This is a genomic window from Mameliella sp. MMSF_3455 (assembly GCF_030733205.1).
GTDB lineage: Bacteria > Pseudomonadota > Alphaproteobacteria > Rhodobacterales > Rhodobacteraceae > Antarctobacter.
Map to the genome: position 1 here is coordinate 1 of NZ_JASHJL010000001.1, position 113,054 is coordinate 113,054.

The window sequence follows — 113,054 nt, forward strand, 5'->3', positions numbered from 1 at the left end:
ATGCAGGATACCCCCGCACCAGGTGCACCCAAACCGTCAGGAACCGTCAAGGAACCGTCAAGGAACCGTCAGTCGCGCGCGAAGGAAAAGAGGTCAGAAATCATTTCGATCCTGAGCGAGGTCTGCTCACCGATGGTTGCTGAGGAATTCGAGGCGCATCGGCGGGAGATCGGAAATGCGATGACGCCACGCGCCGCTCGAATGACAGTGAAATCGCTTATCGGCCACCATGACCCGGACGCGGTTCTGAATCTCTCTATTCAAAACGGCTGGCGAGGTGTTTTCCCGCACAAAGTCGGCCCCCGCCTCACCACAATCACCGGAGGACTGCGTGATGACAAATCTTCCCGCCGCTATGACGGCCACGATCCCCACGCCGACGCCACAGCACGCCGCATCGCTTTCGCCGCAGGAGCTGGCAGATCACCGTCAGAAGATTGCTTCTGAGGTCGAGGTGGTGCTGAGCGCCTATTTCCAGCCGAACGAGGGCGCAGATATCCGAGCCGCGCAACTGGCTTGGTGGTGCGACGAGCTGCAGGATTGGACGCGCGAGCAGGTCGTTTTCGCCCTGCGTCAGTGGAACCGGGCCAACCCCCGCCGCCGCCCTACGCCTGGGGATATTTCCGGGCTTCTCAAGGAAATCCGCGGGCGCAAGGAGGCAGAACGGATGCGAGCCACAGCGCCGCCACCGGAGCCTGAGAAAGAGCGCGTGTCGAAGGAGCAGGCTGAGGCGATCCTGAAGGATGCTGGTTTCAATGTGCGCCGGTTTCCGAAAGTAGGGGAGGGCGCGGAATGACCCGCTACTGGCTTCACCGTCAGATTGCCGAGAGAAAGGGCATCCTTCCCGCCACATTTTACAATCGCATTAGCCGTGGTTGGTCCCCGCTCCGTGCTGCGACAACACCACCCCGCCCGTACTTCTACGAATGGTATCCGTCATGACCGTTTCGGCGCTGAAACTCACGGATGCCAGCCGCCTGGGCGCAATGGCCCTCCTGTGGCTGGACGAGAACGCGGACGATGGCGGTGTGATCCAGGTCGGCCCCAAGCGCCTGTCCGAGGAAATGAACGTCGGCGTGACCTCTGCGAAAAAGACGCTGGGCGCGCTCATCGACCTCGGGGACATCGAGGTTGTCGAGAAGGGGGCAGGCCGGCGCCCGGCGACGTACAAGGTCATCAACCGGATTTCGCGCAAGATGCAGGAGCCGAAAGGCCCACCGCAGGCCGCGCCGGAAAAGATCGCATCGACCCCGCGCCCGGAAATGGGCGAAACCATCATCAAGGTCGCGTCCAGGGATTCCATCCGAGACACCATGCGGTCCGGCGTGGCAACGCTGGCGGAGTTCTGCGCCTGGGCACGGTCGGCTCCGGCAAAGTCGGTCTGCATCTACCATATCGGCCAGGTCAGCCTTGACCGCCTGTCCTCGCAGGAGCTCGACAGTATCGCGTCCGCCGTCGCAATCATGGCGCAAGGCGGGTTCATCTACCCGGCACAGCACCCGGTCAAGATCGCCTTCGGGGACAAGAATACCTACACCGCCATGCGCACCGGCGCCGGCCATGTCCCGCGCTCGATCCTGCACAACCGGATTGCTCCGCGCGACTGGCTGGCGCTCAAGGCCATTTCCGACCGGGCCGCCGCGCAGTCGGCCGCCCGCGCCCTGCGCGATGGTCTGGGCCTGTCCGAACAGGCCGCAACAGGACTCCTCACCGCCCTGAGCCGCCGCGGTCTCATCGAGCGCGGCCGCAACCTCGCATGGGTCATGAGCGAGCAAGGCCGGGAGCTGCTGCTATGATCGACGTGCCGACATTCGTTCCGCGCAAGTGCCAGGGCGCCTACATCCATTTCGCCCAGAGGGTCGAGCAGCGCCTTCCAGGCATCCCCGCCAAGTTGCTGTGGCTGAGTATCATCGCCGCCATCGAAAGCGAGCACGATGACGTGACATTCCTCGGGCGCACCTCGCGCGACGGGCGCAGGGCGTGGCTCTGCGATTTCAGGGAATGCCGGTTCATCACGATCTTCTGCCACACGGCATTCGTTCCGATCACCGTCATCACGGACCCGGCGTTCGTGCTGGCACGCGAAGGGAGACCTCCGCTCAACGTCAAGGATTACATCCATGCCTGACCGTGACGAAAAGGGGCGCTGGCTTGTCGGGCACGGGCAACCTGGGCCGGGCCGACGACCTGTCTACAACGAAGGCCTGAACAAGATCGCCTATCAGTTGGCGCTGGCAGGGAAGACGAACGAGGAAATCGCTGAGGTTTTCGGAGTGTCGGTCAAGGTGCTCTATGACTGGCAAGCGCAATACATCGCTTTTCGTGATGCATTGCACCGTGGTCGCACAATCGCTGATGGCGAGGCTGCGGAGTCTGCGCACATCGCGGTTTGCGGCGGCATCATTCGTGAGCAGCGGACATATAGGGATTCCGAAGGAAATATCCTGAAAACCGTCGAGGTGGTGAAGGAGGTTCCTCCTGACGCCAACGCGGCCCTGAAATGGCTTGAGCGCCGGCAGCGCGGCATGTGGTCCGGTGAGGATGGCCAGCCCGTGCGTGGTGAGCATGACGAGCCGGTCAACTTGGCAGACATGCCCGACGACGAATTGCGCGAACGCCTTGAAATGTACCGGCGCCGCCGGGAGAGCGAGAAGGGAGAGACTTCATGATGCGTGGTTTTCTCAGGGCGTTCTTTGGATTGTCGATGGGGGCGCAGAGCGAAGCGTCGAGCGGTGATAGTCGACCAGACACCGGAAACGCCGGTACAGATTCGGTCAAGAAAGCGGCAGACCTCCTGCTATGCCCGGTGATCTTCGCCAATGGCGAGGACGACGACTCTTACGGCTACGCGGCATGGGTTCGCCAGGATGGCCCGGTGATGTTTGATGACCGGGTGTTCCATCCAGGCGAGCAGATGGTGATCGAGGGCCGAAAGATGCTGTTCCAGCGCGGCGTCAGGATGGTCGACCGTGAGACTGGCGAGCTGATGACGCAGCTGGGAGGTGGCTTCGACGCCTTGACGGTGCCGGTCAAGACTGGGACGCCTGATAGCCAGGAGGATGTTTTCCTGATCGTCAGGCACTGCAATCTCGACATGGCCAATGGCATCGCCTGGACAAACCCGAAAATGATGTGACCCCGCATGATGCACACTCGGCTTGCCTCCGAGGAGGAAATGCTGGCAGACGAGGAGGACCGCCGGGCATCCCAGCGGTCCTTTCTTCGCTTCTACCAGCGCATGACCGGGTTCGAGCCGCCGGCGCACGTCCGCTTAGCCTGCAAGCTGGGACAGGCCCTCGAAGAGGACAAGGTAGACCGCGCGATGGTGTTCATGCCGCCGCGGCACGCCAAGACGACCCTGTTTAGCCACCTGTTGCCGTCCTGGATCATGGGGCGCCACCCGACCAGCGCAATCATGGGCGTGGCGCACACCGACCGCTACGGCAAGAAGATCGGCGGCCGTGTGCGTGGCTACATGCGCAAGCAGGAATGGCCCTGGCCAGAGGTCTATCTTTCTGACGACACCGCTGCGAAGGAAGCATTCGCGACCCCGCAGGGCGGCGAATACAACGCCTTCGGCATGTTCGGAGGCAACCAACACGGCAACCCTGCCGAATGGCTGTTCATGGACGACATCATCAAGGGCCGGAAGATCGCCCTGTCGCCTCACATGCGGGACGAAGCATGGGAGACGTACCGCACCGACCTCCTGTCCCGCCTGCAGGGACGCCGCAAGCAGCTGATGATCTTCACGCGCTGGCACATGGATGACCCGGCGGGCCGGATCCTGCCGGAAGGCTATGACGGGCGCAGCGGATGGGTCCGCGATCGAGAGACGGGCGAGGCCTGGTACGTCCTGTCGCTGGCCGCCGTGGCCGAGCATGAGAATGATCCCTTGGGGCGCGCGAAGGGGGATTGGCTGTGGCCGGATCAATTCGGGGAGGCCCAGCTTGGCGGCATGCGTGCCCGCGGAGGATGGGTCTGGTCCGCGCTCTACCAGCAGCGCCCGAGCCCCGAGGAAGGTCTCATGTTCTCGCCAGACCATATCCAGCGCTACAACCCGCGCAACCTCGACCCGCTGCGCCTGCAAATCTACATCAGCAGTGACTACGCGGTCACGAGCGAGGCCGGATCGCCGAACCCGGATTACACCGTCCACATGGTCTGGGGCGTGGATGAGGAATCCAACATCTACCTCCTCGACATGTGGCGGGGCCGTACGACGTCCGATGTCTGGGTGAGCGAGTGGATTCGCCTGGTCAAGAAATGGAAACCCCTGCGCGCGGTGGAAGAGGCAGGGCAGATCATGTCCGGCGTCGGACCGTTCCTCAAGATGATGATGCGCAAGGAGAGCGTCCACGTCTTTAGAACGCAGATGACCAGCAGCACCAGCAAGGAACAGCGCGCGCACGCTCTGTTGGGTATGGGGCAACTGGGCAAACTGTTCCTGCCTCAGCGGGACAAGGTGCGAAAATCCTTCCTGTCCGACCTCGACGCATTCGAGCAAGAGTTGATGCAGTTCCCGACTGCGCCGCACGACGACACGGTTGATGCCGCGACCTTGTTTGGCCGGTTCCTGGATAAGGTGCTGGAAGGCGAACCGCCGCCGCCGAAAGGTTCGCCGCACGGGGAGTCCCTGGATGATCTATTCTCACGTCACAACCGCTGACGACCAGGGGCGAGAGCATGGCCAATCTCTACATCACGGAATATGCACACTTCGGCGCGCTGCAAGCGAGGACAGGGCGCGGTGGTGGCGCCTTCGACGCTATCCCATTGGCGCGCGAGCCTGCCTCAGTGGAGCAGAAGGTTGCTTTCACGTCCGCCATCAGCGCCGCCGCCTTCGGATCGACCACAACGCTTGTGCGTCTCGTTGCGGACGCTGGTTGCCACATCAAGATCACGCCGGCGGCGACGGTCTTGAATGACGGTGCAACCGCCGCGACAGCCGCGCACCAGTATATCCCGTCCGGCGCCGTGGAATGGCGCGCGGTCTCGCCCGGCGACGTCTTGAGCGTCTACGACGGGACAACCTGATGGATGATCGCAGAGAGGTCGTCAGCGCTTTCGCTGCAACGGTGGATGGCAATGAGGCGGTTCCCTACGAACCCGCCACGGAAGACCTGCCCGACATTGATGACCCCGAGACGCCAGAGGACGCCGAGGCCAAGGGCGCCCATGAGGAATGGAAATTCTGGGACGGCCAGATCACGGCGGGCCTGACCTATGAGAACCGCTGGCGCATGGAGGCCGAGGAATGCGAAGCCTCCTATTTCGGCCCCGACAATGACCCGGGCCGGGGTGGTGACCGTGACTCCGGCAAGAGCGAAAACCAGATCACCGACAAGACGGCCCTGATCCACGCGAACATCGACGTGCTGGCGCCGCTGGTCTATTCCGAGACACCGCAGCCGGTGGTGCGCCGCCGGTTCTACGGCGATGGAAAGGTGGACGAGACCGGGCTGATGGCCGCCGAGGTCGGGCAGCGGTTCGCAAACTACCTTCTGGACACCACGGATTTCGACGTCCCGATGATGAACGCGCGCAACGACTGGCTGATTGCCGGCCGCGCCACGGCGCGCGTGCTCTATAAGGCCCGCTTCGAGACGGTTACCGAGGTCGTGCAGCGCCCGCATCCGCGGTTCCCCGGGGTCACCATCCCCGAGGAGGTGACCAGCGAAAAGAAGACCGGCGAGGAGGTTCTGCCGCGCGCGACCGAGTGGCGCCGGTTCCTCTGTGCTCCGGCGTCGAGCTGGGATGAAATGCCCTGGGTGGCCGTCGAGGTGCCCATGACGCGCACCAAGGTTTCCAAGCGGTTCGGTCAGGATGTCGCCGACCAGATGTCCTTTGACACGCCCGGCATGAAGGACAAGGCGCGCGGGATGCGCGACGACGAAGACGACGGGTTTTCGAGTGTCATGCCCATCAACGAGACCGGCGCCCGCGCCCGCAGCCCGTTCGACACGGCGATGGTCTGGGAAATCTGGTCAGCCGAGACGCAAGAGGTGATCTGGTGGTCGGCCAATTACAACAACGGCGTGCTCGACAAGCGCCCGGACATCCTGGGCCTTGAGCGGTTCTATCCGTTCCCGCGCCCGCTGACGGCGACGGTGAAGGGGCAGAGCCTGACCCCGCGCCCGGACATCAAGTATTACGAGCAGCGCGCCGACGAAATCGACCTGGCCACCAAGAAGATGAAGGTCATCCTCGACGCTCTGTCCGTCTCTGGCCTGTTCCCGGGCGACATGCAGCAGGAGGTGAAGAAACTCCTGAACGGCAAGAACGAAATGATCCCGGTGTCGGCTTGGCTGCAGTTCATCGAAAAAGGCGGATCGCTGAACCTCATCCAGTGGCTACCAATCGAGGCGATGATCAAAGCGGTGCAAGCGCTGTCCACCATGCGCCGCGAGGCGAAAGACGCCATGTTCGAGGCATCCGGCGTGTCCGACGTCATGCGCGCATCCACGGATCCCAGCGAGACTGCCACGGCCCAGAAGATCAAGGGTCGCTATGCTGGCTTGCGCCTGTCGGACAAGCAGCGCCGCATGGCCATTTTCGCGCTCGAAACCCTGCAGATCATGATGGAAATCGGGCTTGAGCACTTCGACACCCAGACCATCGCCGACATCACCGGGCTCGATCTGCCCATGACCCGGGCGGAACGCGAAGCCATCGCCATGCAGGCGCAGCTGGCCCAACAGCAGTTCCAGCAGGACATGCAGATGTACGACCAGCTGCAGCAACTTGCCGCCGCCGGCGTCCAGTTCGGCCAGATGCCACCCGCGCCCACGCCGCCGCCGGACATCGAGATTCCGAAGACCTCCTACGAAGAGGTGCATGACCGCCTGCGCAGCGACTTCGGTCGCAAGATAACGATCAACATCGAGACGCAATCGACCATCCTCGCCGACGAGCAAGCCGACAAGGAGGCGCGCATCGAGTTCCTTGGCGCATTCTCGCAGTTCGTCCAGCAGCTTGCGCCCATGATGCAGTCCGGCGTCTTCGACATGAAGACTGCCAAGGAGCTGTTGCTCTTCGGCGTGCGCGGGTTCCCGAAGTCCCGCACGCTGGAATCCATGATCGCCGCACTGCCGGATGAGCCACAAGGTCAAGAGCAGCAGGAAGATACACAGGTGACCGTCGCCAAGATCCGCGCCGAGGTGGATAAGGAAATCGAGGCGATGCAGCAGGCCAACAACGACAAGGAGCGTGCGCACGAGAAGGAAATCGAGCGCATGAAGATTGGTGGCGACTTGGTGAGCAAGGCGGCGGATGCCATGACCGACCAGGGCGAGCCGCCCGAGGCACCACAGGCACAGGGAGCGGAAGCATGAAGAACGTCGCAGGGCAGGGCGATGTGCCTATGAGGTCGCCAACCAGCGTGCAGGCCCCGCACCAGGTCAGCGATACCGCGCAAGGCATCCTCGACCGGTTCTTTGCCGGCGCCGGGGGGCAGACAGCACCGGTGGCGACGCCGGGCGCGCCTGCGCAGACCACAGAGCAGCCGACAGCCAATGTCAGCGATCCCGCAAGCCCATACGCAGCGCAGCCACAGCCAAGTGCGCAGGACATGTCTGGGTGGCGGGGTCTGATCGCGCAACTCCCACAAGCCCCTCACGGACTCGACAAGGAGGCCCGTGACCAATTCTATTCCGGCCAGGGCTTCATCGGGACTGTGGCACGGATCGACCAACTCATGCAGGCTATTGGCCGTGATTGGGAGCCGCCTGAGAAAATGATAGCGGCCATGCAGCGCGAAGCGGCGCAGAGAGGGTACACCACGCAGCCGGTCACTACAGGGCCCGCGCCGGTGGTCACCAACCTGAATTATGCCGCCCCGGGCCATTCTGCGCCGGAAGCCGTCCAGCCGCCCGTTTTCTCGATCCTAGACATGATTGGGGAGAGATAACCCATGCCGATTTTCCACAAGAAGCCCGTCGAGGTGTGACGTCGATGCGCTACGAAATGGACGCTGACCGGCACGCCGCCATTTTCGGCGCGCCTGACCCCATCGAGACCAGCGGGCCGGGCCGGTCCCGCAAATGCCGGTCCTGTGGTGGCTGGCACCGCCTCGACCAGCCTTGGCCGCACAACTGCCGCCGTCCCGCGCCGCCGCGCAACCCGGATCTGGCAACGCCGCGCGTGGCGCCGCCGTTCGAGCCGTTCAAGACCGGCGTGACTGAGACGGCAGAGGTGATTCAGTCACGGAACGACAAGCGCGAGTACATGCGGAAGCATGACCTGGTTGAATACGACGAGGGTGTGCGAAGCGAAACCGACCACTGGACCTATGAGCGCGAGCAGGAGCGCGAGGTCGCCCAGCTGATCGCTGATGTCTCGCAGACCGACACCGAGTACCTGTCCAACCGGGCCGGGTTCGACGTAACAAACCTAGAGCGCGTTGACGACCGGGGCTCCTTGGACGACGGAACAGACATCGAGGCATCCGACATCGAGGTAATCGAATGACCAGCTGGCCGCTGCCCGAGTTCGCCGGGGAATCCGACGAGGAGCGCCGCTTTCGCGAGGCCATCAACCGCAAGGCAGGTGAAATGCAGGGCGTTGTGGACGCGGCGATCGCATTGCGCACGGCGCCCGGTGAAGTGTCCCGCGCCCGGCACCGCGCCCGGGCTGACCTTGAGGACTTTGCGATCAAGGCGCAGCACGCTTTCCGGCTGTCCCTGGTGCAAAAGGTGGATTCGCCGCACAGCGCATAGACCGTACCGGATGATGCGAGCACCCAGAAACGGAGTGTTCAATGTCCGGCACCGACAAAGACGACGACCTGTTCGAAGACGAAACGTCCGCAATCATCGACAAGGCCCTGTCCGACCAGGGCTTCGATGACGATACGCCCGATGATGACGGCGGTCTCGATCAGCCCCCCGATGAGGCCACAGGCACCGACGACCATCGTGTGAGCGCCGAGGACGGCGCCGATCTGGTTTCCGATGCCCGGATCAAGGGGGAAGAGAAGCCGGATCCCAAGGATCCCGAGCAAGACAAGGGCGCGAAACCCGCCGAGGACAAGGCGGACGAAAAGCCCGAGGCAGACGCAGCCGCCCCCGAGGACGGCAAGAAGCCCGAAGATGAGGCCTCCGGCGACAAGGGCGACGGGGCGGGCGACAAGGATGCGGCCGCAGACCTTACATCCATGTCGCAGGACGACCTTCTTGCCGATCTGCCGGATGACCGCCGCGAGGAGGTAACGCGCCGCCTGAAAGCATCGACCGAGGCGATGGCCCCGTTCGAGTCGGCATTCGCGAAGGACGAAATGAAGCGCTGGGGCGCCAGCCCGTCCGACATGGCCAAGCGCCTGACCGGCATTGCCGAATATGCCAGCAGCGATCCGGCGGGATACCTGGCGTGGGCCGCCAAGGAAATGGCCGCATCGCCCGACAAGATCGTGGACGTGCTGAACGAGGCGGCTAAGAAACTGGGCTACCAGGTGTCCCCGGCGGATGAAGACCTGTTCGAGGACGACGAGGTGCTGGCTGCGCGGCGCGCGAAGCGCCTTGCCGAAGCGCAGGGCCCCGACAGCCCACAATTCCAGCAGACCCGGGACGCGGAGGCGCATTTCAACGCTTTCATCAACGAGGTGGACCAGTCGACCGGGCAACCCAAGCGCCCGCTCTTCGCCACCTTGCAGCCACAAATCACGGCAGCAGCCCGGGAACTGTCACAGCGCCGCGGCGGTCAGCCGGGCTCAATCACCTTCGAAGACCTCGACGCGATCTACAACGGCATCGTGAACGAGATCCGGGGGCAGGGCGGGGCGGTTCCCAATCCCGCCGCACAGCCCGCGCCACAACCGGCACAACCAGAACCGAAGAAAGCGGAAGCGCAGGCCGACAAGGCCAAGCGGGCCAGCATGAGTGTAGACGGTGGCGGCCAGGGCGCCCCTCGTCGCCCCGCGCAAGACACGGACGACCTCAACTCGCTGATTGGCGGGCTGGTCGACCAGCAGCTGACCGGCTGACGCGCGGGATCGCCACGAAGGAAAGAACATGGCGAATCCGAACTGGGGCGAAGTGATGACCGCGACCCTTGCGCACCGCCGCAAGAACATCGCTGATGCCGTCTCGAAGAACAACATCCTGTACTACGAGCTGCGCCGTCGCGGGCGCATCCGCACCATCGGCGGCGGTCGCACCATCACCACGCCGATCATGGTCGGTGAGGAGAACGAGAACTTCCAGTGGTATACGGGCCGAGAAGGCCTGAACATCGCTGGCCAGGAAGTCCTGACTTCGGCGGAATTCCCGTGGAAGCAGTACGCCTGCGGCGTCTCGATTTCCGGTCTGGAAATGCTGCAGAACGATGGTCGCGAGCAGATCATCGGCATGATGCGCGCCCGCACCATGCACGCGGAAAAGACCATCCAGAACCAGATGCACCTGGCGGCGCATGGTGACGGCACCACCTATTCCGGCAAGGAATACGGCGGTCTGTCGCTGCTCATTTCGAGCACCGCCGGCGCGACCGTGGGCGGGATCAACTCGTCCACCTATACCTGGTGGGACAACCAGCGTGCGGCCACCGGCGGCGCCACCACGGCGGCGATCTACGGCGACATGCTGGACCTCTGGCTGGAAACCTGCCGCGGCACGGACAAGCCGAACCTGATCGTCAGCGACAACAGCTACTACAGCGTCTACAACCAGTCGCTGCAGGCGCAGCAGCGGTTCATGGACAAGAAGTTGGCCGCAGGCGGATTCTCCAACATCATGTTTGAGACCTGCCCGGTTGTCGCTGATGGTGGCCAAGGCGGTTTCGCCCCGGCCGGCATGAAATTCCTGAACTTGGGTACGATCGAGCTGATCATGCACAAGAAGCGGAACAACGTGGTTCTGGCCGGCCCGCGGCGCCCGCTGACCGAGGACTCGGACACCGTGATCCTCGCCGGCATGGGCAATTTCGTGGACGACAACCGCAAACTCAGCGGCGTCCTGACCGACTGACGACACGAAGGGGCGGCCCCGGTCGCCCCTTTGCTTTCACACGGAGACCCAGACCATGATCGAATCCGGATTTGCGAAGAACCTCACAGGACAGAACCTTTCGTCCCACCTCGGGCCCGTCAGAGGGAAGGGCGACGTTCGCGTGGGCTTTTTCTGGACCAAGGTCCAGCTGCGAACCAAGAACCCGGCGATGAACGGCAAGATCGTCAACCGCCTGTGCATCGCCAAGCAGCCGATCGGGGACCGCTATACCGTCTCCCACGCCTATATCTCCCAGCAGGACGCTGCACGGCTCTACCCGCAGGAGTTCGGCATCTTCACGCAATACGAGACCGCGCCATCAAACGGGACGCCGCTCAGCGACATCCCCGGCGTGTCGCGTTCCGAAATTGGGCTGCTCGAACTTCACGCGATCACCTGCGTCGAAGACCTCCTGTCGCTGCATCCCGACCAGGTGTCGCAGATCGGCATGTCCGCAAGCCGCGTCTACAAGGTCGCGAAGGGATGGCAGGACAAGAAGGACGAGAACGAGGAAATCGTGACCGCCGCCGACGTCCAGGCCAAGGCCGAAGAGGCGATCAAGGCGATGGAAGATCGACTGGCGCGCCTCGAAGCGAACAACAACCGCCTGCAGGCCGAGAACGACGTCCTGCGCCACAGCGCATCCGGGCACCCGGCGCAGTCCGCCGCCGTGACCACCGCTGTTCAGGCCGCCGCCGCGACGGTGGACGACGCCCCCTATGAGTTCCCGGACGACGACGGATTCATGGCCGGAGGCGATGTCGTCACCGGCAATGATGACCTTTCCGACATGCCTGACCCGATGAAGGACTGAGACGATGAACAAAGACGAACAGGACATCGAGGCCGAAATCAAGGGCAAGGGCCTGACCGCAAAGCGCATCACGCCGGATGATCTGGACGCCGAAATCGTGGACGAGGACTTTCACGTTTTTCCGCGCACGCAGCTGACGATCTGCGCGCTGACTTTGAAGAACGGGTTCACGGTCACCGGTGAAAGCGCCTGCGCCTCGCCCGAGAATTTCAACGCTGAGCTCGGCCGCAAGATCGCCCACGCGAACGCCCGCGAAAAACTCTGGCCATTGCTGGGCTTCCGCCTGCGCGATCAACTGGCGGGCGGCTGAGGCCATGCCGCGCACGATCCTGACCATTGCGCAAGAGGCAGCGGAGCGGGACGCAACCGCCCCGGCGCCTTCTGCCCTGTTCGGGACCAATACCAGGGTGGCCAAGATCCTGCGCACGGCGGCGCATGACGTTCTGCGCGACTACCTCCGGCGCACGCGCTGGGTGGGCCTGTCCGAGTTCCACAGCACCTGGACCTTTGCGCTCAAGCCGTCGACCTATGCCTACCGCCTGCCGCCCGACTTCCTGCGCGTGATCCCGCAGACGGAACAGCGCAACGGCTGGCCTATGGGGCTGGTTGGCCCGGCTACCCCGCAGGCGTGGTCGTGGTGGCTCTACGGTGGCGTGGCACAGGTGTCCCCGCACGGCTGGCGCATCAAGAACAACGCGCTTTGGATCGACCCGACCCCGACCGCCGAGGAGTTGGTGACCATCGAGTACATCAGCCGGTATCCTGTCGTCTCCGGCATTCAGGACGGCGACCTCGATCTGACGTCGGAACCAATTCAGATCGTGGAGCCTGCGGTTTCCCGCGATGGCTGGCTGTACCTGACCAATGACGACCTTCTGGGCACGCCTGGCGATGGCGTGTTCCGGTACGGTACGGTTGGCGTGGGCTATGACGTCGGCCTATGGGGGGAGTCGGCGAGTGAATACCTCAAGCGGCTTGACCCGCAATCGCAGGTGCAGCCGGTCCCCCAGGTGCGCCGCGAGGCTTTCACCACAGACAACGATTACCCGGCTTTTGAGGACGATCACCTGCTTTCCTTGGGGATGACCTGGCACCTTCAACGGGCGCTTGGATTGCCCTATGCCGAACGCGCCGCGGAATATGAGGCAGAGCTCGAAGTGAAGATAGCAGAGGACGCGGGCGGCGCCCGTGGCTTCCGCCTTGGCAGTTCGGGCCAAGAGTGGGACTGTTACCCACTTGAGGATGGCGTCACGGGAAACGGGCGCATTTGGTCGGTGACCTGATGCCACAGGTCGACATCCCGGAGGTCGAATATTACCGACGGCGCACCCGCAACTACGACGTTCCTCCGAACAACATCTCTGATTTGATAGCCGCCGTGGTTAGCATCCAGACTCCGACTGGTGCGCTGATCCCGACCTTGGCGACAGCGGCGCCGAACGATGCTTGGGCGATCTGCGACGGCAGCGCCTTGCTGAAAGCCGACTACCCAGACCTCTATGCGGTCATCGGCGCGGCCTTTGGAGAGACCCCGACCACCTTCAACCTGCCGGATCTGCGCGGGCGTTCCGTCATGGGAGCAGGCGGGGGGCCGGCGCTGGCGCTTCTCGGGTACGGTGGCGCGGCGTCAATAAATCTGACCGTCGACCAGCTTCCGGCTCACACGCACACCATCACAGATCCCGGGCATGACCACACTTTCAGCGGCGGGGCGCACACTCACGGCGTCACCGACCCCGGGCACGGGCACTCCGTTACGGACCCGGGCCACAGCCATACGATCACGGATGCGGGTCACGACCATACGGACGAGACGAGTGGAAGCGAGGAGGTTGCGTCCGGGTCCGGGGCGACAGTAGCCGACTATGACGGAAGCGGGTCAACGACATCAGACGCCACGGGCGTAACGGTCGACAGCGCAACCACGGGCGCCACAGTCGACAGCGCAACCACAGGCGTCACGGTCGATTCAGCCTCCGTGTCTGGAACCATCGGATCGAACACGACAGGCGTTTCTGCAGACAGCACAGGATCAGGGGATCCGGTCGACATCATCCCGCCGGTCGTGGCGGTCAACTGGATGATCAGGACATGAGCGGAATACGGAGAAGAGCAGCAGCGCGCGCTCTGAGGGCGCAGGCAGCCGGAACGGGTACGGGGCGCGATGTGCCTTTGCCGCTTCCATTGCGCGGGCTCTTCTCAGAGGCGCGCAACGCGGAAATGAACATCGAATATGCAGGGGAGGTGACGAATTGGCGTTCGACTGGTGTCAGCCTGGAAACGAGGCCGGGCTACAAGTACCTCCAAGCCGAAACCTCCCCGATCGTATTGCAGAGGGTTCCTTTCGAATTTGGCGCAATCTCTGTCTACATCGAGCTATCCGCGACGACGGCCATGACGCCCAGCGTGTCGACGCTGCGCGTATGCAATGGCAACGCTTCTTTCAGCGCCCTCAGTGGGCAGGTGATCATCGCTGACGGGATCGGCGATCCTCTCGCCTTCAATGGCTCGACCTTTTCGACACCGGCGTTCACGACCAGCACCAGCGTCACGCAGAGCGACTTCGACGGGTTCCTTGCTCACCACGACCGGCCCTATTTCTGGGTGCGTGGCGGCACGCTTGAGTTCTACTATGGCGGTGTCGGAGCGGTGACCGGCGCACTCACGCAATTCCCGCTGGACCGGCTCGGGAACATCACCGGGTCCATCCTTGAAATGGCGTCGCTTACCGTCGACGCCGGGCATGGTATGAACGACGTTCTGGCGATCTTCACGAGTACCGGGCAGGTCGTGACCTATGAAGGCCTCGACCCGGGTGACCAAAACGATTGGCGCCAACTAAACAGGCTGCAGATCGCCCCGCCGCTCGGGCCCAAGGCCTTCCAGCAGATCGGATCAGACCTGTGGGTTCTGACGCCAAAGGGTGTGGTTTCGATCCAGCAGACGATCAGTCAAGGGCAAATGGCCCTGGTCAAGCAAGTGTCGCAACCTGTGGCCGATGACCTCGTTCAGGCTGCAGATGATGGCGGTGATTGGATCCTGCACGCCTCTGCGGATCAGCGGATGGTGATCATCAACAGGGTGTTCGCTGGCGTGTCCGAGCAATGGGTGTTCTACACCAAGTCTGGCACCTGGGAGAAATCCGACTACCCGGCGCTGGACTGGCACAACCTGGCCGGAAACACGGAGTTCACCGCATTGGATGGCCGTCCGGCAAGGCTGACCACATCAAAGACAGATGGCGATGAAATGACCGCTGTTCTGCGAACGGGCTGGTTCCGCAGCGGCTTCACATCCATCGAGTCGGTGACGCCTTCGATCCTTGCCAAAGGCCCTCTCAGCGTGCGCCTCGCCGTCCTGGTGGACCACGACGAGACCGCGGCTGACCTCGATGAGTCATGGCAGACCGTGACCATCGAGCCGGAGACGGCAGCCAGCGGCGGGGAGACCATCGCGCTCAACGAGTTGATTGGCAGTGATGCCGTGGGCGACGTGTTTCAAATCCGCATGGAGGTGACTGCGAAATGGGCGCAACTGGTCAACCTGACGCTGCGGGTCACCTGATCCGCGACCGCGCGCTGGTCTACGGCGCGGACGAGAAGATCGCCCAATGGGTCGGGAAGCGGATACCCACGTTCCAGGTCATGCCGGGTGCGCGGGCAATCGGCGTCATCAAGGGAAAGCGCCTTGTCGCCGGGGTGGTCTACGAGCGGTATAACGGAATCCACCTGGAAGCCTCGATCGCGGCAGTGCCGGGCAGCCGCTGGGCCGACCGACATACCTTGCGCGGGATATTCGCCTATCCGTTTATAGACCTGAATTGCCGTGCGATTTCAGTGGTGGTTGGGGCTACAAACTTGGAATCCCTTAATCTGGCCACCAAGCTTGGGTTCTGGCCCGAGGCCATCGTGAAGTTTGCCGCACCGGACGGGGCGGACCTCGTAGTCTTGAAGCTACTTCGTGAGCAATGCAGGTGGATTCAAGATGGGCAAGGGAGGCAGCGCACCCTCACCGCCCTCGCCGACGAAAACGGCGGCGGCTGAGTTTCGGTACAACAATTCGAACGTCTACACGCCGTCTGGCGCCGGCGTCGTCTATGGGCACACCGACCCGGACACTGGAGAGTTCGTGGCCGCGCCGCCGGGCAAAGGCCAGCAGAGCGCTGTCTACAATATCGAAAGCCCCACCCAGCAAGCCATCAGGGAACGGCTCGAACCTGCCGCTATCGACTTCACCGGGTCGTTCATCGACCAGAATATCGACAACTTGCCGGATGCCGCCCGGGTGCAGGATCGCAGCGACGTCGCCGAGGACATCTTTAAACGCAACTTCTCACTTATGGCCCCGGCTATCGAGAAGAGCCAGGACAAGCTGATCACAAACCTGCAGGCCCGTGGGATGCCTGTCGGCAGTTCGGCGTGGAATGACGCCTATGGGAACCAGCTGACCGAGACGCAGGCGACCATCGCCCGGCTGGCGCAGGATGCCAATATCGCGGCGGGGCAAGAGCAGACACGGCAGTTCGGACTCGACCAGGCGGAACGGCAGGGGGCAATGGCCGAAATCGCCGCGCTGATGGGCGGCAATTACCAGCCCCCCATCAACATGGCCGCGACCGGTGCCGCGAATATCGACTACAGTGGACTGGTCAACAATCAGTACAACCAGCAATTGCAGGCCTACAACCAGTCGCAACAGCAGAAGATGCAAACTGCGTCCGCGCTCGGCTCGCTTGGATCGGCGCTCATCAAGTCGTCGGCAGCGGTCAAGACCGTCAGCGACTCCGTTCCCGAGGATTGGGCGGAAGACATCGTTCGCGAATTGCCCGTCTACGCCTGGGCGTACCGGGATGGGCAGGACCGGGAGACGCACATTGGCCCGATGGCACAGGACTTCCAGCGCCTGACCGGCTTGGGAACCCCGGAGAATATCAGCGTCATCGATTACTTCGGCTTGCTGACCGCAGCGCTGCGCGATGCCTACCGGAAGATCGACAGCCTTTATGAAGACCTCTCCGAGCTGCAGGACGACGTGTTCAACATGCAGGAGGCGGCCACAGACCGGCAATTCCACGGGAGGACACTCCATTGAAGGGGATCATGGGGCATCAGGGCGCAACCATGCCGCCCAAGCCGGCGCCGCGCGAAGTTCTCGACAATGGTTCGGTGTTCGGTCGCGGTCTGTTTAGCCGTGGCGAAGGTGGCATTCTGCCTGCGCGCGGGTCGGACGAACAACTGGCACTGGTCAAGGCCGCGGTCCAGGCCGCTACTAAGGCCGCTGCAGGTTCAGGCTCACCGCTTCTGGCGTTCCTGTCTCCGATGCTGGGTGGTGCTGCGCTGACCCGGGCCGCAGGCCTGAACGGCATGGGCGGCGATGCTGCGCTTGGCGATTACCAGGCGGCGACCGGCGTCCCCGATGAGGCGATGGACCTGCTTCGCCTCTTGGAAAACCCGAACATGCCCGACGCCGCGAAGAAGGATCTTGCCAGGCGCTTCGGCCTCATCGTGGATCCGCCAAAGAGCGGTGGCCGCAGTGGTGGCAGTGCGCGACCCCAGAAGCCGGATGCCAAGCCGGAAACGCCGAAAGAGGCAGAGACGCGCCTGTTTGGGACGGACGGCAAAGGGCCCGACGTGACAACCAGCGTGATCGGGACGGAAAGGGCGCCAGCTTACGGTGGCGACCTCGATGTAAGGCTGCCGGTCTCGGATGACGACCTGCTCAAGATGTATTAACCGAACGGGGAAAGTATGGCGAACTTTCAGGAGGTCATGGATCAACTCCGCGCTGCTCACGACGCAGGCGACGTTGATCTTGCCAAGAGCCTTGCAGCCCAGGCGCGCGCTTTGCGCGGGACAAGAGAAAACCCGGAAGGCCAGCGCGCCCCGGACACCAGCGCTCGCCCCCAAGCGCGCCCGCCAGCCAGCGCGCCGCCGGCCATGCCTCTTGGCGGCGCCGGCGCGTCTCCCGTTCCGCCGTCGCACGACGATCTTCTTGGTCTGATCGGTGCGTCTGCCGATCCGAAACCGCCCAGCGCGCCCATCTTGCCGACCGTCATCGATCCGAAGGCGGCCCCGGCCATGCCGATGCCCGACGCACCCCCCAGCGTGGCGCCCGGTCAGCCACCGGCGAACGCTGGCCCCGCCCCCATGGTCCCGACCGACCTTGTTCGCCTTCTATCCGGCGAGGCCGCGGCAGGAGCGGCAATGGGGATGCCGGACTACGGGACACCCACGACATTCACTGCGCCGACCGACAGCGTGAAGAGGCGGCCAAGTCAGGAACCCTCGGCGCCCGCGGAGCCGCCCGAGCCGGTGCAGGATTTGGCGAAGCGCCGCGGGCAGGAGTTCGTCCAAGGGGCGTCTGGCATTCTGCAAAGCGTGGCCAGGGCCAGAGGCATCAAGGAAGATACTCTGGCGGCTGCGATCAAGCGGGATGCACCTGACCGCGTGAAGGAAGCGGCCCGGCGCATCCAGTCGCTTGAGGGAATACTGTCGCGCGGCATATCCGACTCCGGCGTCGGGCCGATGACAGACCAGGAGCGCGCCAAGTACCAGCGCGATCTGGCCGAGGCCGGCGAGGCTTTCAAGCAGTGGTCCGATGTGCAGGAGTTCGGCCCGGCCTTTGCCGGGAACCGAACCAAACAGGCAGAGAAGACAGCGAAGACAATCAAGGATTGGACCGACGAGAACTTTGGGGTTCCGCCAGAAGATGACAGTATCTGGTCCGACCTTGCATACGGCGGCGGCTCGATGGTGGGTTTCGTTACGCCTGCAGTTCTGGCCGGGCCATTGGGTCTTCCGGTCACGGCGCAGATGGGGTCCGACGTGGCCCGCGTCGAGGCATATGACCGGGCGATTGCGGCCGGGGCGAGCGATGAAGACGCGCAAGCTGCCGCGAACCTCGCTGGCCTCATGGGGACGATGGAGGCTGTCCCGATCGGGCATGCGCTTAATCGTCTTCCGAAGCCTGTTCGGGACGACGTTATCGGGCGCCTTGGCCGGTTCGCCCGCGAGTCGGTTCTTGATGGAACCGAAGAAGCGATGCAGGAAGCCTTCGCTGCCCTCAGCCAAAACCTGATTGCCAAGGGTATCTATGACCCAGAGCAAAAGGTGATCACGAGCGACATAACGGATCAGGCCCTAGTGGGCTTTATCCTTGGCGCTTTCCTTGGCGGCAGCGTGAATATCGCGCGCAGGGACCGAGAAGACGAGAAGCCGAAAGAGTCGGCGTCGCCAGACGTAACGCCTGACGGCCCCGATCAGCCCGGGGGCGCCACCGGGGGAGACATGGATTACCCGCGGCTTTCCCCGATGGCGCCGATGCCGGATACCCGCGTCAACGTGGATCAAGGCAGGCCTACCCGCCCCCCGGAACCTGCGACCGGCGCGCTGCCGAACCGCATCTTTTCTGACCCCGGAAAGATCAATAGCGGGCCAAAAAGTGACCGCTACGAGGTAATTCCTGAAATCTATGTCGACCCGGAGACCGGCGAGGAGAGCCTGACCGGTCGCAATGTTCGTGTCGACACGACCGGGCAGGAGCCGCCTGTCGTGGTCGATGGACCCGCCGCTGAACGGGACACAGCGGAGGGTAGCGGGCCGGGCGGTTCTGGGTCTTCCGCCCGGCCCGTGCCTGATGCCGACGCGCCTCCGGATGTTGCCCCGCGCCCCGTAGACCGCACGGACGAGCGCCGCGGGCCTGAACGCAGAGCCGAGTTCGATCCGATTGACCGGAATGCGCCGCGGCGCCCGCGCGAGGTGGCCGATGGAGGCGATCCGGACGCAGCGCCCGCGCCGGATCCGCAGCCAGATGCCTCACCGGCCCCGGGGCCGCAAAGGGTGTTCCTGTCGAATGACGAGACGCTGGCAATCGGGACCGATGCGGATGCGTTCCAATACAAGGGCGGCGGTGATGCCCAGGGCGTGACGGATCGCCTGCAGGGTGTCACCAGTTTTGACCCGGAGCGCGCAGGCCGGGCCATCGTCTACGAGAAGGCGGATGGAAGCCGCGTCATCGCCGATGGCCACCAGCGCCTCGGGCTTGCCAAGCGCGCCGCCGAAGCCGGTCAGTCCGACGTCGGGGGGATGGCCGCCACGGTCTACCGGGAGGCTGATGGATACAGCGCGGCCGACGTGCGGGTGATTGCCGCCCTCAAGAACATCGCGGAGGGGAGCGGAACAGCCCTCGACGCTGCGCGGATCCTGCGCGACAGCGGTCAGAGCCTCGACGGTCTGAACCTGCCGCCGAAATCCGCACTCGTGCGCGATGCCGAGGGCCTGCGCCGCCTCTCTGACGGGGCTTTCGGCATGGTGGCGAACGGGGTCGCGACAGAACAGCATGGCGCCATTGTCGGGCGCGAGGTGGCCGACCAAGACGCGCACGCGAGCATCCTCAAGCTTCTGGGGCGCCTGAACCCGCGCAACGCGGAACAGGCCGCCATCATCGCCCGCGACGCCGCAGCCGACACCGCGAAGAGCGAAACCGCTGACCTGTTCGGTAGCCAGAAGGACACGGACACCCTATATCTTGAGCGCGCCCGTGTTCTCGATTCCGCGGTGAAAGGCCTCAAGAAGGACAAGGCCACGTTCAGCCGCCTCGTCCAGGAGGGCGACAAGATCGAGGGCGCCGGCAATAAGCTGGATGCCGATGCGAACACCAGGCGCGTCGAAGATGACGCCAAGGTTCTGGAATACCTGCAGCGCCAGGCCAACACGAAAGGACCGATCAGCGATGCCCTCTCAAAAGCCGCCCGAGACCTCAAGGCAGGCCGAAGCCTCTCCCAGGTCGCAAAGCAGTTCGTCGGGGATGTCCAGGGAGCGCTTTCGGCAGATGGCCAACCTGGGGATACAGGAGGCCGAGGAAGCGAAGCTACTGGACCGCGCCCGGAAGCAGAGGGCGGAACGCCGGAAGGCGAAGTAACCCCGGCGCCAAAGCCTGACACCGACCTGTTTGGAGAAAAGCCTGTCACCGACAAGGAGCGGGCCGAGGCCCAAATGTCCAAGCCGAAGCGCGGCGGGGACGCGCCGCCTCCCGGTGGACGTGGTGATCTGTTCGGCGACCCTGCAGATCGCGCTGACCTCTTCGACCGGCCCGACAGCGCCCCGCGGAAGGATGGGAAGCGCCCGGGCGAATACGTCGACCGCTCCGGCAACAAGCATGATGATGCGGTCTTTGTCAGCCGTGTGGACGAACTTCCCGACAAGATTCCTCTCGACCAGTTGGCCAGCGAGGCGCGCCGCCTGACCCTGGAACCGGGGCGCCGGGAAGGCATCGAGTTCATGATGCTCATCGACCCGGACGGGCAGATCGTATCCTATGGGTCTGGTGAAAAGTCGGCAACCGGGGTTCCCGGGGCGATGAAAAATCTTGGGCTCGACCCTGACGCAGGCCTGATTGGGCACCACAACCACCCGTCATCAAACGCATTTTCTCCGGCTGATTACCATGTCGGGGCTCTTCCCGGGTTCCGGGGGGTCTATGCGCACCTGCACGATGGAACGGCGCTCTATTTTGAGGCCACAGAGCGCTTCAAGCGATTGATCGAAGCTAGGTCAAAGGCCGGTATTCAGGTGCAAAAAGACCTCAGCACCATCAGTCACGCATCTTTCAAGGCAAGTGCCAAGTACAAAGAGTGGTCAGGAGATTCTGCGCAGGTGAAGGCTAACGCTTGGGCCGATTACACCTATATGTTCATGAAGGCGATGGATGATGTCGGCCTGATCGTTACCGAGGTCATGGGGAACCCGGCGCGCGAGAATGGTGACGTCGACAACCAGTTCTTCACAGACCCCGATCTGCGCAAGACCTATACCAGCGTGAAAACAAAGCTGCGCAACCTGATCAAGCGCGGCGCCGTAGGAGATTACAATGATCGACCGACCGTCACCGTTCGCCACCCTGGAAGAATGGAAAAGATACCTGGAAACCGCGCGAAAGGGGGCCAGGTCAGTGGAACCGGGCGTGTTCCGGGAGATGTACGAGACGGAAGTCCTGGCCGCCCAGAAGCAGATCGCGGAGATGGAGGCGGACGCGAATCCGGAGACGATTTCGAAGCCGCGCTCGCAGCCCAGCTAGAGAAGCGGGGCAAGGGCCCGGCGGCCAAGAAGGATAGCGGGACTTCAAAACCCGCAACGCCGGATCAAAAGGCCATCAAAAAGGAAAGTAGCGAGAAGTCAAAGGCTTCCAAGCGGTCTGCCGCCGCGCGCACCAAGGACATCAAGAACATCCTCAAGGGCGGCGGGCTGGCCGACGACACTGGTCCTGATCCTGTCTACGAGCAGCTTTCGCCGATCTTCTCGGAATCCATCGAGACCGACCCCAAAGGCCGCCCGCGCGTCGAAGTCTTCGGGGAAATGATCGGCCCGATGCTGGACGAGGGGCTGACGGCGGACGAGGTGCGCGCGCTGCGCCCTTATTTCGAGCGCTTCCTTGATGAGGTCGACGCTGGTACAATCGCCTGGCAAGGAGACCAAGATGCAGCACCCGGCGGACGTGTGGCATCCCCGTCCATTCGTCCAGATCCAGACCTTGACCCAATCCCGGCGGACCAGATCAAACAGGGCCAGTCTGTCGAAGTCAGCATGTCAGGCGGACCGCTCGTAGCTGGGGAAATCGGCCGGATCACGGTCGAAGGCGTGGAGTTGGTCGAAGGGAACGGGGATAGAACCGTTCTTCCCATTGAAGACATCGAGGATGGCGAGACAAAGGTATTCCCGGCATCTATCGAAGCCGCTGATCCGTCGTCAGATGTTAGTTTTGAAGATCCCGCATACCACGGCAGCATCTTCGATTTCGATCGCTTCGATACAGGGCGTATTGGCACCGGAGAGGGCGCCCAGGCGTTCGGGTGGGGTCTTTACTTCACCCAGCGCCGAGAGATCGCTGAGCACTATCGAAATCAGGGCCTGCGCCAGCAATCAGACAGTCAACGGGGCGAAGGGCGGATCTACTCTGTCGAAGTTCCCGACGCTACGGACCTCATGGCGTGGGACGTGACGCTTGCCGAACAGCCCGAGAAGGTGCGCGAAGCCCTGTTGGGGAAAGGTGGCGTGGTCGAGTACTTGCGGGGCGATGAGGCGATCATGGATTACCTCGACCCCCATGTGAACGATGATTTCGAGGGATTGACGGGCCGCGAGTTCTACCAGGTTCTCAAGCGTCTCTCTGAAAACGACTATCTCGACACCAACGGCCCGGGCATGCGGGACGCCTACGAACGTGGCCGCGATGATGAGGTGGCTTCGTTGTTCCTTCGCAACGAGGGTATTCCTGGGCACCGCTTCCTTGATGCTGGATCCCGCGCCGGCGGCGAGGGCACCTACAACTACGTTATCTATGACGACTCCGAGGTGAGGATTACGCTCAAGGAGCAACGCCCCCCGATCCCCGGCGGCACGGCGATGGATTTCGACGCGGCGTCGGCCATGCTGCCGAAGTTGCGCGCCAAGCTGGACGCCATGAACCTCAAGCGGGTAACGCTGAACGTGGAGGTTGGCGCGACCGGGCGCCAGGGTATGACCTACGCGCGCGGCCCGGGCCAGATCGACATCCTGATTTCGCAGGCGCTGGACCCCGAGGCCACGCTCTACCACGAGTCCATCCATGCGATGGTGATGATGAACCTCTTCACGCCTCGCGAATGGACGGCGCTGAGTAGAGCCGCGACGGTCAAGGCCCCCGGTGGAGAGCAGAATTGGATCGAGAAGCACGACATCGAGGCGCGCTATCCCGATCTGACACGATCCGAACAGATCGAGGAGGCAATCGCGGAGGAGTTCGCAGAGCGGGCTACGTCACGCCGAGCGCCCAAAAGCTCCCTTCTGGCCACGGCCTTCAACAAGATCCATCGGGTGCTGCGTGCAATCCGAAGCGTCTTCACTGGGCAAAGCGCTGAAGACGTTTTCGGCAAAGTCCTGGCTGGTCAGATCGGAGCGAGGGACGCAGGCAATACCGGCATCGCGGCCTCGCTGAAGCGATCAGAGATGCGTCCCGATGAAGAGGTCAAGCACTGGCGTAAAGGTCTGGAAAGGATCCGTAGCGGCAAGGCGGCCAAGACAGATGTCGCGAGGCTCGGGGCGCCCGGCCCGGTGTTGGCGAATTTCCTTCCCCCGAGACAGCCGATTGTCATGAAGGCCGCACGGGTTCGCGCGGTGATCAAAGACCACCCAAACGTCACCTATGGCGTCCTTGCGCAGGTTGCAGAGGCAATCCGGCACCCGGAATTTATCCTTCAGTCAGCGACCAGGGCCGACAGTATCGTAAGCATTCCTGTATTCGTACCCGGCGGTCTTCCCCTCGTGGTTGCCATCAAGCGTGATGGGACAGACCAAAATGGCAAGTCTGCGAGCGAAATCACCAGTGTCTACGTCAAGGATGATCCAGAGTGGTTCAAGCGCGAGGTGAACGCCGGGCGCTTGGTCTATGATCGAGATGGGAAGTACGCGGGGGACAGTGCGAACCGTCCACGGTCTGATTCCGCTTCTGTCCAGCGCAAGGCTGATCTTGCCCCGCCGCGTAGGAGGAGGATACTAACTTCACGCGACGTTTTCAAGTCCGGCGCAGACTCGAAACCCAAGGAGATGCGGCTCCCAAAGTTCCTGCCGCCGGAGCCGAAGGCGCCAAAGACAGGGGCTGATGCGCCTGCGAAGGCAGGTGAGGGGTTCTCCAAGGATACCATCGCCAGACATGCTGCGCTTTCTGCGCAATACGGTCACCCCGGCGTCCCGACGCAGGAGGTGTTCAAACCATTGTTTGGAGCGCCGCAGAGGTCCAAGATGGATTGGTTTCAGGAGTTGATGCAGGATCGTTTCATCATGTTCCGCGCCGCAGAGACGGCAATCGAACGGGCTACGGGGCAGAAGATACCAGAGAACCAGTCCTTCTCGCTGAAGGAAACCCTGTTCAGCGGACGCTTGGCCGACCGTCTCGAACGCCTGATGCGCGATGAAATCGAGCCGATCCACGAAGCGATTTCCCGGTCCAAGGTGTCTCTTGATGATCTTGGTCTCTTCCTGATCGCCAGGCACGCACCAGAGCGCAACGCCCTTATGGCGAAGCGCGATCCGGATCATTTCGGCAAGGGCAACGGGTCTGGCATGACCGATGAGATGGCTGCTCAGTACCTTTCCGAGTTCGAAGACAAGGGGATGACGCCCACGCTCAAGAGGCTGGCCAAGCTGATCGAGAAGGTCCTCGAGCGCGACCTGAAGCTTCGGCGTGCCGCAGGGCTCATCACCGAGGAGGAGTACCTCTCGTACACCAGTATGTTCGAGCATTATGTCCCGCTGCGCGGGTTTGCGGAACGCGAAGAGGGTGGCCAAATGGGCACGGGCTCCGGCTTCGATATTCGCGGGAAGGAAGGGCAAAATGCGCTGGGTCGAAAGTCCCTGTCGGACAACCCGGTAGTTCAGGCGCTTGCCATGCGTCAGAACGGGATCGTCAGAGCTGAGAAGAACCGTGCCGGCCGGACGTTGATGCGCCTCGTCCAGAGGTTCCCCCATCCCGATCTTTGGGAAGTCATGCACAAGCTTCCCATGCGCCGCGTGCTGGACCCTCAAACCGGCATGGTAAAGGAGATCGTCGACTTCGGCGCGGCTCGCGAAGACAACGTCCTTGCGGTCAAGGTTGACGGCGAGACACGACACATTCTGATCCACGATCCGCTCATGGCGGCAGCGGTAAAGAACCTGGAAGACCGCAATGTCGGCATCTTGGCAAAGGTGCTCATGCAACTGAGGAGGCTCACGCGGGCCTTTTCCCGTCTCCAAACTGGTGCCAACCCTGATTTCGTTTTCCCGAACGCCATGTCCGACTACTTCGAGGGGCTTTGGACTGCGTTCAACGTGAAGGATGCGGACGCCAAGAAGATTTTCGCAGCCTACAAGAGCTACTATCCAGCTGCGTTGTGGCAGGGAATCCGGGAGGAGTTCGGTGATAGCGCTCTTGGCCGCCTGGCGACCAAAGAGAAAGGGGAGCGCCTAAGCCGTCTCAACGGCGATGCGGTGGACCCGGAAACCCTTTCGAAGATGCGGAAATACCGCGAGGAATGGAAACTCTCTGGCGGCAAGATCAACTTCATGGCGTTCCGCGACCTCGATGAGATCACACGCGACGTCAACCGTGCCATCGACAAGAGCCAGCGTCGGATGTGGCAAGTTCGCCCCTGGGAAGCGATCGAAAGCACGCTTCAAGTCATTGAGAAGGTCAACCAGCCTGTGGAGGCCGCCGGCCGACTAGCGATGTACGTCGCAGCGCGGGAAAATGGCCTGTCGCGCGAGCGGGCCGCTGCGCTGGCGCTCGATGCGTCCGGCAACTACTATCGAAAAGGCCGGGCAACCAATGGGCTAGCGGCCCTCTACGCATTCTTCAATCCGGCTGTCCAAGGTGTCGAAAAGTTCATCCGGTTCTCCAAGCGACCCAGAAACTGGGCTGTCATGGGCGGGTTGATGGCCTCCAACTACGCGCTCACGGCGTTCTTCATTCACGCCTTCGAAGACGAAGATGATCCCGAAAAGCGGTCGCTCTATCTGGATATTCCCGAGTTCGAGCGGGGGCGCTCGATTGTGATCCCGACAGGAATTGTCGAGGAGGACACCGGGATTATTGGTGACGACGGCGAACCGATAATGAGGAAGCGCCTGACGTACCTGAGCTTCCGCGTGCCGCACAACCTTCGCCCGATCCTGACGATGGGGGCCAAGCTGGCAGAGGTTCAGTCGGGTCAAACGGACCATCCGGACGCTGCGAACGAAATCTCAAAGTCCTGGATGATGAACAGCAACCCGCTTGGTGATACCAGCCCAGGCAACATGATCGCGCCTACTGTGCTAGATCCCTTTGTCGACCTGGCCTTGAACCGAAACTTCTTCGGCGGGCCGATCAGGCCGAGCGTCTACGCCCATGAGGAAGGTCTGCCGAAGGCGTCCCAATACTTCGAATCCTCGATCAATCCGGTCTACCCAAGCGTCTCACAGGTTTTGAACCACGCCACGGGAGGAACTTCCTACGAGCCCGGATTCGCTGACGTTTACCCTGACGACATTGAATACCTGGTCGACTACATCAGCGGTGGGCTCGGTCGGTTTGTATCCCGCGGGTATGAAGCCGCGCAGGATGTTGCGGCTGGTAACCCGCCTACACATGGCCGGATCCCGATTGTTCGTACCTTTAGCGGCAGAACGAACCACTATGCTGAGAATGACCGCTATTACTCCTACCGCGAGGCGATCAAGCACAATCAGAACCGCCTGCGGCAGGCGAAGAAAGACCTGGGCGCGAACCCGGACAACCTTGAGGCCAAGGAAGCCTTTGAACGGTATCTCCGCGAGCTGAACGCTTCGGTCTCTCCGAAGACCGGAGATTTCTCGTGGAAAGGATCGCTGCCCAAGGTCATTGAAAGGGCCGACGACGATCTGAAAGCCCTCCGTGGTGGCATCCTTACCATCGTGCGGGACGATACCCTGTCCAGTGCAGAGAAACGGAAGCTCATCCGGCCGATCCGTCTACAAATCGAGGACCGCCAGCGCCGGGCGCGTGCGGAAATCGAGGATCTGGTCACGAAAATCGGAACGCGGTCCGGCCTCGACTGACGCGCCGGACCTACGCCAGCGCCAGATAGCTCAGCGTGAACGAAAGTAGGGCAAGCACCACCATCAAGCTGCCAATGATCGCTGCTGAGCTGAGAAAGCTGAATGGCTTTCCCTCCCTGTCTTCGAGGACGATGTGAACGGCGAGAACTGAGAACAGAAACCCCGGTAGGAACCGAACCAGACGTGCTATATCCCCCAGTCTTTCCGACATGGTAAGACCCACCAAGAAGTCGTTGATCAAAATGCCGACATAGCCAAATATTGACCCGTAAAAGAAGGCCCAGAACCCCTGAGGAAAACTGACAGATCTACGTAGAGCGAATTTCGCAAACATCACGATCCAGAGCCCGCCAGGGAAACTCCATGCAAACATGATGGCAGTTTCGTAGAGAATGGTCTTGATCATCTTCAAATTCCAAGTGTGGGAACGAACGTTTTTTCCTGGTGCCTAGACCGCGATGTAGGCGATGATCGCAATTGTGAAAATTACGGTAAGGATAGACCATGAGACCCAAAAGCTTGTGTGCCGGTCGAGCAATTTGCGAACTCCAGAAATCATCGCAGCAGGGAGCATCGCAACAAAAGATGCGCCAGCGGACCGGAAAATGAGAGTGTATAAATCATCGCCGGAAGCTTCCCCAGGAAGCCAGCCATTCTGGTAGATATCTGCCAGAGCAAAGAGCGCGATAGATAGTATGGCAGCCAATATAGGCGGGAAAAACACTCTCAATTCACAATCCTCAAGTGGGTGTTTGACCAGTGATCGGTAAGCGCATGAAGCTAGGCTTCATTGATCTTTTGACGGATTTGGAGCTTCCAGTTGTTTTGGCTTGGAGGGAGCCTCAAGCTGACGATGTTCGACGACATTGCGCACTGTCTTGGTGCGCACCTTCTGCACCAGTGCCGCAAGTGGTTCGCCGTCTTTTCCAAGTTTCTTCGCCGCGTCGCCGATTTCCGAGACCGAGGCCAAGATCGTTGCGAACCTCCCTTTGGGCTTCAACACTTCACTCTCGGCTTTGGTAATCCAGTACAGGACTCGCCGTTTGTGATCGTCTTCAAAACTTGCTCCAAAGGAAACCATCTGGCGAGCCTCCTGGAGATTTCCGAGCACAGACCGGCGATCTTCTTCAACCCAGTCGACCCCGTTGAAACGCTCGTCGTCATCAGCGTCGATGAAGTGATCATTAAGGGAGTTCGCGAGGAATAGTTTCTCGACAATGCTCAGGAGGTTGACCAGAGAATTGTAGTTCGATCCGTTCAGGCACTGCAGTACGTTTTCAAGCGGTTCGGAATAATCCCCTGAATTCACCAATCTGCGGCTTGTGGTCTGCAGAATGCGAACATCCGCGATGCATGCAGTTTTCTGGATCGCGTTTATGGCGTTATTTTTTGGAGTTGCGCGAGCAACGCTCAGAAGGTTTTCAAGAACCTGCTGAAACGCGTCGTGTGGGTCCTTTGGAAGATCACGGATGTTTGTCATGTGGTTTTGGGGCCTTGGTATTTGTCAATCGTCGTCAGTGGGAAAGGGGGTGCCGTCATCAAACTCGATCTTTCCGCCTTGGCCAATCCTGGTGCCAGTGGGTATTGTTTTCTTCATTTCGATTGGCAGGTCGCCTTTCAAAATGACTTCCGACTTCATGTCATCGCCATCACCTGTCACCAAAATACCCAAGAGCAGGTGTTTCGTAGCTGGGTGCTTGGCGAGTTTTGCGTTGACCTGAGATAGTCTTTCATCAAGTTCGCTGGATGGACCGCCTGCACGGACGTACTCTATCCACGAGGCTAGAGTAGAAAGCTCCATGTCTTCCATTGGGGCAGGGTACTTTTCTTCAAGCGTTGCAACAATTTCCGCAGTCATGCTGCGGTGGTTGCCCCTCGCCGCAGCTTCGACGCGAGCCTTAAGGTCTTCAGGTATTCTGAGTCGGAAATGGAGGTCTTCTCGTGCCATGACGCACGAATGCCCCACAAGTAGCTTGACGGCAATGCCACACATATGACACACATCGACATGCCACACCAATGACACACCGGAAGGAAAGAGATGGCACGAGGAGATCCTGAAATGAGGATCCGCATTCCAGAAGACGTGAAGGCATGGGTCAAAAGCGAGGCGGCGCGAAACGTGCGCAGCCAAACCGCACAGATCGTTGTTGTTCTGAGGAATGCCATGCGGGAAGAAGAGGCAACCGCAGAAAAGTAAAGCCGCCGGGACGGCCATCCCGACGGCTTTGATGAAAACCCAACGCGTATGAAGGGAACTTCGAAAATGAAGATATCTGAACTGACAACCAAAATCCAGCCTAGCGATGGAAAATCGTTTTCTCGACGCGCCACATTGACCTGTTTGGCGGCTGCGGTGGTCTCTCCTGCCCTGGCATACCAGATGCCAATCACCGACCCCCCCGAGCCTGACCTGCCGGAATGGTGGAAAAAGTTGATCGTGGAGTTGCAGCAGCTTCGGGACGCATCGCCCGACCACCTCGGGACCGGCGGCAAATACATCGTCGTCCGCGCCCAACGGCTCGATGCGATCCTTGAGGAAGCGATGGGAGGGCTGGTTTGATGGAACGTCAGGACATAAACCCCGGCGCGGCGAGCGTCCCGTCAATCATCGGCGCCCCGGCGTTGACCATGAGCAGCCGTGAGATTGCGGAGCTGTGCGAGAAGCAGCACAAACACGTGCTGCGCGACATCGAGACCATGCTGGGGCAAATCACTGAGCCCAACTTTGGGCCGAGCAACTTCCTGTCAAGCTACACGGACAGTACGGGCCGCAGCCTCAAGGAGTACCGCCTCCCGAAAGACCTGACGGTCACGCTGATCACCGGCTATCGCGCCGATCTGCGCTACAAGGTGGTCAAAAGGCTCGAAGAGTTGGAAGGTCAGGCGCAGGCCGCGCCGCTGGCCGATCTGTCAGATCCAGCTGTCCTCGTTCCGTTGCTGACCACCTACGCACAGAGGACCCAGGTCGCGGAAGCCAAGGTGAACGAAATGTCACCCAAGGCGGAAGCATTCGACCGTCTCGACGTGGCGGAAGGCAACCTGACCGTCCGTCCTGCTTCCAAGGTCCTCAACTACCCAGAGCGCAAGTTGACACGATGGATGGAACTGAACCGCTGGGCCTTTCGGCAGAACGGAAAGGGGCCTCTGCAGGCATACGTCGAGAAGCGGAACGCTGGCTATCTGGATCACAGGCTGCGCCACTTCGATGATCCCAAGACTGGGGAGCCGAAAGTTGAAGTCACGCTGGTCATCACGCCGAAAGGACTGGCGAAATTGGCGAAAGTCCTTCCTAAGGATGGTGCAGCATGAGAGAAATCAAAGTCAATGAATTCGGGGTGTCCGAAGATGGCGACAAGTTCGATCTTGTCGCATCGCCTGATGCCGTAGACGCCGGATTGATGGTCAATGAGCCCGTGATTTTGATCTACCCGGATGGTCGGCGAGTGAAGACTACACAAGCCAAGATCACCAAGTTGGGCTTAGCTATAGCCGCAAGCCAAATGTCTGCGGGAAACCGGCACTGAATAAACCCCTACTAGGGCGCTGAGGTAGCATGGGCGGGCGACCGCCCTTGTTCGTGTCTGCAAAACACCGCTTGGATAAGTGGGGGGGGCCGTCGCCTGGGACTCAAAGGGGAAGACCCCTAAGCGCCAATGGGTCCAGTGGAGGGAACCGCGCCCACAGGGGAAACTGCTGTTCCCGGTCTTCGGCGTCAAGTTTCAGATCATCGCCGACGAGTTCGTTCCGCCGGACATGTAGGCGGGCCGTGTTCCTGCCAGGCGCGCACGGCGGCCTCGACCGGCCCCGGCACTTCTCGGGCCTGTGTCCATCGCCACACGGTCGACGGCGCGACACGCATCCGGGCGGACAGTTTGGCCTGCCATCCCTTGTCACCCCACCATAGGCGGGCCTGCACTCGCAGCTCCTGTCCGCTCATCGCTTTCATTCATTCATTCTGCAATATTGCAATTTGCAATGCAACTTCCCGCCGCACAGCCCGGGCCGGGCGGGACACCCTTTCCGCGTCTGAATTTTCACGCCAATCGAAAGGACACACCATGACACGATCGAAGTGGGACGAGGTGCAGGAAACTCTCACCTCCGGCAATTCCGGCGGCTCCTTTACCGTTTCCTATCCGACCGGCCGCGAGGCTGCAGACTACCAGGGTGGGACCGAGCATATCCTGTTGGGCCAGTCCTTCCGGCAGCTCAAGGCGGAATACAACGAGTTCTCGCTGACTTTCGGCGCCTCGAACATCACCGTCACCATGAACACCAACGTCACCGGCCCCGCCGGCGAGACGGTGACCCTGATGCTGGACCGGGCCGAGGCCGACGCCCGCGTGGTCGACGGCGGCACCGATCTTGCCAGCGCGACCAAGATGAACGCGATGGAGGTCGTGGAAATCGACTTGGGCGCGCCGATCACTGCCGATGTGGATGGTGTCTGCACGGTCGAACTGCTGGGCGCGGCGGGCGCGATCCCGATCGACGGCGCGCAGGCGGCGTCCGGCGTCGCAACGCTTGATGTCCCCCGCAACATCACCCTGACCACGGCGACCACTGACCATTCCGGGCTGACTATCACCGTGACCGGCACCGATGAGTACGGGGCAACCGTTGTCGAGGACATCACCGGCCCCAACAACAACACGGTCGGCGGCAAGAAGGCGTTCAAGACAGTCACCGCCGTGGAATCCGATGGGGCGATTGCCACCAACGGTATCTCGGTCGGTTTCGGCGACGTGCTGGGCTTGCCGGTGTTCATGGCCGAGGCTGGCGATGTCGTCTATGAGAAGGAAAATGGGGCGGCCGCAACGGCGGGAACCTTTGTTGCCGGCGTCCAGACCACGCCGTCCGCGACGACCGGGGACGTGCGCGGCACCTATGACCCGAACAGCGCGTGCGATGGTTCCAAGGTGTTCAAGGCCGGTATCGCCGTGCGCAACACCGCCTACAAGGGCGCGACCCAGTATTCCGGCTGACCTGGTTGATCCAGACTGAATGAGCGCGGGGGCTTCGGCTCCCGCGTTTCGCCGCACAGGCGGTTCCTATCCCCTCATGTTTGCTCGCAAGGCGGCGATGCCGCGAGAAAAATTGGGGTCAAATATGCCTTGGAATAGCTCCACCAAAACGGCATCCGCGCTTTTCACCTTCACGGACACCTACAGCGCCGCCGATCAGGCCAAGAGAGCGCATTTCGATGCCATGTGGTCTGACATCATCGATACGATTCAAAGTGTCGCTGACGATCTACTGGCCACGGCCAAAAAGACCTATGATTCAAAGGCGGCCATGATCGCCAGCGGGATCGGGTATGATGAAGCGTCGACAGGCGACATCATTCGCGCGGGATCTCTGCTCTTCAAGGTCATGGCAGAGGGCACCACGTCAGGCAGCTACGACGAAATCACGGTCGCAGGCGCGGAAGGCGCCGGCGGGCTCAAGATGGTTGAAGCCGGTACGGTGTTTTCGACGCGGGATAAGGCCGGCCGCGGTGATAGCTTAGGCGCGCCGGCGATCATCGTTGATGGCGTGGTCTATCAGTACGATGTCAGCGGCACAGACCTGACCACCGGAGACGCGAGGACTTGGACCTCTGCGCAGTTCGTCAGCTTTAAGACAGCGGCTCAAATGGTGGCATCGGCCCGCATCTGGGTTGGGGGGAACGCCTTCGTTGAAGAGACGGGACAGGCCTATGACATCGTGGCGGCGGCGACCTACACATCTGATGGCGATCTGGTTCGTGACCTGACAGGCATTTCAGGCCAAGCAGTTTCGAGGACCAAGGTTTTTGAATCTGTGTCGTCGCTTCAAAGCGACGTAAGAGGGTATTCCCACCTGACCGCCGGCGAGACACTTCAAACAAAAGGCCCAGTCTACACTTACGAGGTGGCGGATTCTGGCGCTTCGGATCACCACCTGACCACGGCGGGTGGCGTCAAACTCTACGTCCTTCCAAGCGCATCGGGGCGCTACAACGTCAAGGCGTTTGGCGCCAAGGGCGATGGCACCACGGACGACAGCGCGGCGATCCAGGCGGCGGTCGACCTGGGCAAGGCGACACCGGGCGTCACCATCTACTTTCCCAAGGGGGCCTTCCGCGTCGTGACGTCGATCGACTGCACCTATGCGGGATCGGCTGCGGGGATTGCCTCGGGCTACTACGGTTTCGTGATCGAGGGGTCCGACCAGATCAACTCGATCATCAAGTGCGAGACGGCGGGGGCGCCGACCTGGGACATGACCGGCAAGCCGCGCATGACCTTCCGCAACATCAGCTTCGCCAACTACTCGGACGGGGCGCACAACCCGTCCTGCATGTTGCTCCTGGCCCGGAACACGACCAACGGCTACGCGGGCGGGCATGTGTTCGAACGTATGACGTTTCGAGGTTATGCCGAAGAGACCGGCGTGCAATGCGCGTCGTCGGAGGTGAACAAGTGGATCAACGTCGATTTCGAGACCTACAAGACTGGCGCCTCGGGGCTTGAGCTGACCGAGCAGATCGAAACCACGGTCAACTCCGAATACATCGACCTTTCGTCGCACACTTTTGTTGGTGGCAACACGCGGCACATGTTCATCGGCTGCGCCTTCAACGGCTCGTCCGTGCCGAGCGGCACGCACTACGTCCGCTGCTCCGGCATCGACAACTCGCAGTTCATCGCACCCTACTTCAACTTTCAGAACGGCGAGGCCGCCGTGCATTTCTCGGATAACTGCTCGAACCTGACCATGAGCGATTTGCGCGTGGAAGGGTCCGGCGACTATTTCATCCGCGTGGGGGATGGCGCCTCGGTGGAGGCTCTGGTTCTGACGGGCCGTTCGTCAGCGCCGATCTATGGCGAGGACAACTCGACCATCACCAAGTCGCGGATCGACATGAATTTTCTGGCGACCGGCTCCGGTGTGCTGTCCAATAGCATCGACGCCTACAACCTGACGGACAGCGATATTCATTTCCTGCCCAACGGGGCGCAGGTGCGCAACAGCGCGCGCGGTTCGCGCTTCCATCACTACAACGGCGCGGGGGCGCTGTCGTTTCCCACCGGCGATACGACCTCCCCGGAGTTCTACGGCCTGTCGTACAGTGGCGGGGCGTCGGACTATCGTCGCCGGGTCCACAGCAAGAGCGCGCGGGACAGGGTTGAGCATGGCCGGGTCGAGATTGATACGCTGGTGACGCCTCTTGTGCTGACCGAGGGTGCCAGCGGGACGGTCACGCCGGATCTCGATGATGGGTGTTTCTTCCAATACTCGGTCGACGGCAACATCACCATCGAGCAGCCGAGCAACGCGAACCTTGGCGCCGACGATCCCAGCTATGGCCAGATGATCACCATTGCCGTCCTGATGGACGGGACGGGCGGCCATTCGGTGACGTTCAACAGTGCCTACGACCTACAGGGCAAGACCGTGGATACCACGGCCAACGCACAGACGATCCTGACGTTCATGCGCATCAAGTCGGGTGCCGGCTACGGTGCGACGAAGCCGTGGTGCGCGGTGCTGTGAGGGCAGAGGGATGAACAAGCCGATGATCGAAAACAGCGACCGGGGCATCACGCTCAACAAGTCCCTGGCATGGACCGTCCTTGTCGGGGTACTGAGCGGCGGTATCTGGGTCGGGATGCAGGTCACGTCAGCCAAGCAGGGCGTGCAGACACTGGCGGCGCGTCAGGATGAGGACCGGCTCGATATACGCAAGAACACTTCGGACATTACTGCCATCAGGTCGAACAATGCGCGGCTGGACCAGCGCTTGACGAATATCGAGCAATCCGCGCGCCGAACTGAGGAAACCGTGTCGGAGATCCTGCGCTATCTGAGGGATGGCCGGTGACGCGCCTCATTGTCCTGCATGTCCTCTGGCCGCTGTTCCGGCGGGGGCCCCTTGTGCCGGCGGCGCTGCAATTTCCCGAAAGGAAAAGACGATGAAGCTAGTCCCAGATTGGCAGTTTGTTCTGCGCCGTTCGCATTCGATGTGGGGCAGTTACCTGACACTTACGTTCCTGGCTCTGCCCGAAGCGATCTACGCGCTCGCTGGCATCGACACGTCACCGCGCATCTGGTGGCTGCTGGCGCTGGCGGCGGCGGGATATACCGTCGTGGGGCGCCTCATCGACCAGCAAGACGAGGACGGCACCGGGCCGCTGACGCCGCTGGGGGCAATCGCCCTTGCCGCTCTGGTCATGTTCCTGACGATGGGCATGGGCAAGATCCCCGAGGGCGAACCGGAGGGCATCGCTGTCACGGACGGGGCGCCGCCGAACGTCGAGGAATGGGCGGCTGTGGCCGTCCCCCTGGTCGCGAAATGGGAGGGCCTGCGGACACACGCCTATCTCGACACCATCGCAGAGCCGGACGTCTGGACGGTCTGCTACGGCGAGACGCGGAACGTCGGCCCGAACGACAGCTACACGCCCGAGCAATGCGCGGCCAGGCTGGAACGGCGGCTGCTGGAATACCGGGCGGGCTGGCACGACTACCTGACGCCGGTCACGCTGAACCATCGCCTGACGCCCGAGCGCGACGGGGCGTTCACGTCCTTTGCCTACAACGTCGGGATTGCCGGGGCCGGGCGCAGCACCGCCACGCGGCGGCTGAATGTGGGTGATGTGTCGGGCGCCTGCGAGGCAATGACTTGGTGGAATAAAGCGGGTCAGCGCGTGATCCGTGGGCTGGTCAACCGGCGAGCTGACGAGAAAGCGCTTTGCATGGTGGGGGTGCGGTAATGGACCAGTCCACAAACACGATCTGGGCGCAGGCGCTCGACTGGCTGGCGACGACAGAGGTCAGCCTGCTGGCGGTGCTGGCGTTGTTCGCTGCCTATGGCCTGCGCGAGGCTGTCGGGTTGTGGATGCGGAGGTCGCGCAAGTGACCCGCGTTGCCATCGCCCTCGCAATCGCCTTGTGCGCGGCCCTGTGGTTTCTCTGGGACGCATGGCAGGACAAGGACGCCGCAGAGGCCGAGGCCGCGCTGTATGCCCGCCAGATCGCCCAAGCGCGTGTTGCCGAGGGGGTGGCCCGCGTCCAGCTTGAACTTGAGCGGGACCGGTCCCGCCAGCTTGCCGATGCCATCGAGGAAATCAACGGAGGGCCTGATGCGCCGCTACCTGATCATATCCGCGCTGTTCTTGACGGCCTGCGGACAGACTGAGCTGGTCGTCGTGCAGCCGCACGTTCCCGGGTCGTTGCGCCAGCCCGTGCCGGTCCCGCAGCGCACGCCGGTCACGGTCAACGACCTGGCGACTGGGTACGTCGAGGCTAGGACTGCGCTGGGGACGGCCAATGGTCGGATTGCGGCCATCGACTGCATCCTGACGGCGGCTGAGCAGAGCCGTGAATGCCATAGGGCAGGAGATTGACATGACCACGGCAAAAAATGAGGGCAAGGTTCGGGAATACGCACAGCGGGTCGGATATGGCCTCGTCAGGTGCGGCAAGACCGGCAAGCCGAAAATCGACAACACGTCCGACCTACACCCGATGCACATGATGATGATGTCGGCACAGGAACGTGCCGACACAGGCCAGCACGCCGATTGCTGGGCGCGCGATGCTGACGGCTTCAAGCCGATCACAAAGACAGAGCCGGGGCAGTACCGCGCTGACGAGGCGTTGCGGGCTGTCTCCCAGGTGTTCGACGTTCACACGGGCAACGTGTGGCGGCTGGACAAGCGCGGCGACGTGGCGCGTGGAAACTCAATCGTCATCGAAAACGAGGTGATCAAATGACGACAACCCTAACGACTGCCGCGCGTAACGCGGCCTGCAATGCCATCGCGGATCTTGTGGACGCCGGTACGACCGATGCGAACGGTGACCTTGTGATCTACACATCCGGGGATTCCGAGGTGGCGACACTCGCCCTGACCAACCCGGCATTTGGAAACGCGGCCTCCGGTGTCTGCACTGCGGCTGCGATTTCGGATGACAGCAGCGCGACGGGCGGGACTGCCTCCTATTTCACGCTGCAAGACCGCGACAACACCGAAGTCATTCGCGGTGACTGCGGCACATCTGGTGCGGAACTTAACCTTTCGTCTCTCAGCATCGGCGCGACTGATACCGTCAGTGTATCGTCCCTGACGCTTACGGTCCCCGCCACGGATGCGTGATGCCGTGCACCTGCGCTGTCCTTCCTGCGGCCAGCCTTTCGAGGCTGACCGTGTGGCGGCGGCGCGGGACGTCCTGTCGCCAACACAGCGGCGCATCTTTGACGTGATCCGGGAAAACCCGGATTTTCAAATCGAGCAAATCGCGAACCGCGTATGGGAGGATGACCCCAACGGAGGCCCGCTGCACGCGCACGGGAATATATCCGCGCAAATTTGCTATGCGAACAAGCGACTTGAGCCGCTCGGGTTGCGCATCGCCGCATCTCATCGCGGGATCGGCGCGACCTACAGCATTCGGGTGACCTGATGGCAGCACCTACCTTTGAAGCCTCGTCAGAGGTCGAGTCCAACAGCAATACCGCCAGCCTGTCGCTATCGGTGCCGTCAGGTGCCACCAGCGGGGATCTGTTGCTGGTGCTTATCGCTCCGGGTACGACGACCGGCCAGCCTGTCACGGCGCCGTCCGTCGATTGGACGGAATACGACAGCGCGGCGAATGACTCGTCTCTGTGCTGGAACGCGTTCTGGTGCCCGTATGATGATGCCGGCGCGGGTCCCTACGTCTTTTCCTTCGACGCATCCTCGCGCGGCACGGCACAGTGTATCCTGATCCGGGGCGCGGACACGACAGACCCGATCGACGTTCAAAGCAAGATCAGCTTCGACGACCTGCGTGGGCCAGGAGACGGGCAGGCCACCACGTTCGAGGACACCGGCCTGACAACGACCGTTGACGACTGCCTTGTCGTCGGCGGTTGGGTGAGTTTCATCGGCCAGCGGTCGGTGACTGTCGGTTCGCCCATGACGCTGATCGACAACACGTTCAATCCAAACACGGCCACTTCACGCGCAGCACAGGCGACTGCCTACATGACGCAGGCCACAGCGGGCGCGACCGGCACATGGCTCTGGACGCTCGATGCAAACAGCACCTATGCGGATCTCTGCGCCGTCGCGATCAAGCCGGCGGCAGGCGGTGGCAATGATGGCGCGCTGACAACCGGCGGGATTGCGCTATCATCGACCGCCGAGCGGGAATTGACAGCCACGGGCGCGTTTGCCCTTGGCGGCGCGCAGTTGGATGGGGCAGGACATCGCACCATGACGGCCACGGGCGCCCTTGCGGCTGGCAGCGCGCAGCTTGACGGGTCGGGCGTCGTAAGCACATTGATTTCCGGGACTGGCGCGCTCTCCCCAGGTGCAGCACAGTTAGACGGATCTGGGGTTGTCAACTCAGGTATTTCCGGGACTGGTGCGCTCTCCCCCGGAGGGGGGCAGTTAGACGCCACGGGCGCACGCTCAATCAGCGGTTCCGGGGCCATGACGGTGGGAGGCGCGCAACTCGACGGCAGCGGGGCCCGCATCATTTCAGGCAGCGCCGCGCTTGCCGCCGGAGGGGCGCATCTCGACGGGTCTGGGGCGACAGGCGATAGCGGCGTTGCGTCCCTCACGGCTGGCGGCGTACAGGCTGACGCCACGGGCACGCGCACGGTTCCAGGCGTAGGTGATTTCGTCACTGGCGGGACGCAGATCGACTCCACGGGCGAGCGCATTGCCACTGCAGCAGGCGCTCTCTCGATTGGTCCAGCATCGGCCGAGTCGACAGGGGAACGATCTGTTACTGGGGACGGCGCTCTTGCGATCGGTGCGGCACAGATAGACGGATCTGGAACGCGAAGCGTCACCGGGTCAGCATCCCTCACTATCGCCGCCGCGCAACTTGAAGGCGCAGGCTCAAAAGGCGTCACCGGGTCAGCATCCCTCACTATCGCCGCCGCGCAACTTGAAGGCGCAGGCTCAAAAGGCGTTTCTGGGTCAGGCAGCTTGACCATCGGCGGCCTGACCATCGGCGGCGCTGAGGTTCCGGACGGCCAAAATGTCGGACGGTGGGCGGATACTCTTCTCAGTTTAAGGCTAAAGCTATGATGAGACTTTCAACTCTAGGTCAGACGCCTCCCGCAACCCCCCAAAGCCTCATGAAGGGGGCAGACGGCTTTTTCATCAAGGAATGGCCTACGGACCTATGCGGCAACGGGCACGACGGCGGGGCGGGGTTCCAGATCGGCCCGCGCCATTCGATTGTCGTTGCTGGTGAGTTTGACTTGCCGGTGGGCGAAACGGAATGGATCTTGCAGTCTGAGACGGTCAGCTTCGGCGTGTTCAACGACATGGGTCGGCTTCGCATCCGCTCTGTTGTCGGCGCCCTAGATACCGTTGTGTCTGGCACTCTGGCCCCGGCTGGCACCGCGCATGTTCTCGCGCACTCCTGCGATGAGCGGCTGCACCAGTTTTGCGACGGCGAGGCGGGCAACTCGTTCAACATCAAGCCGCCCGATTACGAGGCGCCGGTCACGGTTTCCGAGCGGCGCCCCCTGTTTGTCGTGAATGCCGTCCTGGAGCCGGCTGATATTGGCCGCGTTCGATCGCTCTTTTTAAGATGATCCGGCGGCGGGCCTGATCACTCTCCCCCGCTGTCCGGCGGGGTTGAGCTAGTTTCCAAAATCGAGGGAAAATATTCAGATCCTATTCGTCATTGGGGGGTGTCTTCTTCTCCATAGGCGCAGCGTGGGCAGGCCCAGCCGTCCTCGCTCATGGTCATCTCGTCTTGGCTGAGAAGGTGCTGGGCCCCGCAATAGCAACAGGTTTCGATTTCATCATCAATCCACGCCTCCCGCAGGCATTCAAGCTGCTTGAGGATCTGCCCGGTCTCCATGTATGGGCCGTTCATGGCTGTCACGGAATTCTCGATCTGTCGGATTTGGTGGTGCAGTTCGATCTTTTCGTCAGGTGTCATTGGGTGCGTCCTTCGCTTGCACTGCGGCCAGATCGAACGCCGCAGCCGCTATTTCCTGAGCCTGCCAGACCGCGTTCTGCCGGATCTGTTGCATGGTGTGGCCGACAACGTGAATACCCGCCTCTTGCGAGGTCGCGCGCAACAGGCCGGTGTCCGTCCTTTCTATGGTGATTTTCATGTCTCTCTCCTTTCGCGCCGGGCTGGGTCAGTTCCGGCGCTTTTTCGTGGGGGGCTAATTGGACGCGGTTTCGTCGGCGTCCCAGTATTGCATATCTTCGTCTACAAGTTCCCACGCCCCCGCGCTGGTCCAATCCATGTCATCGGACCCGAAAGGCTCTCCGAAGGTGCGCAGAATTTCGATGGCGTAATCCATCGCATCTGGCTTCTGAAAGCCTCCTCTGGTGCGAGCGATCAGCCGCAGCGCCATTGCCTCAATGAATTGAGCCAGCGTATTACCCTGCGCCTCTGAAATTGGCGCGAGGGTGACGGTCTGGCGAGTGGGGTATCGTGAGCCGTCTGGGTTCCACCAATTGTCTCCATCATAAACCTTCGCCAGTTCCAGCCTTTCGACCCCATACTTTCGAGGTCTATCCGGCAACTTGGCATAACATTTCGCGCACAGCCAATTGCCGCTCACCGTGTCGCCTTCCCAGTGGTTGCAGTTCGCCATGTCGGCCTCCTAACTTTTCGTCTTCCCCGGCGCTTTTTCGTGGGGGTGGGTTTTTACGAAGCGCTCCCCGGTTCACTGAACCTGTTGAACCGGGACTCGCTTGGATTGGCTGGCGGAAATGCTGAATAAAAAGCGCGCCTTGGGCGGAACGCCAATAGCTTGGCGGCCCGTCGCTTCGTTCACATCGAAGATGTCGGGAGTTCAAATCTCTCATCACCCACCAGGTTTCTTGGAAAGCGCGCCGTGGACGGCGCGCTTTCCTGCTTTTCGGGCCACCTTCGTTTACCGGGCTTTCTGCCGGTCGGACAGGGTTTGAAGGTTGTCGGTCAGGCGCATCGCGGCCAGTTCTTCCTGCACTTGTTGGCAAAGTGGTCCGCACCGCGGGGCAGGGGCCGTGAGGCGGGCAAGGAAACCCCTCATGACGGGCCTCCTTGCTCAAGATCCTCCGGGCGCAGGCCGACATCCCGCAACAGGCGCGGATCGGCGCGCAGACGCGCCTGTCTGCGGCGTACTGCGCCACGGCGGAAAAGGCGGGCCATCCGGTCGCGCCAGCGGGTGGGGGGCCTGCGGGACCGGCGCCTTGCGTCGATTTCTCTGAGGGCCTGGGCGGTCATTGCGGTTCTCCTTGCAGATTCGGTTTGTTTCCCTAGGCTGCTTCCTCAAGTAAACTTGAGGTCAAGAAGAATGTCCGCAAACAGTGGCCCGCGCCGCGTGCGCAGCAACGATCTGACCGTCGGGGAAATGGCGCGCCGAGCCGGCGTGGCGGTTTCGACCTTGCATTACTACGAGTCCGAGGGGTTGATCCAAAGTTGGCGGACGGAGGCCAACCACCGCCGCTACGATCGCCGAGAACTGCGCCGCGTGGCGGTGATCCGGATTGCCCAGACCCTTGGCATTCCGCTCGCCCAGGTGCGCGAGGTGCTGGCGCAGGTGCCCTCGGACAGCACGGTACGCAAGGCCGACTGGCAGGGGGTGTCCGAGATCTGGCGCGAAGAGATCGACCGTCGGATGGAGCTTCTGGCGCGGTTGCGGGGACAGTTGGATCACTGCATGGGCTGCGGCTGTCTGTCGTTGGAAAACTGCCCGCTCTACAACGCGCAGGATCGCCTGGGTGACAACGGCGGGGGCCCGCGTCGCTGGCTGGGAGAAGAGGAAGAGCGCGAAGCGCCACCAGACCCACTTGCGCCCTGAGCGTTCCTTCGCTAAATCGCCTTCTGCCGGGTGATTAGCTCAGTTGGTAGAGCGCTTCGTTTACACCGAAGATGTCGGGAGTTCGAGTCTCTCATCACCCACCATTCCCCGTGAAGCGCCGCAACGGCCCCGACCCGGTTCGGGTGTTTCCGAATGGCCTACAATGCGCCCATCGCGGCAAGATTGCCCGCGGTCCGACTGTCCCTGTGGCGCCTCTGCATTACATGCACGAGACCTGTGCCGCGAGGGTTGCTTTCGCACACGCAAAATTGTCATTTGTAACTTTGACTGTCCGCGTCCGCCCGGCGCTGCCGGATAATTGTCCAGCCAGGCGGGGTACGGAGAAAATTGTTCATTTCCTTTGAAGGCGGCAGGCCGCTTTCGCGGGACAACGCGAGAGGATAATCGTGCGACCCAAGAGCTTTATCAGCGCCATCGCGGTGGCGGCCATTTCCGCCGCCTCCCTGCAGACCGCGCCCGCATTTGCAGAGGCGGGCGGGGTGCTGGATCCGCAGACGCGCGCGCTTCAGATGCAGCAGTACAACGAGGACCGCACCAAGAGCATTCTCGAACTGCAACCCTTCCGGACCACCCAGACCGCCCAGGGCGCCGACGGCACCAGCTATGAACTGGTGTCACTGAACCCGGGCATCAATTCCTGGTATGTCCTGACCGTCAGTTCCGAGGGCTTCTGGTCCAGCACGCGCCGGTTCCACCTGGAACTGGCCGACCCGGAACATTCGGTCATGGCGCTGGCTGGCGGCGCCGAGCCTGAACTGGTGATCACCGGCGAGGCCACGGAATACCGATGTGCCCCTTGGTCGGGCCGCAGCCCAGAACTGGACGAGGCCCAGTATCGCGGACTGCCCTTCGCGCCGATCTGCGAGGAACGGGTGTTCCTGCGCAACGAGGTGCGTGGCAACTCCACCAACCGAGAGGCTGTGGCGGAATTCCTGCGCGACAACGTCGTCTTCGGCGAAAGCATCGTGAACATGATCAAGGGCTCCTTCTACGAGGACGCTTTCATGAACTCTGGCCCCGTGGTCGAGGGCGCCGATGCGGGCGAGACGGTCAAGGCGCTTGGCAAGGCCAGGCTGGACAATGCGCCGGTCTTCCGGGCCAGCTTCAATTTCGACCTCGAGGGCGCCGAAGGCGGCCGTGTCGAGGCGGGCAGCTGGTACGCCATCAAGGACATTCCCGGCGTCTATGCCAGCGCGATGAAACCCGGCATGATCTCGCGCGAGATCCTGTCTCGGCCCGGCGAGACCCACGGGCTGGACGGTGTGGAGCGCGGCGCCGACGTCTACATGATCGCCTTCGACCTAGAACAGTTCGAACTGGGGTATGAGCTGGGCACGGAACACCCGCGCGTGGGCTGGTCGCCGCGGCCTTCCGGGGCAGGGCGCAACTATCGCATTCCCGGCCCCGACGGGATTGACGACTCGGCGCCGCTAGTGCGCTCGGGCATGCTGTCCCCGGCCAAGACCGACCGTGTCGTGGGCACCTTTGCCGCCGGGTTCAAGCGCAGCCACGGCGCATGGCGGCTGACGGAGAAGGCTTACACCAACTATGGCCACCACTACGGCTTCATCAGCGAGGGTGTGATCTTCTCCAAGCTGCAGCCCGACCTGGCGACGATCCTGGTGCTGGATGATGGCACCATCGACATGCGCGCCTGGACCGAGGAAGACAACAAGCTCTTGCCGCGGATCCGTTTTGCCCGTCAGAACGGCGTGCCCCTGGTCGAGCCTGATCCCGCCACCGGCGAGGGTGTTCCGGGCAGCCAGGTCCGCAGCTGGATGGGTGGCAACTGGTCCGGCAATGCGGATGCCAAGCTGCGCACCCTGCGTGGCGGTGCCTGCATGAAGACCGCCGCCGGGCGCAAGTTCCTGATCTACGCCTATTTCTCGACCGCAACGCCGTCGGCGATGGCGCGCACCTTCCAGGCTTATGGCTGTGACTACGCGATGCTTCTGGACATGAACTCGCAGGAACACACCTACGCCGCCGTCTATACCCAGGAGGACGGCACCGTGGTGCCGCATCACCTGGTCAGCGGCATGGCCTCAATCGACGATCGCCGCCGTGACGGCACGCCGATCCCGCGTTTCGTGGGTTTCGCGGACAACCGTGACTTCATCTACCTGCTGAGGAAGTGAGCGACATGAAGACAAGGCGCAACGTGATCGGCGCGGCCCTCGGGCTCGTGCTTGCGGGGGTGATGGGGGCGTCCGAAGGCGCTGCCCAGACCCTGCAACAGAACAACGAGGCGATGTTCCGGCAAATGCAGGCGGCGCGTGGCGTCACCAATGCCGAGATCGGACGCATCCGCCAGATCTTTGCCGGCTCTCGCTGGATCGGGCAGGGCAATCCTGCGGTGACGCGGCACCCGCTTACCCCGGAACAGGCCCAGGCGCGCTTGCCGGCCCCGGCGCTGGAGTTCTACCGCAACAAACGGTTCGAGAAGATCTGCGGCGAGAAATACATGGCGCCGCTCTACGACCCGGCGACACAACAGCCCGAGGATGCCAAGGTCTGCGCCGACATGTTCGAATGGCCGAACGTGCCCCTGGCCTACCCCGTGACGTGGGTGCGCGCCCGTGAGGCGGCCGAACTGTGTTGGGCCGAGGGCAAGCGAATCGGCGACGCCCATGAATGGGAAGGGGCCTCTCACGGGGCGCTGACCCCGCCGGACTATTTCTTTGGGATGAGCGTGCAGGCGGCGCGGGCAGCCCATAACCGCAAGTACCAGTCCAGCGCGCGCTACAGCATCGGCCCGACCTGGAAAAGCGGCGTCTGCGCCACCGGCAGCTTCAAGTCCGGCAGCTGCAACGGCGGCAGTTTTACCGGCTGCGGCTCCAACACCTACCCGGCGGGCAGTTTCCCGAACTGCAAAAGCCCGCTCGGTGTCTATGACATCGACGGCAACGCGGCCGAGCACATGAACCTGCCGCTGGCGGCCGACCAGATGGCCAGCCGGGGCAGCCGCAAGCTGGGCGTGACCGAGATGAAGGGCAGCTGGTTCATCTGGGACACCATCCGCGCCCACACCCATTGGAGCCGCTGGCGCGCCCCGTACTGGCATGGCTCGCGCGTGCTGGCCAAGGGCAGCCATCACAACTACCACCTCGGGTTCCGCTGCTTCAAGGACGTCAACTAGACGCGTCTTGTGCCACGCGAAAGGGAAATGCCGCCGGGCCCAGGGCCGGCGGCATTTTTCATGTGCCCATCGTAGTCAGCCTGACGCCGCGCCAGTGTCACCCGGAGGTATACGATCCGTACCTCTTTGGGCCGAAAATACCTCCGGGGGGAATTGGCTGCAAAGCAAAGAGGGGGCAAGGCCCCCTCTCAACCGTGCCAGTCTGGCGATATGTGCGGTTATTCGTGCCTTCAGTTGGCGCTAGCGACCCGCAGCTGCGCGGCGCGGATCGGGCCTTCGTCGCTGATCAGCGACGCATAGTCGGGGTCGGCCATCAGGTCGGCCAGGCGCACGGGGCGCCCGTTCAGGTAGGCGGTCTGGCTGATCAGGCGAACGCCGTGGCTATAGTCGGCGTAGGTGGCGCCGTGAACGGTGCTCAGCGGTTGGATCGCCTTGCCGTTCGTCCGGTGCCAGCCATAGATCGCCACACGGCCGCGGTTGCTGTTCAGCCGATTGGTCAGCACCAGGTCCTTTTTGTGGCCAGAGGTCAGGTGCCCGGCGACCGAGGCACCGCGCAACTGCCCTTCGACGGTGCGGTTGTGGCGCACGAGGTAGTCAGTCGAGGACATCTGCGGACCCGGGGTCATGGGTTTCGGAGCCACGCGTGTGTCGGCGGCGCGATAGATCTGGTCCACCATGCGGCGTGTCGGCAGCATCATGTCAAAGCGCGCGGCGATCTGCATCGCGGCGGGCAGGCCCATCGGCACGCGCACGAAATCCCGGTCGCTGCCGACGGCAAGGTAATCGGGCGTCGCGCAAAAGGTGATCCGGATCGGCGAGCCGTCGCGGGCGCGGCCCGAGACTTGGACAGGCACAAGGTCCTGAAGGAACGAGGGCATGTTGCCGGCAAGGATCTCACGCGCGACACGGCGATCACGCTCGGTGCCGCTGGTGCGCATCAGGCCGGCCATGACCGCGTCGCCGCCCTTGGCCGAACCACGACGGTTCGGCATGGCACGGGTCAGGCGGGAATTGCAGGTGGCGCCGGAGACCGGGCGCTCGATCGCGCGCGGCAGGGCGGCAAGCGTGGCTGTCGGCGCCGCAGCTTCAGGCGCGCGGTCGATGCTGGGGGCAGGCAGTTTCAGACCCTCCGGACGCAGTTTCGGACGCAGTGAGACCGCAACCTGGATGGTCTCCGGTGTCTCGGGAATATCCAGTTCGGGACGGGCGCGAGGGCGGACCGCTCCCAATGTCGCGATCTGCGGAACCAGGGAAGAGTTCAGAATTTCCTTGTCCGGTTCCGGCGTGACGTCGCGCGGAAGAGAGGCTAGAGCCAGCGGCATGCTATCCAGTCCCGGCGTCGGCAGACCGTCTGCGCGCGGGGCGGCAAGGCCAACGGGAGCGCTGCGTGCAATGTCGGGGGCCACGGAATGATCGCGACCGCTAGGCAGCTGGTGCGGCGGATGCCAGGTCTGTGCGCGCGGCAGGCGGTGGACCACCTCGCTCAGGGCGGCGTGCCTGGGCTCTGCGGCCGGGGTCGGCTTGCCGGTCGGGGCCAGCTTGCTGACCGTAACCGGTGTCGCGGGTGCGGCAGTCGGCCCCTGATCGTCGGGCATCATGACAAGAACGGTCACGGCGGCGGCCGCATTCAGGGCAGCAAACCCCAGCGCGGCGGCAACGAGGCCGGGACGGCGAGCGACGGAATCAAGTCTGGATATCCAGCCCTTGCGTTCGGCGGTGATTTCAAGATCGGAGGAGTGTGCCTTCATCATGACGCTGCCTCCTAGTCGCGAAGCGTTAAGCGAACAATGACGATGCGCACGGCATACCCCGCATTGGGCGGGAACTCGCCAACCCGGCCCGCAACCATCCTGTGGCTGCAAGGCCGCAAAGCGGATCATGCACCGATGTGTCCGTTGATAGGGTTTGATCTCATCCAATTGGAATGAAAGAGTATCTCTGGATTTTAGTCAAACTGCTTCGGCAACCGGTGGCGGATTTCCGCGAAGACTTGCATCCGGGCAACAGCCCAGAGGTCATTTGCGAAAACAACACCGAAAAGTTGAAAGGAACGCGCGGATGATCCGTTCGACACGAGACCTTACCAAAGTGATTCTTGCTGCGGCGCTGATGCCGCTGGCCGTTCCGGCGCAGGCCGCCGGGGCAGAAGAGGCCGCCCGGCTTTGCCGTGAACTGGCCGGTCCGGCCACGGCCGAGGCGCCGGTCAGCAAGCAGGCGGTCAGCGATTATTTCCGCGCATTGCGCTCTGCACGGGCGGCCTGCGAACGTGCGGTGATCGGGGCAAATCCGGATCCCGAAGCGCTGTTCCAGGTGGCGGTACTGATGCAGGCGGACGGCGAACATGCGCTGGCGCTGGAAACCTTCGAACTGGCCGCAGAGGCCGGGGTGGCCGCCGCGCGGACCAAGTTGGGCGATTACTTCAACTTCGGGACCGGCGATGTGCAGGAGGATCTGGACCGGGCCATCGCCGAATATCGTACGGCAGCGGACGCCGGCGATCTGCCCGCCAAGGCGACGCTGGCGATGATGAGCGGGCTGGGTCGTGGCACCTCGCGCGACTCTCGCCAGATGGTCAGCCTGCTGCAGGAGTCCGCGGATGCAGGCTATCACTTTGCGCAACTGCGTCTCGCCTCGATCTACATGAACCCGCGCAGCCTATCGCGTAGCCTGGCCGAGGAACTGGGCCTGCCGGACGTGGTCAAGGCGGCCGAAATGCTCGAGCGGGCCTCGAAACAGGGCAACGAGGATGCGGCGCGAGCCCTGTCGCAGCTCTATTCCGAGGATGGCCCGGTCACCGATCCGGCACAGCGCGCGGCACTGATCCGACGGTCCGCCCAGGGCGGGGATCCGGCAGCGATCAACGCGCTTGGCTTTCTCTACGAACGTGGAGAGGGGGTCGACTATGACCCGGAGCAGGCGGCCTCTCTCTATATCCAGGCGCTGGAGTCGGGTCAGATTTCGGTCAACGAGATCCGGGGCCGGGTGGATGGCCGTGCCGTTGCCTGGGACCGCGACACGGCGCTGGCCTTCCAGCGCATCCTGCAGGAACGTGGCCTTTATGACGGCGCACTGGATGCCAAGGTCGGCCCGGGCACGCTGGGCGCGGCACGGGGTCTGGTGCAGCAATGATCTGATATTGCTCCCGGGCCTTCTGCGCGGCTAGCAGGAGGTCCCGGGCCAGGGTCGGGACCGTTCGTTGATGGTCTCAGCCCAGCAGGCGAACGCCCCGGTCGATCCCTTCCAGCGTCATCGGCACCATGCGGTCCTCGAAGATGTCGCGGATCATGGCGATCGACTGAGTATATTGCCAGTGCTTCTCGGGCACCGGGTTGATCCAGAGGTGATCATGCCACTGGTCGCGCGCGCGTTGCAGCCAGACCTGGCCCGCCTCTGCGTTCCAGTGTTCGTTGGCGCCGCCGGGATAGGCGATTTCATAAGGCGACATCGAGGCATCGCCGACAAAGATGCACTTGTAGTCCGGCCCGTAGGTGTTCAGCACCTCCCATGTCGGGGTCTGCTGGTCATAGCGGCGTGCGTTGTCGCGCCAGACGCCTTCGTACAGGCAATTGTGGAAATAATAGTGTTCAAGGTGCTTGAACTCGGACCGCGCGGCCGAGAACAGCTCTTCGACCACCTTGATGAAGGGATCCATCGAGCCGCCCACGTCGAGAAAGAGCAGCACCTTGACCGCGTTGTGCCGTTCCGGCCGGGTGACCACGTCGAGGTAGCCATGCTCTGCCGTGGCGCGGATGGTCCCGTTCAGGTCCAGCTCTTCTTCGGCGCCCTGGCGCACCCAGCGGCGCAGCCGTTTCAACGCCACCTTGATGTTGCGCGTGCCAAGCTCGACGCTGTCGTCGAGATTTCGGAACTCGCGCTTGTCCCAGACCTTGACCGCCCGTTGGTGCCGGCTTTCGTCCTGACCGATGCGCACGCCCTCGGGGTTGTAGCCATAGGCGCCAAAGGGCGAGGTGCCGGCGGTGCCGATCCACTTGTTGCCGCCCTGGTGCCGGCCCTGCTGTTCCTTCAGCCGCTCCTTGAGCGTTTCCATCAGCTTGTCAAAGCCGCCGAGCGCCTCGATCTTTGCACGCTCTTCCTCGGTGAGGTGTTTCTCGGCCTGTTTCTTCAGCCAGTCGGCGGGAAGATTGACGGCCTCGAAAACCTCTTCGGCGCTGATCTGCTCCAATCCCTTGAAGGCGGTGGCAAAGGCGCGGTCGAAACGGTCGAGGTGACGCTCGTCCTTGACCATCGCGCTGCGCGCCAGAAAGTAGAAGGCCTCGACGTCATAGGTGGCCAGGCCCGCGCGCAGCCCTTCGAGAAAGGTCAGGTATTCACGCAGCGTGACGGGAACGCCGGATTTCCGCAGGGTTTCGAAAAAGGGTACGAACATGGGCGCGACGCTATCGCGTTTCGACGGTGGTGGAAATGGGGCCTCAGCCCAGCAGGGTCTTTTCCAGCGCGATCGTCACGACCAGCCCAAGCAGGGCGAAGGCGATGGCATAGATCACCGCGTACTGCGCGATATCGGCCCAGTTGCCCTTGCGCCGTTTGGCGGTTGTACCGCCGATGAAAGCGCCCAGAAGCGCCCCGAGGATCACGATCATAACGTACCTTGTCCCTGCCTCGCTGGATTGAGCGACCCGATCTCGCGCAGTTTCGCGCGCACCGCCCAATCAGAGCCAAACCCGTAGCGCGCCCAGCCGAGCGAGTCCACCCGGACGCTGCGGCCCTCGGCGACGCGGCCCGACAGTTCCAGCGCCTCGGCGCGCAGCAACAAGAGCGTGGCCAGAAGGGCCGCGTTTTCATGCCGCGCAGCCGTGTCCAGGTGCGGGCCGATGAGGGCCAGCGCATTTTCCGCATTGCCGGAGGCGATGGCATAGGCCCCCAGTTGCGAGGCGACATAGGCGCGATGCAGCGCCGTGTCCGGGCGTCGGCCAAAGTAGCGTTGCGCCAGGACGAATTGATCCTGCGCCGCCTGCGGGTCGGTGGCCTGCAGCAGCCGACCCATCGCGTAATGCGAAAAGGCGCGGCGATGATCGGTCCAGCCCATTGCCGAGGCAACTTTCAGCGCTTCGATGGCGGCGGCGCGCCGTTGCGCCGGGTTGGCGCCGGGGCCGAGGGCCGTCTGCACCGCGTCGATCCAGACCCGCGGGGTTTTCGCCAGCCTCTGCGGGACGATGCCCTGGCCGCGCGGGTTGACGCGGGCCAGGATGGCGGGCAGCCGGTCGGCAACCTGGCGCCGTGTCATGCCGGTGCGCAGTGCCGGGTCGTAGTAGACCCGCAGGATCATCATGTCGTAGCCGGTCAGGACCGTGTGCACGTTGTCGTCGTTGAACACGCTGTCGGGCAGGCGATAAAGGTCGTTCAGTGGTCCGATGGCCTGGGCCAATTCCTCGTGCAGGCAGTCGCGAACCTCTTGGGGAGAGGCGTCGTTGGGCAGGAAGATCGCCAGCCGCTCGCGCTGTTTCAGCGTGGACCAGCTGACGGACCGGGACCGCCGCTTGCTTCGGTATTCCGCCAGGGAAGAGACATTGGGCACCACGAAGCAGGCGGCCTGGGGCAGGGCGGCGCGGATATCGGCCCGGCTGACGGCCTGGACGGTGATATTGGCCTGCGGGTCGCCACTGAGCGCGATGTCGATCCCGGCCTCTGTGCGCAGCCGGTGCAGCAACCGGCGCAAGTCCGGTGCCAGCGAGGCAGGCGGCGCGCCTGTGACACGAACAGTGATCGGCGTGTCAAAGCGGGTAAAGCTTTGCAGCGGGCGGCCTGATTCCAGCGTGAAGGCCAGATCCAGGAAATCCCGGGCCACATCCTGGTTCGAGGCCACGGGCGCCTGCGGACGCGGTGCGGCAAAGCTCTTCATCGGGGGCAGGCCGCTGGTTCCGTCGACCGATGCCGCGCGTGTCGCCGCGGTATCGGTTGGCGTGACCTGCATGCAGGCGCCCAGCACAAGGAACAGCGGCAGCATCAGGCGGCAGGACCTGCGCATCACGTCCTCTGGTACTTGATGAAAGGCGTCAGCGTACCGATCCGGTCGTATAGCTGGCGGGCCGTGCTGTTGAAGTCCTGCGTGAGCCAATAGACCGTTGCGGCGCCATATGCATCGGCCTTGTCGTACACGCCCTGTATCAGCGCATGCCCGATGCCCTGACCGCGCACGTCGGGAACCGCATAGAGATCCTGCAGGTAGCAGACCTCCTCGATCTTCCAGGCGTGGCGGTGAAACAGGTAGTGCGTCAGGCCGACCAGCCGGCCGTCAAGCTCTGCGACCAATGCGTTGAAGTCGCGCGGATCATCGCCCAGAAGGCGTGCGAAGGTGGACGCATAGACCGGGTCGGGAACGGAGCTTTCGTAGAAGGCCAGGTAGGCCGTCCAGAGCTCACGCCACGCCGGTTCGTCCGCGGCGGCCAGCGGGCGCACCGTGAGAGCCGTTTTTGGGGACACTTTCGAAGCCTGCCTGCTTTGTGTTCCGTGTGGATGCTCTAAGACATCCTTGGATTTTCTGTCCTCTATGGGATCACTATAGGGCAAAACCTTGGTTTCTGCCCAGCACTATGCCCGCCTGTGGATGATTTTTTCCCGAGATCGGGAAACGGGTTTGGAAAACGTTAATTTTAAGGGGCATTCTCGGATTGGGTGAGTCCGAATTGCCACTGTTCGCCTGTGTCGATACCAACTCTGCCCGGTCAAGGATGGCGTTTTCTGGGCAATTCAGGCGAGCCAGGCCAGCGAAATCAGCGACAGAAGGCTGGTCCAGATGATGACCGGGGCAATGGCATCGGTTCGGACACGATAAAGCAGCGCCAGCGCAAAGGCCATCGCACCCGACGGCCCGGCCGCGTTGAGCAGGAAAAGCTGATCCCAGTTTGGCGCGACCTCGACCAGGTTCAGCGCCGCCCAGACCAGTGCCGGAAACCCCAACAGCTTGAGCGCCGTGAACCCTGCGACCGTCGTTGTCGGAACCAGCTTTTGCCCAGACAGAATCACTCCGAGTGCAAAGAGCGTCAGCGGAGCCGCGCCGCCACCGGCGAAATCCATTGCCGTCAGCAAAGGTTCTGGCGCTGAAATCCCGGCGAGATTGACGGCCGCCCCAAGCGCGATGGCGATCAGCACCGGGTTGGAAATGACCCGCCGCGCAGCCGCATGTCCGCCGGCGCCCCTGTTGGCGATCAGGTCGGCGGAGATGATGAAAAAGGCAAAGCTGACGGCAGAGTCCCAGGCAACGATCGCCGTGATCGGAAGTGCGGCTGCCTCGCCGTATATCAGGTAGGAAATCGGCCAGATATAGAGCAACGAATTCACGAAAACGACGGCCATGGCCAACAACCAAGCCTCGGCGACCTCGCGGCGAAAGACAAGACGGGCCAGCGCAAAGGAAAGCGCGAAAGCCAGCACCTCGCAGCCGGCATAAACCGCCAGCGCGCTGAATTCGAAGGCTCGGAAATCGACGCCGGCGATCAGCGGGAAAATCAGTGCCGGCTGGAGAATCAGGAAGGCGACCTTGTTGATCGCGGTTGCCTCGTCCCGGCTGATCTTGCCGAACCTTCCCAGCAGGAATCCCAGCGCCAGCATCGAGAAGACGGGCAGGATGTCATGAGTGAGGATGTTCAGCATGGTGCGCGTCGTCTCTTGTGGCGGTGCCGGTCAAAGCACGCACCGACCGGAGCCGCAAGGGCCCGAGGGGAACCGGCCAGTATCCACCGGAGTTAAGGGCGCAAGGGAGCGATCTGCAATGTGGAACTGGCTGGCATCCAATTCGGCGATGGTGAATGTGGTCCTGAACTCGGCAATGCTGGTTGTCTGGATCACCTATCTGCAACTGATCTACGTCAGTTTCCGCCGTTCGACGCGCGCGGTGATCCATATCGACATGGCGGCGGGCGCTGACCAGCAGGCGCGCTGCATCGTGACAAACATGGGCGCGGACACGGTCTATATCCTTGGGATCAAAGTCGACCTTTCCTGCGAAGGTGGCTATCGCGAGGCGCTAGTCACGGATCACTTGGAACAGGAAAATGCCTTGGGCGGCGATTTTCGCGAAAGGACGGCCAAGGGACCGCTGGCCGGTGGCGAGGCGGTTGATCTGGGGACTTTCGCCAACATCCTCAAGCGCGCGGCGCAGCAAAAAGGCGAGAGCATCACCGCCGAAACCTGTCATTCGATCGAGATCACGGTCGTCGTGGCCGCGCAACAGGCTCACCGCCTGATGGGCGGATACAAACGCTACGACGTCTTGCGCGAAGGTGACTCCCTCCGATTCCGGTCCCCGGACGTTCTGACACGCCAGGTTACCGGATGGTTGCGGCGCAAGCGGCTGCTCAACGAAATCGGAAACTGAGCGACCGCGGTCTGCGCGCCCTCACCGCTGCCGTCGCGCCATGAATGCCAGCCGTTCGAACAGATGCACGTCCTGTTCGTTCTTGAGCAGGGCGCCGTGCAGTTTCGGCAGGGCACTGGCGCCGTCGCGCTTCAGATCCTCGGCGTCCAGATCCTCGGCCAGCAGCAGCTTGAGCCAGTCCAGCACCTCGGAGGTCGAAGGCTTCTTCTTCAGCCCCGGCTGTTCGCGCAGCTCGTAGAACTGGGTCAGGGCCGTCGTCAGCAGCGCAGGCTTGATGCCCGGATGGTGCACCTCGACGATCTTGCGCAAGGTCTCGGTGTCCGGGAACTTGATGTAGTGGAAAAAGCAGCGGCGCAGAAACGCGTCGGGCAGCTCTTTTTCGTTGTTCGAGGTGATGATGACGATGGGGCGCTGTTTGGCCCGGATCGTTTCGCCGGTCTCGTAGACGTGGAACTCCATCTTGTCGAGTTCCTGCAGAAGGTCGTTCGGGAACTCGATGTCGGCCTTGTCGATCTCGTCGATCAGCAGGACAACCTTGCCCTCGGCCTCGAAGGCCTGCCAGAGCTTGCCCTTGCGGATGTAGTTCGCCACGTCGTTGACACGCTCGTCACCCAGCTGGCTGTCGCGCAGCCGGCTGACGGCGTCGTATTCATAGAGCCCCTGCTGTGCCTTGGTGGTGGATTTCACCGCCCATTCCAGCATCGGCAGGCCCAGGGCCTTGGACACCTGGCGCGCCAGTTCCGTCTTGCCGGTGCCCGGCTCTCCCTTGACCAGAAGGGGGCGTTCCAATGTCACCGCGGCGTTCACCGCCATCGTCAGATCGTCGGTAGAGACGTATTCCTCGGTGCCTTCGAAACGCATGGCGCGACCTTCTTGCTGTAACCTGTCGCCAGAGGGGTAGTGCGCGGCGGGCACCTTTGCAAGTGCAGCACCCGGACCCCGCCCAGTGCGTCACGCTGTCGGTATCGCCTGAGGGGCTCGGCAAGGTGGCTGACAAGACCTGCGCGTTCCTGTCGCATTCCGCTTCTCAACCCTGCGGGGAGCGCAATGGACGGACCTGCAACCATGCCTAGATGGGGCTGTTTCCGGCCGGAAATCCAGTCGCGAGAAGGGCTTGGCCGGGACGCCCCAAGCTTGTCACAAAGATACCAAGGGCCAGCCGTAAATCGGCCGGGGAAAGACACTAATGTGACGTGACAACCGTCGCGGCTTGCTTTAATGCCTGCCCGCAGGGGTGCCAGATATCTGAGGAATTTCAACATGGCGGATATTGGCGTTGATGAGGGAGCGGATATGAAGCCTGAGACATTTCTGCCCGATGATTACCGTCCGGCCGAAGACGAACCGTTCATGAATGAGCGGCAAACAGAATACTTTCGCCGCAAGCTGCTGGCCTGGAAGGCCGAGCTGCTGTCCGACAGCCGCGACACCATCGAAGCGCTGCAGGAAGGCACGCGGAACATCCCTGATGTGACCGACCGTGCCAGCGAGGAAACCGACCGCGCGATCGAATTGCGCACGCGCGACCGTCAGCGCAAGCTGGTCAGCAAGATCGACCAGGCGCTGCGTCGGATCGACGAGGGCGAATACGGTTACTGCGAGGTGACCGGCGAACCGATCAGCCTGAAGCGGCTGGATGCGCGTCCGATCGCCACCATGAGCCTTGAGGCGCAGGAACGCCACGAGCGCCGTGAGAAGGTGCACCGCGACGACTAAGCCGCGACCGCATGGACATGACATGGTAAACGCCGGGGCCTTGCCTCGGCGTTTTTCCTTTGTCAATGGAAGCGCATGGAACTGACGGGCCGCGACATTACCATCATCGGCGCCGGGATCGGCGGACTGACCGCGGCACTTGCGCTGCGGGCGCGAGGCGCCGAGGTGCGCATTCTCGAACAGGCCGAGGCTATCCGCGAGGTGGGCGCCGGCATACAGGTCAGTCCCAACGGCCTGCGCGTGATCGAGGCGATTGGACTTGCCGAGGGGTTTCGCGCCATCTCGGTCGCCGGGCGCGCGGTCTCGCTGCGCGATGCGGGTGGGCGAGAGGTGCTGCGGCTGGATCTGACCCGGCTGCCCGCCGAGCAAAGTTATCGCTTCGTGCACCGGGCCGACCTGGTTGATCTTTTGGCCGCGCGGGCACGGGCGGCGGGTATTCGGGTACGGCTGTTGCAAAAGGTGCTAAAGGTCGTGCCGGGCACGCCCGCGCGAATTCTGCTTTGCAATGGCGATACCACCAAGGCGGACCTGGTGATCGGCGCGGACGGGCTGCATTCCGTGCTCCGACCGGAACTGAACGGAGACGCGGACCCTTTCTTTACCAACCAGGTGGCCTGGCGCGCGGTTGTGCCCAACACCGTCGATCATCCGCCCGAGGCGCGCGTGCACATGGGGCCGGGGCGCCATATGGTCAGCTACCCGCTTCGCGGTGGCGAGCAGGTGAACCTCGTTGCGGTCGAAGAGCGGCGTGGCTGGGTCGAGGAAAGCTGGAGCCACCGGGACACGGGCGACAACCTGCGCGCGGCCTTCGCGGGTTTCGGCGGGCTGGTGCCCGGGCTTTTGGCAGGGGCGGATCGGCCTGGTCTCTGGGGATTGTTCCGCCATCCGGTTGCCCGGGTCTGGCATGGCGAGGGCGCGGTGCTTCTGGGGGATGCGGCCCATCCGACGCTGCCCTTTCTGGCCCAGGGCGCCAACATGGCGGTGGAAGACGCCTGGGTGCTGGCGGATGCCTTGTCAGAGGCGCCGGACATGGCGTCGGCGCTGGCCACCTACCAGCAACGGCGCCGCGATCGGGTGGCCCGGGTGATCGAGGCCGCCAATGGCAATGCCTGGAAATATCATCTGCGTAACCCGCTGGTGCGCGGCGTGGCGCACCTGGGCCTGGGTGTGGTCGGACGCCTTGCACCGGGAAGGATGCTGCACCAGTTCGACTGGCTCTACGGCCATGACGTGACGCGCGGCGCCTGATCCGTCCGACCATTGAAGGGGGAGACACCGCGTCCCTACATGATAGACATGGCCCGTCACAGGGGAGAGGCATTCATGGACAGGGTAGACGCGATTCCCGAACAGGCATTGGCCTGGCATCAGGCGGGTGATGGCGCCGTGCTGGCAACGGTGGTCGAGACATGGGGCTCTGCCCCGCGACGCGTCGGCAGCCAGCTGGCGATTTCCGGCAAGGGCCAGATCGAAGGCTCGGTCTCCGGCGGGTGCGTCGAGGGCGCGGTGATCGTCGAGGCGCTGGAGGCGCTGGAATCGGGGGAGCTGCGCGAGCTGGAATTCGGCGTTTCGGATCAGGATGCCTTTGCCGTGGGTCTGGCCTGCGGCGGTACGATCCGCGTGCTGGTGGAGCCGGTGGGCGATGTCCTGCCCGAACTCCTGCTCGAGGATCTGGTCAAGGCCCGCGCCGCGCGCGAGCCGGTCGCCTATGTCGTCGATTTGGACCGCAGCGACCGCTGGCTGGACCGGCAGGGGTTTCCCGACCGCTTTCGGATGGACCGATCCGGTTTCGAGCCGGACAGCCGTGTCTTTGTCGGCATCCACAACCCGCCGCTGCGTTTGATCGTGGTGGGGGCAGTGCATATCGCCCAGGCTCTGCTGCCCATGGCGCGTATCGCGGGCTATGACCCGGCGGTGATCGACCCGCGCGAGACCTTTGCCTCGACCGAGCGGTTTCCAGACACGCGGCTGTTGCATGACTGGCCGGACGAGGCGGTGGAACAGTTAGGGCTGGATACGCGCACCGCGCTGGTCCTTCTGACCCATGATCCCAAGCTGGACGATCCGGCGCTGGAAAAGGCGCTGCGCTCTGGCTGTTTCTATATCGGTGCGCTGGGATCGACACGCACCCATGCCAAGCGCGTGACCCGGCTGACGGAGGCGGGGTTCTCCGAAGATGAGGTCGCGCGCATCCATGCGCCCATCGGGCTGGACATCGGTGCCGCGGGTCCTTCGGAAATCGCCGTATCGATCATCGCGCAGATGACGCAGGTGCTGCGCCGCGGGGACCTGCGATGAAGTTCGGCGCCGTTCCGCTGGACGAGGCCGAAGGCGCGGTGCTGGCACATAGCGTCGCCCTGGAAAAGGGGCGCCTGCGCAAGGGGCGGGTGCTGTGTCCCGAGGATCTGGACAAGCTGCGCGGCGCGGGCATGGACGAGGTCATCGCCGCGCGCCTGGAACCCGGCGACATCGGCGAAGATGCCGCCGCGGCGCGTCTGGCACAGGCGCTGGTCCCTGATCCCCACCGCGCGGGGCTCAAGATCGGCAAGGCCGCGACTGGGCGTGTCAATCTGCATGCCGAGGCGCCCGGTGTTGTCGAGGTCCTGGCGGGCCGCGTCCACGCCCTGAACGCGCTGCACCCGATGATCACCGTGGCGACAGTGCCCGAGTGGCAGCGCGTTGCCAAAGGCGGCATGGTGGCGACGGTCAAGATCATCTCTTACGCGGTGCCCGAAGCGGCGCTGGAGGCGGCGTGCCTCGCGGGGCAATCCGGTCTGCGCCTGCGGCCCGTTGTCTGCAGGACGGCGCAGCTGATCCAGACAACGGTCGACGGGTCGGAAACCGGCGACAAGGGGCAGAAGGTCACGCAGGACCGGCTGGACCGGCTCGGGGTTCAAATCGGCCCGCAACTGGTGGTGCCGCACAAGGTTGGCCCGCTGGCAGAGGCGGTCACGGCGACCGACGCGGATGCGGTCCTGATCCTGACGGGGTCTGCCACCTCTGACCTGCACGATGTGGCGCCAGAGGCGGTGCGACAGGCCGGCGGCTCTGTCACGCATTTCGGAATGCCGGTCGATCCCGGCAACCTGCTGTTCTACGGCGAACAGGCCGGGCGCCCGGTGATCGGCCTGCCGGGCTGTGCCCGTGCCCCGGCGCTGAATGGCGCCGACTGGGTGCTGGAGCGGCTGCTTTGCGGCGTTTCCGTCACTCCGCAGGACATCGCGGGCATGGGTGTCGGCGGTCTGCTGAAGGAAATCCCGGCGCGCGGCCGTCTGCGCGAGGCCTGAGCCGCAGGTGGGGGGCTCTGCGGGACTTCTGTCCAGATTCAGCGTCGTGGCGGAATAGCGGGCAGGGCGCCCGATGGTTCAGCGGGGTGCGTCCCCGATCAGGTCGATCAGGGCCGAACGGCCCTTGTGGCCCGCGCCCTCGTGCAGGTCCTGTTCGTATTCCGCAAGCCGCAACAGGGTCAGGTCCGGGAAGGACTGACGCAGCATCCCTGCGGTGTACATATTGGCGGGGTCGCCCGGGCCGCCAGTGCCGTATTCCACCTGTTTCGGCGTGTAGCCATGCAGCATCAGGCGCCCGCCCGGAGCCAGCGCGCGGCGCAGCCCGGCAAAAACCGGCGCCCGTTCCTCTGGCGAGAGGAACTGGAAAAACACAGCGACAACCAAGTCATAGGTTCGGCTCCAGTCCCAGTTCTCGATCGTCGAGACATTGAAGTCCGGGGCCACGCCGGCCTTTTCCGCCAGCTTCTCGGCCTTGGCGATGGCATTTGGCGACAGGTCGAAGGCGGTGACATCACATCCTTGCTGTGCCAGCCAGACCGAATTGCGCCCTTCGCCATCGGCAATGCACAGCGTGCGGGCGCCCGGTGGAATCAGCCCTGCATGCGCGGTCAGAAAACCCGAGGGGGCAGTGCCGAAGACATACTCTTCGGTGGCGAAACGATTGTCCCAGTTCATGCGGATGAGTTCCTCTGACAGGTTTTCTCGCGTGGGCGGCAGAAACGAAAAGCCCGCCTTGGCGGCGGGCTCAGGTGCGGCTGATGCACTTTCAGGCGGCGATGTGCCGGTCCCTCACTTGGCAGAGGGGCCGATCATCATGACCATCTGGCGGCCTTCCATCTTCGGCATGTTCTCGACCTTGCCGATTTCCTTGACGTCTTCCGCCACCCGTTGCAGCAGTTCGCGGCCAAGGTTCTGGTGCGCCATCTCGCGTCCGCGGAACCGCAAGGTGACCTTCACCTTGTCGCCGTTCTCGAGGAACTTGAACACGTTGCGCATCTTGACCTCGTAGTCATGGGTGTCGGTGTTCGGGCGGAACTTGACCTCCTTGACCTCGATGATCTTCTGCTTCTTGCGTGCCTCGGATTCCCGCTTCTGCTGTTCGTACTTGAACTTGCCGTAGTCCATGATCTTGCAGACCGGCGGCGTTGCATTGGGCGAGATTTCAACGAGATCCAACCCGGCTTGTTCGGCCAGGTCCATCGCACGGGCAGGCGTGACGACACCGACGTTTTCGCCTTCGGCGCCAATGAGCCGGATTTCAGGGGCCCGGATACGGTCGTTCACTCGGGGGCCTGTGTCGCGCGTGGGCGGCGCGTTATGTGGTCTGCGGGCTATCGGAATGCTCCATTTGCGGTTTTCATCAGGGTGGCAAGGTAAACTTGGCCGCATAGGCTTTCAAGCGGCAATTCCACGCCTGTGCACCACTTGCAATCGGATTCCGCTTGAAGCTGGCGGGGGAGCGTCGCACACCGCTTCCTAGGAACCCTGCGCATCGGCGCGCGGGGCGGAACGTGATGGAGGTTCTCATGAGAAACCTGATCTTCGTCCTGGTGGCGGTTGCAGCGGGCGTGGGTGGCTATCTGTGGTACACAGACCAGCAGGCCAAGGAAGAAGCGGCGCGCGCCGCGGCCGAGGCGGCCCGGGCTGCCGAACTGGCGGCGGCCGAAGCGGCTGAAAAGGCCGAAGAAGCGGCCAAGGACGCGGCAGAGGATGCCGTGGACGCGGCGGACATGACCGTCGACACCGCCAAGGATGTGGCCGACACGGCCAAGGACGCGGCGGATGCCACGTTGGACGCGGCCAAGGACGCCGCCGACAAGACCGTGGATGCCGCCGAAACCGCGCTGGCGGATGCTGCCAAGGACGTCGCAGAGGGCAAGGCAGCGCTTGGCGATGCCCTGGCCGGTGCCGCGGACAAGACGGTGGATGCTGCCAAGGATGCTGCGGATGCGACCGTGGACGCGGCCAGGGACGCGGCTGACGTGACCGTGGATGCCGCCAAGGATGCCGCCGACGCGACGATGGACGTGGCCAAGGACGCCGAGGATGTGGTGGACACCGCCCTTGTCGACGCCGATGCGCCCGAGGCCGTCGATCCGGCCCCCGCAGCAGAGCCTGCCGAGACCGCCGAGCCGGCCGCAGACCCCGCCGCCGAGCCTGTCGAGACGGCTGACCCGGCTTCGGAGCCGGTGCTGGAGCCCTCGGCAACCGCCGATCCGGTGGTCGAACCCGTCGAAACCGCGGATCCGGCGGTCGACCCTGTCGAAACCGCGGAACCGGCCGCAGAGCCCGCCGCCGATCCGGCAGCCGAGCCCGTCGAAACGGCGGACCCCGCCGCCGAACCCGCGGCTGATCCTGCCGCCGAGCCTGTCGAAACGGCCGAGGCTCCGTCGATCCAGGAGCTGCTGACCGTTGAAGGCTTCGACTATGACAAGGTGATCGACTACATCGACAACTCCGAGCTGGGCGAACTGAAAAAGGCCAGCGCCAAGGCCGCGCTGGAATCTGTCCGGGACAATCCCGAGATCACCCAGACCGCGCTGGACCAGGTCAAGGCGCTTCTGGGGCTCGAAGAATAAGACCCGTCCACACCGCGACGCAGAAGGGCCGCCCGATCGGGTGGCCCTTTTTGTTTTGTCGCCTGGCTTCAAGACGGTATCTGCGTCGGCAGGGGGCAATGTCGGGCAGCAGAACCGGGAATGGCGGGCGGTCTTGTCTGCGCCGGGACGATCTGGCGGACCTGGCGACTTCCCGGCTCGGAAAGAGGCCGTACCGCAAAGAGATCGTGCGCCCTGTGGATCTTGGATGCCTGTTCCGCGTGGTCTATCGTGACGTCAACGCGGTTGCCGAGGCTTTGAGAACAATCCCGCGTCCAGGGTCGCATCAAGGATAAACAGATGAAGTTTCGCTTTCCCATCGTCATCATCGACGAGGACTTCCGGTCCGAAAACACCTCGGGCTTTGGAATTCGCGCGCTTGCCGGGGCGCTGGAAAACGAGGGGTTCGAAGTCCTGGGCGCAACCAGCTACGGCGACCTGTCACAGTTCGCGCAACAGCAAAGCCGCGCCTCCGCATTCGTCCTGTCCATCGACGACGAGGAGTTCAGCCCCGGCCCGGACCTCGATCCGGCGGTTCTCAACCTCCGGCATTTCATCGAGGAAGTGCGTTCCAAGAACGAGGACGTGCCGATCTACATCTACGGCGAGACGAAGACATCGCGGCACCTGCCGAATGACGTCCTGCGAGAGTTGCACGGATTCATCCACGCCTTCGAGGACACGCCCGAATTCGTCGCCCGCCACATCATCCGTGAAGCGAAGAACTATCTCGAATATATCCAGCCGCCGTTCTTCAAGGCGCTTCTCGACTACGCCGAGGACGGCTCGTACTCGTGGCATTGCCCCGGGCATTCCGGCGGGGTCGCTTTCCTGAAATCGCCCATCGGGCAGATGTATCACCAGTTTTACGGCGAAAACATGCTGCGAGCCGATGTCTGCAACTCGGTCGAGGAACTGGGGCAACTGCTGGATCACAATGGGGCCATCGGGGCGTCGGAACGGAATGCGGCGCGGATCTTCAATGCCGATCACTGCTTTTTCGTGACCAACGGCACCTCGACGTCGAACAAGATGGTCTGGCATCACAGCGTTGCCCGGGACGATGTCGTGCTGGTGGACCGCAACTGCCACAAGTCGGTATTGCACGCGATCATCATGACCGGAGCGATCCCGATCTTCCTCAAGCCGACGCGCAACCACTGGGGCATCATCGGCCCCATTCAGCGGTCCGAGTTCGAGCCGGAGGCGATCCGCGCCAAGATCCGGGCAAATCCGCTATTGGAAGGGCTTGATGCCGATCAGGTGAAACCCCGCATCCTGACGCTGACGCAATCCACCTATGACGGTGTTCTCTACAATACCGAAGTGGTGAAGGACCTGTTGGACGGTTATGTTGAAACGCTGCACTTCGACGAGGCCTGGCTGCCTCATGCCGCCTTTCACCCGTTCTATGGCACCTACCACGCGATGGGGCGCCGGAGGCCGCGCACGAAACATTCCGTGACCTACGCCACCCAATCGGTTCACAAGCTCCTCGCCGGAATCAGCCAGGCCAGCCATATTCTCGTGCAGGACTCCGAGGAGACGAAGCTCGACCGTCACCTGTTCAATGAATCCTATCTGATGCACACGTCGACAAGCCCGCAGTATTCGATCATCGCCAGTTGCGATGTCGCGGCGGCCATGATGGAGCCACCGGGTGGCACCGCCCTGGTCGAAGAAAGCCTGCTGGAGGCGCTCGATTTCCGGCGGGCCATGCGCAAGGTCGACGCAGAGTACGGCAATGACTGGTGGTTCCAGGTCTGGGGACCGGACGAGCTTGCCGAAGACGGGATTGGACGAGCCAAGGACTGGGAGCTCAAGAAGACCGACAGCGAAGCGGTCGAAAGCTCGGGCGAAGACGCTTGGCACGGCTTTGGCGACATGGCCCGCAACTTCAACATGCTGGACCCGATCAAGGCGACGATCATAACGCCCGGGCTCAACATTGATGGCCGGTTCGAAGAAACCGGCATCCCGGCCTCGATTGTCTCGAAGTACTTGGCCGAACATGGCGTCGTTGTCGAAAAGACCGGCCTCTACAGTTTCTTCATCATGTTCACTATCGGCATCACCAAAGGCCGGTGGAACACGCTTCTCGCCGCGCTCCAGCAGTGCAAGGACGATTATGACCGAAACCAGCCGCTTTGGCGCGTCATGCCGGAATTTTGCGCCAAGCAGTCCCGCTACGAACACATGGGGCTCAAGGATCTGTCCCAGCATGTGCATGAACTCTATGCGAAATATGACGTGGCCCGTTTGACAACCAAGATCTACACCAGCGATCATTACCCGGCCATGTCGCCATCAGAAGCCTTTTCACACATCGCGCGGAGAAAGACCGAACGGGTCGGAATCGACGATCTCGAAGGTCGTGTGACCACAAGCCTTGTTACCCCGTATCCACCGGGTATTCCGCTTCTTGTTCCGGGCGAGATCTTCAGCAAGGAGATCGTGGACTACCTGCGTTTCAACCGCGAATTTTCCCGCGAATGTCCCGGGTTCGAGACCGATATCCACGGCCTGCTGCAAGAGACCGGCAAGACCGGCGAGGTCAGCTACTTCGCCGACTGCGTCGCGCAGTGACCAGCGCAACGGTGCGCGCCGAGCGCGACCAATCGCGTGGTGCCATTCAGGCCTGCCGCGGGGCCCGACCGTGGTCGCCGCGCCGCGCGTGATTGAGACCTTGCAGGCGGACTGGGTCGTGGTCTTGTGCCCCGATACCGAATGCCTATCCCCGCAATGCAAAAGGGCCGCCCGATCGGACGGCCCTTTCGCTTGCCTGAGGCAATGCTTTCTCAGTCGAGAAAGGCCTTTTCGACAACGTAATGCTTGGGGTCGGAATTCGCGCCTTCTTCCAGCCCGTATTCCTCCAGCATCTCTTTCAGTTCAAGGTTGAAGGCCAGATTGCCGCAGATCATTGCCCGGTCGGTGTCGGGGTTGAGCGGGGCAACGCCCAGGTCCTTGAAGGCCTCGCCCGAGCGCATCAGGTCGGTGATGCGGCCCATCTTGGCGCTCTCTTCGCGGGTCGTGGTCGGGTAATACTTGATCTTCTTCCAGAAGCCTTCGCCGATGACCTCGGCCAGCAGTTCGTCGGTCTTCAGGCTTTCGATGATGTCGCGGCCATAGGTCAGTTCGCCGGCCTCGCGGCAGGTGTGGGTGATGATGATCTCATCGTAGTCCTCGTAGGTCTGCGGTTCGCGCAACAGCGAGGAGAAGGGCGCAAAGCCGGTGCCGGTGGCGAAGAACCACAGCCGCTTGCCGGGCAGCAGGGCGTCGTGCACCAGCGTGCCCACGGGCTTGGGCCGAAGGATGATCTGGTCGCCCGGCTTGATGTGTTGCAGCTTCGAGGTCAGCGGACCGTCCTGCACCTTGATCGAGTAGAACTCCAGTTCTTCGTCCCAGGAGGGCGAGGCGATGGAATAAGCGCGCAAGAGCGGTTTTTGCTTGCCGGTCTTGGGATCGGGATCGCCCATCAGGCCGATCATGACGAATTCGCCCGAGCGGAAGCGCAGCGATGCGGGGCGCGTGCAGCGGAAGGAAAACAGCCGGTCGGTATAGTGCTTGACCTCGGTCACGGTCTGGGCGTCCGGCACGGCAAGGGTGCGGGGCGCGCGGGCGGTCTCGGTTGCGGTGGCGTCGGTCACGGGGCTCATCTCTGTCATGTCGTCCTGCCGGCTAGGTAAACCGGCACCTTATATCTAGCTTTGATCTGCATCAGGTGAAAGGCGGCGCAAGGGCGCGGGCCGGGATTGCCCCGGCCTGCGCCCGTCAACGTCGCTAAATGCGTCAGGCGGTGCCGCGCATCCGTGCCTGGTAGTCATGGGCGCGCCAATCGGCGCGAAAGACCCATTGATCCTCCGGCTGGCGTTCGGCCAATGCCTCGTCGATCTCGACCTCGTCGAAACCGGCGCGGCGGGCCATTGCATATTGATCCGCGATCACATGCCCGCGCGCCCGCAGGCGGCCGGTGTACCCGCGCAGGCGCAGAAGACGCGCCAGGGTAAAGCCGCGCCCGTCCGCAAAGCTGGGAAAGTCGATGCGGATCATGCCGGTGTCGTCGTCAAAGGCGAGGCTGTCCGGGGCGGTGTCGGACGGCAGGTCCTGGGCTGCCGGACCGTCGAAGTCGCCGTTCCAATCTTCGGCGTGAAAGCCGTCGTCGCGCACGATGATCGTCATGCCTTTTCTCCTTGTGTCTCGCCGCCACCGGGGGCGTTTCTGACGGGGCGGCCATTCACGAAATGGATGCCGCATTCTTCCTTGTCCTGCCCGCGCCAGCGGCCCGAGCGGGGATCTTCTCCGGGTGCCACCTTGGACGTGCAGGGCTGGCAGCCGATGGATGGATAGCCCTGTGCCACCAGCGGATGCTTGGGCAGGCGGTTCTCCTCCATGTAGGCACGTACGTCTTCGGGCGTCCAATGGGCCAGCGGGTTCAGCTTGATCCGACCGGTGCCGTCCTCGAGTTCAAAGAACTCCAATGCGGCGCGGGTGCCGGACTGATAGCGCTTGCGCCCGGTGATCCAGCCGTCGAACCCGTCCAGTGCGGCGTTCAGCGGCTCTGTCTTGCGCAGGGCGCAGCAGGCATCGGTGTCCGTCATCCGCAGCGCTCCGTATGGGTCGCGCTTGTCCAGTGTCTCGCGGTCGGTGCGGATGATCCGAAGGTTCTCCAGCCGCAACCGTTCCGCCACTTCCTGCTGGTAGGCCAGGGTTTCCGCGAACAACAGCCGCGTGTCGATGAACAGCACCGGCGTCTTTCGGTCCACCATCGCCACCAGGTGCAGCAGCGCCACCGATTCAGCACCGAAGGAGGACACCAACGCCAGTTGCCCGGCGTCGGGATCGCGCAACGCGCCTTCCAGGACCGAGGTGGCGCTGTGATGGCGATAACGCGCGTTCAGCGCCGCGACCCGTTCGGCGCGGTCGGTCATGTCCTGCCGCGCGTCCTGCGCGGCAGGTCTGGGCGGGGTGAAGGCATTCATCGGATCAGGCCGCCTCGGACCGCTTGTCGGCCTTTTCACCGTAGAGTGCCGTCTTGAAGGGCGCCATGCCCAGGCGGCGATAGGTCTGCAAGAAGGTCTCATCGGCGCTATCGCGGTTGTCGAGGTATGCGTCCACGATGCGTTCGATGGCCGGCACGATTTCTTCGGCCGAAAATCCGGGGCCGGTGCGGGTGCCAAGGGCCGCGGTTTCGGTGTGATCGCCGCCAAGGGTGATCTGGTAGTTCTCCACCCCAGCGCGGTCCAGGCCAAGAATGCCGATATGGCCGACGTGGTGATGCCCGCACGCGTTGATGCAGCCCGAGATCTTGATCTTCAGGTCGCCGATCTCGTGCTCGATCTTCAGCTCGTCGAACCGCGTGGCAATCTCCTGCGCGATCGGGATCGAACGCGCGGTGGCCAAGGCACAATAGTCCATGCCGGGGCAGGCGATGATGTCGGACACCAGCCCGATATTGGCAGTGGCCAGCCCGTGCGCCTTCAGCCGGGCGTGGATCTCCGGCAGGTCGTCCTTGTGGACATGCGGCAGGATCACGTTCTGCTCGTGGCTGATGCGCAACTCGTCATGGCCGAATTCCTGCGCGATGTCGGCCATGACACGCATCTGGTCCGCCGTGGCGTCGCCCGGCGTTTCGCCATGCGCCTTGAGGCTGATCTGCGCGATGGCATAGCCCTCGGCCTGGTGGTCGGACAGGTTGGTGTCCGCCCAGGCCCGAAAGACCGGATCGTTGTCATAGGCACGGTCAAAGGCCGAAACGGGGCGTTTCGTGAACGAAGGCGCCGCGAAATGGCCCTTGATCGTTTCGAACAGGTCAAGGTCGGCGCCGTTGAAGGCGGCCTTAGTCTCGACGAACCGCGCTTCGACCAGACGGCGGATCTCTTCGATGCCGTGCTCGTGCACGGTGATCTTGATGCGCGCCTTGTACTTGTTGTCGCGCCGACCCAGCAGGTTCCAGACCGAGACGACGGCCTCGACGTAGGGCAGCAGGTCTTCTTGCGGGACAAACTCGTTGATGATCTTGCCGATCATCGGCGTCCGTCCCAATCCGCCACCGACCAGAACGGCATAGCCGATCTGCCCGTCCTTCTCGACGATCCGGATGGCCAGGTCATGGGCGGCAGTCACGGCGCGGTCATTGGGCGAGCCGGTGACGGCGATCTTGAACTTGCGCGGCAGGAACTGGAATTCCGGGTGATCGGTCGACCACTGGCGCAGGAGTTCGGCCACCGGGCGCGGATCTGCGATCTCATCGGCTGCGGCCCCGGCAAAGTGATCGGCGGTCACGTTGCGGATCGTGTTGCCCGATGTCTGGATGGCGTGCATCTCGACCTCGGCCAGCGCGTCCAGCATGTCCGGCACGTCCTTGAGCTTGGGCCAGTTGTACTGGATGTTCTGCCGCGTGGTGAAATGGCCATATCCCTTGTCCCAGCGCTCGGCGATATAGGCCAGCTGCCGCATCTGGGCGCTGTTCAGGGTGCCATAGGGGATGGCGACGCGCAGCATGTAGGCGTGCAATTGCAGATACAGGCCGTTCATCAGGCGCAGCGGCTTGAACTCGTCCTCGGTCAGCGAACCGTCGATGCGGCGCTCCACTTGGGCGCGGAACTGGCGGTTGCGTTCCGCCACGAAAGCGGCGTCGAAGTCATTGTATGCGTACATCTGTCGTCTCCTTTGCGCCTTGGCGCGTGGGGTCGGAAAATCTTACAGCTCGGCCTGTTTGCCGTGCGCGTAGTTCGAAGGGCCGGTGCGGCGGAAAGCCTCGCGGAAGTGCGTGGGTTCGGGGCCGTCGGCGCCAGGTGCCATGTCGGCGAGGTAGACGCCGACCACCTCGGAATGCCGCGCGCTGGCTTCGACCAGCCGCAGCTGGGCGTGGGCCTCGTCGGTCAGCAGTTCCGCCTCGCGCAGGTCCGGGCTCCACCGGTCGTCGGCGGTCAGATAGACGACGTCGCCAGCGAGGAGGGCGTTTGCTGTGACGACTTTGGGAGTGAATTTGCGGGCCAAGGGTGAGCCTCCTGATCGAATGTCGTGACGGGAAGGCCATCGCGCGGGGCGAGGCCGTAAAGCATGAGGGCAGGGCCGTCGAAACCGGCGGTGCCAAGATCGGCGGCCAAACGGTCCAGCGTGGTTTCCAGCACCTGCTGGTCGGGACGCGAGGCGTTCTCGACCACGGTGACGGGGGTGTCGGGCGCGGCGCCGTGCATCATCAGCCGACCCTGCAGGAAATGCGCGGCGCGCTTGCCCATGTAGATCGCGGCGACCTCGCCGGGACGGGCCAGGCTGCGCCAGTCGTGATCGGCAAAACCCTGCATGTCGTGGCCGGTCATCACCCGCGCCGCGGCATTGCGCCCGCGCTTCGTGATCGACTGGCCGATCGAGGCGACGGCGGCAGAGGCGGCGGTGATGCCGGGCACCACGTCATAGGACAGGCCCGCGGCCAGGACCGCCTCGATTTCCTCGTCCAGGCGGCCGAAGACGGTGCAGTCCCCGCCCTTGAGCCGCACCACCTGCGCGCCATCGAGACCGTGCTTGACGATCAGCGCGTCGATGTCTTCCTGCGCGGTGGAGGGGCCGAACCCGGTCTTGCCCACATCGATCATGGTGGCCTCGCGGCGGGCCAATTCCAGAATCGGTTGCGGCACCAGCCGGTCGTGGATCACCACGTCGGCGGCATCCAGCGCCTTGCGCGCCTTCAGGGTCAACAGGTCGGGATCGCCGGGGCCGGCGCCGACAAAGGAGATGTGCCCGGGGCGCTGATCGCGCTCAAGATGACGGGCCAGCAGGTCGTCCAGCGCCTCGTCGACGGCCTCTTCTCCCTGCGTGATGGCGCGGGGACCGGCGTTGAAGTAGTAGTCCTGCCAAAAGTCGCGGCGTGCGCGGCCAAAGGGCAGCGCCTCGGCCATCTTGCGGAACGTCTTGCCGATGCGCGCCAGCGTGCCCAGCGTGGCGGGCAGGCGCTCTTCGAGGTCGGCCTTGATCGCCCGGGCCAGAACCGGGGCGGCGCCCTCGGTGCCGATGGCCACGGTCACCGGGTCGCGGTCGACGATGGCAGGCGTGATGAACTGGCTGTCCTGCAGGTTGTCGACGACATTGACCAGCGCACCCTCGGCGCGGGCCAGCGCGGCCGTGCGGGCATCTTCGTCGGCGTCCTCGTTGGCGCCGTAGAACAGCACGGCGCATAGCGTGTCGCCCGGTTCCAGGGCGCGACGCACCAGCGTCAAGGCGCCTTCGGCGGCCCAGGCGATGATCTGGCTGTCGGGATGGGCGGCAAAGACGGTGATCTGCGCCTCTGTCTTGAGGAGCAGGCGCAGCTTGGCCAAAGCGGCATCGCCGCCGCCGGAAACAATCACCCGCCGCCCGGCGAGATCGAGAAAGATCGGGAAGTGCTGCACTTCGGAACTCCTTGCGTCTGCCCTTGATAATAGGAAATCGTCCCCCGTTTTGCCTATGGGGCTGGAAAACTAAGAACGTTTGTTCTATCAAGTGTGCGTAGGTGGAGGAATGTTCCAATACCGGCCGAGAGGAAGAACAGCCGTGAAGATCGACGAGACAGATCGGAAAATTCTTGCGGAACTGCAGCGTGATGCAGGGCAGTCGCTGGACGAGATCGCCAGGAAAGTGGGGTCCTCCAAGACCCCGGTCTGGAACCGGATTCGCAAGCTGCGCGAGGGCGGTGTGCTGGGTCAGCAGACCGTTGTCCTCGATGCCGAGAAGCTGGGTTTCGAGGCGACGTTCTTTGTTCTCATCCGCACGTCCGAGCATGAGGCGGACTGGCAGGCAAGGTTTCTCAAGGCGTTGAAGGAACGCCCCGAAGTGCAGGAGGCGCATCGGCTGGCGGGCGATATCGACTATATCCTGAAGGTGCGGGTGAAGAACGCCCGCGCCTATGACGTGTTCTACCAGGCGTTGATCTCAGAGGTGAAAGTGCACAACGTCACCGCGCTCTTGTCGATGGAAGAGATCAAGGCGACGACGGCACTGCCCTTGTGACCGCAGGCGCTTGGCCCGGGTCAGGGTGTGCTGACGAGGAGCCGCTCCAGTCCGTGAAAATGATACAAGTTGGCGTAGCGCGGAGGTTCGGCCAATCGCAAGGTCGGCAGGCGTTCGAACAGGATCGGCAGCGCCGTTTGCAGTTCCAACCGCGCCAGCGGCGCACCGACGCAGAAGTGCAGACCGGCGCCGAAACTGGTGTTGGCGCTGATCGGGCGTGCCGGATTGAAACGCGCCGGGTCGGGCCAGACGGCGGGATCGCGGTTGGCGGCCCCCAGCAACAGTGCCACCTGGTCTCCGCGCCGGAAGGGATGCCCGAAAACCTCCACCTCTTCATAGGCGTAACGGGTGAACATGTGCAGGGGCGGGTCAAAACGCAGGATCTCCTCGACCGTGGTGTCGGCCGAATCCGGCGTGATGCCATGCCCGCGTTCCAGCAGGCATTTGATACCGTTGCCCAGCGTGTGCACGGTCGCCTCGTGGCCCGCGTTCAACAGCAGGATGCAGGTGGTGATCAGTTCTTCGGTCGAGAGCTTCTCGCCATCCTCTTCGGCGGCAATCAGATGCGTCATGAGGTCATCGCCGGGCTGGCCGCGTCGGGTTTCGACATAGCCCTTGAGGAAATCGGAAAACTCCTGCGCTGCGCGCGCTGCACTGTCCTCGATCGCGCGGTCACGGCGGGCCTGGTACATCGCGACCATCGCGTTCGACCAGGCCAGCAGTTGTTCTGCCTGGGCCTCCGGCACTCCCAGCAGGCGACAGATCACGATCACTGGCAGCGGTTGGCAAAAGCCGGTCAACAGGTCGCAGTCGCCTTCGGGCAGGCGGTCGATCAGCTCATGCGAGAGCTGCGCGATCTCGGGCCCCAGCGCCTTGATCCGGCGCGAGGTGAACGCGCGCAGCACAAGCCCTCGCAGGCGGGTGTGGCGCGGCGGTTCCAACTCCAGCATGGAATGCGCCTCGACCGCGTAGAAAGGGGCCATGTGGGGCGGGACAGTCGGGGCCAGTTCCGGCGGGATTTCACGCCCGAAACGGCGGTCGCGCAAGAGCGCGCTGACCGCCCGGTGAGAAACCGCGCAGGGCATCGCGTAGTCCTCCCACCAGGCCAGGTCGCCGGCGGCGCGCATACGATCGTAGAACGGGTAGGGGTCCTGGACGAATCCGGCTTCGGTCGGGTCTTGGGAAAAGCGCTGCATGGCGGATGCTTGGCGTGTCTTGGCAGCACAGGCAAGAGGGGTCTATGATCGCTGGTCATGAGAGACGGACCCACAGCACGCGCCCCCATCGTCGGGCTGTTCCTGGCCGCGGTCGCGGGGCTGGGCTGGATCGTCTGGACCACCAGCTATGCCGAGGCGCTACGCCAGGTCGAGGCACAGGGCCGGTCGGACCTGAGGCTGGCCGCCGACAGGCTGGTGACAGGGTTGCAGCGCTATCGCTCTTTGGCGGTGTCACTTGCGGATCACCCGGCCTTCGCGGCCTTGCACACAGGTGGCGGCCGAGGCGCGGCAGAGGCGGTGCTGTTGCGCAACCTGGACCAGACGGGCGCGCTGAACGCCTTTTACGCGGATCGCGACGGGCGCGTCCTGGCCTCTGCACGGGGCGAGGTCCCTGTCGATCTGTCGGCACAGCCCTGGTTTCTTCGGGCGGTCAATGGGGCTCTCGGGGCCGATCGCGGGATCAGCGCGGGCGCTGCCCGGCGGGCCTATTTCCACGGTGCGCCGGATTTCGGACCTGATGGCAAGGTGCGCGGCGTGTTGGTCCTGGTGGCTGACATCGAGGCGCTGGAATGGGAATGGAGCGGGTCGCGCCCTTCGGTCTTCTTTACCGACGCGATGAACCAGGTCTTTGTCACCAACCGGTCGGAACTGCTGTTCTGGCAGCGCACCGACAACGCGATGATCGGCCCCGGCGGGGCGGTTGTCGATGTCGACAGGCGGATGGTCGGCGAACATGAGGTCTGGCACCAGCGTCTCAGCCCCTATGTCCCGCCTGCGGCGCTGCACCTGGTTCAACCGCTTCCGGTGATCGGCCTGACCGGAGAGGCGCTGGTGGACGTGGGGCCGGCGCGCAGGCTTGCCTGGTTGCAGACTGCCGTTGTGGTCGTGCTCTGCCTCTTCTTCGGTTCGTTATTGTTCCTGGCGACCGAACGGCGGCGCGCGCTCAGCATCGCCAACGCGCGACTGGAAGGCCGGGTCAGGGACCGCACGCAGGATCTGGAACAGGCGAACCTGGCGCTGCGGCGCGAGGTGTCGGAACGCGAAGAAGCCGAGGCCGCGTTGCGACGGGCGCAGGCAGAGCTGGTGGAGGCTGGCAAGCTGAGCGCGTTGGGGCAGATGTCGGCGGGCATAAGTCACGAGTTGAACCAGCCGCTGATGGCCATCGGCCAGTTCGCCGAGAACGGCGCGGCCTTTCTGGACAAGGGCAAGCCGGAGAAGGCGCGCGCCAACCTGGACCGGATCGCGGGGCTGGCGGCGCGGGCGGCGCGGATCATCAAGAACCTGCGCGCCTTTGCCCGAAACGAGGCCGAGCCGATGGGCAAGGTCGATGTGGTGGCGGTGCTGACTTCGGCGGTGGAGATGACGGAGGCCCGGTTGAAATCCGATGGCGTGACACTGCACTGGAACCCGGCATCCTGGCCCGCGCCGATCTGGGTCATGGGCGGCGAGGTGCGTCTGGGGCAGGTTTTCGTCAACCTCATCAACAATGCGGCCGACGCCATGTCGGGACAGGAGGTCAAGGTGATCGAGGTCTCGCTGGTGCTGGGCGACCGGCTGGAGGTACGGGTGCAGGACAGCGGACCCGGCATCGCCGATCCGGAGAAGGTGTTCGAACCCTTCTATTCGACCAAGCAGGTGGGCGACGGGATGGGATTGGGCCTGTCGATTTCCTATGGTCTGGTGCAAAGCTTTGGCGGCCGCATTCGCGGCACCAACACGGAAACCGGTGCGCTGTTCTCGGTCGAACTGGATTACTGGCGGGCGGAGATGGCCGCGTGAGGACAATCAACGACGCATGTCCCGCCCTGCGCACGAAACCTCGCCCCGCCCACCGTCCCTGGGGAGGCCCCACATGATGGTCAGCCGGGTGCTGCTGGTCGATGACGACGCCTCGGTGCGAGAGGCGCTTGGGCAGTCGCTGGAACTGGCGGATTTCGATACTCTGACGGCGGGGTCCTTCGTCGAGGCCAAGGACCGGATCCGCCCGGATTTCGAGGGCGTGATTGTCTCGGATATCCGGATGCCCGGGCGCGATGGCTTTCACCTGTTGGATTATGCGCACCAGCAGGACCCGGAACTGCCAGTGATCCTGTTGACCGGAGAAGGCGACATCCCGATGGCGGTACGGGCCATGTCGCAGGGCGCCTTCGATTTCCTGGAAAAGCCCTGCAGCCCTGCGGATTTCACCGCCGTCGTGCGCCGCGCGCTGAAGACGCGTGGCCTGGTGCTGGAAAACCGCCGGCTGAAGGCGCAGCTGGAAACCGGCGACCCGGCGGCGCGGCTGATCTTCGGAATCTCTCCCGCGGCGGAACGGCTGCGCGCCCGCGTGCGCATCGCCGCGCGTGCCGGAACAGAGGCGCTGGTGACGGGCGCGCCGGGCACCGGCATTTCCAAGGTGGCCGAGGTCATCCACCTGGCGTCACCCCGCGCCAAGGCGCCGTTCCAGAAACGCGCGGCGGCGGGGCTGGACCGGGCCGAATTGCAGGCGCTCTGGCAAAGCTGCGCGGGTGGGTCGCTGTTTCTCGACGGGATCGGCGCGCTCAGCCAGGACACGCAATTGGCATTGATCGACCTCATGGAACAGGGCGACGCGGTCTTGATCGGTGGCAGCACGCAGGATCTGGCGGTTGCCGCGGAAAAGGGCGAGATGTCCAGTGATCTCTACTACCGGCTCGAGGTTTGCCAAGTGCGTATCCCGTCGCTGGCGGAACGGCCCGAGGACATCCCGGTTCTGTTCCGGCATTACGTCGCCCAGGCCGCGGAACAGGCCGGGCTTGCGCCACCCGAGATCACCGAGGACCTGATCTCCAGCCTGATGGCACAGGATTGGCCGGGCAACGCCCGTGCATTGATGAGCACGGCCATGCGCTTTGTGCTGGGTCTGGGCGACGTGGCCGCGCCGGAAGGCAGTCTCGGCCTGGCCGAGCGAATGGCGCAGGTCGAACGATCCCTGCTGATCGAGGCGCTGCGCAAGAACGAGGGACAGGCACGGCTTGCCGCCGAGGCGCTGAAACTGCCGCGCAAGACCTTTTATGACAAACTGGCCAAATACGGCCTGAAACCCGAGACCTACCGGGGCTGATGCCGCATCCCGCCTGTGGGTACAGGGATTCGCGACCATTGCATGATCTGTGCGGATTTCCGCACAGCGAGCGGAAACATCTGTGCGGAGAACCGCACGGGTCGCGACCGGACCCTGGCGCTTCGTCTAGGGGTTCTACTGTAACAAATTGATTTTGTGTTATAAAGTGGACATAAGGGCGTTTTCCATCACGCGCACTTGATCCGATTCGGAACTGGCGGCTTTCTATTCGGCATCCGGTGCCTCGAGGAGGGGTGCCGCGAAACTGAAAACCGTATCTGGGAGGATACCCATGAAAAAGTTTCTGATGACCGCCGCGGCGGCGGCCCTTGTCGTGACCGGTGCCACCGGTGCCCAGGCCGCCTGCGACGAGGGTGAGCTTGTCATCAAGTTCAGCCATGTCACCAACACCGACCGTCACCCCAAGGGCATCGCTGCCACCCTGCTGGCCGAGCGCGTGAACGCCGAGATGGACGGCAAGGCCTGCATGGAGGTCTTCCCGAACTCGACCCTCTACAACGACGACCAGGTGCTGGAGGCGATGCTGCAGGGCGACGTCCAGCTGGCCGCGCCCTCGCTGTCGAAGTTCGAGCAGTTCACCAAGCAGTTCCGCATCTTCGACCTGCCGTTCATGTTCAAGGACATCGATGCGGTCAACGCCTTCCAGCAGTCCGACACCGGGCAGGAGATGAAGGAATCCATGACTCGCCGCGGCCTGCTGGGCCTGGCCTTCTGGCACAACGGCATGAAACAGATGTCGGCCAACAAGCCGCTGGTCGATCCCGGCGATGCCGAAGGCCTGAAGTTCCGCGTGCAGAACTCCGAGGTACTCAAGGCGCAGATGGCAGCCCTGGGCGGCAGCCCGCAGCCGATGGCCTTTTCCGAGGTCTACGGCGCATTGCAGACCGGCGTTGTCGACGGGCAGGAAAACACCTGGTCCAACATTTACGGCCAGAAGTTCTTCGAGGTGCAGGACGGCATCACCGAGACCAACCACGGCGTGATCGACTATCTTGTCGTGACCAACGTGGATTGGTGGGAAGGCCTGGACGCAGACGTGCGCGACCAGCTGGCAACAATCATCGCCGAGGTGACCGAAACCCGCAACGCGGAGAGCTTCAAGGTCAACCAGGAAGCCAGGCAGGCGATCATCGACGCCGGCGGCACGGTACGCGAACTGACCGCCGAGCAGCGCGCGGCCTGGGTCGCCACGATGAAGCCGGTCTGGGACCAGTTCGTCGACGACGTGGGCCAGGACAAGATCGACGCCGCACAGGCGATCAACAGCAACATGTAATGGCCTGAGCGCCGAACGCCCGGCCCCCGTGACGGTATGGGGGCCGGGTTTTTTGTACCCGAACCGGGGCAAGGAGGGGGACCATGTCAGCTCACAATCCACCGAACGGTATGTTCGGACGTTTCATCGACGAACTGGAAGAGACGGTGATCGCGCTCATCCTTGGCGCGATGACGATCATCACTTTCATCAACGTCGTGTTGCGTTATGGCGTGAACAGCCAATTCGGCCGCTGGCTGGAGGGCCTGCTGGGCGTGGACCTGCCCGGTGGCCTGATCTGGGGGCTGGAGGCGACCTCGTTCCTATTTGCCTGGCTGGTTCTGTTCGGGGTCAGCTACGCGGTCAAGAAGACCGCGAACCTGGGCGTCGACGCGGTGCTGAACGTTGTCTCCGCCCCGACCCGCAAGGTCATGACCCTGATCGCGGCAGCGGTCTGCATCGGCTATGCCTTCCTGCTGCTGAAAGGTGCCTGGGATTACTGGGCCAACTTCGCCAATCTGCCGCAGACCACGGGCCGCTGGTTCCCCACCGGGTTCGAGGAAATGGGCCGTACCTCCTACCGTTCCTGGTACGAGGTGATCGACATTCCGATGCCCGAGTGGCTGCGCTTCATCGAGCCCTGGATCAACGAGGGCGAAGCTTATGAAAAGATACCCCGTTTCATCCCCTACGTCATCCTGCCGTTCGGCGCGCTCTTGCTGCTCGTCCGCTTCATCCAGGCCACCGTCCGCATCTGGCGCGGCAAAGCCGAGAGCCTGATCGTCAGCCACGAAGCCGAAGACGCGGTCGAAGACGTCGCGCACATGAACAAGGACTGATCCGATGGATGTTGTCATTCTCTTTGGGATGGTGATCGGCCTGATGCTGATCGGTGTGCCGATTGCCGTCTCGCTCGGGTTCTCCTCGATCGTTTTCCTGCTGGTCCTCAGCGACACCTCGCTGGCCTCCATCGCGCAGAGCTTTTTCCAGGCGATGGCCGGGCACTACACGCTGTTGGCTATTCCCTTCTTCATCCTGGCGTCCAGCTTCATGTCGACGGGCGGCGTGGCGCAGCGGATCATCCGCTTTTCGATCGCCTGCGTCGGGCACCTGCCGGGCGGTCTTGCCATCGCCGGTGTCTTTGCCTGCATGTTGTTCGCGGCGCTTTCCGGGTCTTCGCCTGCAACCGTGGTCGCCATCGGGTCCATCGTGATCGCCGGTATGCGCCAGGTGGGGTATTCCAAGGATTTCGCCGCCGGTGTCATCGCCAATGCGGGCACCCTTGGCATCCTGATCCCACCGTCGATCGTGATGGTTGTCTATGCCTCCGCCACCGACGTTTCCGTGGGCCGCATGTTCCTGGCCGGTGTCATCCCTGGCCTGATGGCGGGCACCATGCTGATGGCCACGATCCTGATCATCGCCATCATGCGCGACCTGCCCAAGGGCGAATGGAAAGGCTGGGGCGAAGTGGCCGAGGCTGGGGGCGACGCGCTCTGGGGGCTCTTGCTGATCGTCATCATCCTGGGCGGCATCTACGGCGGTATCTTTACCCCGACAGAGGCGGCCGCGGTCGCGGCGGTCTATGCCTTCGTGATCGCGACCTTCGTCTATCGCGACATGGGGCCGCTGGCCGGCAAGGACGGGGCGCCCAACACGCCGCTGATCCGCAAACCCATCGCCCTGATCACCGCCTTTTTCCACAAGGACACCAAGAACACGCTGTTCGAGGCGGGCAAGCTGACGGTCACGCTGATGTTCATCATCGCCAACGCGCTGATCCTGAAGCACGTGCTGACCGACGAGCAGATCCCGCAGCAGATCGCGGCGGCGATGCTGGACGCCGGGTTCGGTCCGATCATGTTCCTGGTGATCGTCAACGTGATCCTGCTGATCGGCGGTCAGTTCATGGAGCCTTCGGGTCTTCTGGTGATCGTTGCGCCGCTGGTCTTTCCGATTGCGCTGCAACTGGGCATCGACCCGATCCACCTGGGCATCATCATGGTGGTGAACATGGAAATCGGGATGATCACGCCGCCGGTGGGGCTCAACCTCTTCGTCACCTCCGGTGTCGCGGGCATGCCCATGATGCGGGTCGTCAAGGCGGCGCTGCCTTTCCTGGCCGTGCTTTTCGTCTTCCTGATCCTGGTAACCTACATCCCGGTCATCTCGACGGTCTTGCCAGACAACGTCATGGGGCCGCAGATCAACTGCGAGGGCGCACCGCCCACCAACCAGCTCGAGGCCGCCTTCTGCGAGGCGCGCGCTGCGGAATAAGGAAAAGGGCCGGGAAACCGGCCCTTTTTTCTTGTCACGATAAGGATCGGCGCGCCTTGCGCTTCAGGCTTCCATCGGGGCGGCGTTCAGGGCCTCGATGATCGGCAGGAAATCCGCGGCCTTGAGGCTTGCGCCGCCGACAAGGGCGCCGTCGACGTTCGGGACGGCAAAGATCTCGCCGGCATTGCCGGGTTTGACCGAGCCGCCATAAAGCAGCCGGGTCGACCGCCCGACGCCGGCGCCGAAACGGCGTTCCAGGCGGGCGCGAATGAACCCGTGAACCTCGCCGATCTGTTCCATCGTCGGCACCTTGCCGGTGCCGATGGCCCAGACCGGCTCATATGCCACCACAAGCCGGTGCGCGGTGGCCCCGTCGGGGATCGAGGCGGCCAGTTGCCCGCCGATGATGTCCAGCGTGTTGTTGGCCTCGCGCTGGTCCAGGGTTTCGCCGACGCAGACGACCGCCGTCAGGTTGGCGTCCCAGGCGGCACGGGTCTTTTCCCGGATCAGGGTATCATCCTCGCCGTGATCGGCGCGCCGCTCGGAATGGCCAAGGATGACGTAGCTTGCCCCTGCATCCGCCAGCATCGGCGCCGAAAGATCGCCGGTATGGGCGCCCGACGCCGCGGCGTGGCAATCTTGGCCGCCGATCGCGATGCCCGTCGCGGACTGGGCCGCCGCCGCGATCAGGGTGGCAGGCGGGCACAGCAGGATTTCGGCCGCGCCGTCCGCAGCGGCACCCATCGCCGCCAGTTCGTCCAGCGCAGCGCGCGTTCCGTTCATCTTCCAGTTGCCCGCGGCCAGTTTGCGTCGCATGTGCCCTCTCCTTTTTGCGGGGCCAAGTGTCACCGGGCGCGGCGCGACGTCAAGCCCGGTTGCGGTGCACGCGACCTCGTGACAAGGGGCTGTCAGAAGGAGAGGCTCATGATCCCCAGACTTGATGCGGCAAAGATCGCGGCGCGCGATCCCGAGGCCCTGGCGGCGTTGAAGTCGGGTGCGGAACAGAGCGGGTTCCTGACTGTCTACAATACCGGGATCACCCAGGCACGCATGCGTTTCGTCCTGGCGGCTTACCGGGCGTTCTTCGACTTGCCGGAGGCCGAGAAGCGCGCCGTCGATATGGCGGCAACGGGATCGAACCGTGGCTGGGGCGCGTCACTCAGCGAACAGGTCGATCCCGAGGCCAACCCGGACTACAAGCAGGTCTTTGATTGCGGATTCGAGGCGCCGGACACGGGGCTGGCGGTTTATGCCGCCAACCTCTGGCCAGAGCGCCCCGAGGGGTTCCGGCAGGTGATCGAAGCCTATTACCGCGATGCTATGGCGGTGGCGATGGACCTGCTGCGGGGAATTGCCGAGGCAATTGGCGAGGACCGGGGCTTTTTCGACGACAAGTTCGCGCGGCCGATGGCCTTGCTTCGCGGCAATTATTACCCGCCGCGCCCGGGCTGGGCGGGCGACAAGGATTTCGGCATCGGAGCGCATACCGACTATGGGTGTCTGACATTTCTGGGGACAGACGGGGTGCCGGGCCTGGAGGTGCTGACGCCCGAGGACGACTGGCTGCCGGTGCGCGCCGATCCGGGCGAGTTCATCATCAACTTTGGCGAGATGCTGGAGATCTGGACCGGCGGACGGGTCAAGGCGACGCTGCACCGGGTGCGGGGATCGGCGGATGAACGGATCTCTGTGCCGTTGTTCTTCAACCCCGATTGGGACACCAACGTGGCGCCGATAGGGTCTGGAGAGATGGTCTCGGCCGGGGCACACCTCGAACGGCGGTTCAACGAGACCTACCTGCACCTGAAGGCCGGGTGACGTGGGCGTCCTTGGGGGGCGGGGCGCGGCGGTCAAAGGTGCTGCAGGGCCTCACGGGCCAGGGCAACGGCCTCTTCCGGATCGTCAAGCGCGGCACCGGGCAGGGTCCAATAAGGCATGGCCGCGCTCTGGCCCGTCTTGCGGGTATAGGTCCATCGCGTGCAGCCCATGTCTTCCAGCCGGTCGATGAAGGCGCCCGCACCCTTGAGGTATATGCCGCCCTCCGGGTGCAGGATCGCGAAAATCGTGCCTTCGTGGTACAGGCACAGACCGCCCATCATGCGGCGGGTGGTGATGTCTCCGAGGCCCGAAAAGAGATCGCGGGCAAAGGCGATCTCTTCGGCGGAGACGCTCACCCCTGGCTGCCCTGCTCGGCCGAGAGTTCCTCGACATCCTTGAACTTGATGGATTCTCCGCACCCGCAGGCGTCCACGACGTTGGGGTTGCGGAACTTGAATCCGGATTCAAGCAGCGATGTCTCGTAGTCGATTTCCGTGCCAAAGAGGAACATCTGCGCCATCGGCGCGATCAGGACGCGCGCGCCGTCCTGTTCCACCACTTCGTCGTTGGCTTCGGAACCGTCGACGTAATCCATCGTGTATTCCATGCCCGCACAGCCGCCTTTCTTGACGCCGATGCGCAGGGCGTATCGTCCGTCCCGCTCCATCAACTTGCGGATCTGTGCCACGGCGGTGGGGGTGATCGTCACGGGGGACTGACCGGGTATGCCAAACATGTGTGAAACCTCACTTTCATACCAAGATTTAAGGGAGCGGGTGCCTCTACTCAAGAGGCAGGCGGCGCGCGCTGTTGTCGCCGGGTATTTCAGACTGCGGATCGGGGTTGAGGTGAACCGATTTTTCGGGGCGCTTGCAACTGTCATGACCGTGATTTCAGGCACTGCAGCGCGGGGCGGAAGGCTGTTCCTTAACCTGTCGAGAGTCGATGAATCGAGCAGCCGTGCCGGAAATTTGCCGGTTCGGATGAAAGGGTGTGCGAAACGGAACTGATCCTGATCGAGGCCGCTCGCGCGGCCTTGCGCCGGAGCTAGTAGCGGCGTCTGGAAATTCAGATGTCGCCGGGATGAAGGCCGCGCGAGCAGAGGGACTGCGGTTTGCTACAAAGCCTTCGTCGGCGCACGGCCACGGCCCTTGTCGCCCCACTGTATGCGCCGTGTCACTGCGCGGGTCGTGGCCGGTCCGGCCGACTGCTTGCGCAACATGTTTCTTGTGGAAACGGCCAGGGATTCGGGCGCTGCGTTGGCAGGGTGCGCTGTGTTGCCTCCAACCCGTGTCGGACGCTTCGTTGAACAGGGGGGCTGCAGCGAGTGAGGGGACCGTCCCCGATCGTTCTCGTCCGGGCTGAAAGCCTAGCCCACGGGTTCTGGCCGGTGGTCCGGGCGCAAGGCGGGCAGGGCGGCCAGAGCCGAGAGCAGCGCCAATCCCCAGAGCAACCAGATCAGGCGCGTGGGATCCGGTGTCGCGCCCAAAATGGCACCGGACACCGAGGTCATGGCCGCGCCGCAACCGATGGTGACGGCACCGGACAGCCCGGCTGCGCTGCCGGCAAGATCCGGACGCACCGACATGGCACCGGCCATACCCGCAGGCGTGCTGAGACCGTTGGCCACGCCGATCACCGGCATCAGCAGGAAAAAGCTCCAGGCGCTGCCGGGACCAAGCATCCAGAGCAGCAGGGCGGCCCCCAGGCCCAGAACCGAGACCAGCCGCCCGGCCAGGACCATCAGTGGCGGCGCCACGCGTGCGCCCAGGCGCCGCGAGAAATACGAGCCGATGACGAAACCCACCGGGGGCAGGCCGATCAGCGCGCCGACTATGCTTTCCGAAACGTGGAAATGAGCCGTTCCCAGCAGGGGCGTTCCGGCAAGGAAGGCAAAGAAGATGCCGATGCCCAGCCCCATCGAGATCGTGTAGGACCAAAAGCGCAGGTCGGTCAGCAGCGCGGGATAGGCGCGGAAATGCGCGGCAAAGCCCAGGCCACGGCGAGGGTTGGTTTCGCCCACGTCCACCCAGCAGAGCCAGAGCAGCCCGGCGCCCAGCCCGGTGAAGGCCCAGAGCGTCGACCGCCAGCCAAAGGCTTGGTCCATGACGCCTCCGATCACCGGGGCAATCATCGGCCCCAGGGCGATGGCCATGCCGATCGTGCCCAGCCGGCTGGTGGCCTCGCTGGGGGCCGAGGTGTCGCGCACGATGGCCCGCGACAGGACGTTGCCCGCGATCACCGCGCTCTGCAGCACGCGGAAGGCCATGAAGCTGTAGAAATCCGGCGCAAGCGCCGTGCCGAGAGAGGCGCAGGTGAACAGCGCCAGAGACCACAGCAACACTGGGCGCCGCCCATACAGGTCCGACAGTGGGCCGATTACCAGCTGCAGCCCGGCGGTAAGCAGCATGAAGAGCGAGATCGCAAGGCTGGCCGTGGCGTAGGAGATGGAAAAGCTGCGGGCCATGTTCGCCAGCGAGGGCAGGAACATGTTGACCGAGACGATGCCCAGCACCGTCATCAGGACAAGCGTGACCAGGCTGGGTGGAGAGGCAGGAGGCTGTCGCATTGGGTTCAATCAAAAGTTGTCCATGCGGTACCCGTTTTTTTGCCCGGGCGACAGCAGAGAATTGGCGCCAACGTGAAAGGGCCGCCCGAAGGCGGCCCCGAACAAGGTTGAATTGCCGAAGCAGGAGGCTCAGAGGCCCATGCAGTTGGCGTAGAAGGTGGTCGTGGCGGGCCAGTCCGAAAAGACGCCCTTGACGCCGACCTGCTGGGCCAGAACGTCGAGGATCTCGAAATAGTCGCCGTCGGTGTCGGTGGCGTCCTTGACCGACTGGAAATACCAGCCGCCGCCCGAGCCGAGCGGGCCGGAGCGTTCAAGCGACCAGGTGATGATGTTCAGGCCGGCGGCGTTTGCCTCTTCGGCATAGACCGAAGGCACCATTGCGCCACTGTCGTCCAGCGTGACCAGCATCCACAGCGGCGGCGCGATATAGTTGACGCCCATCTCCTTCAGTTCGGCCATCGTCGGCTTGAAGGTGCTTGCATCCATCGGATCGATCAGGCCCTCGTCCTCGTCCGAGGCCTCGTAGCGATCATCCAGATAGACCGCCTGTGCGCCGAATTCGGGCTCGTTCTCGATCCAGTAGAGCACGTCCGACAGGTCGAACGACTGGGCCCAGACGCGCGAGGGGTCGATGCCGGCAGCCTTGTACTCGTCGATCAGCTTTTGCGCGTAGTCGGCCTGGCTGAAACCGTTGAAGGGCATCTCGACCGACGGAGCTTTCAGTTCCGGGGTGAAGTCTGCGCCGAGGCTGTCGAACAGCGCGATCGATTCCGCGTGGGTCATCAGGGTCGCGCCGCTGACGAAAAGGTCGGTGCGCCAGTTGGCGGTGCCGCCGAGGTAGGCCTCTGCCGTGGTGGCCGAGGCATCGGAGGAATCCATCTTGGGCGTCAGGGTCTTGAACTCGGCCAGGGTCAGGTCCGAGGTGCGGCATTCCGCGCTGGCCTTGGCATCGCCCGAGGCCGGGGTGAAGGGCGTGGTGCATTTCGAAGCGAGCGGGCCCGCCACGATGTCGGTGGTGGTGTGCAGGTCGTTCTGGGCGTGGCGGCAGACCAGTTCCAGATCGGCGGTGAAGGTCACATCACATTCCAGGATGCCTGCGCCCATGCCCGCTGCGGCGCGGTTCGATTCGACCGTATGTTCGGGGAACATCAGCGGTGCGCCGCGGTGCCCGACAGAGAAATGCGTGCGCGCGGGCGTGTTGCCAAGGCAGGACTGCAGCTTGTCCTTGAGCGCGCCGTCTTCCATCCGCGACACCAGGTAGGCGGGGCGGACACCATATGTGAGACCGGCGTCATAGGCATTGGCGTGGGTTTCGGCCAGCACGGGGCCAGCCAGAGTGGCGCAGGCCAGGGCGAGTGTGAACGTCTTCATGAATTGGAGCCTCCTGTTGAGAGGCCCTTCTCATCGGGGCGTTGGGTAACGGGCGCGTGACGGCTTTGACAAACTTCGGTAACGCTTTGTCAGGGCTGGGCGATCTGCATCAGGGCCTGGGTGCCGTAGCTGGCGCCAAGCGCCCAGGCAAAGGAGGCCAGCGTGCCGATGATGACGTATTCGCTGGCGCGGTGATCCTCCTTGGCGGTGTCGAAGCGCAGCACCGACTTGGCGGCGATCAGGAAGCCTATGCCGGTAGGCTCCCCGATGGTGACAAAGAGAAAGATCAGGGCGCGTTCAAGCTGTCCGATCAGGCGACCGGCCTCTGGCAAACCCTTCAGCGGAACCTCGAACCGGGCGGTGAGCATCCCCACGACGTAACCGCCCGCCAGCACCGTGGTGATCAGCCCGGCCGTAAAGAGCGCAGGCGCCACCAGATGCGGCAGCCAGGGTGACCATATCCCCTGGGACGCGGCAGCGGGCCACCACAGGGCGGCAGCCAGCAGCGTGACCATGTGCGCGCCTTGGTCCAGCAGGAAGGCACCCAGCGTGTCCCGCCAGCGGGCAGGGGACCAGGCCTTGACCGCGTCGATGCCGAAATGTGCCAGCGCCACGATCAGCGCCACAACCCAGGCGCCGCCTAGGGCCGCCCATGTCAGCACAAAGACCACGCCGACATGCAACAGCAGGACCCCGAGGTTGCGCTTGCGGTCGACCATCCAGCCGGTCTGAAACACGAAATCCGCCAGGACGTGCGCGAGGAACAGCGCGGCAAAGCTCTGCGCGGCCAGCGGATCAAGAACGGGCAGTGTCGTGGGCATTACAGGTTGTCCCGGATCATCTCCATGCGGTCTTCGTAGACCCTCAGTGTTTCCTGCAGCGCGTCAAGAGCGGTGCCGGACAGCCGGCTTTGGACCGCCTGTCGGGTCACACCAGCTTTCTGCGCGATCTCTTCCTGTGTCGGAGCCTGGACGCGCAGTGCCTCGAACAGGGCTTGCCCCTGGGTCCGGTTCCAGCCTTGCGCTTCGCGATCGACGAAGAGCATGAGCGCGCCGAGCGCCTCGCCGAGGGCACCGGGAATGCGGGGTAGGGCCAGTTGCGTGCCGCGTCCCATCCCGGCCAGCACGTCACCTGCCATGTGAAAGGCCACGCCAGAGGCGGCGGCCAGGTTGCCGTCATCGGGGATTTGAGCGGGTCCGACGCCGATACCAATTCGAGTGGACAGGGATCCGGCGGCGACAAGCGCGGCCTGGATGCGCAGGGCCGCGCGCAGACCTGTCTGTGCCATAGGCAGGAAGATCTGCCAACCGTCGCCGCGATGGCGCTGAAAGAGGGGTGGGGCGCCAGTGTCCTCGCCGATGTCATGGCTGACGCGTTCCAGCACCTGCATCGCCTCATCCAGGGCGTCGGGCCCATGCCGGCGTGAGGCGACAAGATCGCCGGTCAGGACGCTGGCAAAGACATGAGCGGCGGTTTCGACCATGTGCAAAACTAAACCCTTGCATTGCGAAAATGCAAGGGTTTTGATTTGCTTTGAGATTTTGCAAGATTAACGTCTTGCCCTACATGAAGCCCAGTTCCAGCCGTGCTTCATCGGACATCATCTCCATCCCCCAGGGCGGCTCCCAGGTCAGATCGACGTCAACCTGCTTCACGCCGGGCAGCGGTTCGACCGCTTCGGCGACCCAGCCGGGCATCTCGCCCGCGACGGGACAGCCCGGCGCGGTGAGGGTCATGATGATGTTGACTTCGTTCTGGTCGTTGATGTCGACGGTGTAGACCAGCCCCAGATCGTAGATATTGACCGGGATTTCAGGGTCGTAGACCGTGCGGCAGGCCTCGACCACCGTATCGTAAAGCGGGTGATCGGTGCTTGAGGGCGCGATCAGCGGTGCGCCCTCCATCTGCGTATTCTGCTCGGTCATTGCGGTCCTCGTGTCCGAATAGCTGAGCAATTATATAGGAAAAGTGTGGGGCGCGGTAAAGAGCATGGAGGGCATTCCCTCGAAAGATCGTCAGGCGATTAAAGCATGTCGCCTGCCGGCAGGTCATGCTTGGGACGGAAGATAGCCGCCGTCCGGATTGGTTCTGATGACCAGACAAAAAGGTAATCTTCGATACATCTATCGTGACATGTCCAGAGTCTGGCTGTATACAACTTTAGAGTGAGTTGTGGTCGGTTCGGCAGGCAGATTGCCCGACATCTTCGTCCCTCTGCAACGAAGCGATGACCCGGGATCGGCCAGAACTGGAGAGGACAATCATTATGCTCTCAACATTGGTGTCAGTGCTTGGCGGTGTTCCAAAGACGGACGCGTTTCCGCGAGCGGATCAGAGGGACCACGACCAATCCGAGCAGATCCAGTGGTCGTTGGGTCACGGCTGGTGGATTCTGCCAGTGGCCCTGCTTGGCCTGCATTTCTGGATCGTGGTCATCAGATGGTTCGTGGGGCTTATGTTCCCGAACTGAACGGACCGGGCCCGAACCGCTTGCCGGTTCAGTTGTCCTCTGCCTTGCTGATGCGCTTGACCGGGGCCGGGCGCACCTTGGATTCCAGATGCTCATACAGTTTTTCGGCCACGTTTTTCTTGGTCGCCGTCTCGATCCCCTCGAGCCCGGGGCTGGAATTGACCTCCAGCACCTTGGGGCCCGACTCGGACCGCAGCAGGTCCACGCCCGCCAGGTTCAATCGAAAGGCGCGGGCGGCCCGCAGGGCAGTCTCGCGTTCTTCCTTGGTGATGCGCACGACCTGTGCCTGGCCACCACGATGAAGATTTGAACGGAAATCGCCTTCGGCCCCGGTGCGTTTCATCGCCGCCACGACCTTGCCGCCGACGACGAGACAGCGGATGTCTTCGCCGGCCGCCTCCTTGACGAAATCCTGGACCAGGAAATTGGCTTTGAGCCCGCGGAAGGCGTCGATCACCGATTCCGCGGCCTTCTTGGTTTCGGCAAGGACGACCCCCTTGCCCTGCGTGGACTCCAGCAGCTTGACGATCAGGGGCGCAGTGCCCACCAGCCGCATCAGGCTTTGCGTGTCCTTTGGAGAAGCCGCAAAGGCGGTATTGGGCATGCCGATCTTGTGCCGCGCCATCAATTGATGTGCGTACAGCTTGTCGCGCGAGGCGGTGATCCCCTCGGATCCGTTGACGCAAAAGGTGCCGATTGTCTCGAACTGGCGGATCACGGCAGTCCCGTAAGAGGTGACGCTGGCGCCGATGCGCGGGATCACCGCGTCGTAGCGGGGTAGGCGTTTGCCGTCGTAATGCACCTCTGGCGAGAGCGCGTTGATCGCCATGTAACAGCGCGTTGTGTCGATCACCTCGACGGTGTGGCCGCGCTTTTCGCCTTCCTCGACCAGTCGGCGGGTCGAATAATTGTCCTCGCGGCTGAGGACGGCAATGCGCAGCGCCCGGTTTGGCGCCGCCTGCCGCACACGGGCGGTGGTGTAGACGTCATAGCTGAGCTTGGGCTGCTGGAACCGGTCGGTGGCCACGATGGTGATATGATCCTTGAGCGCCTCGCGGCCCAGCAGCATGCGCGACGCCATGGTCGAGCGGTCGGTCAGTGTCATCTCGATGCGCCAGCTTTCATCGCCCACGCGGATGGTGGAGGCGATGACATAGCGGGATTCGGACTCGCCGTTCGAGGAGGTGACGGTGCGACGATCGACGATCCGGGCCGAACAGGGGATCACCAGGTCATCCCGTCCGGGCACCGGGTGAACGGTGAACCGCACCTTGGGCGCCGAGGCCGGGCCGAAGGTCTCGATGTCGAAGGCATGCAAGGCCGAAGTTCGGGCGCCGGTATCGACCTTTGCGCGCAAGGCAGGCAGGCCAAGGTCGGGCAATGAGACCCATTCCTCCCAGCCAAAACGGATCATGCCGGGCAGTGGTTCAAGGCTGTCGTCCATGCGGCCCTCCCTTCAGAGCCATTACAGCCCTAGCAAGGCCAACGCCGCACAGCAAGGCACTGCCTCGGGGCGCGCACCGAACGCACATTTTGGCTTTAATGTGCGAATATGCACATAACGGCAGTGTTTGTCGGCGTATCGTTCGAGATTTCAGGGGCTATATTGAAAGCAACACATCAGGAGGACCCGAGATGAGCTGGAACCCCGCACTTGATCCCCAATGTCCCACCGGCGATGCCGTGGACAGTATCGACACCGTCATCATCCCCCGCGCCCGCGATCTGGGCGGATTCGAGGTGCGCCGGGCCTTGCCTGCGCCGCGCCGGCAGATGGTGGGCCCCTTCATCTTTTTCGACCAGATGGGCCCGGCAGAGTTCCTGCCCACCCGTGGACTGGACGTGCGCCCGCATCCCCATATCGGTCTGGCGACGATCAGCTACCTATATCGCGGCCGGATGCATCACCGCGACTCGCTTGGCACGGACAAGTGGATCGAGCCCGGGGCCGTTAACTGGATGGTGGCAGGGCAGGGGATCACCCACTCGGAACGCACCGATGATGCCACCCAGGCCGGGCCGATGCCCTTTTTCGGCATTCAGACCTGGGTCGCCTTGCCCAAAGACCAGGAGGACAGCGCGCCGGACTTCATCCATGCGCCGGCGGATGCGCTGCCTGTGTTGGATGGCGAGGGCAAGCAGGTGCGGCTGATCCTTGGCAATGCCTGGGGTGAACGCGCGCCTGTCCGGACCCCTTCAGAGATCTTCTACGCCGATGCGGTGCTGAATCCGGGGGCGTCCCTGCCCCTGCCAGACGAGCATGAGGACAGGGGTGTCTATGTCGTAGAGGGGGCCGTCGAAGTGGCCGGTACGCGCTATGAGGCGGGGCAGATGATGGTCTTTCGTCCCGGCGACCGCGTGTCCTTGCGATCCGGTGCCGCAGGTGCCCGTCTGATGTTGTTGGGCGGGGCCACGTTGGAAGGCAGCCGTTACATCTGGTGGAACTTCGTCGCCTCCTCGAAAGAGCGCATCGAAGAGGCGAAGGAGGCCTGGCGACGCGGCGATTGGGAGCATGGCCGTTTTCAACTGCCGCCGGGCGATGATGACGAGTTCATTCCCTTGCCGGATTGAGGGACGCACGTGGTCCTCGGAAGGAACGCTTTGACGTAGTGGATAATGCGGTGGCGAAGAGTGTCTGTTGTTGGGGCGATTGGTTTGCTCCGCTGATCGATCGAACCATCAAGGGGCAATTTTCGTCGCCGTGATTGCCGATGGGCGTGGCGCTGGTCCGGGTGCACATGCTCCCGGCTGACCCTGCTCCCGTACCGGATCATGTCCGCCAGTGACCGACCGGTTCAGCCGGCTGAGGCTGTCCGGACGAAGTTCCGGTTCTGCCAGAGCGGCCAGCCCATCATCTGGCTCATCGTACCCAGCTTGATTCCGCGCGCTGTCAGCCCGTCCAGCGTCCGCGGCATGGCACGAACAGTGCCGTATTGAATGTCGTGGGTCAGGATGATGGCGCCCGGACGCGAATGCGACAGGATGCGGCTGGCCACCACGCTGGCACCGGGACGGCGCCAGTCCTGCGGATCCACCGACCACAGGATCGTCGGCAGCTTGCGCGAATTGTGCAGCATCACGCGCTGGCGCTGGGTAAAGGCGCCGTAGGGCGGACGGAAAGTGACCGGCGGCCGGCCCGTGACCTTGAAGATCGCATCCGAGGTGCGGTCGATCTGGCTAAGAACGCCCGCATTGGAATAGCCCGCCAGGTTGGGATGCGACCAGCTGTGGTTCCCGATCTCATGCCCTTCGTCTGCAATACGCTTGACAATATCCGGCCATGTCACCACTCTTCGACCTATAAGGTAAAACGTGGCACGCAGACCACGGGCTTTGAGGATATCAAGGAGCAGTGGGGTCAGGGTCGGATGCGGCCCGTCATCGAACGTCATTGCAACAACTGGTGAGGATGTGTTCACGGCAGTGACCGTGACCGGATCCGTTCGCGTCACATCCCGCGGCAGGGCAATGTCGGGGGCCGCCCAAAGTGTGTCCGGACGAAGTAGGGCGACGGCAGCAGTGCCGGCGGACAGGAATGTCCGGCGAGAAAATTCAGACATGATGCGACCTTGGCTAGGCTTGGGGCGTGCAGACCCATTGAGAAAAGCCGGGCGACCCGTGGAGTCGCAAGGCGAATTGACATTTCCGTGAAACATGACCTTCAACCCGTGACCTATGCGCCACTTTGGATTCTTTGGCGCGGATGAAAAAATGCACGAAATTGGGGGTCGAAAGCGCTTGACGGGGCAGGGGGCTACGCATAGAAGGCCTCTCACGCCACGGCCAAGCGGTCACGGCGGCAGTCAAGCGGTTGTAGCTCAGTTGGTTAGAGTACCGGCCTGTCACGCCGGGGGTCGCGGGTTCGAGCCCCGTCAACCGCGCCACTTCTTCCTTACCTGTGGAAGTTTGGGCGCCAACGCCTCATCCAAAAAACCTTGGTGGACATTGGAACCAACGGCGTCCACGCGTGTTTCTCTCTCAGACATCGATACACGACTGGTTAACCGCGTCGGGATTTCCTGACTTTGCCGTTCGCTGTTTTCGAGGCAAAATGACAAGGTGTGAAACAAAAGGCGCCCCGAAACGGGACGCCTGAAGAAGAGAACCAGAGACTGTAAGGAGGGGGGGAAGAAGATCAGCTGCCCCAGGAACGGACCGGACCGCAGTCCATGTGCACGAAGTTCGATCGGGTGTACCGGCCCACGCCGCCTGCATTACAGGCCTTGGCCGCGCGATACATCTGGCTGACAGAGCGCGACGCGAGCCGAAGGTCCGCTGCCTGCCCGACCAGATGGCGCGAGTTCTTGGCCACGCCGGAAGAGCGTGCCCGCAACATCGCGTTCGTTTCCGGGCTGCGGTAGCCAGAAATCAACATGTAAGGCTCAGACACATCCAGCAGGTTGTGCGAAGCAGCCATGATGTCGATCGTCCTGATGTCGATTGATTTGACTTGGTTGTTGCGCCAGTCGCGCATGAAGTAATTGATCTCCTTGATCGCGTCGGCGAGATAGTCGCCTTCGATCCAGTAGATCATGTCCACCCGTTCGCCCGTGCGGCCGGAATACATCCGGATGCGCCGGACATCGCCCGCGCCGCGCAAGAAACCCGCTGCGTTGGAGTAAGTCGGCGCGGCTGCGACGGCTGTCGCTGCGAACGCGCCAAGAAGTGCCCGGCGGGTGAAGCCGCCGCAATTCGTCTCTGTCATGATGACCGCCTGTCCCGTGGTCGCCGTATTACTTGATTCCTGGCGCATCGTTGTGCGCCACCTGCCATCTATCCCCAGATGCCAAGGCCTGTATGACACGAATCGTATGGCGCAAAAAGGGCGATTTGTGATGATTTGTAATGATCAAGGGGTAATTGGCGAGATTTTGCCCACATTGGTCCTGTTATCTCGTGAATTCTCGGCGCTGCCTCATTTCGGTCACAGTTCGCCTTGGCGACCACGCGGTCGACAACTTGGCACAAATGTGAATAGACAGACCTATGACCCTGTCGGCAATGTGTTTTCGGGGATAGCTGGTCGATGAAGGATTTGAGTATGAACAAGAGTGAAACCCGGGCCGTGTTCCAGGCGGCCCTCGCGGCAGGGGCCCTTTGGCTGGGAGCCGCGCTGCCAGCGGCGGCCGAGGATGGGCTTACGCTCAAGGTGACGGCCTTCAAGCAGGCCGTGGCCGAGAACGTCGCCGACGATGACAGCATTGCCGCCTTCTACCGGGCACGGGATTTCGCGCCGATCTGGACCGGCGCCGGTGAGGGTGACCGCGCCCGCCGCCTGGCCTTGATGGAGGCCTTTTCGCTGGCGGATGACCACGGGCTGCCCGCCGGGCGCTATGATCCCGACCGCCTGTTGCAACTGATGAGCCAGGTGACAGATGGCCGGTCGCGCGGGATGCTGGAAATCGAGCTGACCCGCACCTTCCTTCAATTCGCCAACGACCTTCAGTCCGGCATTCTGGAACCGGGCGATGTTATCGATGGGATCAAGCGCGAAGCGCCGCGTCGGGATCCGGAAATGCTTTTGACCCGGTTGACCAGCGAGGATCCGACCGCCGTCTTCTTGAGCCTCGTGCCGAGCAGCCCAGAATATACGCGTCTCATGCGCGCGAAGCTGCGTCTGGAACACAAGATCCGCAGTGGTGGCTGGGGTCAGACAGTCCCCGTGGGCAGCCTGCGTCCGGGCAACAGCGGCAATGCTGTCGTCGCCCTGCGCAACCGGCTGACCGCGATGGGTTACATGGCGCCTTCGCTCAGCATGACCTATGATGCCGAGATGGAAGCCGCCGTGCGCGCGTTTCAGGAAGACCACGCCATAAAGGTCGACGGCGTCGCTGGCGGCAACACCATGCGGGCCATCAATGTATCGCCCGAGGAACGGCTGCAGTCGATCATGGTCTCGATGGAGCGTGAACGCTGGCTGAACCTGCCCGAGGGGCGCGGCAAGCGGCATGTGCTCGTCAACCTGACGGATTTCCATGCCCAGATCATCGACGACGACAAGGTGACTTTTGAAACCCGGTCCGTGATCGGCGCTCAGGGGCACGACCGCCGGACGCCCGAGTTCTCGGACGTGATGGAACTGCTGGTCATCAATCCCTACTGGTTCATTCCGCAGTCGATCATCCGCGGCGAATACCTGCCCGCGATCCGGGCCAATCCCTATGCGGCAGGCCACCTGGAAATCGTCGACTACCGCGGGCGTAGGGTCAGCCGGGAAACCGCGTCGGCCTACGCCAATTCGGGCAACTTTCCCTTCACCATGCGCCAGCCCCCGGGGCCGAGCAACGCGCTGGGGTCGGTCAAGTTCCTGTTCCCGAACAAGTACAACATCTACCTGCACGACACCCCGTCGCAGCACCTGTTCAAGCGCGAGGTGCGTACGTTCAGCCACGGCTGCATCCGCCTGGATGATCCGCACGAATTCGCCTACGAAATCCTCAGCCGCCAAGTCGACGACCCCGAGGCCTACTTCAAGCGGATCCATGCGTCGGGGGAAAATACGCGCATCCCGCTGGAAACGCCGGTCCCCGTGCACCTGATCTACCGGACCGCCTTTACCAAGGCGAAGGGTAAGATGAATTATCGCAACGACATCTACGGGCGTGATGCGATCCTCTGGCGGGCGCTGGCCGACGAAGGGGTGGCCCTGCGCGCAGGTCGCAGCTAAACCTCTCCCGGACCGCGCCCTGCAACGTCCGGGAGACACTATGCCTTTCACCATCGAAGAACTCGCAAGCGCCCTCGGCCTGAGTGCCGAGGGCGATTTGTCTTTGACCGTCACCGGTTTGGCCGAACCGGCAGATGCGCGACCGGATCAGCTGGCGATGGCGGCCAGGCCCGAGTTCGTCGAGGCCCTTGGCCGGGGGCAGGCCCGTGCGGCGATGTTGGCCGCCGGAACGGACTGGCAGGGGCTGGGGCTGCAGGCGGCGCTTCTGTCTGATCGCCCGCGTTTCGCCATGTCCGGGCTGACCGCCATGATGGACAGGGGGCCGGGATATGCATCTGTCATCCATCCGCAAACGGTGATCGACCCGACCGCCGAACTGGGCGAGGGCGTGTCGGTGGGGCCATACGCTGTGATCGAGGCGGGCGCCCGGATCGGGGCCGGTTCGGTGATCGGTCCACAGTCATATGTCGGACGCGACGTGCACATTGGCGCGGGGGCCCTGCTGCATGCCGGGGTCCGGATCATGTCCGAGGTCGTCATCGGCGACCGTTTCATCGCCCAGCCCGGCGCGATCATCGGGGGCGACGGGTTTTCCTTTGTCACGCCAGAGCGTTCGGGCGTCGAAAAGGCGCGCGCCTCGCTGGGGGGCGAAGGCACGGATGTGGCCCAGTCCTGGGCTCGCATCGCCAGCGTGGGCGCCGTGAGTATCGGCGACGATGTCGAAGTCGGCGCCGGGTCGACCATCGACAAGGGCACGATCCGCGACACCCGCGTCGGCAATGGCACCAAGATCGACAACCTCGTGCAGATCGGCCACAATGTCGTGATCGGGCGCGACTGCCTGCTGTGCGCGAACGTCGGCATCGCCGGGTCAACCGTGGTGGGGGACAACGTGGTTCTGGGCGGCAAGGTCGGTGTGTCGGACAATCTGCGGATCGGGGATCGTGCGATCCTAGGCGGGGCGACCGTTGCCTTGGCCAACGTGCCCGCGGGCCGCGTCATGCTGGGCTATCCGGCGATGAAAATGGAGACCCACGTAGAGGCCTACAAGGGCCTGCGCCGCCTGCCGCGTCTGTTCCGCGACGTCGCAGAGCTCAAGAAAGCAGTTTCAAAGCTGGTGGGAAATGACTAAGTGTCCGGCAATTCTGGACAAGCGCGGGGCTGAGGTCATGGACGTCAAGGAACAGGTCATTCAGATCATCGCGGAGCAGGCGATGCTCGATGTCTCGGACGTGTCGATGGAAAGCACGCCCGAAGAATTGGGGATCGACTCTCTCGGGCTGGTGGAATCGATCTTCGCGATCGAGGAACAGTTCGACATCTCGGTGCCCTTCAATGCAAACGACCCGTCGGAATCGGATTTCGACATCTCTTCGGTGGCCAAGATCGTCGAGGGGATCGAAAAACTGATCGCCGAGCAGAAATCGTGAAGCGCGTCGTCATAACCGGGGCGGGAACGATCAATGCCCTGGGCCAGGATGTCCCCGCGACGCTGGAGGCCATGCGCGAGGGGCGCTGTGGGATCGGCGAACTGGAGTTTCGCGACGTGGAGCGTCTGGCCATCCGCATCGGCGGACAGGTCAAGGGATTCGAACCCGAGACGGTGTTCAACCGCCAGCAACTTGCGCTTTATGACCGGTTCACGCAGTTTACCCTGCTGGCGGCCCGACAGGCGGTTGCCCAGGCCGGGCTGGAATTCGTGGGAGACCTGGCCAACAACTCGGGCGTGGTGCTGGGCACTTCCGGCGGCGGGCTGAGCACACAGGACGACAATTATCGCGCCGTCTACGAAGAGGGAAAGAACCGCGTTCATCCCTTTGTCGTCCCGAAGCTGATGAACAATGCGGCCACCTGCCACGTCAGCATGGAATTTAACGTCAAGGGACCGAGTTTCACCGTCGCCACGGCCTGCGCCAGTTCGAACCACGCCATGGGGCAGGCGTTCCAGATGATCCGCTCGGGCATGTGCACGGCGATGATCACCGGCGGGTCGGAGTCGATGCTGTGTTTTGGCGGCGTGAAGGCCTGGGAAGGTCTGCGCGTGATGTCCAAGGACGCATGCCGCCCCTTCAGCGCCACCCGCAACGGCATGGTGCAGGGCGAGGGCGCGGGTGTCTTCGTCTTCGAAGAATATGAACACGCAAAGGCCCGCGGCGCCGAGATCCTCGGCGAGGTGCTGGGTTTTGCCATGACATCGGATGCGGCGGATATCGTCATGCCCTCCAAGCATGGCGCGGCCCGGGCGATCTCCGGCGCGCTGCGCGATGCGCGGGTCGGCAAGGAGCGGGTGAGCTACATCAACGCGCATGGCACCGGGACGGCGGCCAATGACAAGACCGAATGCGCGGCGGTGGCGGATGTCTTCGGCACCCATGCGGACAACCTCATGATCTCGTCGACCAAGTCGATGCATGGCCACCTGATCGGCGGCACCGGCGCGGTCGAACTGCTTGCCTGTCTCATGGCGCTGAGGGACGGCGTGATTGCGCCGACCATCGGCTACGAGGAGGCTGACCCGGAATGCGCGCTGGACGTTGTCCCGAACGTGGCGCGCGAGGCAGAGGTCGACGTGGTGTTGTCGAATGCCTTTGCCTTTGGCGGGTTGAACGCCGTGCTGGTGCTGGGGCGCGCCTGACCAAGGCGTTGGCGCAGCCCATCTGGTTGGATACCTCGAACCGGGCACGCTGCCCCGTCCCCCGGGTTCCTTTGCCAAGTAGAAGCCCATGCGGGCGGAAGGGCCGACGCCGGTCCGGAGCCCATTGACGAATGGCGCGGGCGGGATTAGCGCTGCGCGCATGGCTCCTCCTCCCTTGCTTCAACTCACCTCTGTTTCTCTCACCTTTGGCGGCGATCCGGTCTTTGACGATCTGTCGCTGACCGTCCACCAGGGCGACCGCGTGGCGCTTGTCGGGCGCAACGGTTCGGGCAAATCGACCCTGATGAAGGTCATGGCCGGACTTGTCGAGCCGGATCGGGGCGACCGCGTGGTCCCGGCGGGGATTTCCGTGGGCTACATGGAGCAGGAACCGGACCTGACCGGTTTTGCCACGCTGGGCGAGTTCGCCGCCTCGCAGCTCGCCGCCTCGGAGATGTACCGGGTCGAGCGCGCGTCCGAAGGGTTGAAGTTCGATCCCGACCGTCCGGTCGAGACGGCATCCGGCGGTGAGCGCCGTCGCGCCGCGCTGGCCAAGCTGATGGCCGAGGCCCCTGACCTGATGCTGCTGGACGAGCCGACCAACCACCTGGATATCGAGGCGATTTCCTGGCTCGAGGACGAGTTGAAGACCACGCGCAAGGGCTTTGTCCTGATCTCGCACGACCGGCGATTCCTGAGCGAGTTGACCCGTGCGACGCTCTGGATCGACCGGGGGCAGGTGGCGCGGCAGGAGCGCGGTTTCGAAGCTTTCGAGGCTTGGCGCGACAAGGCCTGGGAGGAAGAGGACCAGCAGCGCCACAAGCTGGATCGCAAGATCAAGGCCGAGGCCCGTTGGGCCGTCGAGGGCATCAGCGCCCGCCGCAAGCGCAACCAGGGCCGGTTGAGGGCGTTGCAGGACATGCGCAAGGAACGCGCCTCGCAGATCCGGCGGCAGGGGGCGGCGGCGATGGAGATGGCCTCCGGCCCGAAATCCGGCAAGAAGGTGATCGAGGCGCAGGGCGTCACCCATGCTTTCGATGACAAGCAGATCGTGCGCAATTTCGACCTGACGGTGCAGCGGGGGGACCGCGTGGCGTTTGTCGGGCCGAATGGCGTGGGCAAGACCACCTTGATCAAGATCCTGACCGGGGAAATCGCCCCCGACGCTGGTGGTGTGAAACTGGGCACGAACCTTGTGCCGGCGATCTTTGACCAGAGTCGGGCGCAGCTGGATCCCGACGCCTCGCTCTGGGACAGCCTGACCAATGACCGCGACATGCGCGTGTCGGGCCAGTCCGACCAGGTTATGGTGCGGGGACAACCGAAGCATGTTGTTGGCTATCTCAAGGATTTCCTGTTCGACGAACGCCAGGTGCGTGCGCCGGTGCGGTCTCTGTCCGGGGGCGAGAAGGCGCGGCTCTTGCTGGCGAAACTGCTGGCGCGGGAATCGAACCTGTTGGTGCTGGACGAACCGACCAACGATCTGGATGTCGAGACGCTGGACCTGCTGCAGGAACTGCTGGACGATTACGACGGCACCGTGATGCTGATCAGCCACGACCGGGATTTCCTTGACCGCGTCGCAACCACGACCGTCGCGATGGAAGGCGGCGGACGCGCCACCGTCTATGCCGGGGGCTGGTCCGACTACCAGGCCCAGAAGCGCGAGGAGTCGGGGCCGGCGAAAAAGGCAAAGCCTGCGGCCAAGTCCGGGACTACGCCGAAGCCGGCCGCGGCGGCGCCGGCGAAGCCTGTGCTCAGTTTCACCGAGAAGCACCGGCTGGAGGAATTGCCGGGTGAGATCGACCGGCTGGGCGCCGAGATCGCCAAGCTGGAAGATTTCCTTGCCCAGCCCGATCTTTTCACCAAGGAACCGCTGAAGTTCCAGAAAGCCACCGATGCGCTGGTCGAGCGCCAGGAGGCGCTAAGCGCGGCCGAGGAAGAATGGCTTGAACTGATGGAGAAGTCCGAGGAGGCCTGAGCAGGGGTCAGGCCCCTGGTCGCCCCTTGGACGCAAGGATCAGCGCATGCCCAGAAGGCGCGCGGCGAGGCTCAGTTCGACCACCGTCATCAGGATGCGGGCGACGTGATGCAGGCTGACCAGCGCCGGATTGGCGGCAAGGCTCAGCGCCACCACCGACATCTCGGCGACGCCACCGGGCGCGAAGCTGATCAGCAGGTGCAGCCATTCGATGCCGGTGATCTGCCAGAGCAGGGCGGACAGGACACCGCCAAGCACCAGCATGTAAGCCACAGAGGTCAGCGCGAGCCAGGCGCAGCGGCGCAGGAGCGCCATGTTCACCCCCTTGAACCGCATCCCGAGGCTGACACCGATCACCAGCTGGGCCGCGGCGATAAGCCAGATCGGCAGGTGCAGGTCCAGCACTCCGGTCACCGTGGCCAAGGCGGCCAGGATCATTGGGCCGCTCAACTGGGCGGCGGGCAGACGCACCAGTCGGGCAAGGTACAGTCCCAGACCTGCCGCCAGCGCGATCGTCACCAGCGCCAGAGGCGTTACCTGGGTTTGTCCCATCGCCGATTGCAGCCCTGCCGCGCTGCCCACCGGCGCGCCAATCCAGAGCGACAGCCCCAACGGCAAAAGCGTGATCACCACGATGATGCGCAAGAACTGCTGGGCGGTCAGGATGCGGATGTCGGCACCCGCGCCTTCGCCCATGACGATGCTTTCCATCAGCCCGCCCGGCGTGCCCGAGTAGAAGGCCGTGGCGCGGTCATATCCGCCAAGGTAGCGAAAGATCGCCATGTTCCCGAAATGGGCCATCACCACAAAGACGACCAGACCGGCCATCGTCCAAGGCAGCTTGCCCGCCAGCGCCACCAGCTCTGCCGTGACCTGGGTGCCGATCATCACCCCGATCAAGGCAACGAAACCGGTCCGGAACGGCATCGGGAAACTGTAGTCTTCGAGGATCGGCGGCGCCCAGAGAAGGACGACCAGGGCCGAGGAAAACAATCCACCCAGCATCCAGGGCATGGGCAGATGCACCAGGTTTGCCAAGGCCCCGCCAAGGGCACCGAAACACAACATGAGGGCGGTCTGCCAGACCAGTCGCAAAGAAGGCACTTGTGACATGTCGGTTTGAATAGGCCGGTCCCGGGAAAGGTGCAATGCAGGCCGGATTTCCTTTGGCACGCGAAGGCTCTAACTCTGAGGGCATGTCCAGTCCCGTTTTCATCGGCTCGCGTATCTACCGCGGTTCGGTCTATGGCCCGCGTCATCCGCTGTCGATCCAGCGGGTGCCCGCTGTCACAGACCTTGCGCGTGCATTGGGGTGGTTGCCACAGGCGCGCTATCGGACCTCGCCCCGCGCCAAGCCGGTGGCGCTGGCAGGGTTCCACAGCCGCGCCTATGTCGAGGCCCTCAAGACCGCTGAGGCCGCGCAGGAGGTCAATGAAGAGGTGCGGGTGCGTCATGGGTTGGGCACCCTGTCGAACCCGGTTTTCCCCGAGATGTACCGAAGGCCCGCGACAGCGGTTGGCGGCGGGTTGTTGGCGGCGGAACTGGTCCGCGATGGCGGGATCGTTCACAACCCCGGCGGCGGTCAGCACCATGGCTTGCCCGATGCTGCGGCGGGCTTTTGTTTTCTGAACGAGCCGGTACTGACCATGCGTCGCCTGCTGGACATGGGGCTGCAGCGGGTGGCCTATGTCGATATAGACGCGCATCATTGCGACGGGGTGGAACTGGCTTTTGACGGCAGCGAACGGGTTCGCATGATCTCTGTCCACGAGGCGCGGCGCTGGCCATTTACCGGCGCGCTGGAGGACAGGGCGGGAGGCGCGTCCTTCAACCTGCCCGTGGCGCGCGGGTTCAACGACACGGAATTCGACTTCGTGCTGCGGGACATGATCCTGCCGGCGGTCGAGACGTTCCGGCCCGATGCCATCTTTCTGCAATGCGGGGTAGATGCGTTGGCCGAGGATCCGCTGGCCCGCCTGGGCCTGTCCAACCGGAGCCATGTTGCGGCGGTCCGGGCGCTGCGGCCGCTGGCGCCAAGAATGATCGTCTCGGGCGGAGGTGGCTACAATCCCTGGACGGTCGCCCGGTGCTGGACCGCGGTCTGGGGGGAAATCGCGGGTGAGGAGGCCCCGGATCGCATGCCGCCCGAGGCCGAAACCGTGCTGCGCGCGCTTGTCTGGCACCGCAAGGGACAGCCGGAGGAGGCGCTGTTCACGACGCTTCTGGACACCCCGCGCGCGGGCGCGATTTCAGGCGACCTAAGGGCGGACGTCTCCCGTTTGCAGGACCGGCTGAAACAGGTCGTGTGACAGGTGCAAGGCAAAGGGGAATGGAGCGGGTGAAGGGAATCGAACCCTCGTATGCAGCTTGGGAAGCTGCCGTTCTACCATTGAACTACACCCGCAGCGTCCGACTGGATACCGCAGGACCAGAGGTGGTTCAAGGTCAAACCGATCCCACCGGGGATGGTTCCGCGCCGGCAACATTTCCTCTAGACCCGTCAGCAAGAACGAAGATCCCGGGAGGACCGAACCATGACACTTGCATTGCCCCAGACTGGCACCTTTGTCGGCCGCGCCTGGCGGCCGGATCGTAACGGCCCCGCGCTGATTGCCCGGCGCGGCGCCGAGGCGGTCGATATCACCTGCCGCGAAGTGCCGACCATGCAGGCGCTTTTGGACCTCGACGATCCGGCGAGCTTTGCGCAGAACGCGCCGGGTGACAGCCTTGGCCCGCTCGAGGCGCTGGCGGAGGCATCGACCGAAGATCCGCAGGGGCCATACTTGCAGGCGCCCTGTGATCTGCAACCGGTCAAGGCCTGCGGCGTCACCTTTGTCTCGTCGATGCTGGAACGGGTGATCGAGGAACAGGCCAAGGGCGATCCGGCCCGGGCGCTGGCGATCCGCGAACGCTGTACCGCCATCCTGGGCGAGAGCCTGCGCGCGGTGGAACCGGGATCGGACAAGGCAGGACAACTCAAGGAGGTGCTGATTGCCGATGGTGTCTGGTCGCAGTACCTCGAGGTGGGAATCGGCCCCTTTGCCGAGGTCTTCTCCAAGGCACAGCCCATGTCCGCCGTGGGGTTCGGCGCCAGTGTCGGGCTGCATCCGGTATCGACCTGGAACAACCCGGAGCCCGAGATCGTGCTGGCCTGCGACGGGCAGGGTCGTATCCGCGGCGCCACGCTGGGCAATGACGTGAACCTGCGCGATGTGGAGGGGCGGTCCGCGCTGCTTCTGGGCAAAGCCAAGGACAACAACGCGTCCTGTGCCGTGGGTCCGATGCTGCGACTCTTCGACGACAGCTATGGTCTGGACGATGTGCGCCGTGCGGAACTAACGCTGACCGTGACCGGGACCGATGGCTTTGTCCTGAACGGGCGCAGCAGCATGTCCGAAATCAGCCGCGATCCCGAGGACCTTGTGGCGCAGACCTGCGGTGCGCACCACCAGTATCCTGACGGGTTTTTCCTGATGCTCGGCACGCTCTTTGCCCCCACCGAGGATCGCGACATCCCCGGCGAAGGGTTCACGCACAAGCTGGGCGACGTCGTCGAGATCTCCGAGCCGCAACTGGGCAGCCTGCGCAACACCGTGCGTCTGTCCACCGAATGCGCGCCCTGGACCTTTGGCACCTCGGCGCTGATGCGGAACCTGGCAGGGCGCGGCCTGTTGTAAGGGCTGCGTGGCGCGGAATCAGCCGCGCCGCCGCCTGCGCCGCCCGCCACCATCCTCTCCGCCGGTGTTGAAACTGACGTTCGGCAGGCTGACGATCTTGTGGAGTTCCGGGAAGGCGTCGGTGGCATGCGGGATCGCGTTGGCGTTGACGAAATGCTCCTGGAACTTCGGCTCGATCGCGGTTTCGACCTTGGTGATCTCGCGCACCACGCGCTCAATCTCGCGCCGGGCGGCCAGGTTGCACAGCGCGATCCGCGCGCCTGTCCCGGCAGCGTTGCCCGCGCTGGTCACCTTGTCCAGCGGCACATCCGGGATCATGCCCAGCACCATCGCGTGCTGGGGCGAGATATGGGCGCCAAAGGCCCCCGCCAGCACCACGCGGTCCACCTTGTCGACGCCGCGTGTGTCCATCAGCAGGCGCGCCCCGGCATAAAGCGCGGACTTGGCAAGCTGGATGGCGCGTATGTCGCTTTGGGTCACGGTGATGCGCGGCCCGCCGTCTGCGGTGGCGTCGTGGATCAGGTAGCTGTGGGTCCGGCCCTCGGCAAAGCAGCGCTGTGTGCCGGTCTGTGCGGGGCCGCCGATCAGGCCGGAGGGGTCCAGCAGCCCGGCGGTGCGCAGTTCCGCCACCGCCTCGATGATGCCGGATCCGCAGATGCCGGTGATGCCGGTTGCGGCGGTGTCCTCCCAGAACCCTTCTTCGTCCGACCATTTGTCACAACCGATGACGCGAAAGCGCGGTTCCTTGGTCTCGGGGTCGATGCGTATGGCCTCTATTGCGCCGGGGGCGGCCCGCTGTCCGGAACTGATCTGGGCCCCTTCGAAGGCGGGGCCGGTGGGCGAGGAACAGGCCAGCACGCGGGTCTTGTCGCCAAGCAGGATCTCGGCGTTGGTACCCACGTCCACGACCAGCACCAGATCCTCGGACTTGCCCGGTTCTTCGGACAGGGCGACGGCGGCGGCATCCGCACCGACATGGCCCGCAATGCAGGGCAGGACATAGACCTGCGCCGAGGCGGGCAGGGAGGTCAGGTCGAGATCGCGCGCCGTCAGGGTCAACGAGTTGGATGTGGCCAGCGCAAAGGGCGCCTGTCCCAGCTCCACCGGGTCGATGCCCAGCAGCAAGTGATGCATCACCGGGTTGCAAACGAAGACCGTCTCCAGGATCAGCGAGGGCACGATCCCGGCGTCCTTGGCGATCTCCACCGACAGAGTGTCGATGGCCTCACGCACGGCGCGGGTCATTTCAACATCCCCGCCGGGGTTCATCATCGCGTAGGACACCCGGCTCATCAGGTCTTCGCCAAAGCGGATCTGGGGGTTCATGATTCCCGAGGAGGCCACGACTTCGCCGGTGTCGAGGTTCGTCAGATGGGCCGCGATTGTGGTGGAGCCCAGGTCGATGGCCAGGCCGTAAATCCCGTCCTCGTGCAGGCCCGGCCAGGCCGCGATCAGGCGCGGGGTGGCCTCGGCCGAGGATTTGTGCAGTGCGACGGTGATCTTCCAGCCGCCCTTGCGCAGGATCGGCTGCAACTGGCCCAGAAGAGAGAACTCTGCCGTGATCTCGGGGATGTCCCATTGCGCCTTGAGCGCACGGGCCAGGCGTTCCAGATCGCCCGTGGGTTCGTGCATGTCGGGTTCCTCGACCTCGACGTAGAAGATCCGCGTGGCCGGGTCCATCTCGATCACGCGGGCAGCGGCGGCCTTGCGCACGACCTGGCGGTGGACCTGGCTTTCGGCGGGCACGTCGATCACCACGTCGCGCTGCACCGTGGCCTGGCAGCCAAGACGGCGCCCGGTCTTCAGCCCACGTTTCTGGTCATAGCGTTCTTCGACCTTGTTCCACTCCGACAGGGCGTCCTGCGCGACATGCACACCGTGTTTCGGGAAATCGCCGTAGGACGGCGTGATCTGGCATTTCGAACAGATGCCGCGTCCGCCGCAGACGGAATCGAGGTCGACGCCCAGCTGGCGGGCGGCGGTCAGGACGGGCGTGCCGACGGGAAAGCGGCCGCGCTTTCCGGACGGGGTGAAGACGACAAGCGGATCTTTGGTCATGAAGCGAACCTCCGGGTTGGGCGGACCATAGCGGCTGCACCGGCGAGGGAAAGACACAAGGCGTCAGGATCAGGGCGGAAAACGGCACGGCGCACCGGGCGTCGGCCCGGCGTGGCACTAGACGGCAGGGCGGAGGTCAGCCTTGTTCGAGCCAGCGCAGGATCTCGCCCCGGTTGCCGTCAAGGTCGGGCGCGGGGGCGCGTGACTTGGGGTCCGGCGCGTCAGTCATCTTGATCGGGTTTCCGGCGGCCTTGTAGGCCTGCCGCCCATTCTTGTCGAGCACGTCCACCACCATGTTGCGGGCCAGGATCTGCGGGTCCTTCAGGACCTGTCCGACATCCTGGATCGGCCCCGTGGGGACGCCCGCCGCGGTCAGGCGCGAGATCCAGTAGGCGCGAGTGTTCTCCAGCGTCACCGCCTCGATCAGCCGTTTCAGCAGGCGGGCATTGTCGCAGCGCGCCGGGTTTGTGGCAAAGCGCGGATCGTCCGAGATCGGCAGGTCCAGCGCGATGCAGAGCTTTTCGAACAGGCGGTCGTTTCCGGCGGCGATCACGAACAGCCCGTCCGAGGCATGGAAGGTTTCGAAGGGCGTGATCGAGGGATGGCGGGCCCCGGACGGTCCCGGCGCCTTGCCGGTCACCGTGGTCAGCGCCACCGCGTGTTCAAGGATCGCCAGCTGGCTGTCCAGCATGGCCACGTCGATCTTGCGCCCCAGGCCGGACCGGTCGCGGTCCAGCAGCGCGGCAAGGATGCCCTGCGACAGGAACATGCCCGCCACGATATCCCCGATCGAGGCGCCCACGCGCACCGGGTCGCGGTCTTTTTCGCCGGTGATCGACATCACGCCGCCGCGCGCCTGGACCACCATGTCATAGGCCGGGCGCCGCGCGTCCGGGCCGGAATGGCCAAAGCCGGATACCGCGCCATAGACCAGTCGGGGAAAGGCCGCGTGGAGGTCGTCCCAGCCATAGCCCAGACGTTCCATCACCCCGGGGCGAAAATTCTCGACGATGACGTCGGCGCGGGCCAGCAGGCGTTCGAAGATCAGCCGATCCTCGTCGGCCTTGAGGTTCAGTGCGATGCTTTTCTTGCCGTGGTTGATGGCGGCGAAATAGGCGGATTTCCCATCCTTGAAGGGGGGGAAAGCACGGGTATCATCGCCGCCCTTGGGGGGTTCCACCTTGATCACCTGCGCCCCCATGTCCGCCAGCGTCATCGTGCAGAAAGGGCCGGCAAGGACATGCGTCAGGTCAAGAATGACGTATCCGGCAAGGGGGGCAGTCATGGGCGGGTCCTGTTCTGGGTCGGGTGCTCTACACCAGAGAAACGCGACAAGGCAGTGACGGCAAGGCCTGTGATGGGGGCTGCGCGATCCTTCGCGGGTGCGCAGCATATTTGATGCGGAATTCAGCCTAGGGTCGAGGCAACCCGGCATGAAAGACGAAGCCCAGCAGGTTCATCAGAAGTTGTGCGGCCAGGATCGAGGTGCTGCCGGTCGGGTCGTAGTCCGGCGCGACCTCGACCAGGTCAATTCCGACGACCGGATGAGAGCGGACCGCTTGTTGCAGGATCTCCAGCACCTCGTAGTAGAGAAAGCCGCCGTGGCTGGGTGTGCCGGTGCCCGGCGCGATCGACGGGCAGAAGGCGTCGATGTCGATGGTGATGTAGATCGGCACGCCTTCGGGCAGGCGGGCGGCGGTGGCCTCGGGGCCCAGCCTGCGCACCTGCCGGACCGACAGGATGTCGGAGCCACGGGCGCGCGCATCCTCGTAACCCTCGCGCGCCGTGGACGAAACGTTGCGGATGCCCAGTTGCGTCAGCCCGGTGACCCAGGATTTCTCCGCCGCCCTACGCATGGGATTGCCATGTCCGCGGGTGACGCCGTGCCGTTCATCGACGAAATCCAGGTGCGCGTCGATCTGCAGGACATGGAAGGGCGCGCGGCCCTCGTAGGCCTCGATGCAGGGAATGTTGACCGAATGATCTCCGCCAATGGTCACGGGCAGGGCGCGCGCAGCCAGCGCCGCCTCGACGCCGCGGCGGATGTTGGCATGGCTGCTTGCGGTGTCGGTATGGATGATGTCGGCGTCGCCCATGTCGACCAGTTGCACGCCGTCCAGATAGGTCACGTCGTCCTCGTGATCGTAGGCGCCTGCATGACCAAAGCTGAACAGGGTCGAGGCCTCGCGCACGCCGCGCGGGCCGAACCGTGCCCCCGCGCGCCATTGGGTTCCCGCGTCGAAAGGCGCACCAAGGATTGCCGCGTCGGCCTGCAGATTGGACCAATCGGGCTGATAGGGGGCCTTGGCAAAGGTGCAGATGCCGGTGAACGGAAGGTTCAGCCGACCGGATTCGTAGCCGTGACTCATAGGGGTCTCCTTGATTGGCGCCAGCCTAGTCGGAGGGTCGCGCGCAACAAGGGGCATTGCGCGTCAGGATCAAATTAATCGTTAAGGTTGAAAGGTTGTTCTTGTGTACACGCGGTGAGGGGTTACCGTGCGTCACATGAATACAATCTTTGATTGCAATGGGGGACTGGAATGAACCTTTTGAACAAGAACGGGCCGTTGTTGGCCATCGCGCTGGCGGGGCTGCCGCTGACAGTCTTGGCACAGGACTTTGGCGTCGACATGCCAGCGGAACCTGCGCCTGGCGTCCGCTTTCCGACGCCCGAGGCCGAGATCGACGCATGGATTCGGGCCGAGCCGCAGAATACGGGCGCCATCCATGCCCATGCCTGGGGGATCTGGGCCGGCCTGACGAAACCGGTCGAGGGTGAGGGCGCCTATGCCCGACTGACCTATCAGACCTGGTTGACCAAGGCGGATGTGATCGACGTCTTTACCGGCGAGGCCCCGGAAGACCGGTTCCGGCTGGGCGAGTCCAACCAGATGTTCAAACACGGGCTGGTCGATGGTTTCCTCGCGAACGCGGCGCAGGAAAAGAAGGACGGCACCGAGCCGGCGAAAAATGCCGCCGGGATTATCGTGAATACAGACGTGCTGGAAAACGTGGCCTACAGCCCGCCCTCGGCGCAGTACCTGCTGGACACCGGCACCGGCAAACCAGAGGTGCTGGACCGGTTGTTGGAGCAGGGAGACAAGGTGCGCTTTCCCGACGCGGCGGTGAACGTCAAACCGGTCTACAAGTTGATCACCGACGATCGCATAACCGAATGGACGGGCGAAGACGGCCGGACCCGCAGGCTATACGCCTTTACGGCCTGGCCCGGAGAGCCGGACCTGGCGAACTGGACACCGGACATGAAACAGGGCGGCTATCCCGAAACGCTCTGGCAGCAATGCGTCTATGTCGATCTTGACCTTGATGGCCCGACAACATCGACCGGCGTCGACGTCAACTGCAAGAGCCCGTCCGAGGGGAACATCTATTCCGTCGACGATTTCATCGCGGTCAACCTGAAGGACGAGGATGGGGCTTTCGTCAACAAGTCGACGGGCGACAGCAGCGACCTGACCGACGGCGAAACCTCCATCGCCCTGCTGGTGGCCATGCATGTCACGTCTCGGGAAACGACCCAGTGGACATGGCAGACCTTCTGGTGGGAGGCGGATGCCGCGCGGCCCAACACGCCCTCCAGTGCCGCCATCGCCTCGGCGCGGCCTGACACGCTGACCACGCAGGCGGCGCATTACGCGATGGCGCCGGCCTACTCGATGCTGGTACCGGCGCAACCCCTTGTCGGCGGCAAGAACGTCGGTGCGCTGGTGACGGCCTTCAACCCCTACCTGGAGGCCGGGTTCGGCACGCCGGTCATCGGCATCACCGAGACCGTACAGATCCCCGATGGCGCCGGCGGCTGGACAACGACGACGACGGACATGGGCGTCCAGACCAACTGCATGACCTGTCACGGTCTTGCGGCCTGGGGCGGACGTGGCTCGGGCTATGCGGCGAATTTCTATGTCCCGCGCGACTACTGGGTCTTCGATACGGCGCTGGACGTGGATTTCGCCTGGTCGGTCCAGTCCATCGGCGAGGCGGTCGAGAAGGCGGACAAGAAAAAGGCCGACGCAGCCTCTGACTGAAACCCGCGATTCCCGGATCCGTGCAGGCGCCTTTTGGGGCGCCTGTTGCGTCTGGATGGTTGCCCCTGCGGATGGACTGACGCACTCTGGCGCTGTCAGGTGCCCCGATATGGGGAGAATCGGGAAGCCGGTGCAAGTCCGGCGCGGGCCCGCCGCTGTAAGGGGGATGGAGCGGACAGATGCCACTGGGGCAAGCCCCGGGAAGGCGTCCGCCCCGGCAGACCCCAAGCCAGAAGACCGGCCTGACGACACGGACCGGCGCCTTGGACAGCGTCCGGTCATTGTCATTTGCGGAGCCGAAGAATGCCCGATCCCCAAGCTGTGCCCGAGAAGGCGCGCAAATTCACCGCCTGCGAGCGTCAGGCGCTTTACGATGTGATCTGCGCGCGGCGGGATGTGCGCAACGAATTCCTGCCCGATCCCATTGATCCCGCCATGCTGCGCCGCGTGCTGGAGGCGGCCCATGCGGCGCCTTCGGTCGGCTTCATGCAGCCCTGGAACTTTATCCTGATCCGCGATGCGGCCCGGCGGCGGGCGGTCCATGCCGCCTTCGAGACCGCCAATGCCGAGGCCGAAGCCATGTTCGAAGGTGAAAAGCGGAGCCGATACGCCGCGCTGAAACTGGAAGGCATCCTGAAGGCGCCGCTGAACATCGCGGTGACCTGCGACCGGACCCGCGGCGGCAAGGTGGTGCTGGGGCGGACGCATAACCGGGATATGGACCTCTATTCCACGGTCTGCGCGGTGCAGAACCTCTGGCTTGCGGCGCGGGCCGAGGGGCTGGGAGTCGGCTGGGTCAGTATCTTTCGGCAAGAGGATCTGCGCGCTTTGCTGGGCTTGCCCGACCATGTTGAGGTCGTCGCCTACCTTTGCGTCGGTCATATCGATGAGGCCTTTGGCCAGCCGGAACTGCAGGCGCGGGGCTGGCGCAAGCGGCTGGACCTGGACAGCTTGATCATGGAAGACCATTGGCAAGACGTGTCGCCCGAGTGAGCACAAGAGGTCAGACGTGATCGATCAGGAAACGATGAAGCGCATCAACCTGTTGCACGGCGCGCCTCGCTTTGTCCTGCGCAGTGATCCGCAGACCGGGCAGCACGCGGTTCGCAACCCGTCGCAGGTGCCAAGGGCCGACGGCGAATACTGGATGCACGGCACCTCGATCCTCTCGAACGGGGCAGAACTGGCCTCGGTCTTTGTCGTGGACACCGATAGCGGCGGCACGCTGCGCGCGATCTTCTGGCTCAGCGACAGTGGCTGGATCGATAGTCAGGACCCGCAGGCCCCGGATACGCTGGACCTGCCGCGCGACCGGATCTTTCCGTTTGACTGGCGGTTCGACGTGCCGCTGGAAGAGGATATCTTTCACCCCGATCCGGGCACGTTGCCGCGACGCACCGCGCGCTCTTTCCTTTCCCGTCTGCGCATGCGATAGGGACGCGCCAACCGATCCCTCCCAAGGAGTGCCCCAATGGAGATTCGCGAGGCCCTGACCTTCGATGACGTCCTGCTTGTTCCCGCGGCCTCGAACGTGTTGCCGTCGACGGCAGACACCCGGACGCAAGTGACCAAGTCGATTGCGTTGAATATTCCGCTTTTGAGTTCCGCGATGGACACCGTCACCGAAAGCCGGATGGCGATCACGATGGCGCAGGCCGGCGGTATCGGGGTGATCCACAAGAACCTCGGGATCGAGGAACAGGCGCGCGAAGTGCGGCGGGTCAAGCGCTTTGAAAGCGGCATCGTCTACAACCCCGTCACCCTGCGCCCGGATCAGACACTGGGCGATGCGCGGATGCTGACGGAGCGCTACGGCTTTACCGGCTTTCCCGTGATCGACGAGGCGCATCGCGTCGTGGGCATCGTCACCAACCGCGACATGCGCTTTGCCGAGAACGACGGCACGCCGGTTCACGCCATGATGACCCGCGACAACCTCGCGATCCTGACCGAACCGGCGGACCGCGAGGAAGCCATCAACCTGATGAAGGCCCGCCGGATCGAAAAGCTGCTGGTGACCGACAAGGACGGCAAGCTGACGGGGCTTCTGACGCTGAAGGACACGGAAAAGGCGGTGGTGAACCCGACCGCCTGCAAGGACGACCTCGGGCGTCTGCGCGTCGCGGCGGCCACGGGCGTTGGCGACTCGGGCTATGAACGCTCTCAGGCCTTGGCGGATGCGCAGGTCGACATCATCGTGGTCGACACTGCGCATGGCCATTCCGCCGGGGTGCTGGAAGCGGTCGAACGCGCCAAGCTGTTGTCGAACGAGGTGCAGGTGATCGCAGGCAACGTGGCGACGGCGGATGCTGCGCGGGCCCTCATCGACGCGGGCGCCGATGCGATCAAGGTGGGGATCGGCCCCGGGTCGATCTGCACCACGCGGATGGTGGCCGGTGTCGGCGTGCCCCAGCTGACCGCGATCATGGAATGTGCGACGGCGGCCGGTGACGTGCCGGTGATTGCCGATGGCGGCATCAAGTTCTCGGGCGATTTCGCCAAGGCCATCGCGGCGGGGGCTTCCTGCGCGATGGTCGGGTCCATGATCGCCGGGACAGACGAAAGCCCGGGCGAAGTGATCCTGTACCAGGGGCGGTCGTTCAAGGCCTATCGCGGCATGGGCAGCCTGGGCGCCATGGCGCGCGGCTCGGCTGACCGCTATTTTCAGAAGGACGCGGCCAGCGACAAGTTGGTCCCCGAAGGGATCGAGGGGCAGGTTCCCTACAAGGGGCCGGCGGGCGTGGTCCTGCACCAGCTGGTCGGCGGACTTCGGGCCGCGATGGGCTATACCGGCTGCGCCACGGTCGAGGAGATGCGCCGCAACTGCACCTTCGTGAAGATCACCGGGGCAGGGCTGAAGGAAAGCCATGTGCACGACGTTCAGATCACCCGCGAAAGCCCCAACTACCGGATTGGATGAGTTCTGTCCGGACTGTTTCCGGTAAACTTTGAAACAATGCCCCGGCGCGGAACATGCGCCGGGGCATCGTCAAACCTGTGTCTCTGGTCTAGGCAGAGGCGATTGCCGCCGTTGGAGAACAGCCCATGACCCCCGCCGCCCGCGTGCAGGCCGCCATTGAATTGCTGGACCGGATTGCCGCCGGGCAGGCGGCGGAACAGGCCCTGACCAGCTGGGGACGCTCTGCCCGCTATGCCGGATCCAAGGACCGGGCCGCAGTACGCGACCTTGTGTTCGACGCGCTGCGCTGCTGGCGGTCGGCCGCGGCCTTGGGCGGGGGCGAAACCGGCCGGGCGCGTTTGTTGGGGCTGCTCCGCCTCAGGGAAGAAGATCCCGCCCAGGTATTCACGGGGCAGGGTCATGCCCCGGCCCCGCTCGATGCAGATGAACTGGCCGCCGGGCAGGCGCCGGACGGGGCGGCGGCGCTGGACCTGCCGGACTGGCTGGCGCCGCGTTTCCGGGACAGCCTGGGACCAGAGGCAGATGCGACGGCGCTGGCCCTTCGATCCCGGGCCGAGGTCTTTCTCCGTGTCAATCTTTTGCGGGCCACGCCTGAAACCGCAATGGCGCGTCTGGGACAAGACGGGATTCTGGCCGAACCTCATGACCTTTCGGCGACCGCTTTGCGCGTGACGGAGGGCGCCCGGGGGATCATGCGCAGCGGCGCATATCTCGACGGCCTCGTGGAATTGCAGGATGCGGCCAGCCAGGCCGTGGTCGACCTGCTGCCGCTGGAACCGGGCATGCAGGTTCTGGACTATTGCGCCGGCGGTGGCGGCAAGGCGCTGGCGATGGCGGCGCGGATGCGGGGCGGGCCGGTTGTGGCCCATGATGCGGCTCCGAAACGGATGGTCGACCTGCCGGCACGCGCGTCCCGCGCCGGGGCGGATGTCCGTATCGCGTCCAGGCCCAAGGGGGACTTCGACCTTGTACTCTGTGATGTGCCCTGTTCGGGCAGCGGTGCCTGGCGCCGTGCCCCCGAAGGCAAGTGGCGCCTGACGGAAGAAAGGTTGGACGAACTCTGCGCCATCCAGGCCGATATTCTCGATCGGGCGGCAGGTTACGTGGTCAAGGGCGGTGTGCTGGCCTATGCGACCTGTTCGGTGCTGGCCGAGGAAAACGCCACGCAGGTCAGCGCCTTTCTGGAACGCAGGCCCGGCTGGTCGGTCGAAGAGCAGCGGCAATTCCTCCCCGGGTCTGGCGGGGATGGCTTTTTTGCCGCGGTTCTTCGCCGGACCGCGACCTGAAAGCCACAACTCTGGCGCGAGCATTTGCGACAGTTAACGTCCCCTTAACGGTCTACGCCGGCATTATGGCAGGAAGAGAATCGTGACCCGGGGGGACAAGGTGGAAGCTGCGATCGACATCGCACAGAAACGACAGAGCGGCATGACGCCGATCATCGGCGCGGCAGCGCTGGTCGTCCTGGCGACGCTCTCCCTGCTGATTTCCCAAGTGGCTGCGGTGCGCTCGGTCCAGGTGGTTGCGCTGGCGGCCACGGGCGCGTTCGGCTGTCTCGCGGTGGTGTGGCTGCTGGTCGACCGGGTGTCCGGCGGGCGCCGAAAAAGACGGCTCGCCCTTCTCGCGGATTTCATCGAGACAGAGCCTGCCTTCTGTTTCCTCACCGATGCAGAGGGGGCGGTGCTGACAAGCAACCGTACCGCGCGTGAACGCTTTGCCAGCGAGGGCATCAGCCAGTTGTCCACCTTGCTGCGCGACGTCTTTGCCAGTTCCGAGGGCATCATCTACCGGTTGCAGCAAAAGGCCCTGACCGAGGGCGCCGCGGTCGAGGATGTCACCAGCCATTCCGAAGGCTACAGGATCTACGTCCGTGCCTTCCGGCCCGACATGATGCTCTGGCGTCTGGAGAATGAATCGCAACGCGCGGGCGGGCGGACGCGGGCCGACCTCGCGGTGATCTCGCTGGGGCGCAATGGGGCGGTGCTCTACATGAACCCGGTGGCGCGTGACCTCGTGGGCCAGCGTGTGAAGCGGCTGGATGACATCTTTGCCGACTTGCCGTTGCGGACCGACGGGGTGCATTGCCTGAAAGGCGCCCATGCCGGGCAGAGCGTTCTTGTCCACAGTGCCGATATCGGCGGCGGGCGCCAGGAACTGGTGCTGTCGCCCATAGCCGAGGATTCCGGGCGCCAGGACCTGATGGGCAGCTTCGACGGCCTTCCGGTGCCGCTGCTCAAGGTGGCACCCGACGGTCGTGTCCTGCGCGCAAACCCCGAGGCCCGCCGCCTGCTGAACCTGGGCCAGGTCGATCCCGGTTACCTTGCCGAGCACATGGAAGGGCTGGGCCGTGCGATCAAGGACTGGTTGCAGGAGGCTGCCGATGGCCGTGGGCTGCACCGCTCCGAGTTCCTGCGCCTGACCCGCGCCGACCGCGAGGTCTTTGTGCAGGTCACGCTGAACCGCGTGATTGACGACGGCGAGACGGCGCTCGTCGCTGTTCTCAATGACGCGACCGAGCTCAAGACGCTCGAGGCGCAATTCGTCCAGAGCCAGAAGATGCAGGCCATTGGCCAGCTTGCGGGCGGGGTCGCGCATGATTTCAACAACCTGCTGACGGCGATCTCGGGGCATTGCGACCTGCTGTTGCTTCGGCATGACCAGGGCGATCCGGATTACGGCGACCTTGTCCAGATCAACCAGAACGCCAACCGGGCGGCGGCGCTTGTCGGGCAGCTCCTCGCAT

Annotated in this window: 109 protein-coding genes, 3 tRNA genes, 1 pseudogene and 1 riboswitch (1 of these 114 running past the window's edge); of the genes and pseudogenes, 75 read left to right on the plus strand and 38 right to left on the minus strand. The window is 63.6% G+C overall.

What is annotated here, in order from left to right:
* The 23 genes from RBB42_RS00005 to RBB42_RS00115 all read left to right on the plus strand — a co-directional run.
* Window positions 1-447 (plus strand): phage replication initiator YdaU family protein (locus RBB42_RS00005; RefSeq protein ID WP_305968541.1); only part of this gene is annotated, 447 nt, incomplete at its 5' end.
* Window positions 335-796 (plus strand): hypothetical protein, encoded by a 462-nt coding sequence (locus RBB42_RS00010; RefSeq protein ID WP_305968542.1) that lies wholly within the window; start codon window positions 335-337, stop codon window positions 794-796. The genes RBB42_RS00005 and RBB42_RS00010, both read left to right, overlap by 113 nt.
* A gap of 130 nt (window positions 797-926) precedes the next feature.
* Window positions 927-1,796 carry a hypothetical protein gene (locus RBB42_RS00015; RefSeq protein WP_305968543.1) on the plus strand — a complete coding sequence of 290 codons (870 nt, stop codon included), beginning with the start codon at window positions 927-929 and terminating at the stop codon, window positions 1,794-1,796.
* Entirely contained in the window at window positions 1,793-2,128 is a 336-nt protein-coding gene (locus RBB42_RS00020) for a hypothetical protein (RefSeq protein WP_305968544.1), read from the plus strand. The genes RBB42_RS00015 and RBB42_RS00020 overlap by 4 nt, the downstream gene beginning before the upstream one ends.
* On the plus strand, window positions 2,121-2,669 hold the full coding sequence (locus RBB42_RS00025; RefSeq protein WP_305968545.1) for a hypothetical protein: 549 nt from the start codon (window positions 2,121-2,123) through the stop codon (window positions 2,667-2,669). The genes RBB42_RS00020 and RBB42_RS00025 overlap by 8 nt, the downstream gene beginning before the upstream one ends.
* Window positions 2,666-3,136 (plus strand): hypothetical protein, encoded by a 471-nt coding sequence (locus tag RBB42_RS00030; protein ID WP_305968546.1) that lies wholly within the window; start codon window positions 2,666-2,668, stop codon window positions 3,134-3,136. Before RBB42_RS00025 ends, RBB42_RS00030 begins: the two co-directional genes overlap by 4 nt.
* A gap of 6 nt (window positions 3,137-3,142) precedes the next feature.
* Window positions 3,143-4,669 (plus strand): phage terminase large subunit family protein, encoded by a 1,527-nt coding sequence (locus RBB42_RS00035; RefSeq protein WP_305968547.1) that lies wholly within the window; start codon window positions 3,143-3,145, stop codon window positions 4,667-4,669.
* Between the two features lie 17 nt (window positions 4,670-4,686).
* Window positions 4,687-5,037, plus strand: a complete 351-nt coding sequence (locus tag RBB42_RS00040) for a hypothetical protein (RefSeq protein ID WP_305968548.1) — start codon at window positions 4,687-4,689, stop codon at window positions 5,035-5,037.
* Entirely contained in the window at window positions 5,037-7,334 is a 2,298-nt protein-coding gene (locus tag RBB42_RS00045) for a hypothetical protein (protein ID WP_305968549.1), read from the plus strand. The genes RBB42_RS00040 and RBB42_RS00045 overlap by 1 nt, the downstream gene beginning before the upstream one ends.
* Complete coding sequence (locus RBB42_RS00050; protein ID WP_305968550.1) at window positions 7,331-7,909, plus strand: hypothetical protein; 579 nt, start codon at window positions 7,331-7,333, stop codon at window positions 7,907-7,909. Before RBB42_RS00045 ends, RBB42_RS00050 begins: the two co-directional genes overlap by 4 nt.
* A gap of 44 nt (window positions 7,910-7,953) precedes the next feature.
* Window positions 7,954-8,469 carry a hypothetical protein gene (locus RBB42_RS00055; RefSeq protein WP_305968551.1) on the plus strand — a complete coding sequence of 172 codons (516 nt, stop codon included), beginning with the start codon at window positions 7,954-7,956 and terminating at the stop codon, window positions 8,467-8,469.
* Window positions 8,466-8,717: a hypothetical protein gene (locus RBB42_RS00060; RefSeq protein ID WP_043145297.1), complete on the plus strand. Its 252-nt coding sequence runs from the start codon at window positions 8,466-8,468 to the stop codon at window positions 8,715-8,717. The genes RBB42_RS00055 and RBB42_RS00060 overlap by 4 nt, the downstream gene beginning before the upstream one ends.
* A 41-nt stretch (window positions 8,718-8,758) precedes the next feature.
* The gene (locus RBB42_RS00065; protein WP_305968552.1) at window positions 8,759-9,979 is read left to right on the plus strand and encodes a hypothetical protein; all 1,221 of its coding nucleotides are present in this window, start codon (window positions 8,759-8,761) and stop codon (window positions 9,977-9,979) included.
* Between the two features lie 28 nt (window positions 9,980-10,007).
* Entirely contained in the window at window positions 10,008-10,961 is a 954-nt protein-coding gene (locus RBB42_RS00070; RefSeq protein ID WP_305968553.1) for a phage major capsid protein, read from the plus strand.
* A gap of 142 nt (window positions 10,962-11,103) precedes the next feature.
* Window positions 11,104-11,796, plus strand: a complete 693-nt coding sequence (locus RBB42_RS00075) for a bZIP transcription factor (RefSeq protein ID WP_306043577.1) — start codon at window positions 11,104-11,106, stop codon at window positions 11,794-11,796.
* 4 nt (window positions 11,797-11,800) lie between these two features.
* Complete coding sequence (locus tag RBB42_RS00080) at window positions 11,801-12,106, plus strand: Gp49 family protein (RefSeq protein ID WP_305968555.1); 306 nt, start codon at window positions 11,801-11,803, stop codon at window positions 12,104-12,106.
* Between the two features lie 4 nt (window positions 12,107-12,110).
* A complete protein-coding gene (locus tag RBB42_RS00085; protein WP_305968556.1) occupies window positions 12,111-13,079 on the plus strand; it encodes a phage adaptor protein in 969 nt (322 codons plus the stop codon).
* The gene (locus RBB42_RS00090) at window positions 13,079-13,891 is read left to right on the plus strand and encodes a phage tail protein (RefSeq protein WP_305968557.1); all 813 of its coding nucleotides are present in this window, start codon (window positions 13,079-13,081) and stop codon (window positions 13,889-13,891) included. Before RBB42_RS00085 ends, RBB42_RS00090 begins: the two co-directional genes overlap by 1 nt.
* A 125-nt stretch (window positions 13,892-14,016) precedes the next feature.
* Window positions 14,017-15,360, plus strand: a complete 1,344-nt coding sequence (locus tag RBB42_RS00095) for a hypothetical protein (protein WP_305968558.1) — start codon at window positions 14,017-14,019, stop codon at window positions 15,358-15,360.
* The gene (locus RBB42_RS00100; protein WP_305968559.1) at window positions 15,321-15,839 is read left to right on the plus strand and encodes a hypothetical protein; all 519 of its coding nucleotides are present in this window, start codon (window positions 15,321-15,323) and stop codon (window positions 15,837-15,839) included. The genes RBB42_RS00095 and RBB42_RS00100 overlap by 40 nt, the downstream gene beginning before the upstream one ends.
* Window positions 15,781-16,887 (plus strand): tail fiber domain-containing protein, encoded by a 1,107-nt coding sequence (locus RBB42_RS00105; protein ID WP_305968560.1) that lies wholly within the window; start codon window positions 15,781-15,783, stop codon window positions 16,885-16,887. The genes RBB42_RS00100 and RBB42_RS00105 overlap by 59 nt, the downstream gene beginning before the upstream one ends.
* Window positions 16,884-17,528 carry a hypothetical protein gene (locus tag RBB42_RS00110; protein WP_305968561.1) on the plus strand — a complete coding sequence of 215 codons (645 nt, stop codon included), beginning with the start codon at window positions 16,884-16,886 and terminating at the stop codon, window positions 17,526-17,528. Before RBB42_RS00105 ends, RBB42_RS00110 begins: the two co-directional genes overlap by 4 nt.
* A gap of 36 nt (window positions 17,529-17,564) precedes the next feature.
* A complete protein-coding gene (locus RBB42_RS00115) occupies window positions 17,565-27,383 on the plus strand; it encodes an LPD38 domain-containing protein (RefSeq protein ID WP_305968562.1) in 9,819 nt (3,272 codons plus the stop codon).
* 10 nt (window positions 27,384-27,393) lie between these two features.
* Here the strand turns inward: RBB42_RS00115 and RBB42_RS00120 are convergent, their stop codons facing one another.
* The 3 genes from RBB42_RS00120 to RBB42_RS00130 form a co-directional block, all read right to left on the minus strand.
* Window positions 27,394-27,789, minus strand: a complete 396-nt coding sequence (locus tag RBB42_RS00120) for a hypothetical protein (RefSeq protein ID WP_043145283.1) — start codon at window positions 27,787-27,789, stop codon at window positions 27,394-27,396.
* A 381-nt stretch (window positions 27,790-28,170) separates the two neighbouring features.
* The gene (locus RBB42_RS00125; protein ID WP_305968563.1) at window positions 28,171-28,863 is read right to left on the minus strand and encodes a hypothetical protein; all 693 of its coding nucleotides are present in this window, start codon (window positions 28,861-28,863) and stop codon (window positions 28,171-28,173) included.
* Between the two features lie 24 nt (window positions 28,864-28,887).
* Window positions 28,888-29,331, minus strand: coding sequence for an Arc family DNA-binding protein (locus RBB42_RS00130; protein ID WP_305968564.1), 444 nt, complete (start codon window positions 29,329-29,331; stop codon window positions 28,888-28,890).
* 114 nt (window positions 29,332-29,445) lie between these two features.
* Between RBB42_RS00130 and RBB42_RS00135 the strand changes: the two genes are divergently transcribed.
* From RBB42_RS00135 to RBB42_RS00205, 16 genes are all read left to right on the plus strand, one after another.
* Window positions 29,446-29,583 carry a hypothetical protein gene (locus RBB42_RS00135; RefSeq protein WP_305968565.1) on the plus strand — a complete coding sequence of 46 codons (138 nt, stop codon included), beginning with the start codon at window positions 29,446-29,448 and terminating at the stop codon, window positions 29,581-29,583.
* 66 nt (window positions 29,584-29,649) lie between these two features.
* Window positions 29,650-29,946, plus strand: a complete 297-nt coding sequence (locus RBB42_RS00140; RefSeq protein WP_305968566.1) for a hypothetical protein — start codon at window positions 29,650-29,652, stop codon at window positions 29,944-29,946.
* Window positions 29,946-30,695, plus strand: coding sequence for a Rha family transcriptional regulator (locus tag RBB42_RS00145; protein WP_305968567.1), 750 nt, complete (start codon window positions 29,946-29,948; stop codon window positions 30,693-30,695). The genes RBB42_RS00140 and RBB42_RS00145 overlap by 1 nt, the downstream gene beginning before the upstream one ends.
* Window positions 30,692-30,910: a hypothetical protein gene (locus RBB42_RS00150; protein WP_305968568.1), complete on the plus strand. Its 219-nt coding sequence runs from the start codon at window positions 30,692-30,694 to the stop codon at window positions 30,908-30,910. The genes RBB42_RS00145 and RBB42_RS00150 overlap by 4 nt, the downstream gene beginning before the upstream one ends.
* A gap of 534 nt (window positions 30,911-31,444) precedes the next feature.
* Window positions 31,445-32,371 (plus strand): hypothetical protein, encoded by a 927-nt coding sequence (locus RBB42_RS00155; RefSeq protein ID WP_305968569.1) that lies wholly within the window; start codon window positions 31,445-31,447, stop codon window positions 32,369-32,371.
* Window positions 32,372-32,447: 76 nt separating this feature from the next.
* Window positions 32,448-34,904, plus strand: coding sequence for a glycosyl hydrolase family 28-related protein (locus RBB42_RS00160; RefSeq protein ID WP_305968570.1), 2,457 nt, complete (start codon window positions 32,448-32,450; stop codon window positions 34,902-34,904).
* A 10-nt stretch (window positions 34,905-34,914) separates the two neighbouring features.
* Entirely contained in the window at window positions 34,915-35,232 is a 318-nt protein-coding gene (locus RBB42_RS00165; RefSeq protein WP_305968571.1) for a hypothetical protein, read from the plus strand.
* 91 nt (window positions 35,233-35,323) lie between these two features.
* Window positions 35,324-36,124, plus strand: coding sequence for a lysozyme (locus RBB42_RS00170; protein WP_305968572.1), 801 nt, complete (start codon window positions 35,324-35,326; stop codon window positions 36,122-36,124).
* A complete protein-coding gene (locus RBB42_RS00175) occupies window positions 36,124-36,270 on the plus strand; it encodes a hypothetical protein (protein ID WP_305968573.1) in 147 nt (48 codons plus the stop codon). Before RBB42_RS00170 ends, RBB42_RS00175 begins: the two co-directional genes overlap by 1 nt.
* Window positions 36,267-36,548: a hypothetical protein gene (locus RBB42_RS00180; protein WP_305968574.1), complete on the plus strand. Its 282-nt coding sequence runs from the start codon at window positions 36,267-36,269 to the stop codon at window positions 36,546-36,548. Before RBB42_RS00175 ends, RBB42_RS00180 begins: the two co-directional genes overlap by 4 nt.
* Window positions 36,493-36,756 carry an Rz1-like lysis system protein LysC gene (gene lysC, locus RBB42_RS28210; protein WP_500862278.1) on the plus strand — a complete coding sequence of 88 codons (264 nt, stop codon included), beginning with the start codon at window positions 36,493-36,495 and terminating at the stop codon, window positions 36,754-36,756. The genes RBB42_RS00180 and lysC overlap by 56 nt, the downstream gene beginning before the upstream one ends.
* Window position 36,757: 1 nt before the next feature.
* Window positions 36,758-37,126 carry a hypothetical protein gene (locus RBB42_RS00185; RefSeq protein ID WP_305968575.1) on the plus strand — a complete coding sequence of 123 codons (369 nt, stop codon included), beginning with the start codon at window positions 36,758-36,760 and terminating at the stop codon, window positions 37,124-37,126.
* Window positions 37,123-37,509, plus strand: coding sequence for a hypothetical protein (locus RBB42_RS00190; RefSeq protein WP_305968576.1), 387 nt, complete (start codon window positions 37,123-37,125; stop codon window positions 37,507-37,509). Before RBB42_RS00185 ends, RBB42_RS00190 begins: the two co-directional genes overlap by 4 nt.
* Window positions 37,502-37,816 (plus strand): hypothetical protein, encoded by a 315-nt coding sequence (locus RBB42_RS00195; protein WP_305968577.1) that lies wholly within the window; start codon window positions 37,502-37,504, stop codon window positions 37,814-37,816. The genes RBB42_RS00190 and RBB42_RS00195 overlap by 8 nt, the downstream gene beginning before the upstream one ends.
* A complete protein-coding gene (locus RBB42_RS00200) occupies window positions 37,816-39,435 on the plus strand; it encodes an autotransporter outer membrane beta-barrel domain-containing protein (RefSeq protein ID WP_305968578.1) in 1,620 nt (539 codons plus the stop codon). Before RBB42_RS00195 ends, RBB42_RS00200 begins: the two co-directional genes overlap by 1 nt.
* Before the next feature lie 50 nt (window positions 39,436-39,485).
* The gene (locus RBB42_RS00205; RefSeq protein ID WP_305968579.1) at window positions 39,486-39,950 is read left to right on the plus strand and encodes a hypothetical protein; all 465 of its coding nucleotides are present in this window, start codon (window positions 39,486-39,488) and stop codon (window positions 39,948-39,950) included.
* Window positions 39,951-40,039: 89 nt separating this feature from the next.
* On the opposite strand, the gene RBB42_RS00210 is transcribed toward RBB42_RS00205, so the two are convergent.
* Genes RBB42_RS00210 through RBB42_RS00220 form a run of 3 tightly spaced genes read right to left on the minus strand, consistent with a single transcriptional unit; the run spans window position 40,040 to window position 40,973 of the window.
* On the minus strand, window positions 40,040-40,303 hold the full coding sequence (locus RBB42_RS00210) for a hypothetical protein (protein ID WP_305968580.1): 264 nt from the start codon (window positions 40,301-40,303) through the stop codon (window positions 40,040-40,042).
* Entirely contained in the window at window positions 40,293-40,481 is a 189-nt protein-coding gene (locus RBB42_RS00215) for a hypothetical protein (RefSeq protein WP_305968581.1), read from the minus strand. The genes RBB42_RS00210 and RBB42_RS00215 overlap by 11 nt, the downstream gene beginning before the upstream one ends.
* 54 nt (window positions 40,482-40,535) lie before the next feature.
* Window positions 40,536-40,973 carry a hypothetical protein gene (locus RBB42_RS00220; protein ID WP_305968582.1) on the minus strand — a complete coding sequence of 146 codons (438 nt, stop codon included), beginning with the start codon at window positions 40,971-40,973 and terminating at the stop codon, window positions 40,536-40,538.
* 684 nt (window positions 40,974-41,657) lie between these two features.
* Between RBB42_RS00220 and soxR the strand changes: the two genes are divergently transcribed.
* From soxR to RBB42_RS00240, 4 genes are all read left to right on the plus strand, one after another.
* Window positions 41,658-42,164 carry a redox-sensitive transcriptional activator SoxR gene (gene soxR, locus RBB42_RS00225; RefSeq protein WP_305968583.1) on the plus strand — a complete coding sequence of 169 codons (507 nt, stop codon included), beginning with the start codon at window positions 41,658-41,660 and terminating at the stop codon, window positions 42,162-42,164.
* A 28-nt stretch (window positions 42,165-42,192) separates the two neighbouring features.
* Window positions 42,193-42,268, plus strand: a tRNA-Val gene (locus tag RBB42_RS00230).
* A 303-nt stretch (window positions 42,269-42,571) separates the two neighbouring features.
* Complete coding sequence (locus RBB42_RS00235; protein ID WP_305968584.1) at window positions 42,572-44,323, plus strand: hypothetical protein; 1,752 nt, start codon at window positions 42,572-42,574, stop codon at window positions 44,321-44,323.
* Between the two features lie 5 nt (window positions 44,324-44,328).
* Window positions 44,329-45,324 (plus strand): SUMF1/EgtB/PvdO family nonheme iron enzyme, encoded by a 996-nt coding sequence (locus RBB42_RS00240; RefSeq protein WP_305968585.1) that lies wholly within the window; start codon window positions 44,329-44,331, stop codon window positions 45,322-45,324.
* Window positions 45,325-45,554: 230 nt separating this feature from the next.
* Here the strand turns inward: RBB42_RS00240 and RBB42_RS00245 are convergent, their stop codons facing one another.
* A complete protein-coding gene (locus tag RBB42_RS00245; protein ID WP_305968586.1) occupies window positions 45,555-47,075 on the minus strand; it encodes a hypothetical protein in 1,521 nt (506 codons plus the stop codon).
* A 173-nt stretch (window positions 47,076-47,248) separates the two neighbouring features.
* Between RBB42_RS00245 and RBB42_RS00250 the strand changes: the two genes are divergently transcribed.
* Both RBB42_RS00250 and RBB42_RS00255 read left to right on the plus strand, forming a co-directional pair.
* Complete coding sequence (locus RBB42_RS00250; protein ID WP_305968587.1) at window positions 47,249-47,386, plus strand: hypothetical protein; 138 nt, start codon at window positions 47,249-47,251, stop codon at window positions 47,384-47,386.
* On the plus strand, window positions 47,383-48,453 hold the full coding sequence (locus RBB42_RS00255) for a tetratricopeptide repeat protein (RefSeq protein WP_305968588.1): 1,071 nt from the start codon (window positions 47,383-47,385) through the stop codon (window positions 48,451-48,453). Before RBB42_RS00250 ends, RBB42_RS00255 begins: the two co-directional genes overlap by 4 nt.
* A 76-nt stretch (window positions 48,454-48,529) precedes the next feature.
* On the opposite strand, the gene RBB42_RS00260 is transcribed toward RBB42_RS00255, so the two are convergent.
* From RBB42_RS00260 to RBB42_RS00280, 5 genes are all read right to left on the minus strand, one after another.
* Complete coding sequence (locus tag RBB42_RS00260) at window positions 48,530-49,711, minus strand: vWA domain-containing protein (RefSeq protein WP_305968589.1); 1,182 nt, start codon at window positions 49,709-49,711, stop codon at window positions 48,530-48,532.
* Window positions 49,712-49,754: 43 nt separating this feature from the next.
* Window positions 49,755-49,925 (minus strand): apolipoprotein acyltransferase, encoded by a 171-nt coding sequence (locus RBB42_RS00265; protein WP_305968590.1) that lies wholly within the window; start codon window positions 49,923-49,925, stop codon window positions 49,755-49,757.
* Window positions 49,922-51,310: a DUF2927 domain-containing protein gene (locus RBB42_RS00270; RefSeq protein WP_305968591.1), complete on the minus strand. Its 1,389-nt coding sequence runs from the start codon at window positions 51,308-51,310 to the stop codon at window positions 49,922-49,924. Before RBB42_RS00270 ends, RBB42_RS00265 begins: the two co-directional genes overlap by 4 nt.
* Window positions 51,310-51,765 (minus strand): GNAT family N-acetyltransferase, encoded by a 456-nt coding sequence (locus RBB42_RS00275; RefSeq protein WP_305968592.1) that lies wholly within the window; start codon window positions 51,763-51,765, stop codon window positions 51,310-51,312. Before RBB42_RS00275 ends, RBB42_RS00270 begins: the two co-directional genes overlap by 1 nt.
* 267 nt (window positions 51,766-52,032) lie before the next feature.
* Window positions 52,033-52,935 carry an AEC family transporter gene (locus RBB42_RS00280; RefSeq protein WP_305968593.1) on the minus strand — a complete coding sequence of 301 codons (903 nt, stop codon included), beginning with the start codon at window positions 52,933-52,935 and terminating at the stop codon, window positions 52,033-52,035.
* 118 nt (window positions 52,936-53,053) lie between these two features.
* Here RBB42_RS00280 and RBB42_RS00285 point away from each other — a divergent pair, with 118 nt between their 5' ends.
* Window positions 53,054-53,659: a hypothetical protein gene (locus RBB42_RS00285; RefSeq protein WP_305968594.1), complete on the plus strand. Its 606-nt coding sequence runs from the start codon at window positions 53,054-53,056 to the stop codon at window positions 53,657-53,659.
* A gap of 21 nt (window positions 53,660-53,680) precedes the next feature.
* On the opposite strand, the gene RBB42_RS00290 is transcribed toward RBB42_RS00285, so the two are convergent.
* Complete coding sequence (locus tag RBB42_RS00290; protein WP_043145248.1) at window positions 53,681-54,520, minus strand: AAA family ATPase; 840 nt, start codon at window positions 54,518-54,520, stop codon at window positions 53,681-53,683.
* A 432-nt stretch (window positions 54,521-54,952) separates the two neighbouring features.
* Here RBB42_RS00290 and dksA point away from each other — a divergent pair, with 432 nt between their 5' ends.
* From dksA to RBB42_RS00310, 4 genes are all read left to right on the plus strand, one after another.
* Complete coding sequence (dksA, locus tag RBB42_RS00295; RefSeq protein ID WP_043145369.1) at window positions 54,953-55,375, plus strand: RNA polymerase-binding protein DksA; 423 nt, start codon at window positions 54,953-54,955, stop codon at window positions 55,373-55,375.
* Between the two features lie 75 nt (window positions 55,376-55,450).
* Window positions 55,451-56,623, plus strand: a complete 1,173-nt coding sequence (locus tag RBB42_RS00300) for an FAD-dependent monooxygenase (RefSeq protein WP_305968595.1) — start codon at window positions 55,451-55,453, stop codon at window positions 56,621-56,623.
* Window positions 56,624-56,698: 75 nt separating this feature from the next.
* A complete protein-coding gene (locus tag RBB42_RS00305) occupies window positions 56,699-57,673 on the plus strand; it encodes an XdhC family protein (protein WP_305968596.1) in 975 nt (324 codons plus the stop codon).
* Entirely contained in the window at window positions 57,670-58,662 is a 993-nt protein-coding gene (locus RBB42_RS00310) for a molybdopterin-binding protein (protein WP_305968597.1), read from the plus strand. The genes RBB42_RS00305 and RBB42_RS00310 overlap by 4 nt, the downstream gene beginning before the upstream one ends.
* A gap of 78 nt (window positions 58,663-58,740) precedes the next feature.
* Here RBB42_RS00310 and RBB42_RS00315 read toward each other — a convergent pair whose 3' ends face one another.
* Both RBB42_RS00315 and infC read right to left on the minus strand, forming a co-directional pair.
* Entirely contained in the window at window positions 58,741-59,337 is a 597-nt protein-coding gene (locus tag RBB42_RS00315; protein WP_305968598.1) for an SAM-dependent methyltransferase, read from the minus strand.
* 114 nt (window positions 59,338-59,451) lie between these two features.
* A complete protein-coding gene (gene infC, locus RBB42_RS00320) occupies window positions 59,452-59,946 on the minus strand; it encodes a translation initiation factor IF-3 (protein WP_428400339.1) in 495 nt (164 codons plus the stop codon).
* 242 nt (window positions 59,947-60,188) lie between these two features.
* On the opposite strand from infC, the gene RBB42_RS00325 reads away from it, so the two are divergent.
* Both RBB42_RS00325 and RBB42_RS00330 read left to right on the plus strand, forming a co-directional pair.
* Window positions 60,189-61,241 (plus strand): hypothetical protein, encoded by a 1,053-nt coding sequence (locus tag RBB42_RS00325; RefSeq protein WP_305968599.1) that lies wholly within the window; start codon window positions 60,189-60,191, stop codon window positions 61,239-61,241.
* A gap of 318 nt (window positions 61,242-61,559) precedes the next feature.
* Complete coding sequence (locus RBB42_RS00330; RefSeq protein WP_305968600.1) at window positions 61,560-63,845, plus strand: arginine/lysine/ornithine decarboxylase; 2,286 nt, start codon at window positions 61,560-61,562, stop codon at window positions 63,843-63,845.
* 212 nt (window positions 63,846-64,057) lie between these two features.
* On the opposite strand, the gene RBB42_RS00335 is transcribed toward RBB42_RS00330, so the two are convergent.
* From RBB42_RS00335 to cysG, 6 genes are all read right to left on the minus strand, one after another.
* Complete coding sequence (locus tag RBB42_RS00335) at window positions 64,058-64,924, minus strand: ferredoxin--NADP reductase (protein ID WP_305968601.1); 867 nt, start codon at window positions 64,922-64,924, stop codon at window positions 64,058-64,060.
* 124 nt (window positions 64,925-65,048) lie between these two features.
* A complete protein-coding gene (locus tag RBB42_RS00340; RefSeq protein WP_305968602.1) occupies window positions 65,049-65,438 on the minus strand; it encodes a DUF934 domain-containing protein in 390 nt (129 codons plus the stop codon).
* On the minus strand, window positions 65,435-66,187 hold the full coding sequence (locus RBB42_RS00345; RefSeq protein WP_305968711.1) for a phosphoadenylyl-sulfate reductase: 753 nt from the start codon (window positions 66,185-66,187) through the stop codon (window positions 65,435-65,437). Before RBB42_RS00345 ends, RBB42_RS00340 begins: the two co-directional genes overlap by 4 nt.
* A 55-nt stretch (window positions 66,188-66,242) precedes the next feature.
* On the minus strand, window positions 66,243-67,916 hold the full coding sequence (locus RBB42_RS00350; protein ID WP_305968603.1) for a nitrite/sulfite reductase: 1,674 nt from the start codon (window positions 67,914-67,916) through the stop codon (window positions 66,243-66,245).
* Between the two features lie 42 nt (window positions 67,917-67,958).
* Entirely contained in the window at window positions 67,959-68,258 is a 300-nt protein-coding gene (locus RBB42_RS00355) for a DUF2849 domain-containing protein (RefSeq protein ID WP_305968604.1), read from the minus strand.
* Complete coding sequence (gene cysG / locus RBB42_RS00360; RefSeq protein WP_305968605.1) at window positions 68,189-69,646, minus strand: siroheme synthase CysG; 1,458 nt, start codon at window positions 69,644-69,646, stop codon at window positions 68,189-68,191. Before cysG ends, RBB42_RS00355 begins: the two co-directional genes overlap by 70 nt.
* 109 nt (window positions 69,647-69,755) lie before the next feature.
* Between cysG and RBB42_RS00365 the strand changes: the two genes are divergently transcribed.
* Window positions 69,756-70,244, plus strand: coding sequence for an Lrp/AsnC family transcriptional regulator (locus RBB42_RS00365; protein ID WP_305968606.1), 489 nt, complete (start codon window positions 69,756-69,758; stop codon window positions 70,242-70,244).
* Window positions 70,245-70,264: 20 nt separating this feature from the next.
* On the opposite strand, the gene RBB42_RS00370 is transcribed toward RBB42_RS00365, so the two are convergent.
* Window positions 70,265-71,440 carry a cytochrome P450 gene (locus RBB42_RS00370; RefSeq protein WP_305968607.1) on the minus strand — a complete coding sequence of 392 codons (1,176 nt, stop codon included), beginning with the start codon at window positions 71,438-71,440 and terminating at the stop codon, window positions 70,265-70,267.
* A 57-nt stretch (window positions 71,441-71,497) separates the two neighbouring features.
* On the opposite strand from RBB42_RS00370, the gene RBB42_RS00375 reads away from it, so the two are divergent.
* From RBB42_RS00375 to RBB42_RS00395, 5 genes are all read left to right on the plus strand, one after another.
* Entirely contained in the window at window positions 71,498-73,240 is a 1,743-nt protein-coding gene (locus RBB42_RS00375) for a sensor histidine kinase (RefSeq protein WP_305968608.1), read from the plus strand.
* Between the two features lie 76 nt (window positions 73,241-73,316).
* Window positions 73,317-74,543, plus strand: a complete 1,227-nt coding sequence (locus RBB42_RS00380) for a sigma-54-dependent transcriptional regulator (protein WP_306043587.1) — start codon at window positions 73,317-73,319, stop codon at window positions 74,541-74,543.
* 292 nt (window positions 74,544-74,835) lie between these two features.
* Window positions 74,836-75,840, plus strand: coding sequence for a DctP family TRAP transporter solute-binding subunit (locus RBB42_RS00385; RefSeq protein WP_305968609.1), 1,005 nt, complete (start codon window positions 74,836-74,838; stop codon window positions 75,838-75,840).
* 83 nt (window positions 75,841-75,923) lie between these two features.
* On the plus strand, window positions 75,924-76,658 hold the full coding sequence (locus RBB42_RS00390) for a TRAP transporter small permease (RefSeq protein ID WP_305968610.1): 735 nt from the start codon (window positions 75,924-75,926) through the stop codon (window positions 76,656-76,658).
* Between the two features lie 4 nt (window positions 76,659-76,662).
* Window positions 76,663-78,096: a TRAP transporter large permease gene (locus RBB42_RS00395; protein WP_305968611.1), complete on the plus strand. Its 1,434-nt coding sequence runs from the start codon at window positions 76,663-76,665 to the stop codon at window positions 78,094-78,096.
* Window positions 78,097-78,159: 63 nt separating this feature from the next.
* Here RBB42_RS00395 and tpiA read toward each other — a convergent pair whose 3' ends face one another.
* Entirely contained in the window at window positions 78,160-78,912 is a 753-nt protein-coding gene (tpiA, locus tag RBB42_RS00400) for a triose-phosphate isomerase (protein ID WP_305968612.1), read from the minus strand.
* Window positions 78,913-79,020: 108 nt separating this feature from the next.
* On the opposite strand from tpiA, the gene RBB42_RS00405 reads away from it, so the two are divergent.
* Entirely contained in the window at window positions 79,021-79,914 is an 894-nt protein-coding gene (locus RBB42_RS00405) for an isopenicillin N synthase family dioxygenase (RefSeq protein ID WP_305968613.1), read from the plus strand.
* 32 nt (window positions 79,915-79,946) lie between these two features.
* On the opposite strand, the gene RBB42_RS00410 is transcribed toward RBB42_RS00405, so the two are convergent.
* From RBB42_RS00410 to rimK, 8 genes are all read right to left on the minus strand, one after another.
* Window positions 79,947-80,270, minus strand: a complete 324-nt coding sequence (locus RBB42_RS00410; RefSeq protein WP_305968614.1) for a TfoX/Sxy family protein — start codon at window positions 80,268-80,270, stop codon at window positions 79,947-79,949.
* On the minus strand, window positions 80,267-80,650 hold the full coding sequence (locus tag RBB42_RS00415) for a HesB/IscA family protein (RefSeq protein WP_305968615.1): 384 nt from the start codon (window positions 80,648-80,650) through the stop codon (window positions 80,267-80,269). The genes RBB42_RS00410 and RBB42_RS00415 overlap by 4 nt, the downstream gene beginning before the upstream one ends.
* A 633-nt stretch (window positions 80,651-81,283) precedes the next feature.
* On the minus strand, window positions 81,284-82,483 hold the full coding sequence (locus tag RBB42_RS00420; protein ID WP_305968616.1) for a multidrug effflux MFS transporter: 1,200 nt from the start codon (window positions 82,481-82,483) through the stop codon (window positions 81,284-81,286).
* A gap of 129 nt (window positions 82,484-82,612) precedes the next feature.
* Entirely contained in the window at window positions 82,613-83,854 is a 1,242-nt protein-coding gene (locus RBB42_RS00425) for a glycerophosphodiester phosphodiesterase family protein (RefSeq protein WP_305968617.1), read from the minus strand.
* Window positions 83,855-83,943: 89 nt separating this feature from the next.
* Window positions 83,944-84,675 (minus strand): DUF3307 domain-containing protein, encoded by a 732-nt coding sequence (locus RBB42_RS00430; protein ID WP_305968618.1) that lies wholly within the window; start codon window positions 84,673-84,675, stop codon window positions 83,944-83,946.
* Window positions 84,675-85,337, minus strand: coding sequence for a hypothetical protein (locus RBB42_RS00435; RefSeq protein WP_305968619.1), 663 nt, complete (start codon window positions 85,335-85,337; stop codon window positions 84,675-84,677). The genes RBB42_RS00430 and RBB42_RS00435 overlap by 1 nt, the downstream gene beginning before the upstream one ends.
* A 79-nt stretch (window positions 85,338-85,416) precedes the next feature.
* Entirely contained in the window at window positions 85,417-85,779 is a 363-nt protein-coding gene (locus RBB42_RS00440; protein WP_069211640.1) for an SUF system Fe-S cluster assembly protein, read from the minus strand.
* A gap of 573 nt (window positions 85,780-86,352) precedes the next feature.
* On the minus strand, window positions 86,353-87,768 hold the full coding sequence (gene rimK, locus RBB42_RS00445; RefSeq protein WP_305968620.1) for a 30S ribosomal protein S6--L-glutamate ligase: 1,416 nt from the start codon (window positions 87,766-87,768) through the stop codon (window positions 86,353-86,355).
* 191 nt (window positions 87,769-87,959) lie between these two features.
* Here rimK and RBB42_RS00450 point away from each other — a divergent pair, with 191 nt between their 5' ends.
* On the plus strand, window positions 87,960-88,895 hold the full coding sequence (locus tag RBB42_RS00450; RefSeq protein ID WP_305968621.1) for a pirin family protein: 936 nt from the start codon (window positions 87,960-87,962) through the stop codon (window positions 88,893-88,895).
* A gap of 224 nt (window positions 88,896-89,119) precedes the next feature.
* Here the strand turns inward: RBB42_RS00450 and RBB42_RS00455 are convergent, their stop codons facing one another.
* A complete protein-coding gene (locus RBB42_RS00455) occupies window positions 89,120-89,980 on the minus strand; it encodes a polysaccharide deacetylase family protein (protein ID WP_371931727.1) in 861 nt (286 codons plus the stop codon).
* 151 nt (window positions 89,981-90,131) lie between these two features.
* On the opposite strand from RBB42_RS00455, the gene RBB42_RS00460 reads away from it, so the two are divergent.
* A tRNA-Asp gene (locus RBB42_RS00460) sits at window positions 90,132-90,208 on the plus strand.
* Between the two features lie 251 nt (window positions 90,209-90,459).
* Here the strand turns inward: RBB42_RS00460 and mepK are convergent.
* Window positions 90,460-91,029 (minus strand): peptidoglycan L,D-endopeptidase MepK, encoded by a 570-nt coding sequence (gene mepK, locus RBB42_RS00465; protein WP_305968623.1) that lies wholly within the window; start codon window positions 91,027-91,029, stop codon window positions 90,460-90,462.
* Window positions 91,030-91,055: 26 nt separating this feature from the next.
* Here mepK and RBB42_RS28215 point away from each other — a divergent pair.
* The 6 genes and pseudogenes from RBB42_RS28215 to RBB42_RS00490 all read left to right on the plus strand — a co-directional run.
* Window positions 91,056-91,160 (plus strand): annotated as a pseudogene (locus RBB42_RS28215) ((2Fe-2S)-binding protein); the annotation flags it as partial.
* 205 nt (window positions 91,161-91,365) lie between these two features.
* Entirely contained in the window at window positions 91,366-92,991 is a 1,626-nt protein-coding gene (locus tag RBB42_RS00470) for a L,D-transpeptidase family protein (protein ID WP_305968624.1), read from the plus strand.
* Window positions 92,992-93,031: 40 nt separating this feature from the next.
* Window positions 93,032-94,123: a UDP-3-O-(3-hydroxymyristoyl)glucosamine N-acyltransferase gene (gene lpxD, locus RBB42_RS00475; RefSeq protein ID WP_305968625.1), complete on the plus strand. Its 1,092-nt coding sequence runs from the start codon at window positions 93,032-93,034 to the stop codon at window positions 94,121-94,123.
* Window positions 94,124-94,160: 37 nt separating this feature from the next.
* Complete coding sequence (locus tag RBB42_RS00480) at window positions 94,161-94,421, plus strand: acyl carrier protein (RefSeq protein WP_305968713.1); 261 nt, start codon at window positions 94,161-94,163, stop codon at window positions 94,419-94,421.
* Complete coding sequence (locus RBB42_RS00485) at window positions 94,418-95,626, plus strand: beta-ketoacyl-[acyl-carrier-protein] synthase family protein (protein ID WP_305968626.1); 1,209 nt, start codon at window positions 94,418-94,420, stop codon at window positions 95,624-95,626. Before RBB42_RS00480 ends, RBB42_RS00485 begins: the two co-directional genes overlap by 4 nt.
* Before the next feature lie 160 nt (window positions 95,627-95,786).
* Entirely contained in the window at window positions 95,787-97,607 is a 1,821-nt protein-coding gene (locus RBB42_RS00490; protein ID WP_305968627.1) for an ABC-F family ATP-binding cassette domain-containing protein, read from the plus strand.
* A 39-nt stretch (window positions 97,608-97,646) separates the two neighbouring features.
* Here RBB42_RS00490 and RBB42_RS00495 read toward each other — a convergent pair whose 3' ends face one another.
* Window positions 97,647-98,720 carry an AbrB family transcriptional regulator gene (locus RBB42_RS00495; RefSeq protein ID WP_305968628.1) on the minus strand — a complete coding sequence of 358 codons (1,074 nt, stop codon included), beginning with the start codon at window positions 98,718-98,720 and terminating at the stop codon, window positions 97,647-97,649.
* 83 nt (window positions 98,721-98,803) lie between these two features.
* Here RBB42_RS00495 and RBB42_RS00500 point away from each other — a divergent pair, with 83 nt between their 5' ends.
* Window positions 98,804-99,916 (plus strand): acetoin utilization protein AcuC, encoded by a 1,113-nt coding sequence (locus RBB42_RS00500; RefSeq protein WP_305968629.1) that lies wholly within the window; start codon window positions 98,804-98,806, stop codon window positions 99,914-99,916.
* A gap of 21 nt (window positions 99,917-99,937) precedes the next feature.
* Here RBB42_RS00500 and RBB42_RS00505 read toward each other — a convergent pair.
* Window positions 99,938-100,011: transfer RNA gene (locus tag RBB42_RS00505), tRNA-Gly, on the minus strand.
* Window positions 100,012-100,141: 130 nt separating this feature from the next.
* Here RBB42_RS00505 and RBB42_RS00510 point away from each other — a divergent pair.
* Window positions 100,142-101,284 carry a fumarylacetoacetate hydrolase family protein gene (locus RBB42_RS00510; RefSeq protein ID WP_305968630.1) on the plus strand — a complete coding sequence of 381 codons (1,143 nt, stop codon included), beginning with the start codon at window positions 100,142-100,144 and terminating at the stop codon, window positions 101,282-101,284.
* A gap of 18 nt (window positions 101,285-101,302) precedes the next feature.
* Here RBB42_RS00510 and RBB42_RS00515 read toward each other — a convergent pair whose 3' ends face one another.
* The 3 genes from RBB42_RS00515 to RBB42_RS00525 form a co-directional block, all read right to left on the minus strand.
* On the minus strand, window positions 101,303-103,342 hold the full coding sequence (locus RBB42_RS00515) for an ASKHA domain-containing protein (protein ID WP_305968631.1): 2,040 nt from the start codon (window positions 103,340-103,342) through the stop codon (window positions 101,303-101,305).
* 136 nt (window positions 103,343-103,478) lie between these two features.
* Complete coding sequence (locus RBB42_RS00520; RefSeq protein ID WP_305968632.1) at window positions 103,479-104,627, minus strand: CaiB/BaiF CoA transferase family protein; 1,149 nt, start codon at window positions 104,625-104,627, stop codon at window positions 103,479-103,481.
* Window positions 104,628-104,754: 127 nt separating this feature from the next.
* Complete coding sequence (locus tag RBB42_RS00525) at window positions 104,755-105,711, minus strand: agmatinase (RefSeq protein ID WP_305968633.1); 957 nt, start codon at window positions 105,709-105,711, stop codon at window positions 104,755-104,757.
* 171 nt (window positions 105,712-105,882) lie between these two features.
* Between RBB42_RS00525 and RBB42_RS00530 the strand changes: the two genes are divergently transcribed.
* The 6 genes from RBB42_RS00530 to RBB42_RS00555 all read left to right on the plus strand — a co-directional run.
* Window positions 105,883-107,391, plus strand: coding sequence for a hypothetical protein (locus RBB42_RS00530; RefSeq protein ID WP_305968634.1), 1,509 nt, complete (start codon window positions 105,883-105,885; stop codon window positions 107,389-107,391).
* A gap of 80 nt (window positions 107,392-107,471) precedes the next feature.
* A riboswitch (cobalamin riboswitch) is annotated at window positions 107,472-107,651 on the plus strand.
* 43 nt (window positions 107,652-107,694) lie between these two features.
* A complete protein-coding gene (gene bluB, locus RBB42_RS00535) occupies window positions 107,695-108,384 on the plus strand; it encodes a 5,6-dimethylbenzimidazole synthase (protein WP_305968635.1) in 690 nt (229 codons plus the stop codon).
* Between the two features lie 16 nt (window positions 108,385-108,400).
* Window positions 108,401-108,826 (plus strand): hypothetical protein, encoded by a 426-nt coding sequence (locus tag RBB42_RS00540; RefSeq protein ID WP_305968636.1) that lies wholly within the window; start codon window positions 108,401-108,403, stop codon window positions 108,824-108,826.
* A 36-nt stretch (window positions 108,827-108,862) separates the two neighbouring features.
* Complete coding sequence (guaB, locus tag RBB42_RS00545) at window positions 108,863-110,311, plus strand: IMP dehydrogenase (RefSeq protein WP_305968637.1); 1,449 nt, start codon at window positions 108,863-108,865, stop codon at window positions 110,309-110,311.
* Between the two features lie 125 nt (window positions 110,312-110,436).
* Window positions 110,437-111,597, plus strand: coding sequence for an RsmB/NOP family class I SAM-dependent RNA methyltransferase (locus RBB42_RS00550; RefSeq protein WP_305968638.1), 1,161 nt, complete (start codon window positions 110,437-110,439; stop codon window positions 111,595-111,597).
* A gap of 142 nt (window positions 111,598-111,739) precedes the next feature.
* Window positions 111,740-113,054: the 5' portion of an ATP-binding protein gene (locus RBB42_RS00555; protein WP_305968714.1), read on the plus strand. 938 nt of this gene lie beyond the right edge of the window; 1,315 of the gene's 2,253 nt are visible here — the first part of the coding sequence; the start codon lies at window positions 111,740-111,742; its stop codon lies off the right edge, out of view.

Bases quoted from the DNA above. Each gene is read 5' to 3' on its own strand.
- RBB42_RS00010 (WP_305968542.1), top strand. From the start codon at position 335: ATGACAAATCTTCCCGCCGCTATGACGGCCACGATCCCCACGCCGACG.
- RBB42_RS00015 (WP_305968543.1), top strand. From the start codon at position 927: ATGGTATCCGTCATGACCGTTTCGGCGCTGAAACTCACGGATGCCAGC.
- RBB42_RS00020 (WP_305968544.1), top strand. From the start codon at position 1,793: ATGATCGACGTGCCGACATTCGTTCCGCGCAAGTGCCAGGGCGCCTAC.
- RBB42_RS00025 (WP_305968545.1), top strand. From the start codon at position 2,121: ATGCCTGACCGTGACGAAAAGGGGCGCTGGCTTGTCGGGCACGGGCAA.
- RBB42_RS00030 (WP_305968546.1), top strand. From the start codon at position 2,666: ATGATGCGTGGTTTTCTCAGGGCGTTCTTTGGATTGTCGATGGGGGCG.
- RBB42_RS00035 (WP_305968547.1), top strand. From the start codon at position 3,143: ATGATGCACACTCGGCTTGCCTCCGAGGAGGAAATGCTGGCAGACGAG.
- RBB42_RS00040 (WP_305968548.1), top strand. From the start codon at position 4,687: ATGGCCAATCTCTACATCACGGAATATGCACACTTCGGCGCGCTGCAA.
- RBB42_RS00045 (WP_305968549.1), top strand. From the start codon at position 5,037: ATGGATGATCGCAGAGAGGTCGTCAGCGCTTTCGCTGCAACGGTGGAT.
- RBB42_RS00050 (WP_305968550.1), top strand. From the start codon at position 7,331: ATGAAGAACGTCGCAGGGCAGGGCGATGTGCCTATGAGGTCGCCAACC.
- RBB42_RS00055 (WP_305968551.1), top strand. From the start codon at position 7,954: ATGCGCTACGAAATGGACGCTGACCGGCACGCCGCCATTTTCGGCGCG.
- RBB42_RS00060 (WP_043145297.1), top strand. From the start codon at position 8,466: ATGACCAGCTGGCCGCTGCCCGAGTTCGCCGGGGAATCCGACGAGGAG.
- RBB42_RS00065 (WP_305968552.1), top strand. From the start codon at position 8,759: ATGTCCGGCACCGACAAAGACGACGACCTGTTCGAAGACGAAACGTCC.
- RBB42_RS00070 (WP_305968553.1), top strand. From the start codon at position 10,008: ATGGCGAATCCGAACTGGGGCGAAGTGATGACCGCGACCCTTGCGCAC.
- RBB42_RS00080 (WP_305968555.1), top strand. From the start codon at position 11,801: ATGAACAAAGACGAACAGGACATCGAGGCCGAAATCAAGGGCAAGGGC.
- RBB42_RS00085 (WP_305968556.1), top strand. From the start codon at position 12,111: ATGCCGCGCACGATCCTGACCATTGCGCAAGAGGCAGCGGAGCGGGAC.
- RBB42_RS00090 (WP_305968557.1), top strand. From the start codon at position 13,079: ATGCCACAGGTCGACATCCCGGAGGTCGAATATTACCGACGGCGCACC.
- RBB42_RS00095 (WP_305968558.1), top strand. From the start codon at position 14,017: ATGAACATCGAATATGCAGGGGAGGTGACGAATTGGCGTTCGACTGGT.
- RBB42_RS00100 (WP_305968559.1), top strand. From the start codon at position 15,321: ATGGGCGCAACTGGTCAACCTGACGCTGCGGGTCACCTGATCCGCGAC.
- RBB42_RS00105 (WP_305968560.1), top strand. From the start codon at position 15,781: ATGGGCAAGGGAGGCAGCGCACCCTCACCGCCCTCGCCGACGAAAACG.
- RBB42_RS00115 (WP_305968562.1), top strand. From the start codon at position 17,565: ATGGATCAACTCCGCGCTGCTCACGACGCAGGCGACGTTGATCTTGCC.
- RBB42_RS00120 (WP_043145283.1), bottom strand. From the start codon at position 27,789: ATGATCAAGACCATTCTCTACGAAACTGCCATCATGTTTGCATGGAGT.
- RBB42_RS00125 (WP_305968563.1), bottom strand. From the start codon at position 28,863: ATGACAAACATCCGTGATCTTCCAAAGGACCCACACGACGCGTTTCAG.
- RBB42_RS00130 (WP_305968564.1), bottom strand. From the start codon at position 29,331: ATGGCACGAGAAGACCTCCATTTCCGACTCAGAATACCTGAAGACCTT.
- RBB42_RS00135 (WP_305968565.1), top strand. From the start codon at position 29,446: ATGAGGATCCGCATTCCAGAAGACGTGAAGGCATGGGTCAAAAGCGAG.
- RBB42_RS00140 (WP_305968566.1), top strand. From the start codon at position 29,650: ATGAAGATATCTGAACTGACAACCAAAATCCAGCCTAGCGATGGAAAA.
- RBB42_RS00145 (WP_305968567.1), top strand. From the start codon at position 29,946: ATGGAACGTCAGGACATAAACCCCGGCGCGGCGAGCGTCCCGTCAATC.
- RBB42_RS00150 (WP_305968568.1), top strand. From the start codon at position 30,692: ATGAGAGAAATCAAAGTCAATGAATTCGGGGTGTCCGAAGATGGCGAC.
- RBB42_RS00155 (WP_305968569.1), top strand. From the start codon at position 31,445: ATGACACGATCGAAGTGGGACGAGGTGCAGGAAACTCTCACCTCCGGC.
- RBB42_RS00160 (WP_305968570.1), top strand. From the start codon at position 32,448: ATGTTTGCTCGCAAGGCGGCGATGCCGCGAGAAAAATTGGGGTCAAAT.
- RBB42_RS00165 (WP_305968571.1), top strand. From the start codon at position 34,915: ATGAACAAGCCGATGATCGAAAACAGCGACCGGGGCATCACGCTCAAC.
- RBB42_RS00170 (WP_305968572.1), top strand. From the start codon at position 35,324: ATGAAGCTAGTCCCAGATTGGCAGTTTGTTCTGCGCCGTTCGCATTCG.
- RBB42_RS00175 (WP_305968573.1), top strand. From the start codon at position 36,124: ATGGACCAGTCCACAAACACGATCTGGGCGCAGGCGCTCGACTGGCTG.
- lysC (WP_500862278.1), top strand. From the start codon at position 36,493: ATGCGCCGCTACCTGATCATATCCGCGCTGTTCTTGACGGCCTGCGGA.
- RBB42_RS00185 (WP_305968575.1), top strand. From the start codon at position 36,758: ATGACCACGGCAAAAAATGAGGGCAAGGTTCGGGAATACGCACAGCGG.
- RBB42_RS00190 (WP_305968576.1), top strand. From the start codon at position 37,123: ATGACGACAACCCTAACGACTGCCGCGCGTAACGCGGCCTGCAATGCC.
- RBB42_RS00195 (WP_305968577.1), top strand. From the start codon at position 37,502: ATGCGTGATGCCGTGCACCTGCGCTGTCCTTCCTGCGGCCAGCCTTTC.
- RBB42_RS00200 (WP_305968578.1), top strand. From the start codon at position 37,816: ATGGCAGCACCTACCTTTGAAGCCTCGTCAGAGGTCGAGTCCAACAGC.
- RBB42_RS00205 (WP_305968579.1), top strand. From the start codon at position 39,486: ATGAAGGGGGCAGACGGCTTTTTCATCAAGGAATGGCCTACGGACCTA.
- RBB42_RS00210 (WP_305968580.1), bottom strand. From the start codon at position 40,303: ATGACACCTGACGAAAAGATCGAACTGCACCACCAAATCCGACAGATC.
- RBB42_RS00215 (WP_305968581.1), bottom strand. From the start codon at position 40,481: ATGAAAATCACCATAGAAAGGACGGACACCGGCCTGTTGCGCGCGACC.
- RBB42_RS00220 (WP_305968582.1), bottom strand. From the start codon at position 40,973: ATGGCGAACTGCAACCACTGGGAAGGCGACACGGTGAGCGGCAATTGG.
- soxR (WP_305968583.1), top strand. From the start codon at position 41,658: ATGTCCGCAAACAGTGGCCCGCGCCGCGTGCGCAGCAACGATCTGACC.
- RBB42_RS00240 (WP_305968585.1), top strand. From the start codon at position 44,329: ATGAAGACAAGGCGCAACGTGATCGGCGCGGCCCTCGGGCTCGTGCTT.
- RBB42_RS00245 (WP_305968586.1), bottom strand. From the start codon at position 47,075: ATGATGAAGGCACACTCCTCCGATCTTGAAATCACCGCCGAACGCAAG.
- RBB42_RS00250 (WP_305968587.1), top strand. From the start codon at position 47,249: ATGAAAGAGTATCTCTGGATTTTAGTCAAACTGCTTCGGCAACCGGTG.
- RBB42_RS00255 (WP_305968588.1), top strand. From the start codon at position 47,383: ATGATCCGTTCGACACGAGACCTTACCAAAGTGATTCTTGCTGCGGCG.
- RBB42_RS00260 (WP_305968589.1), bottom strand. From the start codon at position 49,711: ATGTTCGTACCCTTTTTCGAAACCCTGCGGAAATCCGGCGTTCCCGTC.
- RBB42_RS00265 (WP_305968590.1), bottom strand. From the start codon at position 49,925: ATGATCGTGATCCTCGGGGCGCTTCTGGGCGCTTTCATCGGCGGTACA.
- RBB42_RS00270 (WP_305968591.1), bottom strand. From the start codon at position 51,310: ATGCGCAGGTCCTGCCGCCTGATGCTGCCGCTGTTCCTTGTGCTGGGC.
- RBB42_RS00280 (WP_305968593.1), bottom strand. From the start codon at position 52,935: ATGCTGAACATCCTCACTCATGACATCCTGCCCGTCTTCTCGATGCTG.
- RBB42_RS00285 (WP_305968594.1), top strand. From the start codon at position 53,054: ATGTGGAACTGGCTGGCATCCAATTCGGCGATGGTGAATGTGGTCCTG.
- RBB42_RS00290 (WP_043145248.1), bottom strand. From the start codon at position 54,520: ATGCGTTTCGAAGGCACCGAGGAATACGTCTCTACCGACGATCTGACG.
- dksA (WP_043145369.1), top strand. From the start codon at position 54,953: ATGAAGCCTGAGACATTTCTGCCCGATGATTACCGTCCGGCCGAAGAC.
- RBB42_RS00300 (WP_305968595.1), top strand. From the start codon at position 55,451: ATGGAACTGACGGGCCGCGACATTACCATCATCGGCGCCGGGATCGGC.
- RBB42_RS00305 (WP_305968596.1), top strand. From the start codon at position 56,699: ATGGACAGGGTAGACGCGATTCCCGAACAGGCATTGGCCTGGCATCAG.
- RBB42_RS00310 (WP_305968597.1), top strand. From the start codon at position 57,670: ATGAAGTTCGGCGCCGTTCCGCTGGACGAGGCCGAAGGCGCGGTGCTG.
- RBB42_RS00315 (WP_305968598.1), bottom strand. From the start codon at position 59,337: ATGAACTGGGACAATCGTTTCGCCACCGAAGAGTATGTCTTCGGCACT.
- RBB42_RS00325 (WP_305968599.1), top strand. From the start codon at position 60,189: ATGAGAAACCTGATCTTCGTCCTGGTGGCGGTTGCAGCGGGCGTGGGT.
- RBB42_RS00330 (WP_305968600.1), top strand. From the start codon at position 61,560: ATGAAGTTTCGCTTTCCCATCGTCATCATCGACGAGGACTTCCGGTCC.
- RBB42_RS00335 (WP_305968601.1), bottom strand. From the start codon at position 64,924: ATGACAGAGATGAGCCCCGTGACCGACGCCACCGCAACCGAGACCGCC.
- RBB42_RS00340 (WP_305968602.1), bottom strand. From the start codon at position 65,438: ATGACGATCATCGTGCGCGACGACGGCTTTCACGCCGAAGATTGGAAC.
- RBB42_RS00345 (WP_305968711.1), bottom strand. From the start codon at position 66,187: ATGACCGACCGCGCCGAACGGGTCGCGGCGCTGAACGCGCGTTATCGC.
- RBB42_RS00350 (WP_305968603.1), bottom strand. From the start codon at position 67,916: ATGTACGCATACAATGACTTCGACGCCGCTTTCGTGGCGGAACGCAAC.
- RBB42_RS00365 (WP_305968606.1), top strand. From the start codon at position 69,756: ATGTTCCAATACCGGCCGAGAGGAAGAACAGCCGTGAAGATCGACGAG.
- RBB42_RS00370 (WP_305968607.1), bottom strand. From the start codon at position 71,440: ATGCAGCGCTTTTCCCAAGACCCGACCGAAGCCGGATTCGTCCAGGAC.
- RBB42_RS00375 (WP_305968608.1), top strand. From the start codon at position 71,498: ATGAGAGACGGACCCACAGCACGCGCCCCCATCGTCGGGCTGTTCCTG.
- RBB42_RS00380 (WP_306043587.1), top strand. From the start codon at position 73,317: ATGGTCAGCCGGGTGCTGCTGGTCGATGACGACGCCTCGGTGCGAGAG.
- RBB42_RS00385 (WP_305968609.1), top strand. From the start codon at position 74,836: ATGAAAAAGTTTCTGATGACCGCCGCGGCGGCGGCCCTTGTCGTGACC.
- RBB42_RS00390 (WP_305968610.1), top strand. From the start codon at position 75,924: ATGTCAGCTCACAATCCACCGAACGGTATGTTCGGACGTTTCATCGAC.
- RBB42_RS00395 (WP_305968611.1), top strand. From the start codon at position 76,663: ATGGATGTTGTCATTCTCTTTGGGATGGTGATCGGCCTGATGCTGATC.
- tpiA (WP_305968612.1), bottom strand. From the start codon at position 78,912: ATGCGACGCAAACTGGCCGCGGGCAACTGGAAGATGAACGGAACGCGC.
- RBB42_RS00405 (WP_305968613.1), top strand. From the start codon at position 79,021: ATGATCCCCAGACTTGATGCGGCAAAGATCGCGGCGCGCGATCCCGAG.
- RBB42_RS00415 (WP_305968615.1), bottom strand. From the start codon at position 80,650: ATGTTTGGCATACCCGGTCAGTCCCCCGTGACGATCACCCCCACCGCC.
- RBB42_RS00420 (WP_305968616.1), bottom strand. From the start codon at position 82,483: ATGCGACAGCCTCCTGCCTCTCCACCCAGCCTGGTCACGCTTGTCCTG.
- RBB42_RS00425 (WP_305968617.1), bottom strand. From the start codon at position 83,854: ATGAAGACGTTCACACTCGCCCTGGCCTGCGCCACTCTGGCTGGCCCC.
- RBB42_RS00430 (WP_305968618.1), bottom strand. From the start codon at position 84,675: ATGCCCACGACACTGCCCGTTCTTGATCCGCTGGCCGCGCAGAGCTTT.
- RBB42_RS00435 (WP_305968619.1), bottom strand. From the start codon at position 85,337: ATGGTCGAAACCGCCGCTCATGTCTTTGCCAGCGTCCTGACCGGCGAT.
- RBB42_RS00440 (WP_069211640.1), bottom strand. From the start codon at position 85,779: ATGACCGAGCAGAATACGCAGATGGAGGGCGCACCGCTGATCGCGCCC.
- rimK (WP_305968620.1), bottom strand. From the start codon at position 87,768: ATGGACGACAGCCTTGAACCACTGCCCGGCATGATCCGTTTTGGCTGG.
- RBB42_RS00450 (WP_305968621.1), top strand. From the start codon at position 87,960: ATGAGCTGGAACCCCGCACTTGATCCCCAATGTCCCACCGGCGATGCC.
- RBB42_RS00455 (WP_371931727.1), bottom strand. From the start codon at position 89,980: ATGTTTCACGGAAATGTCAATTCGCCTTGCGACTCCACGGGTCGCCCG.
- mepK (WP_305968623.1), bottom strand. From the start codon at position 91,029: ATGACAGAGACGAATTGCGGCGGCTTCACCCGCCGGGCACTTCTTGGC.
- RBB42_RS00470 (WP_305968624.1), top strand. From the start codon at position 91,366: ATGAACAAGAGTGAAACCCGGGCCGTGTTCCAGGCGGCCCTCGCGGCA.
- lpxD (WP_305968625.1), top strand. From the start codon at position 93,032: ATGCCTTTCACCATCGAAGAACTCGCAAGCGCCCTCGGCCTGAGTGCC.
- RBB42_RS00480 (WP_305968713.1), top strand. From the start codon at position 94,161: ATGGACGTCAAGGAACAGGTCATTCAGATCATCGCGGAGCAGGCGATG.
- RBB42_RS00490 (WP_305968627.1), top strand. From the start codon at position 95,787: ATGGCTCCTCCTCCCTTGCTTCAACTCACCTCTGTTTCTCTCACCTTT.
- RBB42_RS00495 (WP_305968628.1), bottom strand. From the start codon at position 98,720: ATGTCACAAGTGCCTTCTTTGCGACTGGTCTGGCAGACCGCCCTCATG.
- RBB42_RS00500 (WP_305968629.1), top strand. From the start codon at position 98,804: ATGTCCAGTCCCGTTTTCATCGGCTCGCGTATCTACCGCGGTTCGGTC.
- RBB42_RS00510 (WP_305968630.1), top strand. From the start codon at position 100,142: ATGACACTTGCATTGCCCCAGACTGGCACCTTTGTCGGCCGCGCCTGG.
- RBB42_RS00515 (WP_305968631.1), bottom strand. From the start codon at position 103,342: ATGACCAAAGATCCGCTTGTCGTCTTCACCCCGTCCGGAAAGCGCGGC.
- RBB42_RS00520 (WP_305968632.1), bottom strand. From the start codon at position 104,627: ATGACTGCCCCCCTTGCCGGATACGTCATTCTTGACCTGACGCATGTC.
- RBB42_RS00525 (WP_305968633.1), bottom strand. From the start codon at position 105,711: ATGAGTCACGGCTACGAATCCGGTCGGCTGAACCTTCCGTTCACCGGC.
- RBB42_RS00530 (WP_305968634.1), top strand. From the start codon at position 105,883: ATGAACCTTTTGAACAAGAACGGGCCGTTGTTGGCCATCGCGCTGGCG.
- bluB (WP_305968635.1), top strand. From the start codon at position 107,695: ATGCCCGATCCCCAAGCTGTGCCCGAGAAGGCGCGCAAATTCACCGCC.
- guaB (WP_305968637.1), top strand. From the start codon at position 108,863: ATGGAGATTCGCGAGGCCCTGACCTTCGATGACGTCCTGCTTGTTCCC.
- RBB42_RS00550 (WP_305968638.1), top strand. From the start codon at position 110,437: ATGACCCCCGCCGCCCGCGTGCAGGCCGCCATTGAATTGCTGGACCGG.